The sequence below is a fragment of the Domibacillus enclensis genome, assembly GCF_900156125.1.
Taxonomy (GTDB): Bacteria; Bacillota; Bacilli; order Bacillales; family Domibacillaceae; genus Domibacillus; species Domibacillus enclensis.
The window spans coordinates 286,614-401,956 of record NZ_FTLX01000002.1 but is presented as its reverse complement, the minus strand read 5'-3'; the positions used below and the strand labels follow the sequence as shown (position 1 = coordinate 401,956).

The following is a 115,343-nucleotide window of genomic DNA, read 5'->3' as shown; positions in this document are numbered from 1 at the left end:
GTATAAGTGTAAATAACTCTAACTGCTTTTTCTTGCGTCGGAGCTAGTAATCGAATAATCCTTGTACCTGCTTGTAATTTTTCAAAATAAACTCGGGTAATTGGACGAATAACCATACTATATAGGACATTGTTAGTGAATTTTTTAAACAAATCATCGAATTTTTCAAGATTTTTTTGAATTTGATTTTGGTTCATATTATGAACGGACAAACTCATTGTCTTAAAATGATTTATAATTGCTTCGTATTGATTGACAAAAGATGAAACTCCCTTTTGCAGATCTCCTATCTTTTTAGAGTTAAGCGATAAAGATGTTTTAGTAATCTCTTTATACCACTCTTCATTTACGACGCACTTAGTCAGCTCTTCTGTTATGAGCTCTTCTAGGGGCTTGTATGTAGTTCCTTTAATAGCAGCGCCGCCTTTTGTAGCGTTAGTGACTATTGAAATATTATATTTTTCTATATAGTACTCCATCTCTTGACGCATTTGATCAAAACTCTTGTTTGTCATAACCTGTCCTCCTAGCGTATCTTCGACTAAATAGGAATCTGACAAGTCTTTTTTTTGTACTGCTGCATCTGTCATCTCTTTTTTTTCTTCGTCATAACGTGCAATTTCTTCTGAATAAAAAAGGTTATTTTTAAAAGCAAAGTTTTGTCCAACAAGAATAACTTTCTCTACCTCCAATTTGTAAAGCAATTGAAGCGTTACAATAGCAATTGAGGTTGAATCATATAGTGTCGGCAATGTTTTTTCAAAAAAATAAGGAGAGATCGTGTCTTGAGATGTAATAAAATGAAACATAGGTCCTTTATATTTTTGGATAGTTTCATAACCAACCGTTGAACCAAAAATCATGGGAATGTTAATAATGTTCTGCTCAATAATCTCTTCAAAGATAGCATGATTATGTGCTTGCGGATCATATGTCAGCACTGCATCCGGATATATCCCTTGTGCAATTAAGGCTTTGTTCGCTGATCCTACCGCAAAAATGTAAGCCAGCTTCTTATTTTTAATATAACGAAGATTCTCTATTTCTTCACTTAATGATGGTCCAGCTGATACAAGAACAATTGGCTTTTCCTTGAAAGGATTATGATCTGCAAGCAAAATATTTGGAGTATTAAATATTGCGTTTAAATTCATAAGCGCATTTAACGACCAGCGCTTTGCAAAGCTGCTTTCTGCGTATAAATTCAATCTTTTCCCTTCGATCATTGATCTAAATAGAGAAGAAAAAGTTTCAAACTCTTTATGAGCAATTTTTTCATAAACTGGAAGAACAATAAGTAAAATCTTCTGAGAGAGATTGGAAGAGAATTCAGCTAAATTCTGTTCTGTTTGTTCTGAATGCTCTTCTGTGAAAAGATAAGCAAAACGGTCAATTGGCAATTCTATTTTCTGTGCATTTGCCATACATTCTTTAAAAACAGCAGAAATCGGTTCATAGCCAGAAGCCATTTTCGATGGATAACGATCGAAAAATAACTTTATATGATATCCAAGCCCCATTCCATAGAATAGAATATGATCTGATTCTTCTATTTTGTCCTTATACGTATCTAAAATTCGCTCTGCCTCTTTTTCTGGGTCATACTTACTATGGATGGGAATTATTTTTCCTTCATGCTCAATCTGCACAATCGGTAATCCAGTTTTACTATTAATTATTTCTATTTTCTTCTCTAACATATCTCCTTCATCCTCTTTCTGGCATCAGTCTAAATTTCCAATCATGCTTTTCAACTGATCAATCGTCAGCCATTCCGGATTTGTCTCACTAGAATACTCAAATGTTTCCGTCAGTTTTTTGCCGTTTTCTAATTTGTTGCCCCACCATGAGAATTCAGGCGTAATTACATAGTAATCCTCATATTCTACAGTATGACGTGCATCATCGTGTGTAATCATTAACTCATGAAGCTTTTCCCCAGGCCTTATGCCGACAATATCTAACCTTGCTTCCGGCGCAATCGCCTTCGCAAGATCAGTAATGTTCATGCTCGGAATTTTCGGCACAAACAGCTCACCCCCGCGCATTCTGTTCAACGAATCAATCACAAACTGCACGCCATCGTCCAAAGTAATCCAAAAGCGGGTCATTCGTTCGTCTGTAATTGGCAGCCTTCCGGTTTCTTTCATTTTCTTAAAGAAAGGGATAACACTGCCACGGCTTCCAACTACATTTCCGTAACGTACAACCGCAAAACGTGTTTTTTTCTCACCGACATACGAATTGGCTGCCACAAATAATTTGTCAGAAGCCAGTTTTGTAGCTCCATACAAGTTAATAGGTGCTGCCGCTTTATCGGTACTCAGGGCAATGACCTGCTCTACCCCTCTATCGATTGCGGCTTCAATAATGTTCTGAGCCCCGTAAATATTCGTTTTCACTGCCTCAAACGGGTTATACTCACAAGCATCCACATGCTTCATCGCTGCCGTATGAACAATAATATCCACCCCATCAAAAGCGCGGTATAGACGGTCTTTGTCACGTACATCTCCAATAAAAAAGCGCAGACGGTGATCCTGGAATTCCTGCTTCATTTCATACTGTTTTAACTCATCGCGGCTGAAAACAATCACTTTTTCTACATCCGATTGCAGCACTTTCTTCACAAATTTATTTCCGAATGAGCCTGTCCCCCCCGTTACCAAAATCGACTTCCCTGTCAAATGTTCCATGAATTTTTTCTACTCCTTAATGATGAACGTTTTGTTTTAACTCCACTAATGTTTCGACGACTTCATATTGAATCATATCAGCGATAGTGACAGTGTCCTGCGCCTCGGTCGCATTCATTAGCTCTTCAAGGATTGATGTGATCTTTTCACGTATATCTACATAATATGACGCTGCCTCTTCATCCGCATATTGAGTAAGTGTCTGCAATGCCCCGAGAATCCATTGAAAACCATCTGCCAAATTAGAGAAACTGTCCCAGTCCTCTGCTTTTGCGCCTTGATAGAATGAATCGGCAAGCTGCTCCATAACCGGAATAGCCCTGGTCAAATAGTCATTTAATGAAAGTTGGAGTTCTGCCGCCATTTCTTCCCTTTCTAATAATACAATGTGAACGTCATGAATGGATTCCACTTCGTCTAGTAAGTACTGGTAATGATTTTCGTATAAATCCAGGCCATCTACTCGCAGATGGCTGAAAACTTTTTGTGTTCTGCTTATTTGCTCATTAATCTTTTCCACTGCTTTATATACATCTTTACTAGTATTTCTGTATTCTCTAATTTCGCCTAGGAAATGCACCTTCATCTGTGAGCCTCCGATCTTATTCTCCTAATTATTTTATCGGATAATCACGAAAAATGTTGAGAAATAGGCGGAAAACTTCTTTTAAGAGGAAAATAAAAAAAGTCCCGGATAAGTTCCGGAACTTTTTGTGAAACCATGATAATTATCCAAGCAACTGAAGTACGCCTTGTGGACGCTGATTTGCTTGTGCTAACATTGCTTGTGATGCTTGAGCAAGGATAGATTGTTTTGTTTGGTTCATGATTTCTTTCGCCATATCTACGTCACGGATGCGTGATTCTGCGGCCGTTAAGTTTTCAGAAGATGTGCCCAAGTTGTTGATTGTATGCTCAAGTCGATTTTGGAATGCACCAAGTTTTGAACGCTGAGCAGATACTGTTTGAATAGCATTGTCAATAGCTTTGATTGCTGCTGATGCTCCTGAATGTGTCGATACACTTAAAGCGTTAAGTGTGTTGCTGTTTGTTGTTCCGTTGCTTACACCGGCAGCTGAAGTGTATGACGCTCCAGAAACAGCTGTTGCAGTCGATACTAATGTAGCTGTTGAAGAACCTTGTGCGTGTGAAGTTCCGCCTGTTCCGCTAGAAGCAATACCAAGTGCTACAGCACCCATATTTTCAATGTCAATCGTCATTGACTGACCATTGTTTGCACCGATTTGAAGGTTAGCAGAGAAGTTAGTTGAACCTGATGCATTCATCAACGTCTGTGTATTGAATTCCGTTGTATTGCTAATGCGGTTAATTTCAGAAGTCAATTGGTTCATTTCGTTCTGAATTTCGTCACGGTCTGTAGATGTGTTTGTATCATTCGCTGCTTGAGTCGCAAGTTCACGCATACGTTGAAGGATTGAATGAGTTTCATTCAATGCGCCCTCAGCCGTCTGGATAAGAGAAATACCATCTTGCGCATTACGCTGTGACTGATCTAATCCTCGGATTTGTCCACGCATTTTTTCAGAGATTGCTAAACCTGCAGCATCATCGCCTGCACGGTTAATACGAAGACCTGAAGACAATTTCTCCATTGCCTTTGCTTGTGAATTGTTTGCTGCACCTAGTTTGTTGTACGTGTTCAACGCGGCAATATTATGATTGATAATCATTGTGTAGTTCCTCCTTGAGTTTGACCGCCCACATCCTTGTGGACCGGTTTTCCATTTGTTCAGCATCCCATTCCAGGTCGGCCGCCCTGTTCCGTTCTGCTTACACTAGTATTATCGTCAAGCAGGAAAAATGTTTAATAGACTTTCTGTGTATTTTAAATTATTTTTTTGGCAAATTTGTGAAAAGTGACTGGACGGGCTGACTGGCTTGTTTCAAACAAAATATCCGTACTCATTTTTTGTGAACCGGGGTTTATTTGAGCAACTCCAACACCCGCATCTGCTCCTGCCTCGCCTGCATGATCATCGCCATCGCTACTTGTGACAGAATGCTTTCCTTTGTCATCCTCATAATTTCCTGCGCCATATCTGCATCGCGAATGTGGGATTCGGCGGCGGTGAGGTTGGCGCTTGTGTTGGCCAGGTTGTTGATCGTGTGCTCAAGCCGATTTTGATAAGCGCCGAACCGGGACCGCTGGCTGGAGACGCTTTTGATGGCATCATCCAGTGATGTGAGTGCGGTCTCGGCACCGGTTCTAGTGGTGACGTCGATAGTGCTGAGGCCGAGTGCACCGGCGCGCATGTCGGCGGTTTGAATGGTTATGGTTTGGCCGGCGTTGGCACCGACTTGAATCTTGAACTCTATTTTGGAGCCGTCGAGCAGCTTTATAGTGTTGAATTCGGTCTGGCTGCCGATTCGGGTGATCTCATCGCGCAGCTGGTTAATTTCTTCTTGAATGGCTGACCGGTCGCTGTCGGTATTAGTGTCATTGGCGGATTGGACGGTGAGCTCTCGCATGCGCTGGAGGATGGCGTGTGTTTCGTTCAAGGCGCCTTCTCCGGTTTGGATAAATGACACAGCGTCCTGTGCGTTGCGCGTCGCCTGGTCCAGCCCGCGAATTTGGGCACGCATTTTTTCCGAAATCGCAAGCCCCGCCGCGTCATCAGCGGCGCGGTTAATGCGCATTCCGGATGACAGCCGCTCCATCGCCACCATTTGTCGGTCAAGCGCTCCTTTGTAATGGCGATACGCCGTTGATGACAGGAGACTGAAAGATGTAAACATAAAAGCAGCTCCTTTTTTGTGGTTATGTTATGTATCGGATGGGAAAGCGAGGATTTGCAGGCTTTTGACGACCGAATTATTGTCAGGTTGGTCGGATTCTGTGACTGGATGACTGAATTCCAAGCTTTCCGGTCATACGATAGCAGATTCCGGTCGAAACTAGACTTTTTCCGGTCATTCAGCCAGCCAGATCCCTGAAAACAAAAAAAGCCCCACGCCAATTACTTTCTTGGCGGGAGCTTGAGCAAGCCGGATAAGTCCGTAACGCCGGCAGAAGCGGATTTGTTTTCGTTGCCGATCTGGACGTAGATTTCTTTCCGGTGGATATCGATGTGCTTTGGTGCGTTAATGCCGATTTTGACCTGGTCGCCGGAGACAGAGACGATGGCGATTTCGATGTCGTCTCCGATCATGACGGATTCGCCTGGCTTTCGTGTGAGTACGAGCATCGGTTACGCCTCCTTTGCCTGGAACAAGCTGTGGCGTGTTTCGTACGGAGTGCCGGTTAAGATGAGCTGGCGTCCGCTGTGGGTCCGCTTGTTAATAACAATTGGAGCCTGCAGGTTGGCCGTTGTTTCTTCAAATGGCTCACGTACGGTTAAGATCGACAGCAAGGTGACGTCCTGCTCGGTTTCGATGGTGAGTGCGTCGATTGTGGCGTCGTCGATTTTCACGTTGTAGTCGATGAAAAACGAAAACGGATCGGTCACGACAAAGCTGACGTGCGGTGTTTCGGTGGATTGCAGGGCGTAGAACACGCTGTTATCCGGAAACGCGAGCAGGACGAATTTTTTTTCGTTTTCAAAGCCGGGGATGCCGGCTGGGAAGGACAGGATGTCTTCTTGTTCGATTTGTTTTTCACCGTGGTATTTCGTTTGAATCTTCACGTTGATCATCCTCAAATTGTTTTATTCACCGCTTCAAACTGGATCGACGGGTGCTGATTCATTCGGAATTGAACGTCGCCCGGCTGATAGCGGATGATGGGTTTGTTAGCCCGTGTATTGTTTTCCACCTGGCGGGCCTGTGCATCAATTTGAACGTCACCAGGCTGGTAGTTGATTTTCACGCTGCCGTACGATGGAATGTAGGCGATGCCGATTTCGTGTGAGCGGTCCGCCCGGCGTGCGGCCTGCATCACGATTGCGTTGCCGCCTTTATGAATATCGGCAAGCTCTCGTCCTTCCATTGCCCGGCGGCCGGTGCCTTCGAGCGCTTTTTGGCGTCCGTTTGCGGCGGCGTCCCGAATGCGGGTGAAGATGTGCTTCCGGTCCATATCATCCCACGCCTGGCGCTGATCGATCGACAAACGACCAGGCGTCGTTTGAATGCGCATGTCTGCTTTTGGCTGCTTTAAGTCAACAGAGGCCTGTGGCTGCTCGATGGACAGGCGGCCCGGAGAAGACGAAATGCCAAGCTTCGCCGGCGATGTGTTAATGTGAACGGTTGTGATATTCACCGGTCATCCCTCCTGTTAACGAAGATAATCCATTAAAGAAGGCTGGATAATACGGGAGCCGACGGACAGCGCGGCTTTATGAACGGTTTCCTGTACGGTTAAGTCCGTGACTACCTGTTCAAAGTCCACGTCTTCGTTTTCCGATAAAATACGGGACGCGACGACCTTTTGCTCGGCGGCACGGGCTTCCATTAATTCAATCCGGTTAAAGCGCGCACCGATTTTGGCACGGGCCGTTGAATTATCCGCCATGTGCACATCGAGGTCTTCAAGCAAGCCGCTCAAGTCAGAACCGGTTGTTGTATCGTACTCTAACGTGTCGATAATCTTTTGCACATCAGCAAACATCGCCTCCGGGAATGCTTCCGACGCGGAGATGTTCACTTGAATGTGAACACCCTTTGACAGCTCCAGCTCCATTTTGCCTGCATTGGCTGAGACAGTGGCGCCCGTTGCCGTTGCTTCGACCGGCTTGGTTGTTGTCGCTGTTCCATTAAACAAATATTTCTCACCAAATTTTGTGTTGGCGATTTCCACCAGGTGCTCCTTCAGCTGAACGATTTCGGCTTTTGTTGCTTCGCGCTGCTCGGCGTCATACGTGTCATTCGACGTTTGGACGACGAGCTCCCGAATCCGGTCCATGGCAAGCTTTGCTTTATCCAGCGCGGAATCGGTGTTTTCCACCCAGTTGTACGCTTCGCTGAAGTTGCGCTGAAACTGCTCGACTTCTTCCAGACTGCGGCGGTAAACGATGCCCTTCATCGCGACAACAGGATCGTCGGACGGCTTCGTGATTTTCTTTTGCGTGGCGACCTGTGTATTCAGCGTATCGAGCCGCGACATGCTTGCGGTTAAATTTTTCATCATATTCGAAGACAGCATTGATTGCGTAATACGCATTCTTTTCACTCCTTATTAACGGCCGGCGACACCCATACCGTTAATGATTTTATCCAGCATTTCATCGACAATTGTGATCATGCGGGCCGCTCCGTTGTACGCGTGCTGGTATTTAATTAAATTCGTCATTTCCTCATCAAGTGACACGGATGAAACGGATTCACGGTTGGTGATCACGGAGGCGCGCAGCACATCGACATTGCCCTCCATCCGGGACGCCTGCTGGGAATCCACTCCAAGACGGCCAATGACACCTTCATAAAAAGAATTCAAGGAGCCGGTTTTAATCGGCAAGTCCGCTGGAACGGTATACGTATCATCTGTTCCTAACAAATCCACCGTGTTCCCCGGCGTCAAAAGCATGGCGCTAATGTTAGACAGGTTCTGGGCATTGTTGCCGTCCCCGATATTCACCGCGCCGTTTTCCGGCGGTACAGCAGAAGCGGCGATCTGCTTTGTCGTGATGCCTGTAAGCCCAAGGGAACTGGCGGCACCTGTGTACACCGGCTGACCGGCTGCAGGAGCGTCTGTTTGAAACACATCCAGACCCGCGTTTCCTTCTGCATCAAAGCCAAGCTTATGAATATCGTTTACGAGTGTTTTAAAGGTGTAGGCGAATTTATCAAGCTCATCGATCATGTTTTGGTACACGCCGGCTGTTGCTTCTTCCTTTACTCCATCGCCGTCTGTATCCTTCATGCCTTTGTAGCCGTATGTTTCGATCAGGCCTTTAATTTCTCCGTTCGGAAACACCGGTGTGCCATTTGCATCTGCGAACGGAATTTCCGGTCCCGTGCCGGTTTGTGTATTGGATCTGTCATGCTGGATTAAGAAAAGGCTGTCGACCCGGTTGCTTCCGGCGGGCACAGTCACGTCAACAGAAGCGGAGCTAAAGCTTAACAATGAATACTCATCTTTCGTGAGCAACGGTGTTTTTGTACCGTCTGCATTTAGGATGCTGACATTGTAGACGCCTTCCGCAATTGGCAGGGCGTTTCCGCCGCTTGGATCAGCATCAACCGACACACTGACGTATTGCGACAATTCATCGATCAAGCGGTCACGTTCGTCGTACAAATCATTCGGCAAGTAGCCGTTCGGCTCCACTTCGCTGATCTGTCTATTGACCGCAAACAGCTTCTCAATAACGGAATTGGCGGAATTAACGGTTATGCCGGCCTGGTTGCCGAAGTCTTTTTTCACCGCTTGAAGTGAATCGGACATGTAGTTAAACGTATCTGCGGCAGCTTGAAGACGTTCAAGCACCACACCGCGCGCGCCTTCGTTCTCAGACGCACCGGCTAAATCCTGGAACGATTTCCACAGCTCGGTCATGGTCGCCGCAAGTCCTTCTGTTGTTGGCTCATTGACGATGTCCTCTACTTTTGCGAACGCATCGGCACGGGCACTCCAGTAGCCAAGCTTCGTGTTTTCATTGCGGTACTGCACATCTAAAAAGCTGTCCCGAATCCGCTGAACGGAGCCTGCTTCCACCCCTGTCCCCATCTGGCCGGGAATGTTCGGGCGGTTTAAGCCAACAGCCGGATACGGAGTCGTCGTTTCAAAATTAATCCGCTGGCGCGAATAGCCGGGCGTGTTGGCATTGGAAATATTGTGGCCTGTTGTGTAAAGCGCCCCCTGCTGTGTGAACATGCCGCGCTTGGCGGTTTCAAGTCCCATAAACGTTGATCTCATGTTTGTCTCTCCTATTCCTATGCTTTGGAATCAAATACCGGCCCGGAAGACGGCCCCTCCTGATCGCCCTCTGGCGCGTAGTTGCCGGAATCCGGCGGGGCGAGTAAATCCAGCTGCAAATGAACGAATTGAAGCGACTGGTCCAGCAGCTCCGCATTTAAATCATTGGCTTCCTTCAGCTCCTGCATCACCTGCACGAGCTCATCACGAAGCTGCGCTGCCTGTGCCTGGTCCTCTTCCGAAAGAGAAGCGAGCTGATCGCTGACGGATGCGGCTGTTGAAGCTGTCCGCTGCTTTTCTAAAATCGACACCGCACTGACATGCTTTTGCTCGTCGCGGACAATCCGGTTCAATTCGTCCATTTTGTTTTCTTTAATGGCGCTTTTTTTTGCATATGACAGCCCAAGCAGGCTTTTATGAAGCGCCAGCTGTTTTTCGAGCGTTTCGATCAACATGACGCTCCCCCTTTTACGTGTAAATGTTAATAAGCAAGCCTTGGATTTCGCCGACCTTGCCCAAAATATCAAGCTGTGATTTTTCTTTATTAATGACATCGTTGGCCAGCTGCGTTAACCGGCTGTCGACTTCCTTGACGATTTTATACACCTTCGTCCGTCCGCGCCGGTTGAAGCCGCGCTGTTCTTCTAATTGAAGACCGCTGTTCACTGCTTCTTCCATAAACTCCTTGACCATCTTCTTGTATTTACGAAGATCGTCAATCGTCCGGTGCTCAGCCAGCTTTTCGCCCTGCGTTTCGATGTCCTTCATCATGCCGTTCATTTTATCAAGTGCGGCATTTTGACGCTTGGAGGCGATCACATCCGTGAAGGCCACGGATGCTTTCGCTGTTTCTTCTTTCCGTTCGGCCCGGGAGGTGGATACTTTATTTACGCGCTGTATTTCCATGCTGCTTCACCCCGTTTGATTATTGCAGCAGCTGCAGGACGCCCTGCGGAAGCTGATTCGCCTGCGCGAGCATCGCCTGCCCCGCCTGGTTTAAAATGTTGTTTCGTGTAAACTGTGTCATTTCCTCTGCCATGTCGAGGTCACGTACGCGCGACTCTGCCGCTGTTAAGTTTTCATTCGCTGTCTGCAGGTTTGTAATCGTATGCTCTAACCGGTTTTGAACGGCCCCGAGCTTGCTGCGCTGTTCAGATACCTTTGAAATTGCGGCATCGATGGTGGAAATAGCCGTCGATGCACCTGTCAGCATATCCAGGCTGTCCACGCCAAGGTCATTCGCGGTCATTCCATTGATTTCTAGGTTGAGCATTTGATTCGCATTAGCGCCAATTTGGAAGGCCATACCCCCGGCAGGCAGGCTGCCATCCAGCAGTTTTTTCTCATTAAATTCTGTTTCATTGGCGATGCGGTCGATTTCTTCAACAAGAGCATCGATTTCATCCTGAATTGCCTGCTGGTCTTCCGACTCAAGTGTACCATTCGAAGCCTGCACAGACAGCTCACGCATCCGCTGTAAAATGTCGTGTGTGGATGCAAGGGCGCCTTCAGCGGTTTGAATCAAGGAGATGGCGTCAAGTGAATTCCGTTCAGCCATATCAAGACCGCGTACCTGTGAGCGCATTTTTTCTGAAATTGCCAAACCGGCCGCGTCATCCGCCGCACGGTTGATTCGAAGACCTGATGACAATTTTTCCAGGCTTTTAGATGTTTGATTATTCGTTGTGCTTAAGTTGCGATATGCGTTTAACGCTTGAATATTATGGTTGATTCTCATCGATTAGTTCCCCGTTTCAATCGTATTTTCCGGCTGGCCTTCGACAAAGACGTTTTGCTCATAGGCATTTTTCTTTCGTGCCACTGGTTTGGACGGTGCTGTTTTCATCGCTTCATTCCATGCATCGGCGATTGATTGAAACAGCTTTTGCGCCTGCGCAAGTTTTTCAGCGTCTTTCTGAAGATTCGCTTGAATGACCGTATCAGCGATAAAGTTGTACACATGGTCGAGCTGATCGGCAATAATGCCGGCTTCGTAGTTAAGACCTGCACCGAGACGCTCGGTAATGTCGTTAATTTTTTGCATCGCATCGTTTGCCTCTGAAAAGCTGCCTTTTTTTAAAAACTGGTCCGCTTTTTCAAATTGGGCAAGTCCCGCTTCATATAGAAGAGCCGTTAGCTGCTGCGGCGTTTTTTGATAAATCATTTCTTTTGTGATCACGTTTGTCACCTCAATGATATGTATCGGCAAAATTTGCCGGATTTTAATACGTGGATTCCATTTCTTCGATTAAAATGAGCATTTCGGCGATGACAGAATACAGCTGCGGCGGAATGGAATCGCCAAGGTCAATGTCGATCAGCTCTGACAAAAGCGACGAGTCCTGCTCCATCGGAATGCCGTGCTGGCCGGCAAGCTCTAAAATCTTTGCCGCGAGCGCGCCTTTCCCTTGGGCAACAACGGTCGGCGCGCTCCCTTCCTCGTAGCGGATGACAGCGGCGGACGGTCCGTTGACCTTTCGCCGGTTGATCTGGTTGTAATAGCTCATATGGTAAAGTCAAATCCTTTCGCAGGAGAAGCTGCTGTTCCTGTTTTGGATGCGGTTTGCTCATCCTGTCTGGCAAAGGTGCCGAACTGGACAGCGCCGACCCGGTAGCCGATATCGGACAGCCGGTTTTTCAACACAACTGCGAGCGGCTCCATCTTTTGTCCAAAGCCTTCCTGGTCGTTCTGGATTTTCACGGACAGGTTCCGATCGGCGGCGGAAATGGTCATGCCGACGGGACCAAGTTTTTTTGTTTCAAATAAAAAATGGATCGAGCAGTTTTCCCAGTCCACCTGCTGGCCGGCGTTTTTCGAGCGGATAAACACATTCACGCTGTCGGCCTGTCCGCCAAGCAGAAACGGCAGTGACATCATCATCGACTGCAGACCGGATTCCGGCTTGCTGAGGAGCTGCTGGCCGGTTAACGTGGCGGCGGCCTGCTCGCCGGACGGCTGGTTCATTGTGGCAAGAAGCGCTTGCTTCACCGCGTTCGGTACCTCTGCTTTTCCTTTCAGCATGGCGGCCGCTTGCTCGTGTTCGTAGTTTAACCCGGCGGCGCGGACGAGCTCAAAGGCGTTTCGGGCTCCAGGTGCGTCGTAAAGTCCGGCCATCGCTCCAGCGAGATTCCGCTGTGGTGTGTCGGTCAGCTCCCGCGTGATCATGTGCATCACTTTGGAATCAGAAGGCTTAAACGTGACCCGGTCGATGAGTGCTTTCACGTCTGCGACGATTCGCGCGGCAGCAGGTGTGTCTCCTTTTGCCAGCAGCTTGCGGGCATCGGCTAATTGCTGGGACGCCTGCATGAGCTGCTTTTCCGTTTTCATATCGGTGTACAGCATAAAGTCGCCCTTTAGGATGGCGTTATCCAGTGTTTTAATGGCTGTTTCCACGACCGGCTTTGCCTGCTGGGGCGTTTTGATCATAAGCTCCGCTGTTTGCAGATTCCGCATAATGTCTCGCTTAAATTGCTTGAAATCAATCGCTGACTGGGACATTTTTTCCGTAATGGTGGTCATTATGACGTTTTTCGATGCAGGCGGTACGTGTGCAAATAATTCATCCGGTATTGTCACCGATTTTTCTGCAGAGGGTAGCGGGATCAGCGGCTCGATAGCTTTCATCAATTCCCCGCGTGCCGCGAGCTCCTTGCCCGATGCCGCTAACGCTTCTGCTCTGTCAACGGTGGCGCCAAGCTCCGGCATCACTTCTTTTATAAAAGACGTAATTCGGTCGAAGGATGGCTCTTTTTGAATCATCACTGCCGCTTTTTGCGGCGTTGACGGTTCGGTTTCATCCGTTTCCGGAATGGCAATCCCAGACGGCTGGAGAGCGTTTGTCATTCTTGTCTGAGCCAGATCCGCCAGCTGAAGCGCTTCTGCGATCGGCTTAATGACAGCTGTCCGGTCTCCGTTGAAAAGGGTCCGAAGTGCCTGGACGATATCCTGGAGCGATCCGTTTTGATCCAGCTTTCTGGCCAGATCATTCAGCAGTGCATGATCTGGCTGCTGCTTTAACAGGAGCCCAATCGCCTCGGCCAGCTTTTGTCTGGCCGTGTTCTGAAGCATGTCGGCCTGCAGCGCTCCTGCTTGTTCGACGACTTTGGCGACGGGAAGGCTGTGCTCCTGCGCCAGTCCCTTTAAAGCCTGGGCAAGCTGTTCGGGCGATCCGCCTTGCTTCACAATGGCTTCTATTTGCTTCATGACTTCATCAGGCAGCGGCGACGATTGGACCGCCTTCACTGCTTCCTGTGTCCGACCGAGCTGAAGCGCTTTTTCAATTGCGGCTCTTGTGTTTTCCGGAAAGTCAATGCCCGACTGATTCAGCCACTCGGCTGCCTGCTTGCCGAAAGGAGTGACGGTCAGGGCGGCATGGACTGCTTTTAAAGACGATTCGGACGGAACAATCCCCTTGTCTGCCATCGCCTTCACTGTGGCCAGCTTTTCGGCTTCTGTTCCTGGCGCCGTTTCCATAAAGGTTTGAACCGCTTGCTTCGCTTCTTTTGTAAGCGTCATTCCTTTGGCAGTGAACACAGCAATCTCCTGCGGCTGTTTTTCTGCTTTGGGAGCGGCTGGCTGGGCGGACTCCGCCTCAACACTCTCCGCTTGAGCCGGCATGGCGGCTGGCTGGAGCAGCGATGCGGGCGCTTGTGACTGAATCTTCATTATTCGGGCTCCTTTCGTGATTATGTACATAAAGAAAGATCGCCCGGAGAAATCTCGTGGGCGATCCGGCTACGGCTACTGTTTCCCGTAAAAGTCGAGCATGGCCTTTGCGGTTGCGTTCGCATCCGTTTTATACGTGCCATCGGTTATTTGTTCTTTCAGAAGCGCGATTTTTTCGCGGCGTTCAGCTAGTATTCTTGATGAGTCTTGCATCTCTTTGGCGGCGCTTGAAATCTCAAGCTTGTCGCCGTTTGCCGGGCTGGCGGCCTGCGCCGCGTCCGCTTTCTTCAGCTGCTTCTGATACGGATTAATCCCATTTACGCCGGGTGTTTGATTAATTTTCATCGTCCGTATCCTCGCTTTCTTTTTTTCTTGTGCTTCTTATATCGTCCTAATGCGGGAAATGTTTAATGAGGATTTTTGCGCATTTATATAAAGAACAAAAACCCGTCAAAAGGCGGGTTTAGTCCTGGCGTCTTCCTAAATACGTACGCTGGTGCTCTGACTGCTCACGCTTTTGTGAAAAGGACTGCTCGCGGTCATGCAGCTTTAAATCGGAGTCGATTTCTTGAAGACAGCCCGCGCACAGCTTGCCTTTTTGAATAATCGTGCCGCACCGGTCACACGGGTAGCCGAGATTCGGGAATTGCGCCGGCTGAAGCCGTCCTTTTCTCACCCACTTATGAATCATGCCTTCTGTAGCACCGGTTACTTCAATAATCCGTTCCATCGTTGCCGCACGGTTTTCCCGCTTGCGCAAAAATGAATACGCCTTTTGATAAAGCTCTTCCTCTGAACGTGAACATTTCGGACAAACGTCACGAAACGCGTTTTTTGTGTACAATTCATTGCAGCGCGGACAGTTAACGACTTCGTTCATACTTTCTCACCTTGCCTCTCATTCTCTTAAGTTCATTCTTATTCGACATGTACAAAAAGTCAAGAACCGCTTCGTGCAATGGTGATGCTTTTTACTGAAGCAGCGCCAGCATCTGCCAGCGCATCCGCCACGAGCCGCATCGTCGCGCCAGTCGTGTAAATATCATCAATGACAAGCACCGATTTTCCGGTGGCTTCTCCAGTCGGATAAAACGTCTGCACTGCGTTCATCCGCTCGGCGCGCGACTTTTTTGACTGCTTCTCGGATTCATGCCGGCCAAGCAGCGGCGCAGCCGTCAGCCCGGCACAGACGATAAGCGCCTCCGATTGATTAAACCGCCGCTCCGCGAGTCTCGACGGCGCAAGCGGCACCGGACAAATGAGGTCACATGCGGCTTTTTTCGCTTCGGTTCGAATCTTTTCCGCAAAAATGGACGCCAGGACATAATCGCCCCGGTACTTAAACTGCGCAATGACATCCTGCATCGCTTCATTGTAATGGAACAGAGAAACGTTTGAGTGGAAAATGCTTTTTCGCCACGACTGGCAGTCCGTACATTCTCCGTCCTCTTCCAGGGAACGCGAACAAACGTGGCAGCACGGTCCCGACAAACGGTTAAAGGAAGCCGTGCAGACTTCGCAAAGAGGCGGCGCCTTCGCTCCGAAAAAAGCACGCCACGAATCGACTTCTGTCCCATTTTCACACAGCAGGCAGCGGTTCATGTATCCAGCAGCCCCTTTTGCCTGCCGAGCTTGTTCATCTCATTAATTTGTTCAATGGATTGGACCATGGCGGTTGTTTTGCCATAGTGGAAAAAGAGGATCTCCCCCGTCGGACAGTCGGCGCTGCGTCCGGCACGGCCGGCGATTTGAACGAGGGCACTTTCGGTAAATACCCGGTCTTCTGCCCCGACAACGGCAACATCGACACCCGGAAAGGTGACCCCTCTTTCTAATATCGTCGTCGTCAGCAAAACCGGCACTTCTCCTCTCCTCATCGCCGCTACTTTTTCCTTCCGCAGCGGATCGGCCGCATGAACACTTTCGATTCGTGAATCGATTGCTTTCAGCGTTGCCAGCGCTTTTTCCATCGTCTCGATATGCGGATAAAATAGAAGTGCTTTTTCTTTTGTTTTCACCCATTCCAAAACAGCCGGCGGAACGATTGATTTTTTCCAATTTCCGCACCATTTCATAGAAGGAACAGGCAGCGGCTGGCGGTGGTAACGGGCGGGAATGAGCGTCGCGTCCCGCTTGCCGGATTGAATGTCCTCCCGCCAGGACGGCTCTGGTGTGGCGGTTAAATAAATGAGGGCGGATTCTGTTTTACGGGCTTTTTGGACCGCATACTGAAGCGAGTGGTCGAAGGTGTACGGAAAGGCATCGACCTCGTCTACAATCATGACGTCAAATGCGGCTGTATAGCGGAAAAGCTGGTGAGTGGTGGAGATGACGAGCGGGCTGTACGTGTGGCGGTCCGGGCTTCCTCCGTAAAGGGCGGCAGGCGGTGTGTTGGGAAATACGTTTTGAAGGCGCGGTGCCAGCTCCCGGACAACATCTGATCTCGGTGCGGCGATGCACACCCGCCTTCCTTCTGATAAAGCCGTGGCAATTCCGGCAAACAGCACTTCCGTTTTTCCGGCGCCGGCGACCGCCCAGACGGTATGCTCCTTTTGCTGTTGAATGGCCTGCAGCACGTTGTCTGACGCCGTTTTTTGGCCGGGTGACAGCGTCCCGCTCCAGTGCAAAATGCCGGCTGCTTTCGGGACATCCGGCTCGGGTCCAGTCCAGCGGTAAAGGGTGGTACAGGATGAGATTTTGCCCATTTTGATGCAGTTTCGGCAGTAGAGGCATTCTTTGCCGCAGCGGGCGCATGGATGAGAGGAGAAGTTCGTTTCGTTGCCGCAGCGCTGACATTTCGGTTCGTCAGATACACCTGGCTGAACGGCAAAATGATGGAGGTCAGGGATCGGCTCTTGCATTTCTTCAACGGTCAGTTCACGTCCGGTAAAAAACAATATATTTTTCATTTTCCACTTCCTTTCCCTGCTAGTATATCTCGCTCCCTTGAATATGACAATCGTTGTCATATTGTCATCGGAATTTAACATTGGCGCATTTTTTCGATATGGTATACTTCTAATTGTAATATGCTGTTAAAGAGAAAGGGGATTTTATGAGAAAAATTGGAGGAAGCCTTGCCGCTTTTTTAGTCGTGTTTACGTTTGTTTTTCACGTATCGGCACAGAGCTTCAGCGATACATCCGGCCACTGGGCAAAAGCAGAAATTGACGATCTCGTGGCAGAAGATGTCATTGCAGGTTTTGAAGATGGGACGTTCCGGCCTTACACAAATGTAACAAGAGGCCAGTTTTTAGCGTATCTCGTCCGGGCGCTTGATCTGCCGGCCGGCGATTCAGCGTTTAAGGATGTCGGGCCAGGCAGCACACTGTATCCTGAAATTGCCGCCGCGAAAAAAGCCGGCATCATTGCAGGAACGACTGAAGGACTTGCGCTTCCTTATGAAGCAATCACCCGATCAGACGTAGCGGTGATGCTCGACCGGGCGATGCAGCTAAAAGGCGACTATATGAACAGAGCTCCACTTTCCTTCACGGATGCGAAGGAAATCGGCGGCTATGCGTATGCGTCTGTGGAACGAATGACACATTACGGACTCATTTACGGAACGGCAGAAAATGCCTTTTTGCCGTCTAAAGTCGCTACACGCGGGGAATCCGCTGTGTTTATTCACCGGATGATGACAAAGCTTGGCTTGCTCGCTGGCGACAAGGAACCAATTGAGATTCCAAAGCCGGCAGATAACCAGGAGGTCATTGTACCTGTCAATGACCGTCAATATGTGAAGGTCCGCATGAACTCACGCGGCGTTCCGCTTACCTACAGCCGCAGTTCATCTGAAAAGCATATTTTATCAACCGACTACCATTATGATTATCATATGGGCTATGCGTCAAACCCGCTCGGCTCTCTGCGTGTGACGCTTCGCAAGCTCGATAATGGCGACACATTTGTGTTCACCAAGTTCACGCATAATGCGGATAATACATACTCCGCTACCGTATCGATGCCATTTGTTCAATCAGATGGCTACTCACTCGCAAAATACAGCGATCAGGGAACGATCGTGCAGGAGCACCATAATGTATTTGGCGTGGATGAAACAAGCCACCCGATCGGTGTTCTTTCCGTGAAAAATGGCTCTGCTGTCACGAACGAAGTGATGATGGGCAAAAACTATGTATCTCTTCCGAAGCAGCAGAAATATTCAGATGGCACTGTCTCTTCACTGCGCGTGCTGGAGAAAGAATATGCCGGCTACGACATTACGCAGGCAAACAATACCGTGACGGCAAGCATGAACATGACCGTCCAGGGCAAAGCGATTTCCGATTCATGGGCGCTTGTATCGGACAAGCCTTTATTTAAAAGCGAATCCACTCGAAACCAATGGTTTAAGCGCACGATTGCGGAGTACATTTCCATTAACAACTGGCTGACGGCAGATGGCGCGATCACAAAGCTGCCGTGGTCGATTGAGCCAGGATATAAAATGGGCTACGGCCGCAGCATTAACCGGATGCAGGCGGGCATTTATTTAACGGCCTACCAGCAGCATAACGACCGGTACTTATACAACCTAGTGTTAAACGGCGTCGCCGACCTGGATGTTTTTTCCGGCGGTGAAGTCACAAAAGGCTCACAGCCGCTCTTCCATACAGAATACACGAGCACATGGCTGAAAAATGCGTACGGTACAACCGCGCCATACGTGGATACCCGCTTGAATGAAAACGCGGCGATGTTTTTGAAAAACACAGGAGAAGCGCTCGATATTGACGCCTTGAAGGATGACAATTTATCGTATGCCAACTTCCTTGTGAATCAAAAAGCGCTCGGCAACACGATTCCTGTGACGCTGTCGAGCTACATGATCTCGGATTATTACAAGTCCGGATCTGCTAAAACTCATTCGTCTCTGAATCACGCGCTGGGCGGCATGCGGTTCCTTATCGTTGCTTACGAGCAAACACGCGATGACAAGTACCTCAAGCCGATGCGCGAGCTGAAGGCAGGCATTGAAAACCTGTATCCGCGCTGGGTTCGGACGAGCGGTAGCTACAAAGGAGATCTCTGGTACCAGGTAAATCCGGACTTAACATTCGCCGGAAATGACTATGAGCTTCTCACGCTGTTGGATCTTCTGTTGAATCAAGAAGGTCTTGAGCGGATCGGCATGGAGCGCAGTGCGATTTTCGACCAGATGATCCGGTCGAAAACAACGTATCTCGTCAACAACAACCGTCCGTTTATCAACGACGTCATTAAAAAGCTGAATGAGCAGGGCTTCGGCGACTTGATTAGCGGTACACGTGCAGCAAGCACCGACCGCATCGATGCAGAAGAAATGCAAATGATCACAGACGTCCTTAACTCCGTTCCAAAATAAGAAAAAGCGCTCCGGTTTCAAGCCGGGGCGCTTTTTTATGTTCGATTAAAATGAAAGTGAGACTCGTTTTTACCCTTTACACGGCGCAAATATGGAAAATAAGGCGCAATTCGAGCGGGATTGCGCCTTACGTTGGGGAATTGCGCGCTAACGCTGGCATTTGCGCCAAAACCTCGCGATATTGCGCGTTAATCCATGTAATTGCGCCGTGTGTTTGTTACCCTTTTTTCGTCCAGCCCATCGCCAGTGCGCCTTCGCCAAGGTGCGTAGCGATAACCGGGCCAAAGCTTGAAATGCCGAATTCGGCGTTCGGGAACCGTTTTTTCAGGTCCGTCACCCATTGACGGGCATCGTCCTCGCGATTCGCATGAATGATGACTGCCTGAAGCTTGCTTCCTTCGTTATAATCCTCTTCAAACAAGTCGCCAATTCGTTTCAGCGCTTTTTTGCTTGTGCGGATTTTTTCAAATGGGACAATCACTTTTTCTTCAAAATGCAAAATCGGCTTAACCTGCAGCAGCCCGCCAATTAATGCCTGGGCGCCGCTTAACCGGCCGCCGCGCTTTAAATGGTTTAAGTCATCCACCATAAAGTACGCCTTTGTCCATTTTTTCATCTCGGTCAGCTCCGCCATAATTTCACCCGGCTGCTTGCCCTGCTTGGCCATTTCCACAGCACGAAGCACGTAAAAAGCCTGCGGGGCACAGCTGACTTCTGTATCAAACGAATACACATCAAGTCCGTCCACCATATCCGCCGCTGTCATAGAAGATTGATAGGTGCCACTAATGCCGCTTGATAAATAAATGCCGATGACTGCATCGTATTCCTTCGCGATCTGTTCATACATTTCCACAAAATGACCGATGACCGGCTGGGACGTTGTCGGAAGCTTTCCGCCCTCATTGACTTTCGCATAAAATTCTTTCATCGTTATATCTAGTTCTTCACGATACGCATCCTCGCCAAAAATCACGCTGAGCGGGATCATAAAAATATTCAGTTCATCTCGCAGCGCTTTCGGAAGATAAGCCGTGCTGTCAGTCAAAATGGCCGTCTTCATCTTCAGTACCTGCCTTTACTTTTATTCATACTCTTTTTATTTTATCGGAATAAAGGTTGTTTTGCATCCTTTTTCCGTTACTATAAGGAAAAAGGAGGGATTACGTTGAAAGCTCCATTGCTTGTGTTAGCCGGTGCTTCCTTATGGGGCATCATTGGATTATTTGTACAGGGTCTCTATCAATTCGGCTTTACGCCGATCGATGTGGTCGCTGTACGCGCGGGCGGCTCTGCGCTTGTACTGTTTGTCTTTTTAGCCCTGTTTAAGCGGCATTTGCTCGTCATTCAGCTTCGGGATCTTCCCTTTTTCGCGGGATGCGGCATTCTGAGCATTGCGTTTTTCAACCTTTGCTTTTTCACGGTCATCGAGCGCTCGTCCAACTCACTGGCGGTCGTGCTGCTGTACACAGGACCGATCTTTGTTGTATTGCTGTCGCGGTTGTTTTTCAAGGAGCCGTTAACCGGCGGTAAAAGCATTGCGCTGTTGTTAACAGTGGCAGGCTGCGGACTGGCTGTCGGGCTTTTTCCGGCTGGCAGCGGCAATGTATCAGCTGTTACCGTAGGGATCGGGCTGTTATCCGGCTTTTTTTATGCCCTTTATTCGATTTTCGGCAAATTCGTTGCGGGCCGCTATCATTCGGTGACGATTACCGCTTATGCGATGCTGACGGCGTCTTTGTTTGTCGTGCCGATGTCCGGATTATCGGGGAAAATGAATGACCTGGCTCAAACAGGCGTCCTCGTTAACAGCGGCGGGCTTGTGCTTCTTTCCACCATTGCCGCCTATATCCTGTACACAGCAGGATTGGCCAAGATGGAGTCGGGGCGCGCGGCGATTTTAGCAACAGCCGAGCCGGTTGTGGCGATTTTCATTGGGGTGCTTCTTTTTGGGGATTCGTTAAGCAGGTGGCAGCTAGCCGGGATCGCTTGTATACTCGGCGCGGTGTTCTTTACGATTGAACGGCGACGAGCCGTGGCTGCTTGATTCTATCTTGTTCCTCTTGCAAGAATCTCCCGTGTAAAGGATATAAACCTCTGCTTAACGCCGGTATAATTCGTTTACCGCTGATATCGTGTAGCCTATCGCCGGTATTGTAGAAATACCGGCGATAGGCCGGTCGATACCAGCGTTATGGTCATTTTATCAGCGTTAGCTCCCGCTGTTATACTATAGCCCCCCCAAAAAAACAGCCGGACGACGAGGTCGTTCGGCTGTTTGGACGATTCCTATCCTAACACTTATTCAGCCAGCATTCGGTAAGGCTGCTCGAGCATTGTTTTGATTGTTTGTAAAAATTCCGCAGCCGGGGCTCCGTCGATGGCACGGTGGTCAAATGTCAGGCTGAGCGGCTGGATCGTTCGTTTCTGCAGTTCATCCCCCACAAACAGAGCTTGCGGCATGGCCCGGCCGAGCCCGAGAATGCCGATTTCCGGCGGGTTCAATACGGGTGTAAAGTACTCAACGTCGTAGTGCCCAAGGTTCGTAATGGTAAATGTTGAGCCTTTCAGTTTTTCTGCTCCGACGCGCCCGTTTCGAACATCGTCAGCATTTGTCCGGATCTGCTCGGACAACTTCTTTATAGATAAACAGCACGCGTCGTTTATGACCGGCACCATTAAGCCGCCATCGAGCGCGACAGCAATGCCGAGATGGACCCGGTCGTGCAAGGCGAGCTTTCCGTTTTCAAGCGTCGCATTCATAGCTGGATGCTTTTTCAAGGAAGCGATCACGGCTTTTGCAACAAAATCCGTCACGGTTAATTTCACGCCGCTTGACTGGAGCGATTCGTTCATTTGCTGACGGATCGTGAGCAGATCCGTCACGTCTGCCTTCATCGTAATGGTCAGCTGTGCAGTCGTTTGCAGGCTTTTAAACATGCGATCCGCAATCACCTTCCGCATACCCGCGAGCGGCTTTCCAATTGAGGACCGGGACGTTACCGGCTCCACATCTGCTTCAGGCGCTGGACTGGAGATGGACGGCTCCGGCTCTGGCGTAATATGACCGATATGGCGCTCTACATCCGAGCGGGTAATGCGCCCGTTTGGCCCTGTACCTGGAATGCCTGTCACATCCATGCCATGTGCCTTTGCCAGCTTTCGTGCAGCAGGAGAAACCCTGATTCTGCTGACGTACTTTTCGGCTTTTGCAGCGACCGGCTCTTCAGTTTGCTGAATGGAAGACGGCGTTTCAACCGGCATTTCCGGCGCTTCCCGGTGAAGCTCAGCCTGTGGTGCCGCCGTTGCATCCGTCTCCTCTCCAGCCTCACCGACAATTCCGATAGCTTCTCCTACTTTTACCACCTCATCTGAAGAAGCCTGAATTTTCAAGAGCACCCCATCTGCCGGCGCTTCCACGTCTTTTTCGATTTTATCCGAGCTAATGACGGCAACAGAATCTCCTTTTTTCACTTCATCGCCTTCCTGCTTCAGCCATTCGACGACTGTCCCTTCTTCCATACCCATCCCAAGCTTCGGCATAATGACGTTCACACCCATGTTAACTCCCCCTTAAATAGCAAGTTCGCTTCCAGTCATTTCCTGAACGGCTTTCACAATTTTATCCGGTGTCGGCAAATAAATATCCTCAAGTGTCGGTGCGAACGGAACCGGTGTATGCGGAGCCGTCACCATTTTCACCGGCGCATCCAAATAGTCAAAGCCTTTATCGGCTGCGAGTGCTGCGATATCTGTTGCGGCGCTGCATCTCGGGTTTGCTTCATCCACCACGACTAGCCGGCCGGTTTTTTCCACGGATGATAAAATCGTGTCTTCGTCAAGAGGCGACAGGGTGCGCGGGTCCACAATCTCGGCTTCGATGCCGTGTTTCGCCAGTTCATCTGCTGCCTTTATCGCGGTATGAACCATTTTCCCGATGGCCACAATTGTGACATCCTCGCCGCTTCTTTTAATATCTGCTTTGCCAAACGGAATTCGGTATGAGCCTTCCGGCACTTCACCCTTCATCGTGTACAGTGTTTTGTCTTCAAAAAACACAACAAGGTCATCATCAAAAATCGATTCCAGCAGCAGGCCTTTTGCGTCATACGGCGTAGACGGAATGACGACTTTAATGCCCGGGATATGCGTGAAAAACGAATATAAGCTTTGCGAGTGCTGGGCAGCTGCACGGAAGCCGGCGCCGTGCATCGTCCGGATGGTGAGCGGCACTTTTGCTTTGCCGCCAAACATGTAGCGCAGCTTGGCTCCCTGGTTCATCACCTCATCCAGACAGCTGCCGATAAAATCATTGAACATGAGCTCTGCAATTGGACGCATGCCTGTCGCAGCAGCTGTTACGGCCGCACCGACATACCCTGCTTCGGCAATCGGTGTATCAATAATCCGGTCACGGCCGAACTCCTGCACGAGTCCTTTCGTGACCCCCATCACACCGCCCCATGCTTCCTCGTCCTGCAAGTGATCAACCGCCGCACCGCCCGCTACATCCTCCCCGAGCAAAATCACATCCTGGTCTTCCCTCATTGAAATGGCCATTGCTTCATTGACTGCCTGTGAAAAGCTCAATTGCCGAGTCATGCGCCTGCACCCCCATTTGTTTTATAAGACACGTACACATCTTCAAGCAGCTGCTCCGGAAGCGGATGGGGACTTTTTTCGGCAAATTCAACCGCGCGGTCAATGTCTTTCCGGACATCTTCATCCATTTGATCCAGCTCTTCCTCCGTCATAATGCCCTGCTCGGTTAAGTACGTATAAAACTTTTTGATGGCATCCAGATCATGTAAATGCTTTACCTTTTCTTCGCCCTTATACGTCTGGGCATCTCCTTCAAAATGGCCGTAGTTCCGGTAAGTAACACATTCAATTAACGTCGGTCCTTCCCCATTTCTTGCTCGTTCCACCGCTCTTTTCGCTGCTTCCCGAACGGCGATAACGTCCTTCCCATCCACCGTTTCTCCGGGAATGTTATAGCTGATCGCCCGGTCTGCAATCGATTTGCAGCTGGATGCGTAATGAAACGGGGTCGCTTCGCCGAATCCATTGTTTTCTGCCACAAAAATGACCGGCAAATCCCAAATGGCGGCCATGTTAATGCCTTCATGGAAGGTGCCATGATTGTTGGCTCCATCTCCGAAAAAGCAAACCGCGACGCTACCGGTTTTTTTCAGCTTATGCGTCAGTCCGGCACCGACGGCAAGCGGGAATCCTCCTCCGACAATGCCGTTCGCACCCAGCATTCCTTTTTCTACATCCGCAATGTGCATTGAACCGCCTTTTCCTTTACAAAGACCGGTTGACCGTCCGTAAATCTCCGCCATCATCCCGTCCAGGTCGCATCCTTTTGCAATGCAGTGGCCGTGACCGCGGTGTGTACTGGTAATGTAATCATTGTCATCGAGGTGCGAGCAAAGTCCGACCGCAATCGCTTCTTCTCCCGCATATAAATGAACAAAGCCGGGCAATACACCTGTCCCAAAAATCTCATGAACCCGATCTTCAAAATGGCGTATTTCAAGCATTTTTTGAAACATCCACGCTGCTTCTTTTTTAGACATTGCTGCCTCGTTCGTTTGCGTTTGTGACACAGTCATCCTCTCCCTTTCACTGATTGATGAAATAGAAAACGCTTTCAATATTCATAATGCAATCAGCGTGCCAACTTGAAAAGATGGCTGCATAAAGAGGCGTGAGCATTGTTTGTCCTGTTTTCCCACTTTTGTCTCCGTTTGTCTTAATTCATCTCATATTGTTTCAGCTTGCGGTAAAAGGTGCTGCGCGGAATGCCTAATTGCTTAGCCGCGGTTGGCGCGTGGCCTTTTGCGTCTTTTAATGCTTGTATGAGCTCATTCCGCTCCATTTCCTGCCTGCCTGTCCACTGCTTTTCTTTTTCCTGAGTGAATGACAGCAGGCAGTCTGCTGCAGATAAGTCTGCCGGCACATGATCGCCATACAGGATGCGAATACGGTCCAGTACATTAAACAGCTCACGGAAATTCCCCGGAAACGGATGGTGTTGAAACGCCTGAAGAATCGAATCCGGCAATATCCCGTTCCAGCTCGTCCGTTTTTTATAATCGGCAATAAACCGGTCCATATCGCCAAGTCTTTCACGAAGCGGCGGCAGCTGGATCGGAAACACATAAATCCGGTAAAACAGATCCTCCCGCATTTTGCGTGCGTTGACCAGCTCCATTAAATGACGGTGCGTCGCCGTGATAATCCGAATATTAACCGGAATCGGCTTGGAAGCGCCCACTGGCATCACTTCCTGTTCCTGCAGGACACGAAGAAGAGAAATCTGCATTTGCTCCGGAATATCGCCAATTTCATCGAGAAACAGCGTCCCGCCATCTGCATCGCGGATTTTCCCCTGGTACCCATTCCTGTTCGCACCGGTAAACGCACCGCCTTCATAGCCGAACAGCTCGCTCTCCATCAGTGAAGCGGAAATCGCTCCACAGTTGACCGCAATAAACGGTCCATTTTGACGATGGCTGTTTTCATGAATGGCCCGTGCTAGTATCTCTTTCCCCGTCCCTGTTTCGCCGTAAATATGCACAGCGGCGTTTGTTTTAGCGACTCGTTCCGCCTGCCACAGCACCTGCTGGAATGATTCGGACGTGCCGACCACCCCACTGTAGCGAAACGTGTTGATCAAACCGGACACGGACGGGGCTCTTTTCACCGGCGAGAATTGAATGAGGCGCCCCACTCGATAAGCACTTGATTCGTCCAAAATATCCCGCATGACCTCCTGCTTCCACGTGCTTTTCGACAGGGCGCTCAGTGAAAAGGGAATGGTCACCGGACATTGCTCCTTCATCACATCGTTCATCCAGATAACGGAGCCCGATGCCGTTGCAGTGGCCATCGGAGCCGAGTGCTGGCGGTAAAAGGAGGCAGACAGAATAAGAGACTGCTCGTCCATTTTCTCCATCGCTGCCCATTGCTGCTCAATCGCATAAGCGGCCGCACATACAGCTGCCAGCATATGCTCATGACGGGAGTCCGCCAGTGCACTGGTCATATCCAGCACACCGAGCAGTGAACCGTCCGATGCGTGGATCGGTGCCGCTGAACAGGAAAAGTGCTGGGAGGCAACGGAATAATGCTCCGTGCCGACTACGGTAATCGCTTCTCCTGTTCTGAGAGTGGTTCCAACTGCGTTCGTGCCAACAACCTCCTCGGTCCATTTAGACCCTTCAACAAAATTGATTTCTGATGCCCGCTTTAATGTCGGGTCCGGTCCGCGCGCGGCTAAAATATAGCCTTCTTTATCAATGAGCAAAACCATCGTATTGGCCTGGTGAATCGACGCCACCACCTTGTCCATAATCGGCGCGGCAATGGAGGTCAGCCGGACGTTTTTCTCCAGCCGATTCTGCAGCTGCTCCGGGGTTAAGATCGCACGGCCTTTGCCGTCATACGGGTTCACCCCTTTTTTCTGGCACATATACCAGGACTCTTCAATCCGCTTTTGCAGCCGGGCTGCATCCAGCACGCCTTCTCTTACAAACCGCTGCCACACATTGCGCTTTACTGCTTCGTTGATCACAAAAAAACCTCCCCTGTTTCATGGTTTTTTGCTGCGATGAGTAAAAAACAAAAAAAGCGGATAAAAGGCGATTGCTTTTATCCGCTTGTTGACATGTGTGTTATCCGGCAAATACTTCTGTCCATTCCTGACGCTTCGCAAGCATGTCGCGCGCGATTTCCTTTGCACCTTCTAAGCTGTGGCTCGCCGCCCAGCCGCATTGCACTTCGTTGCACGCCGGTACTTCTGTTGCTTCAAGGACATCTTGAAGTGTTTTTTCAATGATGGTTAAAATATCTTCATAGTCTTCATGATTGATCACCGCAATGTAATAGCCTGTCTGACAGCCCATTGGACTAATGTCGACAATTTTGTCAGAATGATTGCGGCTGAACTCCGCCATCATATGCTCCAGCGAATGAAGCGCCGGCATCTCCATATGCTCTTTGTTTGGCTGGCAGAAACGGATGTCGTATTTCAAAATTTTGTCGCCGTTTTGCCCTTCCTTTACGCCCGCAAGCCGCACGTACGGGGCTTTTACCTTTGTGTGATCCAAGTTAAAGCTTTCTACATTCATTTCTTTTGTCATGTTTGAAAAACCTCTTTTCTTTTCACTATATCATTCCATGGCAAAAAGGGAAACCTGCTTCCAGCCGCCTTCTTCTTTTTGAAACACCATAATCTGGCGGGTTGTCTGGCTGACTTCTTTGCCCGAGCTGCTGTCTTTCGATGTCGATTCCATATTCATGAATACATTCGCCGTTTCGGCTTCGTCATCGTATTGGATGATCGTCGCGTTTGACGGGGTCATGGTCGCATCAAATGTACGGAAGACTTTTTCAACGTACGCTTTTTCCTCTTCGTAATCAAATGACTCCGGGTTCTCCGAAATGGTCGCCATATACGCGTCAATGTTTTGCTCATTAAACGCCTGCACCTGCTGGTCAAGAACAGCGAGAATAGCAGCGCTTTCGGCTTCCGGTACATTTGCTGCTTCTTCAATTGGCGCTTTCGCAGACGTTGTTTCTTCTTCTGCCGTATGCGTTTCCTGTGTGGCGTTTTGGGTTTCCCCGTCTGATGCGGAGTTTGCTGCTTGATCGCTCTCCTCTTCGCTGCAGCCTGCCAGTACAGCTCCTGCTAAAAGAAAAGCCGGTATCCATTTATGTGTCAACGTTCCTGCACGTCCTTTTAAACCAAATTTTCATCTTCCTCCATTGTAAAAGAAAAACGGTCCGCGCTCAACTGGCGCGAACCGTTTTTTCAATAATAGCGGCGCGGATAAGGCGGTCGCCCGTACAAAATCGGTGTGAGCAGGCTGCCAGTCAGCCCACCAAAAAACCCGCCGAAAAATGGATTGGGATAGCCATAGTAATAAGGAGGCCGCGGCTGATACGGATACGGGGGATACGAATAAAAAGGTGGTCGCTCATATCTTGGACTCATCATCAATCGCTCCTTTCGCCTGTAGTGTATGCAGCGAATCCAGCCGGCGTGACTCACAAAAAAAAAGCTGCCGTTTAGCCGGCAGCTTCGTTTTCTTTATTATCTTACTTCCACCCAGCCTTTTTTAATGGCTGTCACAACCGCCTGTGTCCGGTCGTTTACGTTCATTTTTTGCAGGATGTTGCTCACATGGTTTTTAACCGTTTTTTCACTGATATACAGCGCTTCTCCGATGCCCCGGTTGCTTTTTCCGTCAGCCAAAAGCTGAAGTACTTCGCATTCACGGCGCGTCAGCAGGTGAAGCGGGCGAACAACCTCTGTTTGCTGGAATCCTTTTCCTTTGCCGTCGTCGTTAGAAAGGCGGCGGTAATCAGCGATCAGGTTATGCGTAACACGCGGGTGCAAATAGGAACCCCCGTCCGCCACGACCTTTACCGCTTCAACAAGCTCTTCTGCATCCATTTCCTTTAGAAGATAGCCGAGTGCGCCGGACTGCAGTGCGTGCGTGACGTAGTTTTCGTCATCATGAATCGACAGGATGATCACTTTTGTATCCGGGTATTTATCCACTAATTTACGTGTTGCTTCAACGCCGTTTACTTCGGGCATATTGATGTCCATAATGACAACATCGGGATCGTGCTCTTCAACGAGCGCAAGGGCTTCTGATCCGTCGTCCCCTTCAGCAAGCACCTGAAACGTTTCTTCAAAATCAAGAATCCGTTTTACCCCTTCGCGAAATAGCTGATGATCGTCAATAATAATAATGTTCGTTGTCATTTGTTGTTCCTCCTCTAAGTCAATGCCTGCTCTATAATAGGGACACTTATTAAAACGGCGGTTCCTTCACCCGGCTTTGAATGAATGGTTATATCACCGCTTAGCAGTTCAATCCGCTCTTTCATTCCCATTATGCCAAAAGATCCCGATTTTTTCTCGTTTGCTTCAAACCCTTTTCCATTGTCTTTCACAACCGCTAAAACCTGATCTTTTTTCACTTCTAATTTCACTTGTATAAGCGATGCGTCTGCATGCTTTAATGCGTTTTGAACCGACTCCTGAATGAGCCTGAATAAAGCGATTTCCATATTTGATGGCAATCTTTTTTCAAGCCCTAGATTGACGAACTTAATGTCTGGTACTGAGCCTTGAGACCGGCTGTATTCATTGACCGTCGCCAAATACTTTTTCAGCGTCGGGACAAGGCCAAGGTCATCGAGTGCCATAGGGCGCAGATCATAAATGATGCGGCGCACTTCATACAGCGCAGACCGGACCATTTTCTTCAAGTCTCGTATTTCGGCAAAAGCGGCTTCAACCCCTCTTTCCCGGTACAGCTTTTCAATCAAATCAGACCGCATGAGCACGTTGGCCATCATTTGTGCCGGCCCATCGTGAATCTCGCGCGAAAGACGCTTTCGTTCTTCCTCCTGCGCTTCCATTACCTGGAGTCCAAACGCCTGCTTCAGCTGCGCATCTTCAAGCGCACGGCCAAATTCCTTCATATCCTGTGTTAAATAATTGAGCACGACGGCTGTTTGCGAGACAAGATGCTCCGCCCGTTCAATCGTTGTATGAACCGATGAAAGACGTCGGTCCAGTTCATTCCGGCGATCCATTAGCTGTTTTTCATTTTGGCGCAGCACCAGCAGCTTCATCTGGAGGTCATGTGCCTGCTCATACGCCTTGCGCACAACCTCTTCTGAATAAACTGAAAAATCACGGCTTACCTCTGACAGCCGCTGACGGGCCATTTTCACTTTTCGTTCCAGGTCTTCCTGCTCTAAAATCGACAGATGAATCTGGCTTTTAATTAACTCAAGTTCTGTCATGAGCGTGTCATAATCCGCTCGGCTTTGTTCAGCAATTTGAAAAATCTGGTCCTTGCTCTGGTCGACGGTTTCCACCATTTTGTCCAAAATTGTATCCAGAAGCTTCGTATCTGAATTGCGTATCGACATAAGCGCTTTCCTTCCAACTGTATGATTTAACCCTATACGAAAGGTACAGCCTTTTCTTCTCAGACGCACATCTTTCGGGGGCGGCAATTATACATAGTTTGTGGTTAATAACTCAAAAAAGACCCGGTGAAAACCTCACACGGAAAGGACTATTTCATTATATCACTAGATTAATTAACGAACATTAAAGTTTATTTACGTTTCGTTTAAAAGTATTTCGGATCATGTCTCTTTTCATCCGGACTATTTTCCTTTACGATGATTATCACTACTGAATACCCTTTTTCGAGAAAGATAAACCTGTCTTTAGGAGGAATTTACATGCTTACTGCGTATAACACCATTAAAACGACCAAGGAGCACGAAATTGTCATTCAAAAATCGCGCTTTATCGCTCATACAGCAAGAGCTGAAACGGCTGAAGAAGCCATCGCATTTATAGACCGGATCAAAAAGCAGCATAAAGACGCCAATCACAATTGCTCCGCTTACCTGATTGGCGAGCACGACCACATTCAAAAAGCGAACGACGACGGAGAGCCATCCGGTACAGCCGGTCTGCCTATACTCGAAGTCATTCGCAAGCGGGGGTTGAAGGATACGGTTATTGTCGTCACGCGCTACTTTGGCGGCATCAAGCTCGGGGCAGGCGGATTGATCCGGGCGTACGGAAAATCTGCATCGGAGGGTGTCGAGGCAGCAGGCGTTGTAGAGAGGCGGCTGATGAAAGTCATGACTGCAGCCATTGATTACACGTGGCTTGGCAAAATCGAAAACGAACTTCACGCTTCTTCCTATGAAATTAAAGAAATCCGGTACGGTGAACAAGTAGAGGTTGACGTTTTTGTCGAAGGAACACAGGTGAATGAGTATATGGACTGGATGACAGAGCTGACAAATGGGCAGGCTGTTTACCAGGAAGGCGAGCTTCTTTATATGGAAAAAGACGTCGAATTTTAAAAAAATTTGAACGATATACGCCTTTCGTAGTAAAATAAAAGATGGCTTAAAAATTTGTCGTTACATTTAAAGGAGCACATTAACAGCACCCGAATAAGTAGACAACGATGGACAAAATTAGAAAAAATAACCGATCATATGTTTGGTTTTCTTGAAAAAGGGTAAAGGGATGGTAAACCAGGATAAAGAGGTGAGAACGATGAAAAAAGCGTTTAAAACCGAAATCCGCCTGACGCCTGAGCAGAAAATTAAGGTACATCAAACAATCGGTGTGTGCCGCTATGTGTACAACCTGTATGTGAAGACGGCGCAGGATCATTATAAAGAAACCGGCAAGCATATGAGCGGCTATGATTTTTCGAAGTGGCTAAACAATGTGTACACGAAAGAACACGATCCGTGGATTAAAGAGGTGTCGTCCAAAGCTGTTAAGCAGGCGATTATGAATGGAGACCGGGCCTTTCGCAACTTCTTTAAAGGCTTGGTGCAGTTCCCCCGCTTTAAAAAGAAAAAGCATCAAAAAGTAAAAGCGTATTTCCCGAAAAACAATCTGACTGATTTGACTGTTGAGCGGCACCGGATAAAAGTGCCAACAATTGGGTGGGTGCAGTTGAAAGAGCACGGCTATATTCCGACCAATGCGGCTGTGTCCAGCTGCACGATTTCCCAGCAGGCCGACCGGTATTTTCTGTCAGTACTGTGTGAAGCGGAAGGAACATCGTCAACACAAATCAACAATCATGAGGGAATTGGCGTTGATCTTGGGATTCAGCACTTTGCGATTTGCAGCCACGGGGAACTATTCGGGAACATCAACAAAACGGATACTATCAAGAAAATCGAAAAACGCTTAAAACGGCTGCAGCGGAAACTGAGCCGGAGCTACGAACAAAACAAACAACGAAAGAGAGGTGAATTCTGCGCTAAAAACAGGCAGAAGATGATCCTGCGGGTTCAAAAACTGCATGCTAGACTGAGCCGTATTCGCCAAGCATACGTGCGCTATGTGATTCAACAGCTGGTGAAAACCAAGCCGCTGTTTATCACCATAGAAGATTTAAACGTTCAGGGCATGATGAAAAACCGTCATCTCGCCAAAGCGATTGCCTCGCAAGGATTTTACACGTTCAAACAGATGTTGGCAGCACAGTGCTGCAAGCATGGAATTGAACTCAGGCAGGTGGACCGGTGGCATCCGTCCTCAAAGCTGTGTTCGTGCTGCGGGGAGAAAAACGTCACCTTGCGCCTGTCTGACCGCCTGTTTACGTGTGCTTCTTGCGGGATCGAGATGGATCGGGATGTCAATGCCAGTTTAAATCTGAAATCGGCCACGGCTTATACGATTTTGGCATAAAGTATGAAGAGTAGGGTGGGCTACATCCGAATTCACGCCTGTGGAGAGCCACACAATCGACAGTAGCGGGCACGTGGCGAGGTCGGGTTCGCAGAAGCAGGAAACCTTCTAGCTTAGACATTTGTCTATGTTTTTAGTAGCAGATCAATATATGAGTTCACCCAGTCAACGCATGGGACGGCGCCGCAAAAAAACGCAAAAGCGCCGGATTTTATTTTTTACATTATTCCTTCCCTTGCTGCTTGTTCTTTTCACTGGTGCAGGCTATGGTGCTTTTTTATACAAAAAAGCCGAAACGGTCCTTTCTGAATCCTATATGAACGACGGCCGTGAAAAATCAGATTTGCGAGATGCTGATGTGCATCCGCTCGAAGACAACATTTCCATTTTGTTTATGGGCATTGATGATAACCTGCGCCGGAATTACGGAGATAATACCCGTACCGACGCCTTGATTCTGGCAACATTAAATGTAGAGGATAAAACGATTAAAATGGTCAGCATTCCGCGTGATACGTATACGTATATTCCGGAAGAGGATGATTATAACCGGATCAATCACGCCCATGTTGTCGGCGGTCCTACTGCCACAATTGAAGCGGTCGAGGAACTTCTCGACGTCCCGGTTGACTATTATGTACGCATGAACTTCTACGCATTTGTAGATGTTGTGGATGCGATTAACGGTATTCAGTACGATGTGCCTTACGACTTTAAAGTAAAGGATTCAAGTGACGTCCATTACACAGAAGTGGAAAAAGGCTTGCAGACATTAAACGGCCAGGAAGCTCTTGCCCTGGTTCGTACCCGGAAGGTCGACAGCGATATCGAACGCGGCTTGCGTCAGCAGGAAGTGCTTCAGGCCATTGCTAAAAAAGCGATGTCGATCAATTCGATTACAAAATACGATGAAATTCTGGAAGCTGTTGGGTCTAACATGCGGACGGATATGACATTCAGTGAAATGAAATCACTGATTGACTATGGCAAAAATGATGAAGTGCTTGATTTTGACTCCATCACACTTGCCGGCACAGATGACTTTCTTCCATCCGGCGCCTATGTTTGGCAGCTGGACGAAACCGAGCTCGAAGTCGTAAAAGGCAAGCTTCAGCGCCACCTCGACATCCCGGTTACAGCCAACGATGAAGAGGAAGAATCAGATTGGGAAGACAATACGTACGAAACAGAATAAAAAAAGCGCCGAGTAAAGCTGCTCGGCGCTTTTCATAGTGTTGAAAAACAAACGTGTCAAGGGAATACAGGTATTTCTTTATAATATTTTCTTTTTTATGAGCAAAATAAAGACGGTTATCTTTCTACAAAAAACATACAGGGGCTCCGGGCTGCCGGCTCCGCTTTTCTATGTGGCGAACGCTGAACCAGCCCAAAGTGCGCGGCTGTTTCAGCCTGTCCGCTCGTCACATGGAAGTCTCCGCCGACCTCCCTGCGCCCGTTGTGATTCTAACGAAACAATGGTAAGCAGTGATGATAATAAACGGATTGTTTTCAATGACGAACAAGAGGCTGTATGAGCAGAAGCTTCTCTTCTTTCACATAAAGAGCAGAATCGTCTTTTATTCCTCTTTCATTCCGCTCCTTTTTGGATTTTGACAACGGCTTTTCCTCCCCACCAGGGCGGCTGGCGCAGGACGAAGACTCGGCAGGGATCAGCGGGGCAGGTGAGATCCACTTTTGGAGCGTAGCGACAAAAGTTAGCTCACCGCCCGCCCCTCCGAACGCGAAGTCCTGCAGAAGCCGCCCCGACTGTGTTGGCGCAAGCACAGTCGCTTTGAAAAAGAGAAATTGTCACCTGATTTCATAGACACACTCTTTTTTTCATCAGCATAAAAAAAGCCGAGCAGCTTTGCTCGGCATTCTTTTCTTACATATTCTTTTTCGTCCCGCTTCTGACAAAGTTCAAGAGCGGCTTGTAGTCGTTGCTGATTAAGCCGACGCTTTCGACAAACAGCTCAATCGCGAGGGTAATGACGGCCATCATGATAATGGCTCCCCAAATCGTTGCCATCGAAAAGATAATCGCCGCCAGACCAAACATCATCGCAATCATGTAAATGATCAGCACCGTTTGTTTGTGCGTATAGCCTGTCCGAAGAAGACAGTGATGCAAATGGGATTTGTCCGGCGCGGAAATCGGCTGCTTGTTCAGCTTCCGGCGGATAATCGCAAAAATCGTATCTGAAATTGGCACACCAAGGACAATAATTGGAATAATTAACGAAACAACGGTGATATTTTTAAAGCCGAGCAGTGAAACGACTGAAATAATGAAGCCGAGAAACAGCGCGCCTGTATCCCCCATGAAAATTTTCGCAGGGTGGAAATTGTACTTTAAAAACCCGATTGTGCTGGCCGCCACGATGAGCGCGATGCTCATAACGTATACATCGCCTTTTAAAAAGGCCATGAAGCTGATCGTAAACAACGCAATTGTTGAAACGCCGGCCGCTAAACCGTCCAGTCCATCAATCAAGTTGATCGCATTTGTAATCGCAACAATCCAGATAATCGTCAACGGAATGCTTAAAAAGCTGTTAAATTCAATGCTTCCACCAAACGGAAGGTTAAAGAAGTCCAGTCGAACATCTCCATACACAACAACGACTAGCGCAGCGGCAATTTGGCCGGCCAGCTTCACTTTAGCTGAAAGCTCGAAACGGTCATCGAATACTCCCGTTAAAATGATAATAAAGCTTCCGATGATGATTGCCGGATTCATGAGCGGCAGATCATACGGGGCGACCGGACGCAGAACGAGCATCCCAATGAGGAAGCTGATAAAAATCGCCAGCCCTCCCATGCGGGGCATGATCCGCTGATGCACTTTCCGGTAGTTCGGCTTATCAACGGCTCCAATGGCGATGGCAAATTTCTTCACAAGTGGCGTAAGGGCAAGTGAAGCCAGTACGCATACAATAAACGCAACAACCATGAGATCCTCCTCTTGTTGGCCAGAAAAATAATCTATTTGAGATGTCTTTTATATTTCTATTTATCCTCAACTTCAACATTATAATCGCAAACCATTATTATATCCACCATTAACTTGAAAAAGACGGTATATTTTCTTTCATGCTCTCTTCTGTTAAGATAAGGATGGACTAAAAAGCCGTTGAAACGGTTTCTTGGCACGTACTTTAGGGAGTGAACAACGTGGTCTCATTGTTTCGTAAAAAAGATGCCGGTGAGCGGCAGTTAAAATCATATAAAAAAATCGTTGCTTCCATTAATGAGCGGGAAGCGGAAATGGAAGCCTTAACCGATGAACAGCTGCGGGCAAAAACAGCTCATTTCAAAGAGCAGCTTGCTTCCGGCACGCCGGTTGATGACATCACGGCCGAGGCGTTTGCGGTTGTGCGCGAAGCCGCCAGACGTGTGCTGGGCATGCGCCATTACGATGTGCAGCTGATCGGCGGTCTGATTCTGGCCGGTGCAAACATTGCGGAAATGGCTACGGGTGAAGGAAAAACGCTTGTTGCGTCATTGCCGAGCTATTTGCGCGCACTTGAAGGAAAAGGTGTTCACGTTATTACCGTCAATGAATATTTAGCAAAGCGCGACCGTGACACGATCGGTCCCCTTCATGAGTTTCTCGGCTTAACGGTCGGCTTAAACCTGCCTTTAATGGATTCAAAAGAAAAACAAGCCGCATACAACGCGGACATTACATACGGCGTTGGCACAGAATTCGGATTTGACTACTTGCGAGACAATATGGTCTGGCACCCGACCCAGCGCGTTCAGCGCCCGTATCATTTTGCCATTATTGACGAAGTGGACAGCGTCCTGATTGATGAAGCGAAAACACCGCTGATCATTGCCGGCAAAATGCCGCCGGCGGCTGACCTTCATTCTATTGGCGCTCGTGTCGCGAAACGATTCGTCCGCGATGAAGATTATCATATGGATGATGAAACAAAAGCAGTCAGCTTAACAGACGGCGGCATTGAAAAAGTGGAAAAAGCGTTTGGTGTTGATAATTTATACGAGCTTGAGCATCAAACGCTGTACCATTACATGATTCAAGCGGTGCGCGCTCATGTGATGTTTGAACGGGACGTCGATTACATTGTGAAAGACGGCGGCATTCTTCTCGTCGACATGTTTACAGGCCGGACGATGGAAGGCCGGACGCTTTCAGACGGTCTTCACCAGGCTATTGAAGCGAAAGAAGGCCTGGAAGTAACTGATGAAAATAAAACGCAGGCATCCATCACTATTCAAAATTATTTCCGGATGTATCCGTTCTTATCCGGCATGACCGGCACGGCGAAAACCGAGGAAAAGGAACTGCTTGACGTGTATAACATGCAGGTGATCAAGGTGCCGACAAATCGCCCTGTTCAGCGGGTCGATATGCCGGACCGCATTTACCGCACGTCCGATGAAAAATATGCGGCGGTAACAGCTGAAACAGCCGCTCGCCATGCAAAGGGGCAGCCCGTGTTAGTCGGCACTACCTCTATTTTGCAGTCAGAAAAAATTGCGGATTATTTTAAAGAAGCGGGATTAACGTTTGAGATTTTAAATGCAAAAAGCGTTGAGCAGGAGGTTGAGCTAATTTCACGCTCCGGACAGCGCGGTCACATTACAATTGCGACCAATATGGCTGGACGCGGAACGGATATCTTGCTCGGCGATGGTGTTCCGGAGCTTGGCGGCCTTCACGTTCTTGGAACCGAGCGGCATGAATCGCGCCGCATTGACAACCAGCTGAAAGGCCGGGCTGGACGGCAGGGAGATCCCGGCTCCAGCGAATTTTTAATTTCATTGGAGGACTCGATGTTCCGCCGGTTCGCGAAGGACGACCTCGCGAAAATCGAGAAAAAAGTGCAGACCGATGAAAACGGCCTTGTGACGAATAAAAAAATGCATGAGTTTGTCGACCGTGTGCAGCGAATTGTTGAAGGCGCCAACTACGCGATGCGCGAATACAATTTAAAGCTGGATGATGTCATCAATGAGCAGCGCGGCGTTATCTTCGGTCTGCGCAACGGCATTATTGATGACGACTCACAAAAAGAGCGCCTGATTGATCTGATTAAGCGGTCGACGAGGGAAGAAATTGACTTTCATTGCGATGAAGATACGGCGCCTGAGGAGTGGCCTCTTGACCGCCTTTCCGGCCACCTGCAGGCGATGTATGCCGGACGTGCTGTTCCGCTGCCGGAAGAAGCCGCAAACAAAAAACAAGTGGAAAAAGCCATTGAGCCGGTTCTGGCTGAATATGCGGAATGGATCGACAGCCACTATGAGTCCGATTGGGACGACTTAATTAAACGAATTGCCACAGCGGATATTGATGCCATTTGGGTCCAGCATCTTGAGAAAATGACCCGCTTAAAGGAAGGCATTGGCCTGCGTCACTATCAGCAGGAAGACCCGATGCGCATTTATGCACGGGAAGGCCTGCAGCTGTTCCAGACCTCATATCGTGAGCTGCTTCGTTCCGTTTCCACCAAAACGGCTGCTTTACTGACTGAATTAATGAAAAAGGAGAAGTGATCGCATGTTTTCTTTCTTTAAACGAAAAGGAAAAAATGATGAAACCTTAAAAAATGACGGGCGCGAAACCTCCATTTCCGCTGGCGACGTAACAGGAGAAGCAGCAGAGCCTGGTCAAGAGGAAGTAACAACAGACTTGTCCCTGCATCCGTCTCAAACCGTTTCACAGGAGCAGATGTATGTCCTTCGCTTTTTAAATAACGAATTGCCGCCGCTGAAGCGGAATCAGCTGTCCTTATCTGGTATCGAATGGAATGAGCAGCCGAACGGCATCGCCGTTTCCGCTTTTGTTCGCAATACCGTTAACCGCGAAATCACACTTGGAGATGTCCCGCTTCTCCTGCTGAATGAAAAAAACGAATTAAAAGCGCGTGACACATTCAACTTAAAAGAAGTCGGCGCCCTTCCAGCTGATTCAAGCCGGCCGTGGACGTTCCTGTTCCCTTCCGCTTCCTTTCAAAGCGGCGTGGAGCTTGGCAAGGAAAACTGGTCCATTGCCTTTGACCTGACCAACCGCAAGCATCAGCTGGATCTTGATGAGAAATGGGACGCGACACTTCCGAACGAACAAAAAGAAAACTTAAAGAAAATTGTCGAAAAGCTCGGAAACCCTGCTAAGAATGAATTAAACTTTACCGGATTAAGTGCAGCCTCACTTGAAAATGGAAACTTGAGCATTTCCCTTTTGATCCGCAACGGCTACGAGCGCAATGTGAATATTGAAAAGCTTCCGCTTCAGCTGCTCGATGCAAACGGCGAGCTGGTTGCCCAGGGCCAATTCAATGTCGGCGACTTTGAAGTAAAAGCCAACACGACCAAGCCGTGGACATTCGTTTTTCCGGCCTCTCTTATTCAAAAAGAAAAGCCAGATCTCTCCAAATGGAGTGTTCGTGTTACAAAATAATAAAAAAGTGCCCGAAAGTCAGCCTGTTGACTTTTTCGGGCACTTTTTTGTCATAGACAGGAAAAAAAGCACCTGCCATAATAGACAGGTGCTCACAGCTTTTACCAACCACGTTCTAGCAAAACGAGTTATTTTACATACAAAACGGAAACTATATGTCCATTTTATCATATCTTTTTCCACTTACAACTCTTTTTTGAAAAATGAGGCGGTCTCTTGCCTTATTGTCGAAAAAGAACGGCTGTAGTATGATTAATGCTGTCGTTATTCGTTTCTCTTTGGAGGAGATTTCGTTGATTTTTAATTCATTTGAATTTCTTTTTTTATTTTTGCCGATTGTTTTTCTTTTGTATTTTCTTTTAAATAAATGGAGCTTTCCGGCAGCGAAAACCTGGCTGCTTCTCAGCTCGCTGTTTTTTTATGGCTTTTGGAACCCGGCATATTTGCCGCTTATTTTGATTTCATTGCTCATTAACTTTATGGCCGGCAGCTACCTGGGCAAGGACCATCCCGACCGCCGCCGTAAAGTAGTGCTGACATTCGGTATTCTCTTTAACGTGCTGCTTCTCGGCTACTACAAATATTACGACTTTTTTGTGGAAAACATCAATGTCCTGTTTGGAGCGGACCTTGTGCTGAAGAATCTTCTTTTGCCGCTCGCGATCAGCTTTTACACCTTTCAGCAAATTGCCTACTTGGTTGATTCATACCGTAAAGAAACAAAGGAATATAATTTTTTGAATTACGGTCTATTCGTCACCTTTTTCCCCCAGCTTATTGCGGGACCGATTGTGCACCACAGTCAGGTGATGGATCAGTTTCAGTCACTGGAGAACCGGCGCATTCAGTCAAGAAACATTGCACTCGGTGCCTTCGTTTTCAGCATCGGCTTATTTAAGAAAGTGGTGATCGCGGATACCTTTGCGGCGTGGGCGAATCAAGGCTATGCGATGGCCGACAGCTTGACGTTCGTGGACAGCTGGCTAACGACACTGGCGTACACATTCCAGCTTTATTTTGACTTTAGCGGCTACTCCGATATGGCGATCGGTGCCGGGCTGCTGTTTAACATCCACCTGCCGCGCAACTTTTTCTCGCCTTATAAAGCAAAAAGCATTCAGGATTTCTGGCGGCGCTGGCATATTACGCTTTCGACGTTTTTAACGCAGTATATTTACATTCCCCTCGGTGGAAACCGGCGGGGCAAAACAAGAACCTACATTAATATTTTCCTTATCTTTCTGATCAGCGGCTTCTGGCACGGTGCCGGCTGGACATTCGTTGTATGGGGGATTCTTCACGGTGTTGCCAGCATGATTAACCGTGCGTGGACGCTGTCAGGACGAAAACTGCCCGGCCCTCTCGCCTGGCTGTTAACATTTAGCTTTGTTCATTTCGCCTGGGTATTTTTCCGGGCGCCGGATATGCAGACTGCGTTTAGTGTTATTGGCAGCATGCTTGGCTTAAACGGCGTACTTCTCCCGAAGGATCTGGTCCAAACGCTTCATTTGCCGCTTGGCAGCCCGGTGCTGTTTAACTTTCAGCTCGGCGCGCCGTTTATTGAAGTCTTTCTTTGGACCGCAGCGGTTATGATTCTATGCCTGCTTGCGAAAAACTCAATCCAGCTGCGGGATGAATTTACACCGAAGCCGTGGATTGCAGCGGCTGCCGCCATCATGTTCGTTTATTGCGCACTGCAGCTGCAAAAGGTATCTGAATTTCTTTATTTCAACTTTTAAGGTGGGATCTGCGTGACGCAATCCAGACAATTTGTTTTACTCTTTTTTCTGATATTGTTTCTAACACTCGTTCCGCTTGCTGCGTTTAACTATGCGATTGACCCTCTCTGGACATTCAGCTCGAAAAACGAATGGAATGATCACCAGGATGTCATCGATGAACGGCAGCAAAAAACAAACCGGATGTACTATCAGCCGTTTTCATACGACACGATTCTGCTTGGCTCCAGCCGGTCAACCTACGTGGATCAGCATCAATTCGATCAAATGAACGTCTACAATTATTCTGTCAGCAACATGTCGATCCGTGAATATGATACGTTCCTTGCATTTGCCAAAGAGCAAAGCGCAGAACCGGTACAGCGCGTGATTCTCGGTCTTGATTTTTTCAAGTCATCGGTGCAGGAAAGCAGCAAGCCTTACTCGTTGACCAATTACGAGACAAAGCTGGAAGATCCACTGTACCGGTTTAAAAATTTGCTGTCACTGGATACATTCAAGTACTCCTGGGCTAACGCGCGCATGTCGAGGACGGATGAAGTGTCGCTCGAGCGTGTATACAGCCGGGAGAATGTCGCCTCTGCGCGGAAAATCTCGCAGGAAGAACTTAACGAAAACACGAAAGAGAAGATTGAGCGCTTTAAAGAAGAGTTTTACGGAGACAGCTACGTCTACAACCCAAGATACAAAGAGTTTTTGCAAATCTTTAACGAACGGCACCCAGAGGTGGAGAAAATCGTTTATACGACGCCGATCTCAATGGAATTGTTTGACGCTCTCGTTGAAACCGGCCACTTATCTGATTATGAGCAGTGGCTGCGCGATCTTGTCGAGGTGTACGGAGGCGTGTACAACTTCATGTATCCGAATGACGTCACAAACGACTTATCTAACTACTTTGACGGCCATCACTTTTATCCCGAAACAGGCACCAAAATAGCCGAACGCATAAATGCCGGACCTGACGCGGAAAGTTCATTTGGTGTGTATGTGACGGAGGACAACATCGACAGCCACCTGCAGCAAGTACGCGACACAGTCATGCAGCCATAACGAAGAGCCGAACGAATGCCGTTCGGCTCTTTTCTGTTTATTGGCGCAATTATGAAAAATAAGGCGCAATTCACGTGGAATTGCGCCTTAACTGTGATTATTGCGCCATAATCCAATGTATTGCGCCTTAACTGTGATTATTGCGCCGTAATCCAATGTATTGCGCCGTTTTCTTTTTTAATAAAACCGCTTAAAGCTTGTAAACTTTGATTTAAAATACGAGTTATCGAGGCTTGAAACCGTCACGCCGGCTGATGAGCTCGCGTGGATGAACTGGTTGCCGCCGATGTAAATGCCCATGTGGGAAATGCCTTTTTTATACGTGTTGCTGAAAAAGACGAGATCGCCTGCTGCCGGGCTGGATATTTCGTAAGAGCGATTGTAAAAACCTTCTGTGTTTGTTCGGCTTATGCTTTTGCCTGCTTTTTGATACGCATAATAAATAAAGCCACTGCAGTCAAAGCCCGATGTAGAAGAGCCGCCCCATACGTATGGTATGCCTATGAGGGAATTCGCTGTACTGATCAGCCTGGACGTATTGTACCCACCTGAAGAAGACGGATTGGTCACCTTTACCGGTGTTGTGCTTGAGCCAGACCCGCCCGCTGTTTTTAATTTTTGGCCAACGAAAATGACATCCGATTTCAAGCTGTTCATTTGCTTTAAAGATGCGACCGTCATGCCGCTTCTTGATGCAATCAGACTTAAAGAATCGCCGCTTTTCACTATGTATGTGCCATTGGATGTAGAGGCAGCGGGTTTTGTTGTGGTGACCGGCTTTGTAGTAGTCGATGATGCACTGCCGCCGGTCTTCAGATTCTGGCCAACATAAATCACGTCAGAAGAAAGACCATTCAGCTGTTTAAGTGACGCAACGCTCGTTTTGTAACGGGAAGCGATCACGCCCAGTGAATCACCGCTTTTTACTGTGTAGGTCCCGGATGCACTGGTTGATGGCTTTGTACCGGTCGACGCAGGCTTGCTTGCGGTTGTTGCTTTGCCGCTTACCTTCAGCTTTTGCCCGACGTAAATAACATCGGACTTCAATGCATTCAGCTGTTTAAGTGAGGCAACACTCGTTTTGTAGCGGGAAGCGATCACACCTAAAGAATCACCGCTTTGGACGGTATACGTGCCCGTCGGTTTTGTGGTCGTCGTGTTCCCGGCTGCCGGTTTGCTTGTTGTGGCCGCTTTGCCGTTGACCTTCAGCTTTTGTCCGACAAAAATCAGGTCGGACTTCAAGCCGTTCAGCTGCTTAATTGACGCAACTGATGTTTTGTGGCGGGAGGCAATGGCACCAAGTGAATCACCGCTCTGGACGGTGTAGGACGAGGCTGCCGCTGCTGAAAAAACAAGGACTTCCTCCGTGCTTTCCGTTTGCTCCTCCTGCTGCAGCTGCTCGTTCTCCTCTTCTGACACAACGAGCTGATCATGAATGGACAACGCGTCTGATTGAAGGTCATTCAGCTCCTTTAGCTGAACAACGGACAGCTTGTATTGATTGGCGATGCTGAATAGCGTGTCTCCCTGCTTTACTGTGTACAGCTCTGAAGCTTCAGCAGCCGCAGCGCCGCCTGCTGAAATAACAGCTGCTGCTGCTAACGAAATAACCGTTTTATTCATTGAATCGCTCCCCTACTCTCACCTTACACTCTCTCATTCTATCGTCTCTTATTCTCCTTTTTTCAGCATATTCCTTTATATATAAATATTTTAGTTCTATCAACCTATAAAATAACCTAAATTTCCTTATTTATTATACGTCATCCACTTCGTATAAAAAGCTCCTGCTTTTTCGGCAGCTGCTCTGCTGCCGCCCGCCTCAGCCGCATCTTCAACCAGAAGAGCCAGTACAAAAGCTGGGTTGCCGGCGTCATATGAAACGAATAAGCCATTTTCCTTGCCGGTCGTTCCCTGCTCCGATTTAATTTCAGCTGTGCCTGTTTTTCCGGAGATCGTCAGCCCTTCAATATTTGCCGGCCGTCCGGTTCCGCGCTCAACCACGCCTCGCAGTCCATTTTGAATGGACGCAATTTGCTGCTCCGAAACCAGATCCTTTTTCCAAACAGAAGGCTCTGCATCTGCCAGCAGCAGCGGCGTCATCAGACTGCCGTTATTTAAAAAGGTGCCGTATACGGAAGCCAGGTGGGTCATGCTCGTTAAGACTTCCCCTTGTCCATAGCCGGTATCCGCAAGTAAAATCTCTGAATCAAAGCTGCCGCTGTTAGAGATTTGGGATTCGCGGAGCGGATAGGCAAATGGATTGTCTTCCCCAAACCCAAAGGAAGAAAGCCCTTCTTTCATTTGATCTGCTCCCGTATCCAGCGCCGCCATCGCAAAGTAAATGTTATCAGAAGCGACGATGGCGGATTCCAGGTCAACCGGCGCCGAGGATTCACTCACCCGGGTCACACGGTAATTCCCCCACGAGGAATCTTTTTGCCACTGCAGCCCTGTGATCGTTTTTCCTTCCACCGGATTCAGCTTTCCTGCTTTCATCGCGATAGAGGCGGTCACCGGCTTGATCGTGGAACCTGGTGAATACGCTGCTGCAAAGCGGTTTAACAGCGGCTGCTTCGGATCATCCTGCAAAGCGGTATACTGCTCCCCTGACAGCCCGAGCGCGAACGCATTTGGATCAAACGACGGCGATGAAACAAGGGCAAGAACATGCCCTGTTTTCGGATCTACGGCAGAGGCTGTACCCGGATCGCCTTCATACTGTTCATACAACATTTTTTGCAGCTCGGCATTAATCGTGACCGTGACATCCTGCCCGTTTTGAGGCTCTGTTTTCGCAATAATGACCGGTTCCGCTTTTTCCTTGTCGATAAAAATTTGAACACCATCTGTTTCTTTCAGTTGTTCCTCGTATAACTGCTCCAGCCCTCTTTTGCCAATTTGATCGCCTTGAGCGTATCCTTCATTATCTTTTAGCTCTTCTGCGTTAATTTCACCCGTGTAGCCTGTTAAGTGAGCGGCAGCTGCACCATATGGGTATTCTCTAACCGGCTTTGCAGCAGAGGTGACCCCGGGAATCGCTGTCGCTTTTTGGATGAGTGCTTTATTTTGCTCCGAAACGGTTTTTAATGGAACAAAGTAGCCTTCCTGCACCCAGCTCTGGCCCAGCTGTTCATCAATAAATGCTTTTTCAACTCCAAGAAGTACAGCAAACGACGCTTTTCCTGCTTCATCAATGGCTCCAGCATTCACCCCAATCTCCAGCGCAGATCCGTTTACAGCAAGTGAACTGCCATTCCGGTCAAAAATCCGGCCACGCTCGGCTTCAAGTGCTTGAATGCGCACTTTATCTCCTTCACCATAATCAGGAAGCAAAAAAGACGGGTCCCAGTCAATCAGCCACGCTTCGCCTTCCTCTGTTTCTTCAAGCTTCATCACCGCTTCTTTCTCAAAGGAAACCGGTCCTGCCAGCGTATCCATTTCGACGCTGAAGGGCAGGCGTGACGTCTGTTCGTTGTCTTCTTTCACGTCTTCTTCAGCTGGAAGTGTGACAGCCACGTTCTCAGCTTCGATATCACGCATAATCTTTCCGTATTGTTCAACAAACTGCTGCTCTGTTATAGAAGCTTTCGTTTCTTCCGTAAACAGAGCATACATGCCATTGTAATCGTCTTCTTTCCATTCATTCATATAGTCTTCAAGCACGGTTTCAGGTGATTCAGGTCCACTGCAGCCGGCGATCAGTGCCACCGATCCAGAGAACAGAAAAAGGGCAAAACGCTTCATTCTATACCGCTCCTTTCTATCTGTCATTTTAGTATAACAGAAAAAACAGCCCTGTTTCAGGCTGTTGGAATTCGAATTGTCAGCACGCGGTCAGAAGAAACAGACGCGTGATTACTGAAGGACCGAACGGATAAAAATTGGATTACTTTCCCTTTTCGAATAAAAAACTGTTTGAAGATTCCATCCAGTAATGTGTGCGAAAAGCTTTTGGCCGTGACGGCTGTTAAATGAAGATATCCCTTTGGCAGGTTGTATTCAACCATAATCTCCTGCCAGACTCCACCTTGTGCAACGAGCAGTTTAACGGCACCCTTTGTTCCCAGTGCCCATTCCTTGTTTCCACTAGATGCGTGACTTGAAAACTCTGCATCCATTATGACTCCGTCTTGATAAACCGTCATAAAACGAATCGTCCATTCTGCGTGGCAGCCATTGACAAAAATAAGTGAACTCTCCATCGATTTTTCCATCCGACTCTCCTTTACCATTTCATCACTACCTTTTACCTATTTTCGACAATCATCTCCATTTTCCTCCATCTTTTTGTGTTTCTGGCCATTTTATTTTTTCAATTTGAAAAGAAAACACATTTCTCTTTATAAAATGGTTAAACGGGCGCTAAAAAAGGAAAAGTATTTGAAAAAGATAAGAATTTTCAGTGTTTTTCAACCCAAGCGTATAGTTTTCGCTTATACTAATAAAAAGAAAGACTGGGGGAGGGCTTGCGATGGCTCAAACGGATCTGACATTTGAAAATAAACTTCTTGAGATTTTCGAACATTTGCATGCACATCCAGAAATCAGCTGGAAGGAAATTGAAACGACGGCTTATATATCACGGTTGTTAACGGAGGAAGGCGTTCGTTCTTATACATTTGATGACTGTACCGGACTCATTGCTGAAATCGGCAGCGGCTCGCCGGTGATAGCCGTCCGGGCAGATATTGATGCCCTGTGGCAGCAGGTAGACGGAGAATTCCGGGCCAATCATTCGTGTGGACACGATGCGCATATGTCGATCGTCATCGGCGCGATTTTATCATTAAAAGACGAGGTTGGCGAAGACAGCGGAACGGTCCGCTTTATTTTCCAGCCGGCAGAAGAAAAAGGAACGGGAGCGTTAAAAATGGTCAGCAAGGGCGTCGTTGATGATGTCGATTATCTTTTTGGCATCCACCTGCGACCCATTGAAGAGGTACCTTTCGGGAAAATTACACCGGCCGTTCATCACGGCGCTGTTGCTTTTCTGCACGGCAAAGTGATTGGCGATGACGCGCATGGCGCACGTCCTCATCAAGGAGTGAACGCCATCGAAGTCATGTCCTCTTTAAGCCGTCAGCTGAATACGATTAACTTTTCTCCATTTGAACCGTATTCTGCGAAGATGACTCATATCGAAGCAGGCGGAGAAAGCTTGAATATTATTCCCGGCTCCGGCAAATTCGGCCTTGACGTGCGGGCGCAGCGAAACAAAGTGCTGCTGGAGCTTCAAAAAGCGGTTGAACACAAAATGGAGCAGATCAGCTTGCTGTATGAAGTGAAAATTGATTACGAATGGATGGATTTCACGCCTGCCGCTGAAGTATCGGAGGATGCAGCTGCCTTTTTGCGAAAAGGAATTGTGGAGGTATGCGGTGAAGATGCACTGGCAGAGCCGCTGATCACATCCGGAAGCGATGACTTTCACTTTTATACGATTAAGCGGCCTCATATTAAAGCCTGCATGATGGGGCTTGGCTCTGGGCTTGCACCGGGTCTGCACCACCCGAATATGACCTTCGACAGGCGCATTATTAAAATCGGGGCAGAAACACTCGCAGCCAGCGTCCGGCACGCACTGCAAGAAGGATAATTGGATAAACAAAACAAATCCGCAGCGGCGTCACGTCACTGCGGATTTTTTGCTGCTGTCCGATGAACCGGAAGCAGCCGCATTTTATAAAGCAATCCAAGCGTATTCAACAGACGCTTCGGCCATCGCTTCGGGAAAAAAGGCTTCGTATAAAATACGGAATAGGCTGTTTTTATATCTTCCCAGTTCATACAATCCTTTTCCTGGCGAAAGCGGGCTACATCAATAATCATGGTGCTGCCTGTGCTTGTGACCATAATATTGCGCAGGTGCACATCAGACGGGTTTAAGCCTCTTTTTCGTGCAGACAGCAAAGCTTGATCGGCTTCTTGAATATGGCGGGTAGAGATGTCGATGCCTTCTTCCAGACACTGAAAAAATGTTCTTCCCTCCACCCAGTCAATGACGATATAGGTGCCGCCTGCTTCATAAAGAGTCGGATACTGCGGGATGCCTGACAGCAGCCGGTAAATATCCGCTTCTTCTTTGGCGATGTGCACTTTATCCGGGTAAAAGACCTTGAGCGCCTTGTTTGTATCAGCAATTCGAAAAACAGCGGCACTTCTGCCTTCTCCTGCAAAAGACAGCCTGGAATCAGTGACAATCGGCCGCCAATGTCCGCCCTGGCGCTTGAAGCGGATGCTTTCTGCATAGTGCTTATACCGTTTCATGGTCATTCCTTCTTTCTTCTTTCTTCTATTATATACGGGTGAACCCGTAAAAACGATTCATTTGTTTTCATGTAAAGCGGCTAATTTTTTAAGAATGAATTCCCCCCCCCCTTAACGCCAGAAAAAGAAAAATAACGCTGATATCTCCTCGGCTAACGCTCGTATATTCAAATAAAGGCGTTCCTGGATAGTTTATCAGCGTTAGCAGCCATATATCAGCGTTCCACCCTGCTATCCTAAACAAAAAAAGGCTGCCCGCGTAGGGACAGCCTTTTTACACTTAATTATTAGTCAAGAATTGTTACGTTCACTGTACGTACGCCCCAGCTGTATGCTGCATCGTTGTTTGGTACGTGTAGATCGATTTTGTTTCCTTTGATGGCACCGCCTGTATCGCCGGCAATGGCTTCACCGTAGCCTTCAACGTATACACGTGAGCCAAGTGGAATGACATTCGGGTCAACCGCGATTACTTTTTTGTTTGGTGCATTGCGAAGGTCAATTCCTGTCGCTGTGATTCCGGAGCAGCCAGCACAATCCGCTGTGTACGCTGTTGCTGTTACAGATAACGTTTTGCCTTGTGGTGCTGAAGATTGCTGAGCTGGCTCTGCTGCTGCTTGAGTAGAAGCTTGCGCTGGAGCTGCTGCTTTTGCTGGCGCCGCTGATCCATTCGTTGAAAGCTGCTCGCCCGGGTAGATCATATTAGATGAAAGACCGTTCGCTGCTTTTAATGAATCAACTGAAATGCCGTGTGCTGTTGCAATTTTATAAAGAGTATCGCCTGCTTTAACAGTATATGTACCGTTAGAAGAAGCTGCCGCTGCTTTATTTCCTGAACCGGATGTTTGAAGTGTTTCACCTGCATAGATCATGTTAGATGAAAGACCATTCGCTGATTTTAACTGATCAACAGTAGTACCTGTTTTTTGAGAGATGCTCCATAGAGTATCTCCTGATTGAATTGTATATGAGCTCGCTGATGCAGCGGTGCCGAATGCGCCTCCGCCGATTACTGCTGTTGCTGTAAGTGCCATGATTTGCTTTTTCATAATATGAAAAACCTCCTGAATTGTTCCTGCCGGTGTGACGGTGCACACGTACGCAAGAATTTTGTAACGCTGTATTTCTCCGTGACTGTAGGGACAACAACTATATATGATAAAAGCGATAAACGCTTGAATGCGGAGGAACGTGATCCTCGCCTGGCCGGTGTGTTTCGACCTAACGAGATTCATTGTAACACGTCCTGGGGTGTAATGATTTTAAAAGGACATTACGCTTAGATGTTTAAATATGACGTGAATGTTACAAGAAAACGCTTATCTCGAATTCGTAATATTACCGACATAAAAGCCCCAGTTACATACAAAAAAGGAAGCCGGGATATCCCTGGCTTCCTGAGGTTTATTTTAAAATTTGTACCTTCACTGTGCGTACGCCCCAATTTTTCGCTTTTTGCGTTGTAGACATATGTACGTCAATTTTGTTTCCTTTAATCGCACCGCCCGTATCGCCGGCAACAGCTTCACCATATCCTTCAACATAAACCTTTGTGCCGAGCGGAATCACCTTTGGATCTACGGCAATGACTTTTGCGTTCGGGTTTTTCTTTAAGTTAATACCTGTTGCGGTAATGCCCGAGCAGCCCTTGCAATAGGCTGTGTAGGCCGTTGATTTCACAGTAATTTCTTTTGATACGGCTTTAGCCGGCTCTTTTTCTGCTGGTGCAGGAGTTGATGAAGCGGCAGCAGTTGAACCGATTGATAGCTTCTGGCCGATTTGAATTGTATTGGAAGATAAGTTGTTCCATTTCTTTATTTGATCAACAGTTGTCGTGTAGCGTTTTGATAGATTATATAGTGTATCTCCCTTTTGGACTGTATGGACAGCGGCACTTGCAGAAGCTGACGAAGCTGAGAAGATCATCAATGCGGCAAGAAGAGACATCGCTAATTTTTTCACGTATTCACTACCCCCTAGTTTTGTAACACGAGATTGATTGTATCACGCTTCTATTTCAAGACTATTACACTAGGATGTTCGTTGTATTACATTCATATTTCAACTGTTTAATAATTCTGACAAATAGAAAATAGACCGATAATCTCAAATTATTATTGGTTCATTTAACAATAGTTGTATATAATGAAGAATGATGTTTCTTTATTCTATTTGATGGGAGATTTTACAATGGCTTATCGGCTTCAGCTTTTAAAAGGGCTGTTTCGCTCTACACATGAACTCGCGCAGCTGTCACACGCCGAAAAAATCCGCGGTTTATGGCCCAAGTTTTCCTTATTGGTTTTAATCAGTGTTCTTTTGTCACTGGCTGCCGGCGCTTTAGGCATCCAGGGTGAAAGCATCTCTGCTTATATGGCCGAATCCGATATGTATACATATGAATGGCTGAAACTATTATTTACTGCAGGCTCCGGGATCGCCGGGCTGCTGCTTCCTCTATTTTTTATCTTTATCCCGGCTCTTCTTTTCTGGACGTTCCTGGAATTGGAGTTTAAAAAACTGATTGCGCTGCAATGTATGGCATTTTCTATTTATCTTATTGAATTTGCCCTTTTGATTCTTTGGAACATTTTCTTTTCGATTCCGCGTGAATCGTCACCGTTTTCTCTCGGTGTCGTCGCACAATACGCGACAGAAAATGCTCTGGCCATTCGCTTTTTTAGCTTTATTACAATCTTTCAAATTTGGATTCTCGTCATGCAATATCGCTTTTTGCGCACTTCACAGGCAAGAAAACCGCTTTTCGTTTTCTTCATGGTGTTTTTCGTTGGGCTTGCATGCTGGATCATCGCGACGTTGTTTACATCGATTCATGTCGAAAACTTGTTTTAACGAAAAGAGGTGGACATAATGAAGAAAATAAAAAAGCAGGTATGGCTTGCCGCAAGCGCTGTTGTCATTGCGGGCAACCTGTATTTGACCTTTAAAGAAGACAGCAAGGCGGCCCGGACCGAATGGCTAACCGAATGGGACCGTTCAGAAATGGGCGACGTCGTCGAATCCTTTTCTGCTGAAGGAGTGGTCGTTCCTTCTGATGAATACCCTGTTTACTTTGATTCCTCGAGAGGATCACTTGAACAGGTGCTTGTAAAAGAAGGCGATGCGATTCAGCCGGGCACAAGCCTTTTCGAATATTCATCGAGTGAAGTAGATGATGAGATTGCCCGTTTAACAGCCGAAAAGGATGAAGCACAGCAGCAAATCTCTTTAATCGACAACCAGATCAGCCAGCTCCGTGTTTTATTATCACAGGCTGAAAGTGAAGAAAGCAGCAACCTTGAAGTCCCTTCTTCTGGTGATGACGAGGACAGTACTACTGTCATTCAAAGCGGCGATGCAAGCACATCGATTGAAAAAGATATTTTACAGCAGGAAACAGAAAAGCAAAAGCTGCAGGAGCAAGTAAAAAAATTCGATACATTGATTGCCGCACAGGAATCAAAGAAAAGCGACCTGGTTGTGAAAAGCGCCAATGAAGGCTATGTAAAAGAAATTGATACAAGCTTAAACAATCCGATTTTAACGATCAGCTCCTCTGTTCCTGCTGTGCAAGGCGTTTTTGATGAAAAGCAGGTCGCACTGGCCGAGGCCGGACAGCGGGTAGAAGTGACGGTTGATACGACGCTTGAGCAGTTTGGCGGCTCACTGGGAACAGTCAGCACATACCCTGAAGAAGAGCCGACAGTAAAGCAGAAAAGCCTGTATCCGTTCTCCGCCCAGCTATCAGGCGTAGAAGCGGGCTCCCTGTACGCCGGCTTAAAAGCGAATGTGCAAGTGGTGACCGAAGAGCAGCCAGATGTCGTGACGATTCCGAACACAGCCATTCTGACTAAAAACAAAAAAACGTATGTGGTTGTGGCAACGGACCGAGGACGCCTGGAACGCCGCCAGATTGAAACCGGTCTTCATGTTGACGGTGTGTATCAGGTAGTCAGCGGTGTAGAGGATGGCGAAGTGATTGTCATCGATCCGTACAGTCTTGTTATGAAGCACGGTCCTTTTATCACCCCGATCAACGCGGATCATGTGAAAAAGAAACCGTGGAGCGAGCTGTCCGGAACAGAAAAAATGAAATATGCACTAATGGGCTTTTTATCTTAAAAAGATGCCCAAAAGGATACGTGTAAGGACAGTCGAACGATGCCGTCGTTCGACTTTTTTATTTGCTAAAATTCGATTCTTTCATTCTACAAATCTGTTAAAATGAAGACAAATCACCACAATATGGAGGAATCAAATGAAAAAGTGGCTTTCGATCTTATTTATTTCCCTGCTCCTTGCTGCATCCCTTCCGCCTCTCGCTCCTCAGGCAGCGGTGTATGTTTTAACCAAAACGGACACAGTCATTTACTCACCGCCTTCCGGTGGAAACGAAGCTGTGCTGACTCCGATTGCAGCGAACACGAATGTAAAAGTCATAGAAGAACAGGAAGCAAGAATCCGTGTAACATGGCAGGGTGTAAACGGCTTTATCGCACGAGAGAATTTGCTTATGGAGGAAAACGAGGAGCCAGCACCCCCGTCTTCTTCCTTTATCCGTCTTGAAGCTGATGCCGAGCTTTTAGAAAAGCAGCATGGCACATATGTGAAAACCGGCCGTTTGTTAACCGGTGAAGTGTTTAAAAAAACAGGTACTGAAAATGGCTATGTGTCGTTTGTGTTCGGCCAAACAACAGGCTACGTAGCAGAAGCGGCCGTTTCTACATTATCAGAAGCTTCTCTTGCCGGCGGTGTCCAGCCAGGCTACACCTATCAAAACCGGGCCATTACCCGAAAAACGACAGATCTGCTTTATTCCAAAAATGGCACCTTAACCCCGCTCGGCCGCCTGCAGTCTGGTGTAGCACTCGACACACGGGCTGCGTACCGCGATTATTACATTGTCGATATCGGCGGTCGCACAGCTTACATCCGCAAAGAGGATGTCACTCTTTATACAGGCAATTACGTTGATCCATTTAAAACGATCACGTACACGCAAATGGTTCAGGATTTAAAGGAGCTTGTTCTCTGGCATCCGGATATCGCTTCTCTTGAAGTCATCGGGAAATCCGTAGATGGACGTGATTTGTATGCGCTGAAGCTGGGCACCGGCAAAGAAGAAATATTAGTGAATGCCTCCCATCACGCGCGTGAGCACATTACAACGAACGTCGTCATGGAAATGGCAGATCAATATGCCCACCTGTTTAAAACGAATGGATCGATGAACGGCTATGGGGTCCGCTCGATTTTGCAAAAAAGCGCTATTTATTTCGTACCAATGGTAAATCCGGATGGCGTCTCTCTCGTGCAGCTCGGTGCGGGCAGTGCGAAAAACAAAGCCGCCGCCTTGAAACTGAATGGCGGCAGCTCCAACTTTGCTGCCTGGAAAGCGAATGTCCGCGGCGTGGATTTAAACCGGAATTATCCGGCGGACTGGAAGAACATTTGCTGCGATCCCGGCAAGCCGTCGTCTCAAAACTACAAAGGGCCAAAAGCGCTCAGTGAACCGGAAGCCAAAGCAATGGCTGATTTTGTTCAAAAGCGGTCCTTTAAAACGAGTGCTTCTTATCACAGCTCGGGGCAGATCATTTTCTGGCACTTTTATCAATCAGGCGCTCGAAAATCACGTGACCTGGCCATCGCTCGGAAAGTAAGCCAAAAAACCGGCTACAGCCTTGTCGCGGCCCGTTCGAATCCAAGCGGCGGCGGGTTTAACGACTGGTTTATCCAAAACGAGCAAAAGCCCGGAGTGACGATTGAGGTATCCCCTTACGTCGGCAACCGCCCTGTCCCGCTCGTCTATTTCTCAAGCATCTGGCAGCAAAACAACTCCATCGGCCTGATGCTCGCAAACGAAAAAATCCAGTAAAAAAAAAAGCTTGTCAAGGGAATACAGGTATTTCTGTATGGCATATTCCTTTTTATGAGCAAAATAAAGGCTGTCGTCTTTTCAAAAAAAGAACATTCAGTGGCTCCGGGCTGCCGGCTCCGCTTTCCTGTTGGGCGAACGCTGAACCAGCCCAAAAAGCGCGGCTGTTTCAGCCTGTCCGCTCGTCCAACGGGAGTCTTCACCGGCAGCCCTCCGCCCGCAGTGGTTCTAAAAGAACAGCGAGTATAACAGAAAGCTGTTCTTGAAAACATGTGACATCAAGAAAGAAGCCCGCTTTTCCTGCATGGTGAAAAATAGAGGGTTCTCATCTCTATCTTTCCACTCAGAACGATTTCCATTTTTGGTTTTACAATCTGCTTTTCCTCCCCACCAGGGCGGCTGGCGCAGGACGAAGACTCGGGAGGGATCAGCTCACCGCCCGCCCCTCCTGTGTTGGCGCAAGCACAGGAACTTTGAAAAGAAGAAATTATAACCTGCTTTTCATTGACACATTCTCTTTTCAACAGCGTGAAAAAACGAGGCTCCGAAAAGCCTCGTTTTTTTTATTTTTTCACGATTAATTCATACGGCGCGGTGGAAGCCATGCCGTTTGCTTCGCTTAGTTCAATGTAAAACGTCCCTTTTGGCAGGTTCAAGGTGGCAAGTTCTTCGTCATTTTGGCCGTAGCGGTCAAATGATGCAACAAGCGCTCCTTTTGAATTGTAAACCTCTAAAACACCATCCATTTTTTTGCCCGCATTAAAGGTCAAGGACACAGTACCTGGTTTCGCCATTTTCAAAGCGAAATGGTCAACATCTCCGAATGACACACCCGCGTTAAAATAGCCTCGTGCTCCGTATTGGCCGTTGACGGTTTTCAACGGAAGCGGCTTGGTCGGCACGTGATTTGCCACTTTGGCGTCCCCATCCGCAAACTGATTGTACGTTGCCCCTACTTTAATCTCGTACGGCTGCAGGTTAGGACCGAATGACATAAATGGCGCTACTTCAATAAAGTAGCCGGTGTCTTCCTTGGCGGCAAAGGATGTATGCACCTCAGATTCCAGCACCATGGAAAGAAAATCAGGGCCGAATGGTGTATAGCGGTTCATTTCGTCTTCATCCAGCACTTTGTCGCCATTCGTATCCTCGATGAGCGCTCCGCTGAAAATATGACCTGGACGCAGATCAAATGGAATGCTGGCTTTTTGAGCAGCTGTCAGCGCACCCTGTGTAATATCAAGTGTATACACGCCTGGTTTTCCTTCATTCTTAAAGTAATAATAATCCATATCGCCTGCTTGAATAAAATAGTTTTGAACGGCTTTGCCGGCTCTTAATTCCAGTCCTTCTTCAGGGACATTCTGATCTGTATCCTTTTCAGCCGGCACATCGGCCACACGCTTCGATGTCAGCGTATAAGGATCAGCTACAGGCGTTTCTGCACTGTTTATAACAGCCAGTACGTACGTTTTACCTTTTTTCAGCGCGACATTCATACCGCTTGACTCACCAAGACCGCCCAGCAGTGCACTCAGCATATCCATTTCTCCGTCATTACCGCCGATCGGAATCAGCTCGCCTGACTCCTCATCCAGCTCCATCAGCGTTGTGTAGGCAAACTGCCCGCCTGGCTGGTCCACGTTAAATGAGTAAATGCCATCAGACGATGGAACAAATCTGTAGTAGTCTTCATCATAGCCTGATTGGAAGTAGCCCTGCTTGCTGCTGCCTATTGTATAGGAAATGGCTTTTTCAAGAATCGGCTTGCTCCACGGCTCTTCTTCTGTTCCGTCAATCAGCTCGTCTTCTTTTTCCTCCCCGTATTCATTCAAGGTCAGATCGCCATTCATATAGTCTTCTTCAAGCGTTCCTTCTTCCGGCAGGCCATCTTCATCCGCTGGAATGGTTCGTTCCTCCGCTTTAAACGTATATGGAAGCGCCGACTCACCCATTTCCATTTCACTCATCGACATAACCGTCAGGCCGAATAAATCTAAAATCGAATCCAGGAAGATTTCATCGCCGAATGCGCCATTTGTGACTTCAACGCGGTATTCGGTTTCCGGCATAGCCTGGAAGGAAACCGTCTCACCCTTGTTCACCGGCTGGCTGTTTCCACTGACAATCTGGTATTCCTCGTCTCCTTCTCCCACATAGACGTTGATCGCTGAATTCACGCCCGGCAAGGCCGAAACAGAAAGTGAAACGAGCTTTTCTTCTTCAACAGATAATGTGAAGAAATCCGAGTCTGGAAGCCCTTCTTCTCCGCTGTAAAGCGTAAAGTCATTTTTCTCATATGGAAGCGACGTAATCGAAACCGGTGTCTCAACCGATGCTTCATCCGGCATAATAGGTGAACGCTTTTCTGCTTGAAGGGTAAAGGATGATTTGCCCGCTGCATTGTAATTGCCGTTTGCATCCTTTACACCGACGACGAGTGTACCCGCTTCAGAAGCGGTATACAGATGGCCTTCCTGTCCGCTCGCTTTTGCCTGGTCCACGTCACGAATGTATTGAGGGTCCCCGTCTTCCGGTACAAAGTAAAGTTCCATCGCATAATCGTAGTCTTTGCTGCCATCTAAAATCAGCTGAACGTGCTCTCCTGCTTCCACATTCGCTTTAAACCAGTGAAGAGTTTCCGGTGATGTAAAGGAACCTTTGAACGATTGCTTGCCTGACTGAATGGACTTTGCTGTTTTTAAAATTTCTTCACCCGAAACGTCAGGCCGCTTCGGAAGCTTTTTTACATCAAACTTCAGCGCATTCAGCGGGTTAATCAAGCCATTTCCGTAAGTTAAGTCATAGCCTTTTTCACCAAGATCTGTGGCGGTTTGCTCTAAAATATATTCAATTTCAAACGCTGTTAAGTCCGGATACTTTGACTTTAACAGCCCTGCGGCGGCGGCGGCCATTGGCGAGGCCATCGAGGTCCCCGTCAGCCGCTCAAATTTCGATCCGGATTCTGCTCCGTAAGAAGTGCTGTAAATATTCTCGCCCGGCGCCACAACATCAACTGATGACCCGAAGTTCGAGCTGTCTGAGAGCTTCTTCGCCCCGTTCACATTCCCTACACTGATCACTCCGGGATAAGCAGCCGGATAAGAATACTGATTCGTCGATTCATTGCCTGCCGCCGCTACAACAACGACACCCGAGTCAATCGCGTACTGAACGGCTTCTTCTACAACCGGGGAAGGCATAAAGCCGCCGAGGCTCAGGTTAATCACATCCGCTCCCTGGTCAACCGAGTAGGTAATGCCTTCTGCAATCGTAAAGTCATTTGCTCCGAGGGACCCGTTAAACACATCCACCGGCAGGATTTTGGCATCAGGAAAAACGCCGTATCCGCCAAGGCCATTTCCTTTTGCCGAGGCGATAATGCCGGATACATGCGTTCCATGAAGATCGCGTACCGGATTACGTGCAGGATTGGCAACATTGTACGGCTTCAGCAAATTGGCCTTTAAATCCGGGTGCTTATAATCAACGCCCGCATCCACAACCGCAATCGTAACATCGTTTTTCCCTGCGTAGGCAAGCGCCTTGCCCATATTCAGCATAGCCAGGTGGTCCATCTTGGATGCTTTCGGATCTGCTGTGGCCGCAAACGCTTTATACTGAACACTCGGTGTGATGGCGACCACTTCCGAGCGCTTTTTATAGACGTTGATCACATCGCTCAGCTTTTTAGATGCCGGCACTTGAACGACGTCATACTTCAAGCCTGGCAGCCGCTTGACGATCGAGACACCTGCTTGCTTATGTACACTTTGTGGAAGAGCCTTTGAATATTTAATGACGAGTGTTTTTGAATCCGTTACCTGCTTGTCCGCCTGTGCTGCCTTGTATTGCTGTTCCTTGCTAGAAGCCGGCACTTCCGCAAAAGCGGCGGACGGCATGACGAGTGACGCGCTTACCGCAGCAGCCATTAGCGATTTCCATTTGTTCACGATAAATCCCCCATTCCCTTTTTTCTCTTAATCATACATGAAAAAGAAGCAAATGGTTTCAAATATTTTCAATTTTTACAAATTATTTTTTAGGGTGATATAAGCTGATTATTTGCTGAAAAATAATGGGATAACAGGTAAGGGTATACATAAAAAAATACCTGCACTCTCTTGACTAAATCGTTTTTAACACAAAAAAACGCCGGACAATGAAGTCCAGCGTTTTTTGTTTGATTAAATGATCCGGGCTAAAATGACGCCTGGAATGTTTGTTAGTTTTTCCGTTAAGCTCGGGATAACTTCGCCGTTTACTTGATTGTCAATATCAATCAATGTATAAGCGTAATCCCCTTTACTCCGGTTTACCATGTCCGCGATGTTCAACTCGTAATCAGACAGGGCACCAGTGATCTGGCCAACCATGTTCGGCACGTTTTTATGCGCAACCGTTACACGGCGCTTGCCTGTAAATGGAATTTCAATGTTGCCGAAATTAACCGAATTTTTGATGTTTCCTGTTTCCAAATACTCTTTCATCTGGCGGGCCGCCATAATGGCACAGTTTTCTTCTGATTCCGTTGTAGACGCGCCTAAATGTGGAATCGGAATGACGTTTTTCATGCCGATGACATTTTCGTTCGGGAAGTCAGTGACGTATTTGCCGACTTTGCCGCTTTCAAGCGCTGCACGCATGTCTTCTTCGTTCACAAGCTCGCCGCGCGAGAAGTTCAAGATGACCGAACCGCTTTTCATGACCGAAAACGCTTCTTTATTAAACATGCCGCGTGTGCCGTCTGTAAGCGGAACGTGCACCGTAATGTAGTCACTCGCCGCAAACAGCTGCTCAATCGTTAGAGCGCGCTGTACGTTGCGCGACAGGTTCCACGCTGTGTCGACTGAGATGAACGGATCAAATCCGATGACATCCATGTCCAGATCAAGCGCATTATTCGCTACAAGCGCGCCGATATGGCCCAGACCGATAACACCCAGTGTTTTCCCTTTTACTTCACGGCCGACGAATTGTTTTTTCCCCGCTTCTACAAGCTTCGGAATGGCATCGCCCTGTCCTTTTAGCTCATTCGTCCAGTTGACGCCGTCAAATAGATTACGAGAAACCGCCATGATCGTCGTTAAAATCAATTCTTTTACTGCATTGGCATTTGCACCTGGTGTGTTAAACACAACAATTCCGCGCTCTGTGCACGCCTGAACCGGGATGTTGTTCACGCCTGCGCCCGCACGTGCGATGGCTTTTACATTATGGTCGAACGCTGTATCATGAAGGTTCGCACTGCGCAAAATAATGCCGTCCGGTGTGTTTGTATCGTCATTCACCTGGAAATTATCTGCGTTATTAAAAACATTTAAGCCGATATCGGCAATATTATTCATTGATTTAATCGTATACACGTCTGGTTACTTCCCTTCCGCTGAATGAGTCTGTTCGAATTTTTCCATAAATGCGACAAGCGCTTTGACGCCATCAACCGGCATCGCATTGTAAACACTCGCCCGCATGCCGCCGACTGAACGATGCCCTTTTAACGTTTCAAGTCCCTGCTGCTTCGCTTCTTTCACGAATAACGCGTCCAATTCGTCGCTCGGTGAAACGAATGGAATGTTCATTAATGAACGGTCTGCTGCGTTAATCGGTGAGCTGAACATAGAGGACTGATCTAAATAGTTATACAAAATAGCTGCTTTTTCACGGTTCTGGCTTTCCATCGCTTTTAAGCCGCCAAGCTCCTCCAGCCATTCAAACACAAGCTTCGCCATGTAAATGCCGAATGTCGGCGGTGTGTTATAAAGGGAACCGCTGTCTGCATGCGTTTTGTAATCCAGCATCGTTGGCACAGACTCTCCTGCTTTGCCAATTAAGTCTTCACGGATAATGACAAGCGTTAATCCGGCAGGTCCGATGTTTTTTTGAGCGCCGGCGTAAATAATGCCGAATTTAGATACATCGATTTCTTCCGACAAAATATTGGAAGACATATCCGCAACGAGCGGCACATTCCCCGTATCTGGAATGCTGTTGAAGACCGTTCCTTCAATTGTATTATTTGTCGTAATATGAACGAAGTCCGCTTCCGGATCGATCATGTCTGCTGTTACTTCCGGGATGTAGCTGAAATTTTTATCTTCTGAAGACGCAATAACGCGCACTTCCCCGTATTTCTTTGCTTCCTTGATCGCTTTTTTAGACCATGAGCCGGTGTTAACGAAGTCGGCTTTTTTACTGCCGGCAAACAAGTTCATCGGCACCATCGCAAATTGCTGGGAAGCACCGCCTTGAATGAATAACACTTTGTAGTTGTCCGGAATGTTCATCAGCTTGCGCAAAACGGTTTCCGCTGTTTCAATGATTTCTGTAAACCATTTCGAACGATGGCTCAGCTCCATCACCGACATGCCAGAACCCGCGTAATCGGTAAGTTCGGCCTGTGCTTTTTCAAGTACCTCGAGAGGCAACATGGAAGGACCTGCTGAGAAATTATACACTCGTGTCATCATACTACTCCTTCATTCGTGTTATTTTCGGTAATCTGAAAATTTGTGCTTTATCAATACCCGAATTATAAAATAACATGACGGGTTAATCAAGGGCACCTGTTTTGACTTTTCGACATAATCTCTCATTGATATCGCTTACAAGGCTTGATAAACCGCTTTAGCTTAATAACGAACATTTTGTTAAATTTTATTACATTCATTCGTTTTTCTGAAAAAGAATCAATTTTGCCAATAGTAGAACTTTAATTGATTCTGTGACGGCGCTTTCGTTGATTGGTATACTGACATTGTCAATTTCACCAAAAACCCCTGCGTTCATTTTCCTATTTACACAATTGTCACGCTGAATCCACATGATAGAATGAAGGAAACAGCAAGTGAAAACGGTTACAATAACAACTTAGATTCGGGGAGGAACTCGTTTTATGCTGGAAATTTTACAAAAGATTAATAGTGTTCTATGGGGAACACCAAGCTTAATTTTACTTGTCGGAACAGGACTTTTTCTCACATTCCTGCTGCGCGGTCTTCAATTTCACCGTTTGCTTTATGCATTTAAGCTCGCCTTCACGAAAGAGTCGGCAGAGGATTCCAGGGCAGAAGGCGACGTCAGCAATTTCAAAGCGTTAATGACGGCACTTGCGGCGACGATCGGAAACGGGAACATCGCCGGGGTGGCAACGGCAGTTACGCTTGGCGGACCGGGTGCTATTTTCTGGATGTGGGTCGTTGGGCTGCTTGGCATGGCTACAAAGTATGCAGAAGCTCTTCTTGCAATGAAATACCGGGTGAAAAATAAAAACGGCGAATATTCCGGTGGACCGATGTATTACATTGAACTCGGACTCGGCCGCAAATTTAAATGGCTGGCGGTCGCATTTGCGTTCTTTGGCGCCTTTGCGGCTCTCGGTATCGGCAACAGCGTTCAGTCAAATACGATTGCTGACGTTATGGATAACTTTATGGGCATTGACGGCTGGATCACCGGCTTAATTCTCATTGTCCTGACTGCTCTTATTATTTTTGGCGGACTGCAGCGGATCAGTACCGTCGCTGGATTTTTTGTTCCGATTATGGCGTTCCTGTACATTGGCGGCTCACTGATGATCATTGCCCTGAACTATGATCAGATTATTCCTTCGTTCCAGTTGATTTTTCATTATGCCTTTAATCCCATTGCGGCAGCGGGCGGATTTATGGGGGTTGTTGTAGCAGAAGCAATTCGGAACGGCGTCTCACGCGGTATTTTCTCAAATGAAGCGGGCCTTGGCACAGCGGCACTCATCGCCGGCAATGCCCGCGCTGATCATCCAGTCAAGCAGGCACTTGTTGCAATGACTGGGACCTTTATTGTGACGATCATCGTTTGTACGATGACCGGGCTTGTTTTGTTAATGACGGGCTTCTGGGACCCGACAGGCGGTTCATTGTCCGGTGTTGCCCATAATGCGGCACTTGAGGGCGGCGCACTGACGACAGCTGCATTTGGTTCGGTACTCGGTACACTGGGTGAATGGATTGTCTCCCTGTCCGTTATTTTCTTCGGGTTTTCAACGATTGTCGGCTGGTATGTGTATGGCGAGAAATGCTTTGAATACCTGGCGGGAACTCAGTATATCAACGCGTACCGGATTATTTACATTGCAGCCACAGGCATCGGCGCTGTCGCAAGCCTGACAACGGTGTGGGCGTTTGCTGATATGGCCAATGCACTCATGATGATCCCGAACTTGATCGCACTCGTTTTGCTATACAAAGTGATCAAAAGCGAAACAGACGACTTTTTCCAGGGACAGTTTAAAAAAGAATCAAAGAAAGTCAGTTAAATCAGCTGATAATGGCGCAATGATCTCGGCTAAGGCGCAATTCATCAATAATTGCGCCACCATTCTGGGAAATGCGCCTTAATCCTGGGAAATGCGCCATATGACAGTTTATTGCGCCGTATCTTCCATTTACTTAAAGCTTGCAGCTGCCTTCGATCTTCGAGGCAGCTTTTTTTTATGAAAAGAAACCATTCTTCTACACTCGTTCATTGGGATATAATGAAAGATATATAGATCAATCGGAGGTGAAGAAATGTTTTGCTCAAAGTGCGGCACCGAGATGGGCAGCCGTTCCCGATTTTGCCCGGGCTGCGACAGAAAGCGCGGCAAATCGTTTTCATTTATTCAACTTATTGGCTTTTTATGTATCACCTTCGCTCTTGGGTTTGGCGGCATTATTTATTATTTACTGAACAACGAAGACGCTCCTCAAAAAGCAGTCCAGCCTGTTCAGCAGGAAACGTCATCAGTTGTTGAAAAAGCAGTGGCACCGCCGGCGGATATCACGTCAGAGGAGCAGGCATCACTGACGGATGTGATTGCTGAAACCCAGCAAAATGTGTTCACGGTCTTTACGGATTATGGACAGGGGTCCGGCTTTTTAATGAATGATCGTGGGGATGTTGTAACGAACGCCCACGTCGTTGAAGGCACTGTTTATTTAATTGTTAAAGATATAAACGGAAAAGAACACGAAGGAACCGTCATCGGCTATTCCAATGAAACCGATGTGGCTTTAATCCGTGTGCCTGATTTGGCCGGCCGTTCCCCGCTTCCGGTCGAAACAAAGGCAAAAGCACAGGTGGGTGAAGAAGTGATTGCACTGGGCAGTCCGCTTGCACTTGAAAACACAGCTACGTTTGGCTATATCACAGGAGTAGACCGCAGCTTTATCATTGATCCGCATTCATACGACAACATTTATCAAACATCAGCGGCTATTGCGCCCGGAAGCAGCGGCGGTCCGCTCATTTCTAAATCAACCGGACGTGTGATAGCGATTAATTCCGCAAAATCGCTCGAAGAAGAGGCGATCGGCTTTAGCATTCCCTTTAAAGATGTTGCTGGAATGCTTGAAGCCTGGAGTACAGATCCACTTTCTGAAGAAGATGTGACAGCCCTTTTTTACACGGAGGAAGGAGAGCTGTTTTTTGAAGAGTACTGGAACGAGGATGCTTATTTTGACGGCGGTGAGTACAGTGAGGAGGAAACATATGATTACTATACAATCCCTGAAGATTGGTGGTATGAGGATGTCCCTGTTGAAGAACCGGTGGAGGAAGACGTTATCCTAGAAGAGTACGTGGAGGAAGTGCCCGAAGAAGACATTCCTTATTTAGAGCCTCCGCCTAAAGAGGAAATCATTGAAGACCTTCCGGATGACGAGGCTCCTATTGCTGAAGAAGAAACGTTCATTGAAGAGCCGCTTTGGGAGGAAGAAACCGTGCCTGTCCTTGAAGATATCAATGGAGATGGCTTGATTGATGTACTCGATGTAACAGAGGATGTTAACATGGACGGCATCATTGACCAGTGGGATTTTGAAGAACTGGTCATGATGCAGTAGCCCTCGAGCAGGACCTTTTCAAAAGGTTCTGTTTTTTTTGTATAGTCAGATCCTCATTTTTGAAGTATAATGACTACAATTTGTGTGTCATTTAGGAGGAATACAGTTTGCGTACTTATCAGGTTGATGAGCGGCCGCCGATTCCGGCATTAATTCCGCTTAGCTTACAGCATTTATTCGCCATGTTCGGTTCGACCGTTTTAGTTCCGGTTTTATTCGGGGTGAACCCGGCTACGATTTTATTAATGAACGGGATCGGAACGCTTTTGTATATTTTTCTTTGTAAGGGGCAGATTCCAGCGTATCTAGGGTCAAGCTTCGCCTTTTTATCCCCTGTTTTTTTAGTTCTGGCAGATGGCAGCTACAATCAGGCGCTTGGCGGCTTTATCGTGGTCGGCCTCATCTTCATTCTTGTCTCAGGCATCATTAAGGTCGCCGGCACCGGCTGGATTGATGTCGTGTTCCCACCGGCTGCGATGGGCGCCATCGTCGCGGTGATTGGACTTGAGCTTGTTCCTGTTGCCGCTCAAATGGCGGGCATTATTTCAGATGGCTCGGAAAACTGGACGCCTGACCGGAATACCATCATCGTTGCGATGCTGACGCTCGGCATTACCATTATCGGAAATGTGATGTTCCGCGGCTTTCTGAAAATCATTCCGATTTTAGTCGGAATTGTAGCGGGTTATGTGATCGCTGCCCTGTTCGGCATGGTGGATTTCACACCGGTGCGTGAAGCGAAAATGTTCGCACTGCCGCAGTTTTATGCGCCTGAGTTCAACTGGACGAGCATTGCCATTATTGCACCGGCTGCTCTTGTCGTGATCGCCGAGCATATCGGCCACCTTGTCGTGACACAAAACATCGTCGACCGTGATTTAATGAAAAAGCCGGGTCTTGGTGTTTCATTATTCGGAAACGGCATTTCCACTGTTATTTCAGGCTTTGTCGGCTCTACGCCAAATACAACGTACGGCGAAAATATCGGCGTGCTGGCCCTGTCAAAGGTATACTCGGTCTGGGTCATCGGCGGCGCTGCTGTCATGGCCATCATTTTATCGTTTTTCGGAAAACTGGCGGCGCTTATTTCTACTATTCCATCGGCTGTCATGGGCGGCATTTCGCTTCTTCTGTTCGGCATCATCGCGGCAAGCGGCCTGCGTATGCTTGTGGAAGCAAAGGTCGACTATTCGAAAACGACTAATATGATTTTAACAACCGTTGTGCTTGTGATCGGATTGTCCGGCGCAACCTTCACATGGGGCTACCTGCAGCTGAAAGGGATGGCGCTGGCAACTGTTATCGCTATTATCTTAAGCTTATTCTTCGCCTTGATTAAAAAGCTGAATTTATCAAATGATTAATGAAATGAAAAAAGCCATTTCCGCTCAATTGTTGAGTGAAAATGGCTTTTCTTTTGTGAGGACTATTCTTTTTTTCCCGCGTATGTCCAGCCGTCTTCCTGGTACGCCTTGCCTTCCTTCATCAGCTTGCCAAGCGCCCGTTTAAACGCGCCTTTGCTGATGCCGAACCGTTTTTCGATTTCTTCCGGCAGGCTTTTATCCCAGTAGGGCATTTTGCCGCCGCGAATCATCAAGTATTCGTAAATGTTTTCTGCGTCATCTTTCTGGCGCTCCGTCCGGCGCCCGAGCAGCGATACATTGACGGAGCCGTCGTCATGCACATCAATAATTCGCCCTGATACGGTTTGGCCGACGCGCGGTTCGTCCTCCCGTTCACTCGGGTGCAAAAATGCCCGGTGCATGTCGTCTGTGATGATCCATGTGCCGGCTTTGCCTGTCCGGTACACGATGCCGGTGAAATCCTTGTTCATATCCGTTTTATTGGCCCGCTTGGCGATCTCCCAGATCGTTTCTTCTGTAGCCGGCTTCGCAAACAAGCGGCCGTTTTTATCCAGCTTTAATGTGCAGTACAGCTTATCGCCTTCAATCGGGCGCACCTCGAATTTATATGGAAGGTCGTCCTCTGATACAAGTGCATCCTTTGAAATGCCGATGTTAACGAAAACACCGAGTTTCATTTCTTCGCCGACCACTTCCACCCAGCCATATTCTCCAAGTGTAATAAGCGGCCGATCCATTGTCGCAGCCATCCGCCCACTGTGATCCTGATATATAAAAACTTCAACCGGCTCGTTTGGTTCAAAGCCGTCCCGGACTTCACTATTATGAAGCAATACCGCTTCTTCTTCCTCATCCTCTAAAAACCAGCCGTATTCCTGTCTGTTTTTTACATTCAGCGTCATTATTGTTCCTGCTTGCAGCGCCATGAACGCACGTCCCTTCAAAAGTTCTCATTGCTTCTCATTATAGCAGTTTTCCCGCACAAATGTTTAATAATCCAAAGCCCCGGGTACACTGACAGTAACATCCGAAACGGAAAGGTGAGAAAAAAATTATGGCACGTTCTTCAGGCGGAGTGAAAAATTTAATCAAAATGGGCATGAAATACGGTCCGGTTTTGTACCCGATCGTCAAAAAATATTTAGATAAACGCAAAGCATCCAAAGTATACCGTCCACGTTAAAACACGCCACGAGCGAAAAGCTCGGGCGTGTTTTTTTCACTTCATTTTGTCCAGCAGACGGTAAAGCACAACGGCCGTCTCCGCCCGTGTTGTCGGTTTTTTCGGATCGAATTTCCCATTGGACCGTCCGTAAATTAACTCTAGCTCAGCCGCTTGTGAAACGGCTTCTTTTGCATAATCGTTAATTCGTTTTGTATCTTTAAACGTTTTTGTTCCCTGTAGCCCATTGAGCAAGTCGGGATTCTGAGCGTTAAGCGCCCGAATCATCATGGCTGCTATTTGTTCGCGTGTAATATCCTCATCCGGATCAAATCGTCCGTTTTCTTTGCCAAACACAATCCCAGCACGGTTCGCTGCTTCTATTTGTCTGGCTGACCATTCCTTGGATGCTGGAACGTCCGCGAATGTTCCTTCGTATTCCTGAAGCGGTATTTGCAAGGCCCGCACGAGCAGAACGGCAAATTCAGCCCGGGTCAGCTTTTGCTCTGGCGCAAACGTTGAGTCGGTTTTTCCGCTCGTAATGAGTTTAGACGCCAGTGATTCAATCTCTTTTTTCGCCCAATGATCGTTCGTATCCACAAATGCCGCATTAGCTGTCAAAACACCAAAAATCGACAAATGCGAAACCGGAATGACCCAATAGCCGTCTTCCTCATATCCGCCAGCATACTCCCAGCGCTTGACTGTTTCGTTGTAGAACGCCCCAGTTGTTTTGTTCTCTTGGATGGTTTTATTTAATTTAAATCGCAATTCTACAGGTGCATCAAGTGCCGTAATTTCCTTTTCTCCGGCTTTAATGGTCACGTCCAGTACATCACTATACACTTGACCCGGTGGCAAGGAAGATTCGTTCGCTTTTAAAACGTTCATCTGAATGGAAACCTGCTCTTGTCCCGTTTTCTGCATTTGCAGCAGCACATCAACAGGGATAAGCGCACTGCTACCGGATGACGTCTGTACTTGAAGAGGCTTCCCTGCTGAAACAGCTGTATCTACAATTCCTTTTGGCAGTACCCATTCGGCGCTTGACTGATCCGCTGTTAAGACCCATGCTTCTTCCCCTTTTTCAAGCATGTCTTCCGTCACATCAATGACTGGCAAATCGCCCGTTGGCGGTGTTACAGGCGGCGGTGTTGGTGTATTGCCCCCGTTCCCGTTCCCATTGCCGCTTCCCTGCGAACCTGTTGTAAAGGACCAGACATCAGACTGCACTTCCCCGCCAAATGAATCCTTCACCTTTACATACCAGCCGTGCTCTGTGGAACGAGAAAGCTTCTTCCAGGCAGCTTCAGCCGTCTCACCCTCTGTTACACTTGCCTGCGAGCCGATTTGATCATCTGTATACACGTCCACTTTAAATGAATCGGTTGCCACGACTTTTTCCTTTGGCGTTAAATCGATATCAATAGCGAATTCATCTTTTCCCGGATAGTCGACCGGGCTGTAGTAATTGTACTGATCCAAGTAAGGAGAGTACGTCTGCAAGTACATTTTGTTTTCAACAGGATTCACCTTCATTAAACGCAGGAAGCCTTGTCCGCCTTCAGGACCGCCTTGATAATCGGCAAGCATTTGATATACTTTCCGGTCAGTGGTGCCATCCCCATTATCATCAATTTCATCAATAAGTGTCTCACTATCGTGGTAATGGCCTGATAAAACGGCTATGACGTTTTCATTAGGCTTGACGACATTTTCAAACACCTGGTCGCCAATTGGACTTCTGTTGCCGGATACAAGCAAGTATTCGTGCAGGCTGATCACTGCTTTTCGGTCAGGATACTCTGCCAGCACCTTGTTCATCCAGGCAATGTCCTCCTCGTTTACACCCCAGCCCATATACAGCATGATAAAGTCGTTGCCGTTTGAACTGATAAGGTCGTAATGGCCGCGATTGTCTTTATAAGATTCACCATAATAGTCCTTGTCAGCAAATCGCGCTTCGCCAAAATGCTTGCTGTATTCTACGTAATCACCCGTTTTGTGGCCGACATCATGATTTCCAGCCAACACTCCATATGGAATGTCCGCATTATCAAGTGTTTTCATAAAGGTATCAGCACGCTCCCATTGAACGGGCTGATCAGCTTCATCAACGAGATCGCCCGTATGAAACACGTACTTCAAATTCATTGCCTCTTTTTGCTCAGCTATCCATTCTGTCATGCGGTCAAAAATGTGCGGGTAGCTTTCTGAATAATACTGTGTATCCGACATCCAGATAAACGAATAATCAAATTCAGGGGTGGATGCCAGTTCATCCTGGACCATCACCTGAACCTTGCCGTCCTTCACATAGTCCAGCCCTTTTACTTCTCCCTGTAGTGTAAAGTTTTGATCATCCTGAGCGACCTTCCATTCTTCCAGTTCCCATTCCGATGTTGAATAATTCCAAACATACATCGATACTTTCCGGCCAATCAAGGACTTTCCTTCCCAATGCAAGGAAATTTCATCCGTTTCATCCACTTTTTCGTCCACTGCCACTTCAAAGCGGTGATACGGGAATTTATCCACCGATTTCGTTTCCACGTACTCTCCATCTGAGTGAGCCATTTTTTCCGTATCGGTAACAGCCGTTTCTCCTGCCGGCACCATTTCTTTCGGCGGCTCCTGCTCGGCGTTATGTTCAAATACACGGACTTCTTCGTCGCCTGGCTTGTACTCATAGCCGCGGTAAAAATCAACATCGAGCGTATCATTGGTCGGATCCGTCACTTTCACCTGCAGCTTTGCGTTGTTCGGGTTCACATTCGTTTCTCCGTCCGCCGGGGATATCGCCTCCGGTGCGTACGGGTGCTCTTCTACCACTGTAAAGGCAACCGATTTTTTCGCTTCGTTTCCTGCGCGGTCAACAGCTGTATACTCTACAGTATGGGCGCCTGGCGATAAATCAGCAGATGACGTATCCAATGGCAGCGTAATGTCTTCCCCATCCAGCGTTGCCGATAATGCTTCAACATCGGATGCATCCTCTACTTCTGCGTGGATCGAAAACTCTCCTTTATACTCTTCCCCTTCTTGAAGGGAAGGGAGGATGACCGGTGCACTGTTGTCTATTTGAACGGTTGCACGCGTCGGATGACTGCCGCCCGATTCAACTACATGATCGCCGTCTTCTTCTTTTTCGGTATCCCATTTAAAGGCTTTTGCTGTAAATGCGGCATCAGGTACGTTAAATGAAAAATCAACGACCGGCTTTGCACTTGCTCCGTCACCAACCGATATTTCCTTGGCCGTGTCATTAAAAGCAGGGTCGTAAATCGTCGTTCCATCTTCAAGCACCAGGCGCACATTCTTCACATAAAAGTCATCCCGGTTTTCTTCGGAAGTTGTATCAAAAGGTGACACCTTTGTTCCTGCACGAATGGACATCGTCGTTTCTTCGCCCATTTTAAATTGAGAAGGATCGACCGGAACGGTAATGGTTTCATACGTGTTAATCGTATCATCAAAAATATGAAGGGTTTCTTCCCCAATCGTTACACCATTTTTAAAATACAAATTTACTTTTTTCGCATCAAACGCAAAATACGCTTGCGAAGGCAGAGACGGAATAGTATCCGCTGTGACGTCTTGACCGTCAATCGACAGTGTAGAATCCGTTCCATACGATTTGATGGTGGCCGTTTTGCTTAACAGTGAACCATCCTCTACATTTAATCCTGTTTTTTCACTTGTGTCATTTTGAATTTGGATCTCTTTTACATCTGTTTCGACCACATTCGAACCGTCTGAGGCCTGCACGTAATAATGCAGCCCTTCCTTGCCCAGCAGGTCGGAAGAATAAACCGTATGGGCGTATAATCCCGTGTCGTAATTTTCGATTAAATCAACCGATGTGTAGTCGTCCGATTCCTTTGTTTTGTAAAATAACCGCATCGTTTTAACCGATTGATCGTCTGTCCCATCAAAAGTCAATGTCACATTTTGACGGGCAGAAACAGGAGCCGTTTCAGTCATATCTGTAATGGTTGGAGGCTGTTCATCCCCGGTCATTTTCTTTCTTACGGATGGCACCTGTACAGCATCTACTGTTCCGGGTGTTGCATTTTCCTTGCCCGCACTGTATTTCAGCATGTCCTTACTTCCAGGCTGACGCGGGAATGAATAGAAAATGCCTTTGTTCGCATTTGTATCATCCACATTCGGCTGGTCGAAATAATACGCAGCTGAAAGATCTACACCGGTGTTGGTCGAAATGGCTACTCCACGAGAGCTTCCGTTCGCCATGCCGTCTGAGTGAACTTTGACGATATTCACATTTTCCTGCAAATCCGTTCCGTAGTTGGCATTGAAATCAGCGACCGTTTTATCTTGATTCCCTGCATTTACAATCCAGTACGTCATCGTTTCACCGGCAGGCAGCGTCAGGTCTTCTTTCTCTGCTTTCCAAATTAAATCGGCTTCCGCTCCTTCAGCAGGATACCGGTACCGAAGCGTATAATCTTTTAAATTCACTTCTTGATCGGTATTGTTGTAGACTTCGATAAATTCGTACCCATCCAGGCCATTGACATTCGTTGAATCTGGCACAAGCTCCGTGACAAGCAAGTCAGGAACAGCCTGCGGGTCGTAATCCAATCCTTCTATAGACAATAGGAACGTTTCTGTTTCGGCTGTATTTTGTCCGTCAAACGCTACAACACGATATGATATTTGATTGGATACAAGCTCGGAGGCGCTAATGACGGCTTCATATGAACCGTCTGATCCTGCCGTCATTTCTTTTTCAAGCCAGTCCCCGCCTTCTATCACTTGATAAAGCACCTTTACCCGTTCAATTTTTGTTTCGTCCGTGACAGATGCACGGACCACCACGTCACTTCCCGCTTCAACGGACTCTGCAGGCGTGTGCGTGATAACGGGCGGCACTGCATCTACTTCAACCGGTCCTTCTGGCTTTTGGCCGTCCAGTAATGTACCCGGAGTGGCCGGTTCAGAAGAGGTTAAAACCTCCATTGTTTTCCCATCTGTGCCTGCTTTATACTGAATGCCATTGTTTAGTTCCACATCGTCCGGTGTGTAAGACGCTGTCGTTAAAAGATTGCCTGCTGTATCCGCCACTGACATGCTTCGTTCTGCCGTATTCGCCATACCATCGGACTCTATGTATGTAAACTGGGTTTCTCCTAATGCAAGATTGAATGCTGTATTAAAATCATCTCTTGTCATAGAAGCATTGGCCGCATTTTTCACCCAGACGACCATCGTTTCCCCTGGAGCAATTTCTTTGTCTTCTTTAAATGTCCAGTCGGCGGTCTTCCCATCTGGATATCCGTATACAAGCTTGTAATCTTTTAAGCTAAAAGGCTGGCTGCTATTGTTATACAGCTCAATAAATTCAAATCCATCTGACTTGTCGACATTGTCGCTGTTCGGCAAAAGTTCTGTAATCATAATAGGCGGTGCTGTAACCGCTTGCGCTGAAGTCGCGTCTTCCGCTAAAGCAAGAGGCGCCGGGACAATCAATGAAGATACCGATAAGCTGCTCGCTAACACAAGGGAATAAAAAGGCTTTCGTTGCATGTACAGTGATTCCTCCTCAAAATGAACATCTTGTGCCAGTTTAACGAAGGAATGTAGGGAAAATATGAATATGATGTAAAAATGATGTAAAGAAAAAAGACTGAGCTTGTTCACCCAGTCCTTCGTCCTTTACAATTCATCAAACCCATTATCCTGCACATTCACCTTTACATACTGGCGCGACCGCTGCTCAAAAAAGTCCGTTTTGCCGAGGTCAACATCTTCATACGCTTTAATCCACTTCAACGGATTTTTTCGGTAATCCGGATACGGCTTCTCGTAGCCAAGCTGCTGACAGCGAACATTCGTGTAAAAATAAATATACGCCTCTAAATCCTCCACATCGAGACCATCGATTTTATCACCGATAATGTCACGTGCCCATTCGACTTCAAGCTCTGCGGCTTCCATAAAAATGGCCTGCACCTTTTGAGCACGATCCGGTGTGTTAAACTCGGGATATTCGTTTAACAGTTCCTGGTATATTTTCACAAATAAATCGACGTGAAGCTGTTCGTCCTTACTGTTCAGCTAAGTTCGCTAAACTCAGCCCGCGTGAAGCAGCTCACACTTTCATATGAGAACAGACTATATCACCATGGTTGCCCATGCCCTCCGCTTCCACTCGCTTGAGTGTACTCTACTCGCTTCCGCCATCTGGCGTGCTTTCGATAGTCGTTGACCCTTCTACCTCTCGCCATGAGGTAGCTTGGGTGCTGATTGCCCATTGTTCTATCCTTTTGATTGTTACACTTCGGTACGCAAGGCTTTAGGGGTTCCCAGCAATTCAAAGGGTTTTAAAACCGCTCACTTCATTCAACGGTTTATATAATTTATCATTGTGCTAGAAGCGACCATTTTTTGATGGCGCGCCAGGTGATAGAAAAAGGCAAAACCTGAATAAAAGAATAAGCCTTCTAAAATAACATCATACACGATCGAATCCAGCATATTTTCGACAGTCGGCTGCTCAGCAAACGACTTGTAGCCTTTTAACACAAACTCGTTCCGCTTCTCAAGCACCGGCTCACTCCGCCAGTAATCAAACACCCGGTCCTGCTCATCCTTTGAGACAAGACTCGACAACACATATGAGTAGCTGTGATTATGAATGACCTCCTGCTGCGCCAGGATGATCATCAGCGCCTGCAGACTGGAGTCGGTTAAATAATCGGCGACTTTTCCTGCGTAGTCGGTTTGAATGCTGTCGAGAAGAGCCAGCAAACCGATTGTTTTTAAAAAAGCTTCTTTCTCATTTTCTGATAAGCTCGGAAACTGCTTTACATCATTGCTCATACTAATTTCAACCATATGTTCAACAGGAGTCGTTACTTCCTGCCCGCCGATTAGATCGACTGCTCATAGTTTCCTATGAGAGCAGACTATATCATCACTCTTTACAGAGGCTCTCCGCTTCCACTCACTTGAGTGTACTCCTTCTCAGGATAGTCGTTGGACGTTCTTAATCACTTTCAAGGAGATAACGCCTCACCTGTTTCTTAACAAGGCGTGTAGCATAACCATACGAAATGTTATATTTCTCAGCAACTTGTTTTGGGGTGAGATCAGAAGACCAGATTTTCAATACCGATTCATCACTTAGTGTTAGATTGGAATTTTTCTCCCCTACATGACTGTGTAACCCCGACTTAAAAGCGTGCTTCATATTTTGGGAGGGCGTAATCCATTCGAGATTTAGGAATGAATTATTACTTTTAACCCCATCTATGTGATTTATTTCTGTTTTTTCATGGGGTTTGTCATTAAGGATAAAATTTTCTGCAACTAAACGATGTATCTTGAAATCTTTATATTTTCCATCAACATTAATGCTAATGCGGCAATATCCCTTATTGTCTGGGCGATTACTTAAAATACGTCCACTTTTATTATTTCTTACTCTCCCTAAGTTGCTTACTACATAATTCGGATTATATTTCAGAACTTTCCACTGTTCTTCCATAGCACCCAATCTCCTTTGATTAAGCTTCGCTCAGGATTGTCCTCGCCTGTACGTTAGGAGTTCCCCTGAATTCAAAGAGTTTATACTCCGCTCAAAACAGGAACGGAGTCCAGAAGTTCCCTAGCATCCGCTTGTATTTAGGATACGCCCAGTCAAATTTCACGTCATCCCAGTTCAGTACATTTGAGGATCGGCCGTTTACGATCGCGGTTGAACGGTTCGGCGCTTCCTTGTCCATCAATACTCTTTTCTTTATTTCTGTCAATTTAGTCAGCCTTCCATTGCGGAAGGCTGCTCACCTCGCTTTGTGTGAATTTGGATTTCGTTCATTCTATCACGATAATACGAAGGTGCGTTCTATTTATAGAATAGCACATCTTCCTTCAAAACGAAAGCATGTTCGTGTCTTTTTTTAGCTGGAGCACGATTCGCATTCGAGCAGCTCGACGGATGTGGAACGTACATAATACGTCGTTTTCAATCCTTGATTCCAGGCCGCTATATGCAAATCAAGCAGTTCTTTTGCCTTTATCGTATTTTGGACGTACAGATTCAGTGAAACGCCCTGGTCAATGTGGCGCTGGCGTGCGGCGTTTTGCTTTAATGTCCATTGCTGGTCGATAAAGTATGCTGATTTGTAGTACCACGTTGTGTCAGCATTTAAGTCTGGAACGGTGACTGGAATTTTGTAATCCTTCTTTTCTTCGGAATAGCTTTTTTGGAAAATCGGATCGATGCTTGCGGTACTGCCGGCAATAATGGATGTGGAAGAATTCGGTGCCACCGCCATTAAGTAGCCGTTTCGCATGCCATTCTTTTGCACGTTTTCCCGCAGTTCATCCCACTTCGCGCCCTCGTAGCCGCGCTTGTTAAAATAAGCGCCGGAATCCCAGTCCGATCCGTCGAACAGTGGATATTCCCCTTTTTCTTTGGCGAGCTCCATGGAGGCCTGAATCGTCAAATAAGCAATTTTTTCATAAAGCGCATCTGCGTATTCCACCGCTTCATCGGCTTCCCAGCGGATGTTTTTCAGTGCCAGCAGATGATGCCAGCCGAATGTGCCAAGCCCGATGCCACGGTACCGGCTGTTCGTCCGTTCCGCTTGAGGAACCGGAATCATATTCAAGTCAATCACGTTATCGAGCATGCGCACCTGGATGCGGATCAGACGGTCCAAAACGTCTGCCGGCACCGCTTTGCCGAGATTAATCGAGGACAGGTTGCACACAACAAAGTCGCCCGGTTTTTTGCGCGTCACGATCACGTCGTCTTCCATCTGGATTGATTCAAATTTTGTCGGACTCATATTTTGGAAAATTTCGGTACACAAGTTACTAGAATAAATCATTCCTTCATGCTTGTTCGGATTACTCCGATTCACTTCATCCCGGTAAAACATAAACGGCACACCGGTTTCCAGCTGGGAGCGCATAATTCGCTTCATAATATCGATCGCCTGAACCGTTTCACGTGACAACTGCTCATTTGCGACACACTGCTCGTACTTTCTGCGGAATGTTCCACTGCCGCGGCGTTCATCATAGTAGTCCTCGAGCGAAAAGCCCATCACCGTACGTACCTCATGCGGATCAAATAAATGCCACTCGCCGCGCGCCTCCACCTGCTCCATGAAAAGGTCCGGCAGGCAAACGCCCGTAAAGATGTCATGTGCGCGAAGGCGCTCGTCGCCATTATTCAACTTTAAATCCAGGAAGGAAAACACGTCTTTGTGCCAAACATCCAAGTACACGGCAACAGCTCCCTGACGCTGGCCAAGCTGGTCTACACTGACCGCTGTATTGTTCAGCTGCTTGATCCACGGCATGACACCGCTTGATGCCCCTTTGAATCCGCGAATAGACGAGCCACGGCTGCGCACTTTCCCCATATATACGCCGATTCCGCCGCCGTATTTCGACAATGTCGCCACGTCAGTATTGCTGTCGTAAATGCCCTGCAGGCTGTCGTCTACCGTGTCGATAAAGCAGCTCGACAGCTGTCCATATGGTTTTCCGGCATTCGACAGCGTCGGTGTTGCAACTGTCATATACAATTGGCTCATCGCCCAGTAGGATTCCGCAATTTTCGCCAGCCGGTTTTCCTTTTCATTCTTCATGAGTGTCATCGCAATCACGAGCCAGCGCTCCTGCGGCAGCTCCACCGCTGTTTTGTCAAAATCCCGGACCACATAGCGGTCGATCAGCATTTTCAGCCCAATGTATGTAAATAATTGATCCCGTTCCGGTTCAATCAGCCGGCCGATTTCGTTTAGTTCATCTTCCGTATACGCGTCGATCAACGCACGGTCATACAGTCCTTTTTCTGTCTCGCGCTGAATATGAAAGGCAAACTGGCTGTAGACACGATCCGCTGTCAGGCCTCTTTTTTCGGCAATACTTTGATAGGTTTGTGCTAAATACATTCTCGCCGCCACAAATGTCCAATAAGGCTCTTCTTCATCCATAAAGCTGAGCGCTTCAAGCGTCATCGCTTTTGACCAGTCGGCAAAGCCCGCTTCTGGATGCTTCACTGTCCAGCGTTCACTCGTTTTTAAAAGCGGTCCGATTTTCTCTTCGCCAAATTCTGCAGTTAACGTATGCAGCAGCAGGGTCGTTTCTGAAATAGTCGTGATTGTCATCCATTGTTCCTCCTTTTTGATGCAAGCAAACGAAAAAGAGCGACAACTCTCGCCTCTTCGGCTGAGTCATCGCTCTAAAATGGGTAAAATGAGGAAATGGCAGAATTCGCCGCTTCCACCTCTCAACCCCCGAAGAAAGTGTCGCTTACAGAAAAACAGGCAGGTCTCCTGGCTCGTGCGTCATCCTCCTGCCGCCTTCCCGTTTTCACAGTGGCCTGGCATTCGTCTGCACTTACAGTTGCGGGGACAGCTCCGGAATTAAACCGGATTCCCTTTTACACCATTACTGGTACCTGTTTTTCATCGCATACTATATATTGTGTTTGAGTACGTTGTAAATACTAGCATATTGTATTTCAGATGTACAGAGAAAAAAGATGCTCTTTTCCCTAATTATGGTGTTTGGCTCCATACATTGTACACTGTCATCGCAAATTGCTCGCGTGTCATATTGTTTTCTGGAAGAAAGCGTGAATTCGAACCGCCGTTCATGATTCCATTTGAGACAACCGCTTCAATTTCATCCTTTGCCCAATGCGTCGCCGGTACATCGGAGAATGGCACCGCATTCGATGCTTCCAGCTTCAGGGACTGTGTTAAAACACGTGCCATTTGCGCCCGTGTTAACAGCTTGTCCGGATTAAACTTCGGCGCTTTGGCAAAAACACCCGCCTCTGTTAAAGCCGCAATCGCATCATACGCCTTCATGTTAGTGGATACATCTGAAAATCCAGGCTGAGCCGTTGTTTTTCCATACCCAAGCGCCCGCGCTAAAATAATCGCTGTTTCTGCACGAGTAATGTTGCTTTTCGGCGTAAATGTGCCATCCGGATTGCCATTTAAAATACCGGCTTCTGCCAGTTTCATAATCGCCAGGCGGGCTTGTGAACCGGTTGTGCCAATATCAGAGAATGGATCTTGGTCTACCACTGGAACGACACCTTTCCAAACAGCAAAAAATTGATCAGCTATGAGCTGATATCCAGCTACATTTGGGTGAATATCGTTTGGATTTGGTAAATAGCTTGAATTGAATTTTGCTGCAACATCAACGAATGACACACTTTGTCTGGCAGCTGTAGATTTTAATTGGTCATTAAATAAAGAAAATGCCGTTTTCAACTTATCTTTTTGAGTTCCTTCTTCCATGGATGGGAAAGGAAAATAGTAACCTGTTACATAAATATCTACTGATGGGTTCAGCAGCTTCAGTTGTTTGATGCCCTCCGTTATATTCCGATCGATTTTCGCCAAGACCTCCAGCACCTGCATCGATTCAGTACTTCCGGTAAGCGCCAGCTGAATCAAATCATTTGCTCCGGTTGAAATGGTGACTAACTCGGCTTCTTTCACTGTAGCTTGTACTTTTGATTGTGTAAGTCTAGCAAGAAATTGTGTGCTTGTTTCACCGGATAAAGCAAATTCTTTCGAAAAGGAAGAAAGGTAGTTTTCCGTCTCCAGTTGATCCGCAATTAAATCCGTATAACTTGTTCCCACCTTTACCCCATAAGGTGTTTGACCAGACGCAATAGAGTCGCCAAAAGCTACATAATCAACTTTTTGATCAGCCGCATTTGCCGGTGTTACACTGACAAATAAAACGGCTGCCAGCAGCAAAGAAATCCTTCTTTTCATTGTTTTTCCTCCCTAAACTTTTTGTTCATTTTACCACGGGAAAGCCCCGGCCGGATGAACTTCTTAGAAAAAAATGGAGAAATGTGTTATAATGAAAACGTTGTTTTAAAAGACTCTCAGTGGGTATACTAATGTAAATGAACATTTTAGAACGGAGATGACGAAAATGAATTTAAAGAAGCTAATTAAGTACGGTGCCATTATCGCTCCAATCGTTTACCCGAAAGTGAAAAACCGTGTAGGAACAAACAACCTTCGCAAATCATACAGCGACTCTCATAGAACGCGTATGTCAGGCAAAAGCATTTTAGACAAGCTTAAATAAAACAGTAAAAGATCCTCTTCGCGGGATCTTTTTTTTGCGTTCACGGATGACCGGATTTTCTTTCAAATGGACTGGAATATTCAGCTTTTGGACTGAATCCCCACTCGCATTGACCGGATTACCTTTAATCCGGTCATTGACTAAATGAATCCGGTCTATTCATTCACTATTCCGGTCATAAAAACCCATTCCTCCATATTTGTAGTGGTGGTGGATGGACTGGAAAACTTGCCGTTTGGGCTGAATCCGGACTGCTGATGACCGGATTACCCCTAATCCGGTCATCGGCCACACGAATCCGGTCCATCCACCAGCGAATCCGGTCAAAAAAAGCCCCCTTCATTTATTTATGGAGGGGGCTTAGCTCATTTTTATTGAAGAACAGCGCTTTTGCTGAAAAATTCTTTGTACAGCTCACGCAAAACGCTGTCGGTATCCTCGGCTTTGATGCCGAATACAAGGCTGACTTCCGATGAGCCCTGGTTAATCATTTCGATATTGGCTCCGACGCGCGAGATCGCGGCTGTTGCCCGCGCTGAAAGACCCAGTGTGTTGTGCATACCTTCGCCGACCAGCACGATCATCGCAAATCCGTGCTCAACGCTTGCTTTGTCCACGTGAAGCTCGTCACGGAAACGGGCCAAAATCCGTTCTTCCTTTTCCGGCGTCAGCTGGTGGCTGCGCACGATAACGGAAAGATCATCGATGCCGGATGGCGTATGCTCGTAGGACACTTCTTCTTCTTCTAAAATTTGCAGAAGACGGCGGCCAAAGCCGATTTCGCGGTTCATCAAATATTTGCTTACATACAGTGTAGAGAAACCAGCATCCGCTGCAATCCCGATCACCGGACTTTTCGTGTACTCCCGTTCAGCCACAATCATCGTTCCTGGCGCTGATGGATTATTCGTATTTTTAATGCAAACCGGAACAGAATGCTGGAAAGCAGGCATGAGCGCTTCATCGTGGAAAACCGAAAAGCCGGCATAAGACAATTCGCGCATTTCCCGGTACGTCATTCGTTTAATTTCAGCTGGATTATCAACGACATTCGGGTTTGCCGCAAAAACCGAGTCGACATCGGTAAAGTTTTCGTACAGCTCTGCTTTTAACGCGGCTGCTAAAATCGACCCGGTAATGTCCGAGCCGCCGCGGGCAAAGGTCATCATGACGCCTTCCTGCGTGTAGCCGAAGAAGCCAGGAAACACGACAATCTTGCCATTTTCACGAAGCTTCGCCAGATTTTCATATGCTTCCGGAAGCGCACGGGCACGGCCTGGTTCGTCACTGACAACTAAGCCCGCTTCTTTCGGGTTCACATATTCAGCATCAAGGCCGATGCTTGAAAAATAAGCTGCGATCAATTTCGCATTGTTGTCCTCACCGCTTGCTTTCAGCTGATCCATAAACAGGGGAGGGTTATCGCGGTTTTCCTGAATTCGTCCGCGCAGATCCTCTTCAATGACCCGTACGATTGTATCATCCAGGTCCAGTCCCTTGGCAATGTCTGCATAACGGTCCACGACCGCTTTTAATTCCGCTTCCGCATTTTGATCCTGCAGCGATGCATGAGCAAGCGCAATTAACAAGTCCGTTACTTTTATATCATCACCAAAGCGTTTGCCCGGTGCCGAGACGACTACCGCTTTTCGCTTCGGCTCATCCTTTACTATTGATGCCACTTTTTTAATTTGTTCAGCGCTGGCAACGGATGTGCCGCCAAATTTACATACGATCATTTCTGCCACTCCTTGCTTGTCTGCATTCTGAGATGAAAATGCGTTTATCCAAAAAATTATACCACCGTTTACTTGAAAAAAGAAGAAATTATCAGAATTTCGTCACAAAAACAAAAAAGAACCCGTCCGCATGAAAGCGTCCGGGCTCTACGTTCTTCCATTTTATTGTGCAGCTGAATCTGTAATGCGGCCTTCTACTGCGGCATCGACTTCTGGATTAGCAGCCAAATACTCGGTGAACGTTTCCCAGTCAACGAAACCAGGCTCACTCACACGGCCGTCATCGTATGCCACTTTGAACATTGCATAGTTGTCTCCGCCTTTTGCCGTAAAGGTATTGGTCGCAACGGCGTACGTTTTCGCTTCATCAAGCGCTGTGAATGTGCCGCCTTCGTTTACTTCAACGGATGTCACACGGGAACCTGCTTCCTTCGACGAATCGTACGTGAATTTCAAGCCGGCTACTTGCAGGAACGCACCGTTTTGTTCAGGTGCCAGGCTCACACTGTGCTCCAGTGCCGCTTTGATTTCCGCACCGGTTAAATCCATAATCGCCAGGGCATTGCCGAACGGCATGACCGTCAGCACTTCTTCCATTGTAATATCGCCTGCGTCAATGGAAGCGCGGATGCCGCCGCCGTTTTGAAGGGCGATCACCGTATCTGAATCAATCGTTTTTGCTTTTGCCAGCATCGCGTCTGTGATCAGGTTGCCAAGGTCGGTTTCCTTTGTCCGGACACTTGCCCGTTCACCGTCAAGAGCAGCTGTTGCAGAGCCGACAACCTGCGCTTTCACTTCATCGATAGCCGGCGTATATTTTGTCGCCAACATATTTTTCACTTCTTCGTTTTCTTCAAACACGTAAGTCTCATCTTCATTTTTCGCGTCAACCTCGATCAATTCACCGGCATACTCTGTCACCATGCCGTCTTCATCAAAGATGACGTCCAGCGTGCCGACAAATTTATTGTACTCGTTTGCTTGAACGATCACGGTAGGCTCTGCACCTGTTTCATCGATATAAGGCTCGTCCAATTTATCATGGGAGTGGCCGCCGACAATGACATCAATGCCGTCTACTTCTTTCGCAAGCGTCACATCATTGTCTCCGCCGCCGTCCTGGAAGCCAATATGCGTCAGTGCAACGATTTTGTTGACACCCGCTTCTTCAAAAGAAGAAACCGCTTTTTCAGCTTCTTCAATATAGTCTTCAAATACAACGTCATCGCCAGGAGAAGAAATGGTCTTCGTTTCCGCTGTTGTTAAGCCGAAAATCCCGACTTTTTCGCCGTCCACTTCTTTAATAATGCCGTTATACACTTCACCGTCCATCGGCTCATCTGTCACCGTTTCGTTCATAAGAGAAGAAAGATTTGCGTCGGTTTCTGCGTTCACATTCGCTGATACAAATGGGAATTTCGCTTTTTTCACAAATTCTGCAAGCGGCTCTGTGCCAAGGTCGAATTCGTGGTTGCCAAATGTCATCGCATCATAGCCGAGCAGATTCATAAACTCCAGATCCGCCTGGCCTTTAAATTCATTAAAGTAAAGCGTGCCTGAAAAAACGTCCCCGGCATCCACCAGCAAAGAAGACGGATTTTCTTCACGAAGCGCTTCAACGACAGTTGCTTTTCGCGCCACGTTTTCAATATGTGCGTGTGTATCGTTTGTATGAATTAATGAAAGAAGGAAGTCCTCTGGAAGCTGTGCGCCGCGGTATAAGAACAGTGCCCACTCGCCACGAAGCAGCTGATCCGCCGCACCGAATTTTGTGGCCGTTTTGCCGAGCGACAGACCGGATTCTACAAGTGCATTCACGTATGGACCAAATCGTTCATTCACGTCTGTAAACGGTGTTTCGGTCGCTGTCTCATCTACCTCAAGACCGTAAGCAGTCGCCAGCCAGTAAGAAGCTTCTCCGCGTGTGATCGGTTCAAACGCGCCGAATTTACCCGGTGCCTTCCCGTTTGTCACGCCCCACTCCGCCAGTGCATTCACTGCCCATTGCCCACGCTCCGGAACGTCAGTAAAACCTGCATCTTCATATGTATCTTCTTCTGTGAAACCGAGTGCCTTTGCCAATTGAATCGCCGCATCAACGCGTGTGATGGACATAGACGTCCCAAACGTGCCTTCAGAAAAACCAGCTGTAATCTCATTCTCTGTTAAAAATTGAACCGCTTCTTCATACTTTGCCGGTACATCTGTGAAACCCGTTGCAGCGGATGCCCCTGCAGCAGAGACCGTGACAGACGCGACAGCTGCTGCTGCAATAAACTTGTTCTTGTTATTCAATTGACATTCCTCCTCGTAAAATATGAACACTTATTCAAAGCATAGTAGAATTTTAATATAAAAACAAGAATATTACAAAAACTTTAAAAAATTATTACACTATATTAATACCTCTTCATATTTAGCACGATAAAAAAGCCGCTCCCGAATATGGAAGCGGCTTTTCTTATTCTTTTATAATACCTTCACGAACCATGAGCAGCGCCATTACAGCTGCCACATAAATCGAAACGGCTGGAGCGGTCAAAACGTGGCCGGCCGTTGCACTGATCCCCAGACCGAGGATAAAAGCAACACCATACATCACGTTCACCGGTGTAAAGGTTTCTTTTAAATGACGAACGAAGTGAATCAAAAAGCGAACTACGTAATAAAGCGGCAAAGATATCATCGTGAAAAAGCCAACGATGCCGAGCGAGAAAAAGAGATCGGCAAAATCCATCTCAATCATTCTCGGTGTTTTGCCGGGCTCCGGCTCTTCATAGTTGCCGGCAAAGCCCATTCCGAACAGCTTTTGCGTCATTGGTGCTTCCGCAAACTGATCCTTCATTTCCTGCAAATACTTTTCACGGCTGCTGAAGACAAGGTTTTGAAGCTGTTCGTTTGTAATATCGTTTTCCTCTTCTTCTTCCTCGTCCTCGATCTCTTCACCGGTATCTGGATCGATTTCTTTTTCCTTTTCACCGAAGCTCAGCTCGATGTTTAAAAGACTTAAATGAGCAAACATATTATGAAAAACAGGCGTGATCGGTGTCGTGACGGCGAGAACCGCAATGAGCACAAGGGAGATCAGCATGTTTGAACGGATTTTCTCTGTCCGCTCTTTTGTGAAAAACAAAATGAGCATCGTGAAAAAGGCTGACAGCAACACGACTAAAATCCCGCCGTAGCCCACTTTTGTGCCAAGAAACTGCATGGAAATCGCTAAAAGGACAAACGGAATCCAATAGCGCCATTGTTTAACGCGTTCTGTCCGCTCAATGGCATAGAGAGCCGTGATCGGCAAAATGATCGCCATGATCGCACCGATTTCATTTCCGGCATAAAACCAGCCTGTAAAGCCAATTTTCGTGTGAGAATAATTGGAAAGGCTCGTTCCTGTGACAAAGGAAACGATGAAAACCGCACTGATAATAAGCGAGGCATACAGGAAATAAGCAGTGGTTTTGTCTTTAAAGGGCATGTGTTCACGCTTGAAATAAAGATACAGCATACTGAAGCCGACGAACATAATCGGGAAATACACGACTTTATTAAAAAATTTCAATTCGCTCGCAATATAGTAAGGATCTTTAATATTGAAGTTCAGCGCGATATTGATCATGATGACAGCAGCAAGGGCGATTAAATAAAGTACATATTTCCTTGCCAGGCTGCTTTGCCGCGCTTTCCATAGCAGCATCAGCACAAGCGCCGCCATAAATAGGACGCGAACAATGACGCCAACCGTTAAACTAATATTGAGCAAAAGCAGTGATGCAGACGTTAATACGTCGATAACCGGCTGCCAGATGATGAAAGCCAGAGCAAGCAGCCAAAATGTCTTTTCGTTCTTCATGGTGAAAAGTCCTCTTTCCTTCCAAATTCATAGATTTTTATCGTACCATATCTTTTTTTAAAATGTTTGCGCTAACGTAAAAATACATCTTTTCTATTATATCCGAAAATACTTGAGAATCCAGTGGAATTAGAACTGTTCACAAAACTGAAAAACAACCAATCTGTTTGTTATAATTGTAGTCCATTCTTATATGAGCAAAGGCGGAGATCTATTTGAAGCGGTTGCCCTTATTAAGCAGCTTGGTGATCACCTTTATTCTTCTTTACATTGGAGGGTGTGCTATGGCTAAACAAGAGAAAGCCACATGGATTTGGGATGCTTCCACTTTAAGGAGCAGTGAATCGTTGCTATTATTTTTCGAGCAGCAGCACGTGACCGACGTGTATGTTCAGATCGATCCCCTCGTATCGGATGCTGTATATGAGGAGTTCATACGAGCGGCCCATAACCAAAGCATCCGTGTACATGCTCTCGACGGTGCACCGGATTATACGGATGAAGACCTGGATGGTTTTCTTGAACGGGTGCGGCTGCATGACTGGGATGGCATTCATCTCGACATTGAGCCGTATTTATCGGATAAATGGACCGAGGACCAGCAGTTGGCTGTATACCGTTATGAACAGGTGATTAAGCAGGCAGCGGATAGTGGCTTCACGCTTGGCGCTGATATTCCATTCTGGTATGACGAAATTCCTTCTTCTTCCGGTGGAACATTGGCGGAGTTTGTCATTGACCGGACAGATTATACGGTCATTATGGCATACCGGGACAGCGCTGAGCGAATTTTAAGCGCCGCAAAAACAGAACTTGCATGGGGGCGCGCAGCCAAAAAGGACGTCGTCATTGCGTTGGAAACAATTGAAAATGCAGAAGCAGACGGTATTTCCTTTCACGGGAAAAGTGCTGAATACTTTTCAGAGGAGCTGAATAAAGTAGCCGCCGAGTGTGATTGCCAGATCGCCGTTCACCACGCCCAGTCCTGGCAAAAACTCCTCCATGATGAAATAAAGGGTGGGACATAGCAATGAGATTGGCTCGTGAATCTGAACAATCTAGCAGATGAAAGCCTTGATTCTTCTTTTTCTTGGAAAAGCACACACAGGGGCTCCGGGCTGCCGGCTCCGCTTTTCTATGTGGCGAACGCTGAACCAGCCCAAAGTGCGCGGCTGTTTCAGCCTGTCCGCTCGTCACATGGAAGTCTCCGCCGGCTTCCCTCCGCCCGTTGTGGTTCTAATAAAGCTGTGAAGATAAAAATGCTGGAAAAGGGCTTGATTTCAATGACTAACAAATTGCTGTATAAGAAGCACCTTCTTTTTTTTCACACGAATAATTGAGAGTGGTTTGTTGTTACTCATTCAGAACGCTTCTTTTTAGGTTTGACCAGCTGCCTGTCCTCCCAACCAGGGCGGCTGGCGCAGGACGAAGACTCGGGAGGGATCAGCGGGCCAAGTGAGATCCACTTTTGACGCGGCAGCGGCAAAAGTTAGCTCACCGCCCGCCCCTCCGAACGCGAAGTCCTGCAAAAGCCGCCCAAACCATGTTCGCACAAGCACAGCCACTAACCGGTTTGTCATCATGAAGAGCTCGAAAAAAAGCCGAACGATACAATCGTCCGGCTTTTTCTTCTATCCAGAACCTTTTGTTCCAAGCTCCTCATCGCTATTCTTTTAAGCTGGCAATCGTGGTCGTTTCAAATCCAGGATTGCCTTTCCACTTCAGCACAAGCATGCGGCTTCCGGCTTCTGTTGTGAGCCCCGCTGGATTCATCAGTGCGGTTAGTTCTTCTTGATCCGCTACTTTACGCGAATCAAGAGGTATTTTTGACAAATCGACTTCTTCCTCACCACTCCAGACAAAATCAGTCAGCTGTTGAACGCTGGCCCGGTCTGGTGTCTGAACAATATAGGCTTCCTCCACCATATCAGCTGAAGCGAACGTTTGGCCGTTTGGCACAGATTCACGAATCACGTTAATCGTTTGTTCATCGCTCAAGTTGATCGCTTGGGAAATGTTCAGCTGATTCATATTGTCGCCGACTGTCGCCTCGATCCAGCCAGCACTGGAATAAAAGTCTCCCGATAGCACCTGGGTATTTCGGGACAGCACATCCTGCTTCATCGCGTTGATTATTGCTGAGGCCGTTTTTTCATCGGCTACGTTGGCAACCGGGGACGAACCGAAAGCCTCATTTTGTACCGTCAAATACTTGAAGGCGTCCCAGCTTTTTAATGCGAATAGTGAGCTTGATGCCTTGATAAACTCAGGATTTGACCGCAGCTCGCCTGCTGCATCCGCTACGGAATCCACGTCCACATTGTACTGGCGGCGCAGCACACTTCCATCTGACAGCTCATAAATAATCGTCACAGGATACGCCTCCATCAAGCCAAGGCCATTGTCCATGCCGATCAGCCTGCTGTGCATGGAACGGACCTGCTTGATTGAATCAGCTCCTGTCATAAACCCTGCATCGGGCTGCAGCAGCGCTTTTTGTTCCTCCATATAAAACTCATTTTCAAATGGTTCATTGCTCTCACCGACATACACCTTGGTAATGTCCGTGGAATCCGGCACTGCGTTTTCATAGGACTTGGCAAACAGCATGCCGGGGATGAGCAGGACAACCATTAAAGCGGCGAACAGGGCAAACCCTTTCCATGGCCAGATCAGCCGCAGCGACTTTTGCACAATCATCTGGAGAAGCGTGTAGCCGGCAAGGGCCCCGATCACATACCCTGTGATCATCCAGGCAGACGTCCCGCCTAGAAGCTCAGCGAAATAAAGCCCTCCAATCATCATTGCACCAAACGTTAAAACGAATATAAAGGCCCAGCGGAAAAAAGGAAACACGATTGTTTCATCCACCGCTTCTGCTGGTCTTACTTTATATACATAATAGGAAATCGCAACAGCCGCTGCTGCAAGAGCAATGTATACGAGCCATTCTGTTCCGGTGAACGGCTTTGCTTCATACGCCCCCGCCCGGATGAAAAAAATGCCCTCTTCCATAATTTTTGTTGTATAGGAATCAACGGCCAGCCCATTCACAAAGTAGCGGGCATTAGTCAGCGTCAAAACAACTAAAATGGCCGGAATAATAAAAATGCCGTACGCCATAACCCCCTGTAAAATCGCCGGACCGATAAACAAGCCGATCAGCACCGTCACAATAAACAGGAAAAGAACGATAAAAGCAGATAGACCTGCCCATTCTGCAATATCTCCAATTGTATACGAGATAGGGTGCACAAATGGCCGCATAATGAGCACAATGGCGGCATTGATGACAATTGGCAGCACAAGTGAAGCGGCGCCAGCCGCATATACATGCGTGAGTAGCGACTCCCGCTTAAAGGGCAGGCTGTGCATAAAATCAGATGAGCCCTTTTTTGTCATATAGCTCGTTAAAATAATGCCGGCCAGCACCGGAAAAATAAGATACGTAACATATTGAACAGAAAAAGAAATCGTCAGCAGTACGTTATCAGGGTTCGTCTCTAAAATTGACTGAATGCCCCACTCTTCCCGGCGCACAACGAGCATGCCGAGCGGGAGAAGAATGATTTGCGACAGCAGGAAAAACACACTAATCCATAAAACAGAGCGTGCATGCTGTGAAAACAGCCCTTTATTAAACGATAAGATTCCGGATTTCATAGCCGACACTCCCCATTTCATATGTAAAAATTTCTTCTAGCGTGAGCGGCAGCACGTCGTAAATGGCAGGTTCATATGAACGCACGTGACGGTCAATATCCCCTTCCTGTCCCCGGACGATGCACGTTAATACCCGTCCTCTTTTCTCCATATGCATGACGTCCATTCCACTTAAAAATGTGTCATCCGGCATTTTTTTAAAGGCGACCTGCAGCTTGCTTACATCTGTTTTTAATTCTTCTAAATCACGCTCATAGAGAATGCGCCCTTTATGCATCACCCCTACTGCGTCACAGAAATCTTCCATTTCCCGAAGATTGTGTGAGGAAACAAGCACCGTCATAGCCCGGTTGCTGACATCCTGGATAAGCAGGTTTTTCACCTGCTGGCGAACAACCGGATCCAGACCGTCAAATGGCTCATCCAGCACAAGCACATCCGGCATCGCTGCCAGCGTTAAAATAAAGGACGCCTGACGCTGCATGCCTTTTGACATCCGGGACAGCTTTGCTTTCGGATCAAGTGAAAAGTGCTCATATAACTGGTGAAACCGCTCGCTGTCCCATCGATCGTAAACCGCTTCATAAAACGAGGCCATCTGTAAAAGAGACGTTTGATGGAAAAAGTACGGCTGATCCGGGATAAATAAAATCCGCTTTTTCACGTCAGGCCGTTCAAAAATCGATTGCCCCTCTACTTGCGCTGTGCCCTTATCGGCTTTTACAATGCCAGAGATGATTTTCAAAAGCGTTGTTTTCCCGGCGCCATTCGATCCGAGCAACCCGTAAATCGATCCTTTGTTCACGTGTACCTGTACGTCTTTCACTGCTTCGAAACGCCCGAATGTTTTGGATACGTGTTCGGCTTTAATCATTCCCGCTCTCTCCCCTTTCCGGCTCTTCCATCGTTTCGATCAGCTTGATCACTTCATCCTTCGGTACGCCTAAATACAAAATTTCGCCGACGATCCGCTCAAGCTCTTTCCTCAACATTTCCATCCGCTCCTTGTCGATCTTGTTTTTCACAGGGGATACAAAGCTGCCCTTGCCGGGAATCGAATAAATATAGCCTTCTCTTTCAAGCTCCCTGTACGCTTTTTGAATGGTGTTCGGATTGATCGTTAATTGCTGTGCCAGAGCACGCACGGAAGGAAGCTGTTCATCTTCCTTCATCACATCGCGAATGATCAGCTCCTGCAGCTTTTTCATCAGCTGCTCATAGATGGGCACGCGGCTTCTTGAATCGATCGTAAACATCGCCGTCCTCCTTTTTCTGAAACCGTACTAACTGTATTAATATAAATAATACAGTTATTTTTTCAAAACGCAATACTTTCTTTGGAAAATCGTTTAAAATAGAATGAAACCATGATCCGAACGCCATTTTCAATCGTTAGCTAGGTAGTTGGATAAAAAAGGAGCCTTGTATGAGCGAACAGGACTTTGAACTGTATGAGCGTATCCAAGCCGCCGATAAACAGGCGCTGGAAACGCTGTATGAACGGTATGAAAAGCTGTTATTTTCGTTCGCGCTTCGCATGACCGGAAGGCGCGACTTGTCAGAGGAAATTGTTCAGGACGTTTTTATGAAAATCTGGACGAAGCCGAATTTGTACGACCGGTCAAAAGGAAAGTTTTCCTCCTGGCTTTTAACGGTCACGCGCAACGCCAGCATTGATTCGATGCGGCGTAAAAACGAGCAGACAGAAGCACTGGATGAGCGCGATTCACTTAAAAGCAACGAACCGGCCGTTGAGGATCTCGTTCAATGGAAGGAAGAAGGAACCGTATTGCGACATGCGATTGCACAGCTCGCTGAAGAACAGCGGGAAATGATCGAATTATTTTATTTTAAAGGCTTATCCCAGCGTGCCATCGCTGAAGAACGAAATATACCGCTCGGCACCGTAAAAGGACGAATACGCCTGGCATTAAAGCATTTAAAAGGGCATTTATCAACAGGGAAAGGGGGCGTAGACGGTGAAGTGCGAGGCATTGATTGATTACTTTAATGGAACACTGAATGATAAAGACCGAGCCGCTTTTGAAAAGCATTTAGCCGAATGTACGGATTGCCGTGAAGAGCTGGAAGAACTGCGCCTCTTGACAGCTGACCTGCCATTCGCCGCTGAACCGGCTGAACCAAACGACGGAATGAAAGAGCGTGTCTTATCGGCTGTCTTTGCTGAAGAGCCTGTAACAGCAGTCGAGAAAACAGCCCCGGCCCCTGCGCCGAGGAAACCGGCACGGCAATGGCTTCAGCCGCTGTTGGCCGCCTCTCTTTTACTATCTGCAGGCGCGAATGTATACCTGTTAGCCCAAAAAGAAGAGACTGATCAGCAAGTCGCGAGGGAAGAGCCTGCTACCCTTGCCGGCAGCGTGCAGCTCGCTGCCACCGAAGGCTTTAACGGACAGGCGCAAGCGTCGATGGTGCAGGAAAACGGACACTCCTCGGTGATCCTTCAGGCCAATCAGCTGCAGGTCCCGACCGGCACAGAAGCCTATCAAGTCTGGCTGATTAACGAAGCGGGCGACAAAGTGAGAGCCGGCACCTTCAACACGGATGAAAGCGGCCGCGGTGCCGTGTCCTACACAATGCCGTCTGATGACAACTGGCAAATGATTGCTGTCACACTCGAACCAACAGCCACAAGCGAGCAGCCTCTCGGCGATATCGTTCTGGCGGCTGAGCTTTAGATTTCCCCTTAGCTAACGCCGATAAAATGGATAAACCGCTGATATTTTATTGGCTAACGCCGGTATTTGAATATATCGGCGTTCGCTTGCTCCTTATCGGCGATGCTGGCCATATACCGGCGTTCGCTCCCTGTTTATCAGCGATAACGACAATATATAGCAGCCGGCACAAAAAATAGACGCCCCATCACCGGGCGTCTATTTTTTATATTCTGTTGTTTTCAACAGGTTGCCATACACTATAAATCGTTTTTCACGATCACTTGAATCAAAGCAGGTGACGAGTGTAATCCTCGGCTCAATCGTATTATCCATCACGTCCGTACGGCTTTCGTGAACGACTTCTGTTCCGGTTGCTTCATACGTATATTCATAGGTTAAATCCGTCACGTGAATCAAGTCGCCTTTTTTCACGTGGAGAACAGGGCTGAATAACAGGTCATCCCTTTTCATATGATGTCCGGCGAGCGGATAGTTGCCGACGCCCATCCACTGGTTTTCCCGCATCGTGGTGGCACCGGCCATTAAATGCTCATTTGTCGTTCCCTTTAAAATTGGCAAATCCAGACTTACTGATGGAATCCTGATTTGACCCACAACGGCGGCCTGATCGGGCTCGGCCTCCTGCACTACACTATCGAGCACCGACGGCGGTTCGATGGCTTCCATATCAAATTCCGCCGGCTTCTCGTTGTTTTCGCGAATTTTCTCGGGCGTTAACGTTTCCGCTGCCAGCTTTTTCGAGTTGGCTTCGAGCAGCTCATACTTTAAGAATGGCGCACTGATAAGGACAATCGCAACGATGATCAAACAAACGCCAATCACTTGCCTTCGTTTCACGCACGTTTCCCTTTTCTCACAAGAAGAAGACCGCCTGCTGCCAGCAAAACGCCGCCAAGCATATACATCATATTAGATGCATCACCCGTTTGCGGTAAAGTGCCGCTGGCTGATTTAGTCGTGCCTGACCCGTCAGAATCCACTGAGGATGTTGACGTTGCTTTTGTTTTTTCAAGCTCCAGCTCCACCGTTTCCCCGCTTTTAATGGTCACTGCTTTTTTTCCTGTGGAGCGTGTGTACCCGTCCGGCGCACCTGTTTCTTCCAGCTCATAGGAACCCGCTGCCAGGTTTGGAAAAGAGGCAATTCCTTTATCATTTGTGACAACCTTTGAAACGAGCTTGTCCTCTTCGTCAAAAAGAGAATATTCCGCGCCTTGCAACGCTTTATCTGACGAAGCATCTGTTAACTCGACAGTCAACGCACCATATGGATTTTCAAGTGTATTTTCGATCTTTTGTTCAATCGGGGTCTGCCGTCCGACCGTAATTGTCCAGCTTTCTAACGGAAGAACATACTTTTCCGTTGTTTTCAGCTGTGTTAAGGTATACGTCCCGTAGGCAAGGCCAGTTAACGACGCTTTTCCTTTTGAATCGGTCACGATTTTTTTAGAAAACAAGCCGTTCGCTGTTTTTAATTCAAACTCGGCCCCTTCAATCGGTGTGTCTGTTCCTTTTTCAACAGCCGAGACCGTTAAACCGCCTGTTAAGCCGGTTGCTTTTTCATGCACAATTTCCTTTGTTACAAGTACCGCATTCAAATCGACCTTCCATGGATCTGCCGGTACAGCGTAGCCATCTGGTGCGGTCGTTTGAGTAATCGTGTACGTACCGAATTCAAGATTCGGAACCGTCGCTTCTCCGGCACTGTTTGTCGTCAATAACCCTACGACCTTGCCGAGGTCATTGACAACAGTAAACGTAGAGCCGGCAAGCTTTGTTTTCGTGTCTTTTTCAAGCGCCACAAGTTTAATCGCGCCGGCGGCTGCTTCTGTTACAGTAAGCGATGCCGTTTCACCCGTTGGAAATACAGCGCTGTATGTTCCAGCTTTAGTGACTTTTTCTTTATTGAATGTGACGGGAACAGCAATCGTTCCTTTGTTTCCGGATTGGGCTTGTTCGACCAGAATCGTCACCGTATTAGCTGCTGCATCCGTCTTCACTGTTCCAGCCTTTTTCCCTTCAGCTGTCTGAAGCTCGATTTCAGCACTCGTCACAGTGAAAATATCTGGCACTGTGTAAACAGCGGGTTCTTCACCTGCATACGTCCAGTCCAATAAAAGCGTCATCTTTTCGTTCAATGCATAAGGCTGTGCTGTCGTACCATCTGCATGCGTGACAGCCGATTTCGTAAAAAAGGCCATCTCTGCTTTTGCACCGGCAGGCACCATCATACCAGCGGCCAAAAAAAGTGCCATAATGGGCAGTAACCATTTTTTCATTTTTTCTCCCCCTGCGCTATTCTTCTTTTTCTTAGCTAATTTTACCATAACAAGCACTAAAAACCACGAACAATTTTCAGAAAAAAAGCAGCCGAGACATGACAATGAGGAGCAGAATGGTTTGTTATCTTCCGTTATCCTGCTTCTTTTTAGATTTTGCCAAAGGCTTTTCCTCCCCACTGAGGGCGGCTGGCGCAGGACGAAGACTCCTTGGGGATCAGCGGGTCAGGTGAGATCAACTTTTGACGCGTTAGCGGCGAAAGTTAGCTCACCGCCCGCCCCCAGGAACGCGCAGTCCTGCAGAAGCCGCCCTTTCTGTGTTGGCACAAGCGCGTTCACTAAAGGTTTCACCATCATGAAGATCAAAAAAAAGCCGAACGAGGCGATCGTTCGACTTTTTCTGCTATTCAAAACCTTCTAACCTAAGCTCTTATCCTACTTTATTGACCTGAAGCCGCTGGCGCTGTTTCGTCAAGCGGGATGGAAATCAGCTGTTCCGAGCCGGTTGCTTTCGGCATCACACCGTCCCACTTTTCAATCCATTTATTTTGAATGACTTCCGGGGAAATGGATGCTTTAATGATTTCATTGTAATCCGCAATCCCTTGCGCTTCGATCTTTTGTTTTTGAGCTTCTGCTTCTGCAATTTTCAGTTCAATTTGCTTTCGCTCGAGCTCTTGGGCCGCTTCAACACGCTTATCGATAGCTGCCTGCGTTGACTCATCCGGCTTTGGCACACCAAGCGTCATGTTATCCACGACAAAGCCGAGATCCTGAATGTCCTCCGCAAAAAGCGTTTGAACGTTTACAGCCGCTTCAGAGGATTTTTCCCCGTACGTATCAATAACGGAATATTTAGCAATGCCTTTTCGTCCGGCATCCCACAGCCTTGTGCGCAAATAGGAATCTTCTATCTGCTCCACTTCAATCGGACCGAACTGGTTGAATACATCGACCACTTTATCTGGCTGGATGCTATAGTTGTAGGCAAAATCAACGGTGACGCTTTTGCCGTCAGATGTCGCCACTTGAATGTCCTTGTAGTTCACTGTTTGCATACGGACAGGATAAACCGTCACTTTGTCGAATAATCCGACAAGGTGCCATCCCTGTCCAAGTGTTTCATCTTGAACGCCGCCATTCGGGCTGTACACAACCCCAACATAGCCATTCGGAATTTTTTCAATAAACATCGATAAAAGGGCTAAACCTAAAATAAGTGCAACTGCTACAAGCGAACCCCCGACGACCTTTTTATTCATTCCTTTGTTTTTCTTTTTCGGTGTTATTGTCTCCATTTTCTTCCTCCTTAAATTGTTCCTTTACCTTGCTTGCCGTCTCCCCCACTTTCTTAAAAGAAGGTGACAGCATCAGCCAAATTCCCACTCCGATGATCAGCAGTACAACGACTGAACCAATAAACACTTTCATCACTCGTTCACCTCTTTGTTTATTTTTACGTAATAATTGTAAAAAAAGTTTCAATTATTTTAATGATCTTCATATTCTTTTACATAATTCACACAATTTGAGCGACTCTTCTTTACATTTATTTTCTACTATAGCAATTGGGCGTTTTAAAAAATACATAAAAGGTGGGTCCAGTCATGTCACAAGATTTAAACAGAAGAAAGTTTTTAACGTATGTCGGTACAGGGGTAACAGCATTAACGGTAGCATCCGCAGGGTTAAGCTCATTTGCCCCAAAAACACAGGCAGCCGGAACAAAAGCCGCTTCTCATTTATTCGGCATGAAGAAAAAAGTGTCCGGCTTGAACTTTAAGCCGATTCAGCCATCTGGAAAAGACGAGCTCGTTTTGCCGCGTGGATATAAATATGATGTCGTAGCCGCTTACGGAGATATCATTAACAAATCCGGTGATACATTTGGCTACAATAACGATTTCACGATGTTTTTCCCGATCGACGGCTCGAATCAGCGCGGACTTCTCTGGGTCAACCATGAATATACGAGCGATCTCTGGGTAACCGGGGCTCCTGTGAACGGCCGCTATTCAGCTTCTCAAATTCAAAAGCTTCTTTACAATCAAGGCGGTTCGATCATTGAAATCTATCAAGATGAAGACGGCGTATGGAAAATGGATACTTCCTCACGGTATGCACGCCGCGTTACCGGCTTAACGCCATTCCGTTTAACAGGTCCTGCACGCGGTTCAAAGGCAGTCGGCGGTGTGGACATCGTTCAAGGAACATTCGCGAACTGCTCCGGCGGAAAAACACTCTGGAATACGGTTCTTTCGGCAGAGGAAAATTATGAATCCACATCGGAAGCAGCTTCTCTTAATGAAACGCATTACGGCTGGATTGTCGAAGTCGATCCATTTGATAAAAATTTTGCGCCGCGCAAGCATACAGCACTCGGCCGCTTTCATCATGAAAACTCGGCAATGGGCCTCACAAATGACGGCCGCCTCGCTGTTTACATGGGCGATGACAAGCAAGATGCCTGCGTCTACAAATTCATCAGCAAAAACAAGTATGTGAAGTCCCGCAAGCAAGCCAATTCAGACTTGTTGGAAGAAGGCACGCTGTATGCAGCGAATATGGCAAAAGGCACATGGGTTGCACTCACGATTGAAGCTGTCCGTGCAGCCGCAAAGGACAAGGATGAGCTGCTGGCGAAATTCCAAACGCAGGCAGATGTTCTCGTTCATGCACATGATGCCGCTGTACTGCTTGGGGCAACACCGACAGACCGCCCGGAGGATGTGGAAATCAGTCCGTTTGATAAATCTATTTTTATCGCGCACACAAATAATGCGAAGCACGGCAACATGCACGGTCACATTACCCGCTTTTTAGAGGACAAGGATGATCTCGGCTCACTGACATTTGACTTTGAAATCTTTGCCTGCGGCGGCCGCCAAAGCGGGTTCAGCGCACCGGATAACATTACGTTCGACAGCGACGGCAACCTTTGGACCGTCACGGATATTTCGTCCAGCTCGGTTGGAAAAGGCATTTTCGAAACCTTCCAGAATAACGGTGTGTTTGTCATTCCAACAAGCGGAGATGCAATGGGCGAAGCGTACCAGTTTGCTTCTGCACCGATTGAAGCAGAGCTGACGGGCCCTTGCTTTACCGATGATGAAACAACGCTGTTTTTAGCTGTCCAGCATCCAGGAGAAGAAACAGAAGATCAAAACAACCCGACGAGCATGTGGCCGCACCGCAAAGGCGATAACCAGCCGCGTCCATCTGTTGTCGCGATTACAGGCTTTAAATACTAAGGAGGTTTTTCCATGCTGCAAAACATTGGCGTGCCAGGGTTGATTTTAATTCTGGTCATCGCATTGATTATTTTCGGTCCATCCAAGCTTCCTGAAATCGGCCGCGCATTCGGCTCGACGCTGAAGGAATTTAAAAAGTCGACTCGCGATCTTGTATCTGATGATGATGAAGAAAAACCGGAAAAGAAAAAAGAAAAAACGATCGTTTAATAACAAGAACAAAAAAACTGTTCCCTGCGGCCGGCAGGGACAGCTTTTTTCATTGGAGGTGGCCCTATGGAAGAGCAAAACATGAAAGCACTGGAGCACCTTGAGGAACTGCGGAAGCGGCTCATCATCACGGTCGCTGCCTTTCTTGTTTTTTTTATCGTATCCTTTACGTTCGTGCAGGATATTTACCATTACATTGTGAAAGACTTGCCGTTTAAGCTGGCGCTGCTCGGCCCGAGCGATATCATTATGGTGTATGTCCTGATTGCCGTCGTTGTCGCCGGTTCGGCCACGATCCCCGTCGCGGCTCACCAAACGTGGCTGTTCGTCCGACCTGCTTTGTCTCCTGCAGAACGGAAGGTGACCCTTACCTATATCCCCGCGCTGTTCTTTTTATTTATCGGCGGGCTGTCATTCGGTTATTTTGTCCTGTTCCCGATTGTTTTGTCGTTTTTAATGTCGCTTTCCGGTAACATGTTTGCGACGTTTTTTACAACCGAAAAATATTTCAAATTTTTGCTTCATATGACATTGCCGTTTGGCGTGCTGTTTGAAATGCCGATCGTGATGATGTTTTTAACAAGCCTTGGTATTTTGAATCCGTATAACCTGCAAAAGATGCGCAAGTTTGCTTATTTTGCGCTGATCGTCGTGTCGATCTTAATTACCCCGCCTGACTTTTTGTCGGATGTGCTCGTCATCATTCCGCTCATTTTGCTTTATGAAATTAGTGTATCCCTGTCGAAAATGGTATATAAACGAAAGGTCGCAGCCGCCGCAAGCTAGGAATCGCGGCGGTCTTTTACTGGGTTAAAAATCCTCTTCTGCCGCTTTCAACATTTCTCATCAAAAAAATACTAAATTTTACCCTTTTTCACGCTCCTCTGTATAATTAAAGCAAATTCTTTGATACTATTTATAGAGGATAACAAGAGAAGGGTGATCGGATGTCGATTGGAGAACGTATACAAAAATACCGTAAAGAAAAAAAGCTGTCATTAACCGAACTGGCCTCGCGTGCATCAGTAGCCAAATCATACCTTTCTTCCGTAGAACGCGACCTGCAAATGAATCCTTCCATTCAATTTCTGACCAAAATTGCCGCCGTATTGGATGTGTCAGTGGAGACGCTGATCTCTGAATCGGATGCCCCGCTTGAGCCCGTTGACGACGAGTGGGTTCATCTGGCGAAGGAAGCGATGGAGTCCGGAATCAGCAAAGAACAATTCCGAGAATTTTTGGAATTTCAAAAGTGGAAAAAACAATCCGAAGACGGTTCATAATGTCCAGCAGCAACAAAAAAGGCGGCTTCTCATGGAAGCTGCCTTTTTTTCATTTTCCAGTAATACGGGTGAGCAAGTCGCTTAATTGAACGGCAAACTGCTCGTTGTCTTCAGGACGTCTTTTGGAAGGGCCCTTTAAGCGGCCTCCTGCGTTTCGAATCTTCTTCGCTGTATGCCGGCTGAGCAGCAGCTGATCAATATTTTCACTTGTATATTCCCGCCCGTTTTGATCGATCGCATACGCCTGGCGGGCCAGGACCATCGCAGCGAGTCCGTAATCCTGTGTAATGACGACATCGCCTTTTTTCACCCGGTTCACTAGCACAAAGTCGACCGCGTCAGCACCTTTGGAGACGATGACAGTTTCGGCACCTGGCCGGCTCATTTCGTGAGACGTATCGCATAAAAGAACAACCGGCAGCCCAAATTCCCGGGCTGTCTGGCAAGCCAGATCGACAACCGGGCAGCCGTCTGCATCAATTAACAAGACTGTCATTCGGCTTCTCCTCGTTTAAGATCATGAGAAATTCATCTGATCCCTCATCTTCCGCTGTACTGCGGACCGTATCTCCGTATTCATCTTCTAAATCAGGATCGGCACCGTATTCCATCAGCAAACGGGCCATGTCATAATCCTCATATAAATAGGCATTCCAGAGCGGGGTAAAGGAATACGCATCCTCCGCATTCGGATCAGCACCTGCCTGCAAAAGCACTTCAGCTGTTTCGAGCTGACTATTGTTCGTTGCATAATGAAGAGCCGTTTCCCCTTCACTTGAAGCGGCTTCTAGATCTTCACCAACGCTGATAAGTTCGGATACTGTGTCAGTATCCCCATCAGCTGCCGCCGTCATAAGCGCTGTTTCTCCCTCGACCTCCCCGACGCCAAGATCATCCATCATCGCCTCGTCAAAAAAAGCAGCCGGGTCAAGCTTCGACACAGCGTAAATCGCGCCGGCAGTGAGTAAGCCGATAACGAGCACGGCAGCGGCCGCACCGATCAGTACTTTTTTCTTTGGCGCCCGGTAATCCGTTGCATCCGGCAGCCGCAAAAATTGACCGATATGCTGGATGCGCTTTGGCAGAACCGGGTGCGTCGACAATTTCTCAGAAAGCCATACAAACACATTCGTTTCCTGTTCAATCTGGCGGACGTACGCCTCTTCGTTCACTTCACGGTATAGCACCTTGCCTGCCCCAAGCATCGTCAGTGCCCGCTTGGCTGCCTGTCCGTCATTTACATAATGTGCAGCGTGCCGGTCACACGTATATTCCGCCGCACGCGAATATGCTTCACTTAAAAATGGAATCCAGGATGCGGGCAGTGTCAGCCAGTTTTTCCAGATATGGCGGCGTTTAATGTGTGCCAGCTCATGGGCGATAATAAAATCAAGCTCCCTGTCCCCCTGCTGTCTGGCCAGTTCAAACACCTCGGAATACAAAACAACCATATCCCGGCCAAAAAAACGTGTCGCAAACGCATTAAGTGCGCCTTCCGACTGAACGATAAAGACGTCAGGCACTTTTTTAAGACGCATATCGAGCGATAATGACTGGATTCGCTCATAGACATCCGGGAACTGGCTCTCACTCACCTTCACACCATTTCCCCGAATAGACCCCATCATAATAGCGTGGAAGCAAAGCGACAAAAGAAACAAGCCGATGAGTACAGGCAGCATGATAAGAGAAAAAAACAAAGCGATATACAATCCAGCACTCACAACACAGCTTATTAAAAAATAAATCGTTTCTTTCGGATAAACAAGATTGCGGTTTTCCAACAGACATTCTCCTTTAATTTTATTCATAAATTCCAAGATACGACAATTTTTCACAATGGTCAATAGTGGATTTTTTTTCAAAAAGAATGGAACTTCTTCTTGCTCTGTGCGTATATAAAAGAGAAAGGTGGAATTCATATGTATTATAGTAAATTAAGGGCAAAGGCGCGCGAATCGCTGCGCGGCAACTGGCTTATTGCCATCGGTCTTTTCGTTGTATCCATACTTGTAGCAAGCGGACCGGACGTTATTATTCAGCCAGAGGAGTACGAGTTTACCTGGAAGGACCCGATCATCTTCGTCCTGTCTATTTTGATTCTTCCGATGTCAGTCGGACTCGTGTGGGCATGGGTTGATTTATCACGCGATAAACAGGTTAGCTTCGGCCACTTGATTGAGCCTTACAAAACGATGTTCGGCAAAAGCATTCTCACCGCCCTAATTCAAGGTCTGCTTTTATTTTTCTGGTTTTTGCTTCTGATTGTACCCGGCATTATTAAATCCTTTTCCTACATGATGACGTATTATATTTTACGAGATGACCCGGACCTGTCACCTCTTCAAGTGATTACAAAATCGCGCAGAATGATGGATGGCCATAAAGGAGAGGCCTTTGTGCTTGGTCTTTCATTTATCGGCTGGATCCTGCTCGGCATTGTGACAATCGGCATCGGCTTTATCTGGATCGCTCCATACATGAGCGTGACCTACGCGCACTTTTACAATACAATCCGCGCAGAATACGAAGAAAAACACGGCTCAGGCATCTGAGGACCGTGTTTTTTTTCGCCAACTATAAAATGGCACATAAAGGCCCAGCGCAATAAACGCGCCTGCCATATCCAGCAAAACATCCTCCACCATCGGCGTACGGCCGCCTGTCAGCAGCTGATGGTATTCATCCATCATGGCGTACAGCCCGGCCCCCGCAAAAGCAAACAGCGCAACAGGCCAAATCCGTTTCGGTCCCGCAAGCATAAGCACCCGGAACAGGGCCAGCGCTAAACAGCCGAACAAAAACAAGTGGGCGAATTTCCGAATAAAAAATTCAATAAAATAGTAATAGCCTTTTGTTTCAATGGATATCGCCGTCCCCCAGTAGGAGACTTCCACTGGTGCCAGCAACCCGGCGAGCGGCTCTCCCGGCAGAAGACTTTCCAAAAGCGGCACAAGGGACTGCTCCTCATAGGTCTGAGAAGAAAAGCGAAAGATCACCACACCGATCATGAGCAACGCAGCAACAGTTAGTCCTTTTTTCAATCAAACACCTCTTTAAAACAACTCTTGATTCGTATACACATTAACAAATGAATACAATACAGGAAAAGAAAGAAAAGATCTACTATTTAAATATGCTGAAAATTGAAATTTTATTCGACAATATCCATTTCCATATGGTAAAATTTAAAAACAATCACACCCTTTGTCGTATTTCCATCGGGGGAATCGTACTCAAACGAAAATCTATTACTGAAAGCAGGAGATACACATGGCTATCGGTGAAAAAATTCTCGCTTTTCGTTTACAAAAGGACCTGTCTCTAACCGAATTATCTGTTCGTTCTGGCATTTCTGAAACCGTTCTTTTCTCCGCAGAGCAAAACGGCCAGCTGCACCCTTCTGATCCGCTTTTAACCAAAATCTCTTTCGGCCTTGAAGTTGAAGTAGAAGACCTTTTAACTGGTGCTCAGACCAATCTTTCCACGCTCGACGAGGAATGGACGGCTGTCGCGCACGAAGCAATGGCCTCTGGTACATCACCCGAACAATTCAAGGCATTTTTGGAATCCCGTCGCCAGCAAACAGTCTTAAATGTTATTCCTACACTCTCTTAATCTATACAAAAAAAGCAGCGGATTCCCATGCGGATCGGCTGCTTTACCTATGTCTTTTTGAGCTTTAATGGTGTCAAGCCTCTTTACGCTCCTCCTGCTGTGCTAATGATAAAAAAACACGAATTTCCTGAATAGATATGCCCAATTGCTTTGCCTCAGACATGAGATTGACCCACTCCTGCTCAACGGTACGAACTCCAAGCTTTTCCATTAAAGCTTCTCCTCCCGCTTCGGCAGCACAGCCATCCAAGCAGAATGCCACTTTAGGATCTGTTGCTTTGCGTCCTTACTTTTCAGTAAGTTTGCCCTTGTCACATATATAATGTTATTCGTGTAGATAGATTGTAGCACGCTGTCTGACTTTTGGGAATATTTTTTTAAAATAATCCTTCCAGCTCATGTAGGATTATCCATTCAATCGTTCCATCTGTTCATTTTCTATTGTCCGTTCCACACACTGATAGGCATAAACCAGCTGATTGATTACATGCTTTTCGGAATAATGCTTGTACACATGGATTCGAGCCTGTCCCGCCATTAGCAGCCGTTTAATTCTGTTTTCCAGCACGGCGATCGTCCGCTCCACAATCTGCGCATCCAAATCGGCCAAAATAGCATGTTTTTCATGAGCAAAGCCGATGCTTTCATTTGCTGTTTGACTGATAATGACCGGACAGCCGAGCGCAGCTGCTTCTAAAACAGGTATTTTTTCCTCAAAACCAAATCGGATTGGACAAATGTAAACAGCCGCTTCTTTTACTTTTTCCACCACTTCCTCAGGATCTTCTATCAGGTCAACTCCCTGCATCTCGGCCAGCTTTTTCACCGCCGGGGGTGCATTTGCGCCACCCAGCCAGCATTGCAATTCCGGATAAACAGCTTTTAACAGGGGGAAGATGTCCTTTACAAGACGAGTGGCCGCATCTGCGTATTCCGGGCGGTTAAACGGACCCGTGAAGATAATGGCTTGTTTTTTCGGTTTCTTGATGTCGCAGGAAAAAAAAGATTCTTCTACATAATTTGGAACAACAAAAAAGGTGTCGATCGTGACCGGTGCCAGGTCGCGACGGGCCGCATGAGACGAAACCAATCCATTTACCGTGCATTCCTTTAAAAAGGATTCGTGCTTTCGAACACGGCCCAGCTCCCCTCGGATCGCTGTTTTTTCCACAAATTGATGAGTCCACCTGTACCGGCGCTCCAAGCTTACGCTAATGGCCCCCAAATAATCGACAATAACCGGCTCCATCCAGCGGTCCATATCAGGAAAATTGTGCACCATCGTCGAATGAATGTGAATCACATCAAATCGCACTTCCTTCAGGATATGCTTTACGATTCTTCTAATCTCCGGAAATGTGTGCTTTGATACGTGATACGGATACCGCTTGAATAGATAGCTTTTGACTTTTGCAAAATAAGCGGGCCCGGCCTTCTGCTCGTAAATAAAGCCTCTTCCCTTCCAAATGAGCTCTTCTCCTTCTACTAAAAAGATCGAACCATTTTCCTGATAAAGACAATAAACTGCATCATTCCGCTTTAACAAGCCTTTTATTTGCTGATAGGCTCTCCTTTGATCATCGGTTCCTTCCGATTGAGGACGCTTTTGTGCAATATATAACACGTTGATGGGAATCACCCCCTCTTCGTTCTTTATAAAGAACTAATCTGGTGTGATTATACCACGGACAGATTAGGCAATTAATAGGTAAATAGGCTTATTTATTCTAAATAAAGAACAAACAATGAAATAAATTCGTTTTAATTCTCTTTTATGTGCGTTATAATGAACATAACATCGAACAGAATAGGGGGGAAGAGGGTATGATTGGCGTTCGCATAAAAGAACAGAGAGTGAAAATGGGGTTATCGTTAAGCCAGTTAGCGAAGCAAGCGAATATTTCCAAATCGTATTTATTTACGATTGAAACCAATCCGGCTGTGAACCCATCATTAGCAATCCTGCATAAGCTGTCCGGCGCTTTAAATATGAAAATGGATGACTTAATCAAAGAAGGAGAAAAAGATCTTCATATGAGTGCCAGCGACTTTCTGCAGTTCCGTGCTTTTTTGCAGGAAAGAAAAGCGGGCCGGCCATGAAACGAGCCGTTTCTTTTTTCGTGCTTATACTGGCCACCCTGCTCGTGACCGTCGCTTTTACAGCCGAACGAACGCTCAATTCGGTCACACTGCCGCCGACGGAAAAGCGGGTCGAAGCCGTTTCGTTAAAAAAGAAGGACGCATTTAGTGTGCTGTTAATGGGAACAGATCAACGAAAAGGCGATCGTGGCCGAACCGATACAATGGTGGTAGCGACCGTTTCTGACACATCCATTCAACTGCTCAGCATTCCACGTGATACATTGGTTCAGATTGCCGATACCGAAACGAAAACGAAAATCAATCACGCGTACAGCTATGGCGGGACCGCGCTTGCGGTTAAAACAGTGGAACAGTTTCTCGATATTCCGATTGATTACTTTGTGAATGTGAACATGAACGGCTTTATTCAGCTTGTGGATGAAATTGGCGGAATCACCGTTCAAAATGAATTCGCATTTGAATCCGATGAGTCGTTTTTTCCTGAAGGCTCGATTACGCTGACAGGTGAAGAAGGATTGAAGTATGTACGGATGCGCTATGAAGACCCCAACGGAGATTTCGGGCGGCAAAAAAGGCAGCAGCAGGTGATGAGGGCGCTGCTGGATGAAGCGGTTCAGCTTGAGCATATAAACGACCTGCTGGCTGTGATCCGCAACAATGTTGAAACCAACCTAACGCCAACAAGCTTTCTGCATTTACAGCGCAACTACAGCAACGCCCGCTTTCAAATTGATGTTCTGTCCATGCAAGGAACAGACCAAACAATGGAGGGCATCTACTATTACATCATTAGCGAACAGGAACGGCAGCGGCTGTCCGGCCTTCTCAAGGATCACCTGCGTGTTTCTGCCTCCTAAACAAAAAAGGAAACACACATTTACGTGGTTTCCTTTTTTTTTGAATCGTTATCTTACTTTTTTTCTTGGATTATTTCCTACCTTTACGTAATAATTTCCGTCCTCGAGCTCCTTGAAAAATTTAACACCGAACCAGCGAAGCGGTGTCCATACTTCCTTCATTGTGTAGAGCGGCATTTTGATAACCTCCTGAATAAAATTGTACGGCGCCTTTGTATTCGGCAGCTGGCTGGCATGGCTTATCCAAGCGGTAGCCCCTCTAGCTTTACGTCACTACTTTTCAATAGCTTTGCCTTTTCGTACAATCATGGAGTCTGCATTATCGTATACGATATGACATAAAATAACGATTATGGATGAATACTATTTAATAGTAATATACTAGCATTATGCCAGATTCAGAGAATAATGTACAGCGCTAAATTAATTTAATTTTCTGAGATTAAAAAAGCTACCCCCATATACGGAGCAGCTTTGAAAGATTATTCTCTTTGGGTTAAACGATCTTTTTCCATAGACAGCAAGATGGACTCTACCTCTTCTTCACTATGACCGATGACTAGCCCTATTATTTTAGAAGGTCCTGTTTTTCGGGCCACATATGAAGCGTCAAGGAGGCTGAGCGGAATAAACTGATTCTGGCTCAAGTACGCGTCTACGACAGACAGCCCCTCTCCAAAATCCCCTTCCCACTCCAGGCACGACAAACGAATGACAGGTTTTTTATACACGTCCTCGACACTTTTGTAAATCATCAGGCCGCAGGAGGACGCATTAAAGCGGACATTTAAATCAATAAAGTAAAAGTCGCTGCCTCTCATTAATACGTCAAAGCCGGCAGTGCCCACGTACCCAGCAGCGACGATATTCTGCATCACCTGGAATCCTGCTTCTACGACTCTTTCAAACGGCTCCGCATTAGTCGAGATCCAGCTTCCGCGAAAACAATTATCATCATTCACAACCTGCTCTGATTTCCCTAAAAAGCTGACAGTCCCATGCTGGTCAGCAGCAAAGTGAAAGCCAAAGTTCCGGTCGTACTCAATATATTCTTCTAAAATAATGGTCGACAAATCGCCAAAATCTTCACTAATCGTATGAAGCTGCTCGGTCCGCTCAATAAACAGCACACCGCAGCCGCCAGAAGTCGGTCGCCCGTCCCCCGTTTTTAATATAAACGGAAGCGGCGGTGTATCCGCGATCAGCTCTTCTATGCTAACCATTCGCCGAGGAGGCACATGCTCCGGCGGAACAAGAGCAGGAATGCTGCGCTTGTCGCTGACGTACGCAATAACGGATGGATCGACCCAATAAAGGGAATCCGGTGCATCTTCAGAAGGGTGAGGATATTGAAAGATTACTTTCTTTCCCTGTAACGATAGCTTTTGCAAAATAGAAACATACTCTTCATCAGAAGAATACGTATATAAAGTGGATGGAATGCTGAGACCCGCTTTTTCAAGCAAATGGACAGCGCCAGGCGTTACCGCGCCCGTATGGCAAATAACCGGCATCTCACCGGCGACACAAAGCTCACGCCCCGTTAATGCTTCCAGGCTGAGCAGATCTCCGCCAAAGTGCTCGTAGTCGCGGGCATATAGCTTCGGTGAATACACATAGCCTTTTCCATATAGTTCTTCTGCGCTTTGCTCCGGTCGAATTAAGTCTACAGACATGTGCAGCGGCAACGCTCTTTCCCCCATGTAAAGCCACCTTCCTTCATAAAAATAACAACCTTATTATTTATATCCATAGGAAACCGTTTTCAAACACTAAAAAAGAAAAAACAGGAAAATGGATACAGACATTTACAGTGTGCTATCGCCGGTATTTTTGAAACAGCGCCGATATCTTGGCCGCTATCGCCGATATAATAAAATACCGGCGTTAGGTAGAGACTTATCAGCGTTAAGGGGAAAATATCGGCGTTAGTGACACATTTATCAGCGTTAGCAATAAAAAAAGCGTTCCTTTTTCAGGAACGCCGTCAAACCGTACAGCCCGAGTCAAATGAACTGCCGATCGTAAATCCATTTTCTTTTGTCCAATCGATCTCTGCTCCCTCATCTAGATAACGCTCGGTGAACCGGTCGATGTGAAAAACAATTCCGCCGCCGCAGTCCAGCGTCGTATCATGACGGCGCGGCTCTCCCGCTTCAACCGACAGATGAACCGAGATGCCGCAGCCGCCTTTCATATCGGCATCGATTCTCAGCACACGATTCTCCGGTACGGTGAAACCGGTCAGCTGCTGCCGGGCTGCATCTGTTAAGCGGATCTTCATTACGTCTGTATCGTTTCTTTTTCGTAACGGACCACCGGCTTGCGGGCTGCTTTTACTTCGTCGAGACGGCCGATCACTGTTGTATGCGGCGCGTTCAGCACGATATCCGGATTTTCCTCCACCTCACGTGCAATTTGAATCATGACGTCAGCGAAGGCATCCAGTGTTTCTTTGGATTCTGTTTCAGTCGGCTCAATCATCAAGCACTCCTCCACGTTCAGCGGGAAGTAAATGGTCGGCGGATGGTAGCCGAAATCAAGCAGCCGCTTGGCCATATCAAGCGTTCGGACACCGAGCTTTTTCTGCTTGGACCCTGACAGGACAAATTCATGCTTGCTCACCTGCTCATAAGGAGACACAAAGTACGGCTCCAGCTTTTTGCGCAAATAATTCGCATGAAGCACGGCACTTTCTGACACCTGCCGCAAGCCGTCCGGCCCCATCGTGCGAATATACGTATAGGCACGGACGAGGATGCCGAAGTTGCCATAATAGCCCTTCACGCGTCCAATAGACAGTGGTTCATCCACATTCAGCGCATAATGGTCGTTCTTTTCCACTACACGGGGCACCGGCAAAAACGGAATTAATTTTTTGTTCACGCCGACCGGCCCTGCTCCTGGTCCTCCTCCGCCATGCGGTGTGGTGAAGGTTTTGTGCAAATTCAAATGAACAATATCAAAGCCCATTTTGCCCGGTGTCGTTTTGCCCAAAATGGCATTGGCGTTGGCGCCGTCATAATAAAGAAGCCCGCCTGCTTCGTGGATCACCTTCGCAATTTCCACAATGTCCTTTTCAAACAGACCGAGTGTGTTCGGATTCGTCAGCATCAGTGCGGCCGTATCTTCGTTCACATGCTTTTTCAATTCGTCTACATCGACAAGACCCTGTTCATTCGATGGCACGGTTACCGTACGGAAGCCCGCTACTGTCGCGCTGGCCGGATTGGTGCCGTGAGCGGAATCCGGCACGAGAACCGTCGTCCGCTTTTCTCCCTTTTGCTCCAAGTATGCCTTGACGAGCATAAGTCCGGTCCATTCCCCCTGCGCCCCCGCAGACGGCTGAAGAGTAACGGCATCCATTCCCGTAATAACCGCTAAATCCTCCTGAAGCTCATGCAGCAGCCCAAGTGCGCCCTGCACAGTGGAGGCTGGCTGGTACGGATGAATACGGCTGAAGCCGTCGAGACGGGCTACATCTTCATTGATTTTCGGGTTGTATTTCATCGTGCAGGAGCCGAGCGGATAAAAGCCGTTATCGACGCCGTGATTTTTATTAGATAAGGCCGTGTAGTGGCGAACAAGCTGAAGCTCCGACACTTCCGGCAGCTCCGGCTCTTCATCACGGATCAAATGCGCCGGAAGCTTTTTCGATACATCCACCGCTGGCACATCACTTTCCGGCAGGCTGCAGCCGATCCGCCCCGGACGGCTGATTTCAAAAATCAGGTCATTGTAATTCATCATGCGGTCACCGCCTCCAATACATCGATAAATTGATCAATCTCTTCCCTTGTCCGCTGCTCAGTGACGGCAACCAGCATGTGATTCGGCTTCCCATAATCAACACGCAAATCAAAGCCGCCGATAAAGCCTTTTTCAATAAGCTGCTCCTGTATGTCCGCAACGGCACAAGGCAGTTCAACGGCGAACTCGTTAAAAAACGGAGACTCGTTCATCACAGAAAAGCCTTTTTGTGTAAACGCCTTTGCCGCATAATCGGCTTTTTCCATATTCAAACGGGCCATGTATCGCAGCCCTGTTTTGCCGAGAGCCGTCATGCAAACAGCAGAGGCAAGCGCATTTAACGCCTGGTTCGAGCAAATATTGGAGGTCGCTTTGTCACGGCGGATGTGCTGCTCACGAGCCTGCAGCGTCAGCACAAAGCCCCGCTTCCCATCGGCATCCGTCGTCTGGCCGACAATCCGTCCCGGCACCTTGCGCATTAACGGCTTTGTCACCGCAAAGTAGCCGCAGTGCGGACCGCCAAACGCCATCGGAATGCCGAGCGGCTGCATATCGCCAACGACAATATCAGCGCCAAGCCTGCCCGGAGGCTGCAGCAGCCCAAGTGACAGCGGGTTGGAGCTGACAATGAGCAGAGCACCATGCGCCTTCGCCAGCGCGTTGATTTCTTTTACATCTTCAATCGAGCCGAAAAAGTTCGGGTATTGCACAATCACCGCTGCTGTGTCGTCATCAATTTGGTCCTTTAATGAATCGAGATCCGTTATATCCGCTGTAAGCTTTGCTTCTTCCACTGCATAGCCCGGGCCCGCTGCGACCGTTGTTAAAATCGCGCGGGATTCTGGATGAACCGCCTTTGAGACAACGACCTTTGAGCGTTTTGTGTGCGCGACAGCGAGAGAGGCCGCTTCCGCAAGTGCCGTAAATCCGTCGTACATCGAGGAATTAGCCACATCCATTCCTGTCAGCTCACATACCATCGTTTGAAATTCAAAAATGGCCTGCAGCTCGCCCTGTGAAATTTCCGGCTGGTACGGCGTGTAGGCTGTATAAAATTCAGAGCGGGAAATCATATGGTTGACGACACTTGGAATGTAATGGTCGTACGTGCCTGCCCCTAAAAACAACGGCAGCTCGCCGGCATTCACATTTTTTCCAGCCATCTTCTGCATCTGCTTCCATAGCACCGGCTCCGGCAGGGCGTTCGGAATCGCAAGCTCCCCGTCCAGACGAATCGATTCCGGCACATCTGAGAATAAATCATCTACAGACGAAACGTTTAAAAAAGCCAGCATGTCCTTTTGATCTTCTGTTGTATCAGGCAAATATCTGAATGTCGATGTCATTGCTTCCGCTCCCTTTTGTAGAATGGTACCTTCACCACTGCCGCTTCTGCTTTTTTGCCGCGAATATCGACAAAAAACGTCGTTCCGATCCCGGCAAAATCAGCCGCAATCAGCGCCAGGCCAATCGGTTTTTTTAACGTCGGCGAATGCGTCCCGGATGTCACGACGCCGATCGGCTCACCAAGCTCGGACAGGATACGGTAGCCGGTTCGCGGAATGCCGCGGCCGATCATCTCAATGCCGACTGTTTTCCGTTCAAGCCCTGTTTCCTTTTGCTGTTGAAGCGCCCCCTGACCGATAAATGGCGACGCCTTTGCTGTTTTCACAGCGAACCCAATTCCTGCTTCTAGCGGGCTGATGTCCTTCGTCAGCTCCTGGCCGTATAAAGGAAGCCTTGCTTCTAGCCGAAGCGTGTCCCGTGCCCCAAGTCCGCACAGCGCAAGTGGTTTTCCGGCAAGCCGTCTCCACAAAGCCACCGCCTGCTTCGCCGGCACGTACAACTCAAAGCCATCCTCTCCCGTGTAGCCGGTGCGGGACAGGAGGACGTTTTCAACACCGCCAATGACCGCATTCTCTTTAAATTGAAATGGCCGGATCGCAGACAAGTCTTTATCCGTCAATGCTTGCAATATTTCCTCCGCCCGCGGACCCTGCACCGCTAACAGAGCCGTTTCCGCCGAGATGTCCTCCACCGTTACGTCTCCTCCAGCATGCTCCTTCATCCAGGCAATATCCTTGTCAATATTGGCCGCGTTAATGACCAGCATCCATTCGCCGCCTGCTTTTTTGTAAACGAGCAGATCATCCACCGTTCCGCCGGCTTCATCACACATCGCCGTATAAAGCGCCTGCCCTTCTTCAAGAACAGATACATCATTTGTGACGAGATAATTGAGGTACCGCTCTGCCCCTGGCCCTTTCACGAGCACTTCTCCCATGTGCGATACATCGAACAGCCCGGCGCTTGTACGGACAGCCGCGTGCTCCTCCATGATTCCAGAAAACTGAACCGGCAGCGCCCAGCCGCCGAAGTCAATCACCCTGGCTTCATGTTTTTCATACTCCTCAAAAAGTGGTGTTTTCTTTAGCGTCATATGTTAACCCCTCCTTTTATTCGTGCTTTCGTTTGGCGCAATTATTGTGTGTATGGCGCAAAAAAGGGATAATTGCGCCGTATTTCGGGGAATTGCGCCGTATTTCGGGGAATTGCGCCGTAATCCTGGGAAATGCGCCGTAAATCCGGGAAATGCGCCATACCTCAAGAAAACGAAAAAAGGACAGAGAAAAGGTGTAATCCTTTTCTCTGTCCTTGAACCTGAAAGTTTAATCCGGCATGGATTTTCCCCTTTGGTGGCATGACGGGTCATGCTCTCTCCAGAGCTGCGTCTGATTGGGGTCCCTTTTACCTGAGAGATTCGTTTCAAGGCTTTTGAAACTTGCTCCGTCGGCGGCTTTCGCACTCTCCCCCAACCGTCATCCGCATGTATTCATTTCTCTCATCTTAATCAATCACCCCCGCTTTTACAAGTATTTTCTGAAAAATAAGAAAAAAGACAGAAGCTCTCTTTCACTGGTTTTCTTCTCACTTAGAAAAAGAGAGATCTCCCTTTACATTTCATTGTCTCCATAGTAATATTCTTTATAACGAACAAATTGTTCTCCAAAAAGAATGTATTAGGAGGGAACCCATTGAAACAAAGCCGGACGCTTGTAAATGAAATGTTTCTGCTGCGAAGTATCGCCTGTCTCAGCATCCTGATGCTTCACGTTTTGGACCGTGTGTATTTGGACCAAAGTGAAACGGTGAACGGGCTTAGTGTACTGCTCACTTTTGGCACGCCCGCTTTTGTTTTTATCTCCGAGTTTATCATTGCCTACTCGTACCGAAACCGGCCGATTCAGTCATTTTGGCGAAACCGGATCCATTTTATCTTTTTGCCTTATCTATTTTTCGGTGTATTTTACGCAGCCGCGAAAGCGTTTGAATCCGCAGGCCTTGGCTCAGGGTTCGGCAGCGCCTTTTTCACCTATACGTGGCGCCATATTTTGCTCGGTGATTACCACGGCTACTTTATTTTAATTATTTTCCAATTTTACGCGCTTCACCTGCTGTTTCATTCATACTTAAAGAAAGCCTCTCCGAAAAAGGTCATTGCCGGCTCTTTTCTCATCAACGCGGCTTACCTGTCGTTTTTCAACTTTGTCCCTCCGCTGAACGTTCCGTTTACCGATTATATATGGACGCAGCTTTACTGGGTGCCGTTTTTAGGATGGGTCTTTTATTTCACGCTCGCTTTTTACAGCGGCCATTTTATTGAGGAATTCCAAAAGCAGCTCGTGAAATACCGGCACTGGACGACAGTCGCGACGGTGGCCTTCGGTGCTCTGTCCATCAGTTTGTATCATCTGGATGTCATGCCGATTGTGTCGTCTAAACGGGTTGACATGCTGCTGTTCACCGCGAGCATGATCTTTTTCCTTTATTCTCATGCGATGCTCCTGAAGCGCATTCCACGCTTCTTCTCGTGGGTCAGCCAGTACTCGTTCGGTATTTACTTGTTTCATCCATTTTTCCTGGCCATCTTTGCGGCGGTTTCGTTTCTCTGGCAGGATCTCCCGCCGCTGCTCACCGTTCCCGGTCTGTTTTTCGCTTGTATCGGATTGTGCGCCTTGACGATTTATTTATTTAATAGATGGACATTTGGCGCTTATATGGTTGGAAAAGTCGGCATCAGCCAAAAACGGCCGGCCAAAGCAGCGCAGGAAGAAGTAAGCGCCCCGACCGTGAAAGTGAATTGAGATGCATATGATGATCAAACAGCCTATTTCGTTTCATGATAAATATTGGATTCTTTGGCTGCTTGCTGCCGTCATTGCTGCGGTCTTTTTCATTCCAAAAACAGCCGGCGTGCTGCTTGAGCAAACAGAAGACGAAAAACCAGCTGTTCAGCAGACAGCGGCTCCTCCGGTGTTCAGCCCGGCGGCATTCGGGGCCGTGCCGAATGATGCAAAGGACGACACAAAAGCCATCCAGAAAGCCATTGACGAGGCGGCAGCGAAAAAAGGGGTCGTGCGTATTCCGGCCGGCACTTTTTTGATTAACACCAACCCGGACACCGGCACTCTTCATGTGAAGGACGGCTCTGTCATTCAGCTGGACAGCAAAACGACTTTAAAGGCCATTCCGAATGACCTTCCGATTTACCGCATCTTTACCGTTTACAATCGGACAAATGTCAAAATCAGCGGCGGCACACTCGTAGGCGACCGGTATGACCATACAGACACCGGCGGGGAATTCGGGCACGGCATCTTTATTGCCGGGAGCTCAAGCAACATCACGGTCTCCGGCGTGACGGCGAAGGATTTTTGGGGGGACGGCTTTATTGTGGAAGGCGATGCAAAAAATCGGACCTATCCGACTGACGTGGCCATCCACAACGTGACAGGCGACAACAACCGGCGGCAGGGAATCTCCATTACAGCCGGCAAAAACATCATCGTGAAAAACAGTACCTTTTCCAATACTAATGGAACGGCTCCTGAAGCCGGCATCGACCTGGAACGTGATCCTCCGTTTGATTTGCCGCTTGAAGATGTCGAGCTGCTCTACAACAAGGTGACCGGCAACAACGGATATGGCATCGCTTTTGTGTACGCCAGCCATAATAGCGCGCTGAACAACGTGGTGACCGGAAATAAAGCAGGCGGCATTTATATCGGCGGCAGCCAGGACAGCGGGGCGGCCGATGAAAATACGATCCGCAATAATTTTATTTCCGGAAATAGCGAAAACGGCATTTTCATCAACTTCTCCACCAAAAACGCCATCAGCGGCAACACGATCGAGAAAAGTGAAAAGGACGGCATTTCGATGATGAACCATATCGGGCAAAACCGGATTTCCACGAATCTCATCCGCCAGAACAAAGGAAATGGTGTGTCCGTCTGGGGCGGTCTTAATGATCAGAGCGGCATCGTCATTCAATCGAATGAAGTGCGCGGAAATGGCGGAGCCGGCTTGTCGGTCGTTGATGTAACCGATGCGACGATCATCCATAACCGCCTGCTAAGCAACACACAAGCCGGGATGAACTTAAAAGCTGTAAAGGAGTCAACGGTTCAGAAAAATACAGCAAAAGGAAATGGGCGCAACGATGAATAAGCGAAAAGGAAGGAGGAAACGAGGTGACGATTCGTAAAAAAGGATGGCTGCTGGCCGGCTTCTCACTCATTGGAGCCGGCCTTCTCGCCGCCTTTCTCCTGAATGCCGGCCACGTGTTAATGGTGCAGGAGCAGCCCAAGCCGTCTGACGCCATCGTGATCCTGAGCCCGGGAACCGAGCGCATTGAAGCCGGGGTTCAGCTATGGAAAAACGGCTATGCCGATGACATCATTTTGTCGCGCGCGAATACCGGCACCTTTACAGTGAGCGAAGCTGTCGCGCTCGGTGTGCCTGCCGGCCAGGTCATTGCCGAAGAACAAGCGTACAGCACCTATACAAACGCTACTTACACGAAAGAGCTGCTTGAACGCCGCGGGGACAGTTCGGTCATTATCGTCACGAGCGATTACCATATGCGCCGCACCAAATTTATTTTCGACAAAGTCTTTCAGGACAGCGGCATCTCGCTTTCCTATTCCGCCACTCCATCGCGCTACGAATGGTCCGCCTGGTGGAGCGATGAAGAAAGCAAGCGGATGCTCTGGAAGGAATACGCCAAGCTCGCCGGATATTACGTTCTTTACTAACATAACCTGGATTCTTTTTCCTGCCCGCCGAAAACCGATTATTCGGCGGGCAGCCTGCAATCACTATTTTTTCAAGCCGTCCAGACCGCTATTGCACCCATTTATACCCTACACCGCGCACCGTTTGAAAATGCGCCTCCACCGGAAACCCTGCGTCACGTATTTTTTCCCGGAGATTCCGTACGTGCGAGTCGACGGTTCTTGCCTCTGTTTCCGTTTCATATCCCCATACGAGCTCAAGCAGATGATCCCGCTCGAATACTTGATGGGGGTGCTTGATTAAAATGCCGAGCAGTGCAAATTCCTTTGGTGTTACACGGATAGGCCGTCCGTCATAAGACACCTCGAACCGGGCTTCATCCCATGTTAATCCGTTTAAGGAAATATTTTTAGCAGGTGCACTTCTCCGCAGCAGCGCCTCGATTCGGGCGATCAGTTCTTGTTCACTAAATGGCTTTGTCACATAGTCATCCGCGCCAAGCCGGAGTCCTTTCACAACATCCTCCTCCTGTCCACGGGCTGTCAGCATGATGATTGGCACACTCGAAATGGCGCGAATCTCCCTGCAGACCGTCCATCCATCCATCTCCGGCATCATCACATCCAAAATGACCAGATCAATGCCTTCCTGCTTGACCATGTCCAGCGCCTCCTTCCCGCCCTGGACCTTTAAGCACGTGTAACGATGAGGCTCCAGGTAAAGAGCCAGCAAGTCCAGCATTCGTTCTTCATCATCAACCAATAAGATGGTACTCATCCCGATCATCCTTTCGTTTAAGAGAAATAGTCGCTTTCGTGCCCATTCCTTCCTTGCTTTCAATGAACATGCGTCCGCCGTGCGCTTCCACAATTTCCTTTGCGACCGACAAGCCAATGCCGAACCCGCCGCTTTCCCGTGCACGTGATTTGTCGACCCGGTACAGCCGGTCAAAAATAAACGGAAGATCTTCTTTCGGAATGCCGGCCCCTTCGTCCTTCACTTCAACGATCACCTCGTCGTTTTTTTCAACAACAGCAATCGACACATGCGAGCCGGTGCTTGAATATTTACGCGCATTATCGAGCAGATTTAACAGCACCTGCTGCATCCGCTCTTGATCCATCATCACCTGAACCCCCTTCGCTCCTGAGATCGCCAGTGACTTGCCTTCCTGCTCAAACGCTTCGCGGACAAATTGAACGACCCCCTCGAGCAGCTTATCGAGCGACGCTTCCTTTTTCACAATTCGGAACTCATGCTGATCCATCTTGGCCAGCTCAAACAGCTTTTGAAT

General features: G+C 47.6%; 102 protein-coding genes, 2 pseudogenes and 4 riboswitches (2 of these 108 cut by a window edge). Of the genes and pseudogenes, 32 read left to right on the top strand and 72 right to left on the bottom strand.

Annotated elements, in window-relative coordinates; genetic code table 11:
* From BW952_RS05765 to BW952_RS05670, 20 genes are all read right to left on the bottom strand, one after another.
* On the bottom strand, positions 1 to 1,700 hold the 5' portion of the coding sequence (locus BW952_RS05765; RefSeq protein WP_052698372.1) for a 6-hydroxymethylpterin diphosphokinase MptE-like protein. Its footprint begins 1,156 nt before the window's first position; the window shows 1,700 of its 2,856 coding nt (coding positions 1-1,700); its start codon is at positions 1,698 to 1,700; its stop codon lies off the left edge, out of view.
* 24 nt (positions 1,701 to 1,724) lie between these two features.
* A complete protein-coding gene (gene pseB / locus BW952_RS05760) occupies positions 1,725 to 2,696 on the bottom strand; it encodes a UDP-N-acetylglucosamine 4,6-dehydratase (inverting) (protein WP_045849656.1) in 972 nt (323 codons plus the stop codon).
* 16 nt (positions 2,697 to 2,712) lie between these two features.
* Positions 2,713 to 3,216 (bottom strand): DUF8042 domain-containing protein, encoded by a 504-nt coding sequence (locus BW952_RS05755; RefSeq protein WP_139325421.1) that lies wholly within the window; start codon positions 3,214 to 3,216, stop codon positions 2,713 to 2,715.
* A gap of 208 nt (positions 3,217 to 3,424) precedes the next feature.
* Positions 3,425 to 4,387 (bottom strand): flagellin Hag, encoded by a 963-nt coding sequence (gene hag / locus BW952_RS05750; RefSeq protein WP_045849654.1) that lies wholly within the window; start codon positions 4,385 to 4,387, stop codon positions 3,425 to 3,427.
* Between the two features lie 253 nt (positions 4,388 to 4,640).
* Positions 4,641 to 5,453 (bottom strand): flagellin N-terminal helical domain-containing protein, encoded by an 813-nt coding sequence (locus BW952_RS05745; protein ID WP_052698371.1) that lies wholly within the window; start codon positions 5,451 to 5,453, stop codon positions 4,641 to 4,643.
* A gap of 221 nt (positions 5,454 to 5,674) precedes the next feature.
* On the bottom strand, positions 5,675 to 5,902 hold the full coding sequence (gene csrA, locus BW952_RS05740; protein WP_045849653.1) for a carbon storage regulator CsrA: 228 nt from the start codon (positions 5,900 to 5,902) through the stop codon (positions 5,675 to 5,677).
* Positions 5,903 to 5,905: 3 nt separating this feature from the next.
* Complete coding sequence (gene fliW, locus BW952_RS05735) at positions 5,906 to 6,340, bottom strand: flagellar assembly protein FliW (protein ID WP_045849652.1); 435 nt, start codon at positions 6,338 to 6,340, stop codon at positions 5,906 to 5,908.
* Positions 6,341 to 6,351: 11 nt separating this feature from the next.
* Entirely contained in the window at positions 6,352 to 6,912 is a 561-nt protein-coding gene (locus BW952_RS05730; RefSeq protein WP_045849651.1) for a DUF6470 family protein, read from the bottom strand.
* Between the two features lie 15 nt (positions 6,913 to 6,927).
* The gene (gene flgL / locus BW952_RS05725) at positions 6,928 to 7,812 is read right to left on the bottom strand and encodes a flagellar hook-associated protein FlgL (protein WP_045849650.1); all 885 of its coding nucleotides are present in this window, start codon (positions 7,810 to 7,812) and stop codon (positions 6,928 to 6,930) included.
* Positions 7,813 to 7,827: 15 nt separating this feature from the next.
* Positions 7,828 to 9,507 carry a flagellar hook-associated protein FlgK gene (gene flgK, locus BW952_RS05720; protein WP_045849649.1) on the bottom strand — a complete coding sequence of 560 codons (1,680 nt, stop codon included), beginning with the start codon at positions 9,505 to 9,507 and terminating at the stop codon, positions 7,828 to 7,830.
* A gap of 17 nt (positions 9,508 to 9,524) precedes the next feature.
* Positions 9,525 to 9,962: a flagellar protein FlgN gene (locus tag BW952_RS05715; RefSeq protein ID WP_045849648.1), complete on the bottom strand. Its 438-nt coding sequence runs from the start codon at positions 9,960 to 9,962 to the stop codon at positions 9,525 to 9,527.
* A gap of 13 nt (positions 9,963 to 9,975) precedes the next feature.
* A complete protein-coding gene (locus BW952_RS05710; protein WP_045849647.1) occupies positions 9,976 to 10,413 on the bottom strand; it encodes a YaaR family protein in 438 nt (145 codons plus the stop codon).
* 19 nt (positions 10,414 to 10,432) lie between these two features.
* Positions 10,433 to 11,245 carry a flagellin N-terminal helical domain-containing protein gene (locus BW952_RS05705; RefSeq protein ID WP_045849646.1) on the bottom strand — a complete coding sequence of 271 codons (813 nt, stop codon included), beginning with the start codon at positions 11,243 to 11,245 and terminating at the stop codon, positions 10,433 to 10,435.
* 3 nt (positions 11,246 to 11,248) lie between these two features.
* A complete protein-coding gene (fliS, locus tag BW952_RS05700; protein ID WP_231581286.1) occupies positions 11,249 to 11,686 on the bottom strand; it encodes a flagellar export chaperone FliS in 438 nt (145 codons plus the stop codon).
* 43 nt (positions 11,687 to 11,729) lie between these two features.
* A complete protein-coding gene (locus tag BW952_RS05695) occupies positions 11,730 to 12,014 on the bottom strand; it encodes an EscU/YscU/HrcU family type III secretion system export apparatus switch protein (RefSeq protein ID WP_045849645.1) in 285 nt (94 codons plus the stop codon).
* Positions 12,011 to 14,173, bottom strand: coding sequence for a hypothetical protein (locus BW952_RS05690; protein ID WP_045849644.1), 2,163 nt, complete (start codon positions 14,171 to 14,173; stop codon positions 12,011 to 12,013). Before BW952_RS05690 ends, BW952_RS05695 begins: the two co-directional genes overlap by 4 nt.
* A 75-nt stretch (positions 14,174 to 14,248) precedes the next feature.
* On the bottom strand, positions 14,249 to 14,518 hold the full coding sequence (gene flgM, locus BW952_RS05685; RefSeq protein WP_045849643.1) for a flagellar biosynthesis anti-sigma factor FlgM: 270 nt from the start codon (positions 14,516 to 14,518) through the stop codon (positions 14,249 to 14,251).
* A gap of 118 nt (positions 14,519 to 14,636) precedes the next feature.
* On the bottom strand, positions 14,637 to 15,053 hold the full coding sequence (locus BW952_RS05680) for a TIGR03826 family flagellar region protein (RefSeq protein ID WP_045849642.1): 417 nt from the start codon (positions 15,051 to 15,053) through the stop codon (positions 14,637 to 14,639).
* 59 nt (positions 15,054 to 15,112) lie between these two features.
* Entirely contained in the window at positions 15,113 to 15,775 is a 663-nt protein-coding gene (locus BW952_RS05675) for a ComFC family protein (protein ID WP_052698370.1), read from the bottom strand.
* The gene (locus BW952_RS05670) at positions 15,772 to 17,082 is read right to left on the bottom strand and encodes an ATP-dependent helicase ComFA (RefSeq protein ID WP_045849641.1); all 1,311 of its coding nucleotides are present in this window, start codon (positions 17,080 to 17,082) and stop codon (positions 15,772 to 15,774) included. Before BW952_RS05670 ends, BW952_RS05675 begins: the two co-directional genes overlap by 4 nt.
* 146 nt (positions 17,083 to 17,228) lie before the next feature.
* Between BW952_RS05670 and BW952_RS05665 the strand changes: the two genes are divergently transcribed.
* Entirely contained in the window at positions 17,229 to 19,523 is a 2,295-nt protein-coding gene (locus tag BW952_RS05665; protein WP_045849640.1) for an S-layer homology domain-containing protein, read from the top strand.
* Positions 19,524 to 19,740: 217 nt separating this feature from the next.
* On the opposite strand, the gene BW952_RS05660 is transcribed toward BW952_RS05665, so the two are convergent.
* Positions 19,741 to 20,586: a DegV family protein gene (locus tag BW952_RS05660; RefSeq protein WP_045849639.1), complete on the bottom strand. Its 846-nt coding sequence runs from the start codon at positions 20,584 to 20,586 to the stop codon at positions 19,741 to 19,743.
* A 105-nt stretch (positions 20,587 to 20,691) separates the two neighbouring features.
* Here BW952_RS05660 and BW952_RS05655 point away from each other — a divergent pair, with 105 nt between their 5' ends.
* Positions 20,692 to 21,570, top strand: a complete 879-nt coding sequence (locus BW952_RS05655) for an EamA family transporter (RefSeq protein WP_231581285.1) — start codon at positions 20,692 to 20,694, stop codon at positions 21,568 to 21,570.
* Between the two features lie 254 nt (positions 21,571 to 21,824).
* On the opposite strand, the gene BW952_RS05650 is transcribed toward BW952_RS05655, so the two are convergent.
* From BW952_RS05650 to BW952_RS05615, 9 genes are all read right to left on the bottom strand, one after another.
* Complete coding sequence (locus tag BW952_RS05650) at positions 21,825 to 23,084, bottom strand: dihydrolipoamide acetyltransferase family protein (protein WP_045849637.1); 1,260 nt, start codon at positions 23,082 to 23,084, stop codon at positions 21,825 to 21,827.
* A gap of 12 nt (positions 23,085 to 23,096) precedes the next feature.
* Positions 23,097 to 24,125: an alpha-ketoacid dehydrogenase subunit beta gene (locus BW952_RS05645; RefSeq protein WP_045849636.1), complete on the bottom strand. Its 1,029-nt coding sequence runs from the start codon at positions 24,123 to 24,125 to the stop codon at positions 23,097 to 23,099.
* On the bottom strand, positions 24,122 to 25,141 hold the full coding sequence (locus BW952_RS05640; protein WP_045849635.1) for a thiamine pyrophosphate-dependent dehydrogenase E1 component subunit alpha: 1,020 nt from the start codon (positions 25,139 to 25,141) through the stop codon (positions 24,122 to 24,124). Before BW952_RS05640 ends, BW952_RS05645 begins: the two co-directional genes overlap by 4 nt.
* A 140-nt stretch (positions 25,142 to 25,281) precedes the next feature.
* Positions 25,282 to 27,105, bottom strand: a complete 1,824-nt coding sequence (locus tag BW952_RS05635; protein WP_045849634.1) for a sigma-54-dependent Fis family transcriptional regulator — start codon at positions 27,103 to 27,105, stop codon at positions 25,282 to 25,284.
* Between the two features lie 100 nt (positions 27,106 to 27,205).
* Positions 27,206 to 27,673 carry an S-ribosylhomocysteine lyase gene (locus BW952_RS05630; RefSeq protein WP_045849633.1) on the bottom strand — a complete coding sequence of 156 codons (468 nt, stop codon included), beginning with the start codon at positions 27,671 to 27,673 and terminating at the stop codon, positions 27,206 to 27,208.
* A gap of 30 nt (positions 27,674 to 27,703) precedes the next feature.
* Positions 27,704 to 28,255, bottom strand: coding sequence for a YybH family protein (locus BW952_RS05625; protein WP_052698369.1), 552 nt, complete (start codon positions 28,253 to 28,255; stop codon positions 27,704 to 27,706).
* An 89-nt stretch (positions 28,256 to 28,344) separates the two neighbouring features.
* Positions 28,345 to 28,527, bottom strand: coding sequence for a hypothetical protein (locus tag BW952_RS19230; RefSeq protein WP_156149407.1), 183 nt, complete (start codon positions 28,525 to 28,527; stop codon positions 28,345 to 28,347).
* A gap of 99 nt (positions 28,528 to 28,626) precedes the next feature.
* On the bottom strand, positions 28,627 to 29,307 hold the full coding sequence (locus tag BW952_RS05620; RefSeq protein WP_045849632.1) for a response regulator: 681 nt from the start codon (positions 29,305 to 29,307) through the stop codon (positions 28,627 to 28,629).
* Between the two features lie 14 nt (positions 29,308 to 29,321).
* The gene (locus tag BW952_RS05615) at positions 29,322 to 30,488 is read right to left on the bottom strand and encodes a sensor histidine kinase (protein ID WP_045849631.1); all 1,167 of its coding nucleotides are present in this window, start codon (positions 30,486 to 30,488) and stop codon (positions 29,322 to 29,324) included.
* A gap of 321 nt (positions 30,489 to 30,809) precedes the next feature.
* Between BW952_RS05615 and BW952_RS05610 the strand changes: the two genes are divergently transcribed.
* The 3 genes from BW952_RS05610 (at position 30,810) to BW952_RS05600 (ending at position 33,997) form a co-directional block, all read left to right on the top strand.
* Positions 30,810 to 31,448, top strand: a complete 639-nt coding sequence (locus tag BW952_RS05610; RefSeq protein WP_045849630.1) for a YigZ family protein — start codon at positions 30,810 to 30,812, stop codon at positions 31,446 to 31,448.
* 199 nt (positions 31,449 to 31,647) lie between these two features.
* On the top strand, positions 31,648 to 32,802 hold the full coding sequence (locus tag BW952_RS05605; protein ID WP_045849731.1) for an RNA-guided endonuclease InsQ/TnpB family protein: 1,155 nt from the start codon (positions 31,648 to 31,650) through the stop codon (positions 32,800 to 32,802).
* 151 nt (positions 32,803 to 32,953) lie between these two features.
* Positions 32,954 to 33,997: an LCP family protein gene (locus BW952_RS05600; protein WP_231581283.1), complete on the top strand. Its 1,044-nt coding sequence runs from the start codon at positions 32,954 to 32,956 to the stop codon at positions 33,995 to 33,997.
* A 690-nt stretch (positions 33,998 to 34,687) separates the two neighbouring features.
* Here the strand turns inward: BW952_RS05600 and BW952_RS05590 are convergent.
* Complete coding sequence (locus BW952_RS05590; RefSeq protein ID WP_045851719.1) at positions 34,688 to 35,755, bottom strand: glycosyltransferase family 4 protein; 1,068 nt, start codon at positions 35,753 to 35,755, stop codon at positions 34,688 to 34,690.
* Between the two features lie 221 nt (positions 35,756 to 35,976).
* Between BW952_RS05590 and secA2 the strand changes: the two genes are divergently transcribed.
* The 4 genes from secA2 to BW952_RS05570 all read left to right on the top strand — a co-directional run bounded on the left by secA2 (position 35,977) and on the right by BW952_RS05570 (position 42,024).
* A complete protein-coding gene (secA2, locus tag BW952_RS05585) occupies positions 35,977 to 38,328 on the top strand; it encodes an accessory Sec system translocase SecA2 (protein ID WP_045851720.1) in 2,352 nt (783 codons plus the stop codon).
* Positions 38,329 to 38,332: 4 nt separating this feature from the next.
* The gene (locus tag BW952_RS05580) at positions 38,333 to 39,232 is read left to right on the top strand and encodes an accessory Sec system S-layer assembly protein (protein ID WP_045851721.1); all 900 of its coding nucleotides are present in this window, start codon (positions 38,333 to 38,335) and stop codon (positions 39,230 to 39,232) included.
* Between the two features lie 293 nt (positions 39,233 to 39,525).
* Positions 39,526 to 40,971 carry an MBOAT family O-acyltransferase gene (locus BW952_RS05575; protein WP_045851722.1) on the top strand — a complete coding sequence of 482 codons (1,446 nt, stop codon included), beginning with the start codon at positions 39,526 to 39,528 and terminating at the stop codon, positions 40,969 to 40,971.
* A gap of 12 nt (positions 40,972 to 40,983) precedes the next feature.
* Complete coding sequence (locus BW952_RS05570) at positions 40,984 to 42,024, top strand: hypothetical protein (RefSeq protein ID WP_045851723.1); 1,041 nt, start codon at positions 40,984 to 40,986, stop codon at positions 42,022 to 42,024.
* A gap of 177 nt (positions 42,025 to 42,201) precedes the next feature.
* On the opposite strand, the gene BW952_RS05565 is transcribed toward BW952_RS05570, so the two are convergent.
* From BW952_RS05565 to BW952_RS05555, 3 genes are all read right to left on the bottom strand, one after another.
* Positions 42,202 to 43,647 (bottom strand): peptidoglycan endopeptidase, encoded by a 1,446-nt coding sequence (locus BW952_RS05565; RefSeq protein ID WP_076496218.1) that lies wholly within the window; start codon positions 43,645 to 43,647, stop codon positions 42,202 to 42,204.
* Positions 43,648 to 43,773: 126 nt separating this feature from the next.
* Complete coding sequence (locus tag BW952_RS05560) at positions 43,774 to 45,771, bottom strand: penicillin-binding transpeptidase domain-containing protein (RefSeq protein ID WP_045851724.1); 1,998 nt, start codon at positions 45,769 to 45,771, stop codon at positions 43,774 to 43,776.
* A gap of 56 nt (positions 45,772 to 45,827) precedes the next feature.
* Positions 45,828 to 46,241, bottom strand: coding sequence for a hypothetical protein (locus BW952_RS05555; protein ID WP_045851725.1), 414 nt, complete (start codon positions 46,239 to 46,241; stop codon positions 45,828 to 45,830).
* A 257-nt stretch (positions 46,242 to 46,498) separates the two neighbouring features.
* Here BW952_RS05555 and BW952_RS05550 point away from each other — a divergent pair, with 257 nt between their 5' ends.
* On the top strand, positions 46,499 to 47,623 hold the full coding sequence (locus BW952_RS05550) for a M20 peptidase aminoacylase family protein (RefSeq protein WP_045851726.1): 1,125 nt from the start codon (positions 46,499 to 46,501) through the stop codon (positions 47,621 to 47,623).
* 35 nt (positions 47,624 to 47,658) lie between these two features.
* Here the strand turns inward: BW952_RS05550 and BW952_RS05545 are convergent, their stop codons facing one another.
* The 3 genes from BW952_RS05545 to BW952_RS05535 form a co-directional block, all read right to left on the bottom strand.
* Positions 47,659 to 48,294, bottom strand: a complete 636-nt coding sequence (locus BW952_RS05545) for a serine/threonine protein kinase (RefSeq protein ID WP_045851727.1) — start codon at positions 48,292 to 48,294, stop codon at positions 47,659 to 47,661.
* Positions 48,295 to 48,581: 287 nt separating this feature from the next.
* Positions 48,582 to 49,343: a LysM peptidoglycan-binding domain-containing protein gene (locus BW952_RS05540; RefSeq protein WP_045851728.1), complete on the bottom strand. Its 762-nt coding sequence runs from the start codon at positions 49,341 to 49,343 to the stop codon at positions 48,582 to 48,584.
* Between the two features lie 355 nt (positions 49,344 to 49,698).
* Positions 49,699 to 50,256: a 3D domain-containing protein gene (locus tag BW952_RS05535; RefSeq protein ID WP_045851729.1), complete on the bottom strand. Its 558-nt coding sequence runs from the start codon at positions 50,254 to 50,256 to the stop codon at positions 49,699 to 49,701.
* A gap of 228 nt (positions 50,257 to 50,484) precedes the next feature.
* Here BW952_RS05535 and BW952_RS05530 point away from each other — a divergent pair, with 228 nt between their 5' ends.
* The 3 genes from BW952_RS05530 to BW952_RS05520 all read left to right on the top strand — a co-directional run bounded on the left by BW952_RS05530 (position 50,485) and on the right by BW952_RS05520 (position 54,169).
* Positions 50,485 to 51,147 carry a hypothetical protein gene (locus BW952_RS05530; RefSeq protein ID WP_045851730.1) on the top strand — a complete coding sequence of 221 codons (663 nt, stop codon included), beginning with the start codon at positions 50,485 to 50,487 and terminating at the stop codon, positions 51,145 to 51,147.
* Positions 51,148 to 51,165: 18 nt separating this feature from the next.
* Positions 51,166 to 52,416, top strand: a complete 1,251-nt coding sequence (locus tag BW952_RS05525) for an efflux RND transporter periplasmic adaptor subunit (RefSeq protein WP_045851731.1) — start codon at positions 51,166 to 51,168, stop codon at positions 52,414 to 52,416.
* Positions 52,417 to 52,552: 136 nt separating this feature from the next.
* Entirely contained in the window at positions 52,553 to 54,169 is a 1,617-nt protein-coding gene (locus BW952_RS05520) for a M14 family metallopeptidase (protein ID WP_052698501.1), read from the top strand.
* 563 nt (positions 54,170 to 54,732) lie between these two features.
* Here the strand turns inward: BW952_RS05520 and BW952_RS05515 are convergent.
* From BW952_RS05515 to serC, 3 genes are all read right to left on the bottom strand, one after another.
* A complete protein-coding gene (locus BW952_RS05515; protein ID WP_045851162.1) occupies positions 54,733 to 58,122 on the bottom strand; it encodes a S8 family peptidase in 3,390 nt (1,129 codons plus the stop codon).
* A 234-nt stretch (positions 58,123 to 58,356) separates the two neighbouring features.
* The gene (locus BW952_RS05510) at positions 58,357 to 59,517 is read right to left on the bottom strand and encodes a phosphoglycerate dehydrogenase (RefSeq protein WP_045851167.1); all 1,161 of its coding nucleotides are present in this window, start codon (positions 59,515 to 59,517) and stop codon (positions 58,357 to 58,359) included.
* Positions 59,518 to 59,541: 24 nt separating this feature from the next.
* Positions 59,542 to 60,636 (bottom strand): 3-phosphoserine/phosphohydroxythreonine transaminase, encoded by a 1,095-nt coding sequence (serC, locus tag BW952_RS05505; RefSeq protein ID WP_045851161.1) that lies wholly within the window; start codon positions 60,634 to 60,636, stop codon positions 59,542 to 59,544.
* A gap of 428 nt (positions 60,637 to 61,064) precedes the next feature.
* On the opposite strand from serC, the gene BW952_RS05500 reads away from it, so the two are divergent.
* From BW952_RS05500 to uraA, 3 genes are all read left to right on the top strand, one after another.
* A complete protein-coding gene (locus BW952_RS05500; protein ID WP_045851160.1) occupies positions 61,065 to 62,465 on the top strand; it encodes an alanine/glycine:cation symporter family protein in 1,401 nt (466 codons plus the stop codon).
* 253 nt (positions 62,466 to 62,718) lie between these two features.
* Positions 62,719 to 64,032 (top strand): trypsin-like peptidase domain-containing protein, encoded by a 1,314-nt coding sequence (locus BW952_RS05495; protein ID WP_052698466.1) that lies wholly within the window; start codon positions 62,719 to 62,721, stop codon positions 64,030 to 64,032.
* 107 nt (positions 64,033 to 64,139) lie between these two features.
* Positions 64,140 to 65,396, top strand: coding sequence for a uracil permease (uraA, locus tag BW952_RS05490; RefSeq protein ID WP_045851159.1), 1,257 nt, complete (start codon positions 64,140 to 64,142; stop codon positions 65,394 to 65,396).
* A gap of 62 nt (positions 65,397 to 65,458) precedes the next feature.
* Here uraA and BW952_RS05485 read toward each other — a convergent pair whose 3' ends face one another.
* Positions 65,459 to 66,322: a CvfB family protein gene (locus BW952_RS05485; protein WP_045851158.1), complete on the bottom strand. Its 864-nt coding sequence runs from the start codon at positions 66,320 to 66,322 to the stop codon at positions 65,459 to 65,461.
* A gap of 128 nt (positions 66,323 to 66,450) precedes the next feature.
* Between BW952_RS05485 and BW952_RS19650 the strand changes: the two genes are divergently transcribed.
* A complete protein-coding gene (locus BW952_RS19650) occupies positions 66,451 to 66,579 on the top strand; it encodes a hypothetical protein (protein ID WP_231581404.1) in 129 nt (42 codons plus the stop codon).
* A gap of 36 nt (positions 66,580 to 66,615) precedes the next feature.
* On the opposite strand, the gene BW952_RS05480 is transcribed toward BW952_RS19650, so the two are convergent.
* The 7 genes and pseudogenes from BW952_RS05480 to BW952_RS05455 form a co-directional block, all read right to left on the bottom strand.
* Entirely contained in the window at positions 66,616 to 72,108 is a 5,493-nt protein-coding gene (locus BW952_RS05480) for an S-layer homology domain-containing protein (protein WP_045851157.1), read from the bottom strand.
* Positions 72,109 to 72,237: 129 nt separating this feature from the next.
* Positions 72,238 to 72,639, bottom strand: coding sequence for a ribonucleotide-diphosphate reductase subunit beta (locus BW952_RS05475; RefSeq protein ID WP_414735810.1), 402 nt, complete (start codon positions 72,637 to 72,639; stop codon positions 72,238 to 72,240).
* 288 nt (positions 72,640 to 72,927) lie between these two features.
* Positions 72,928 to 73,413 (bottom strand): annotated as a pseudogene (locus BW952_RS05470) (ribonucleotide-diphosphate reductase subunit beta); the annotation flags it as partial.
* A gap of 157 nt (positions 73,414 to 73,570) precedes the next feature.
* Positions 73,571 to 74,071 carry an NUMOD4 domain-containing protein gene (locus BW952_RS05465; protein WP_052698465.1) on the bottom strand — a complete coding sequence of 167 codons (501 nt, stop codon included), beginning with the start codon at positions 74,069 to 74,071 and terminating at the stop codon, positions 73,571 to 73,573.
* Between the two features lie 100 nt (positions 74,072 to 74,171).
* Positions 74,172 to 74,336 (bottom strand): annotated as a pseudogene (locus tag BW952_RS19225) (ribonucleotide-diphosphate reductase subunit beta); the annotation flags it as partial.
* Between the two features lie 147 nt (positions 74,337 to 74,483).
* The gene (locus tag BW952_RS05460; protein ID WP_082084626.1) at positions 74,484 to 76,730 is read right to left on the bottom strand and encodes a ribonucleoside-diphosphate reductase subunit alpha; all 2,247 of its coding nucleotides are present in this window, start codon (positions 76,728 to 76,730) and stop codon (positions 74,484 to 74,486) included.
* A 120-nt stretch (positions 76,731 to 76,850) separates the two neighbouring features.
* Positions 76,851 to 77,021, bottom strand: a riboswitch (cobalamin riboswitch).
* An 81-nt stretch (positions 77,022 to 77,102) separates the two neighbouring features.
* Positions 77,103 to 78,344, bottom strand: coding sequence for an S-layer homology domain-containing protein (locus BW952_RS05455; protein ID WP_045851155.1), 1,242 nt, complete (start codon positions 78,342 to 78,344; stop codon positions 77,103 to 77,105).
* Positions 78,345 to 78,510: 166 nt separating this feature from the next.
* On the opposite strand from BW952_RS05455, the gene BW952_RS19345 reads away from it, so the two are divergent.
* Entirely contained in the window at positions 78,511 to 78,669 is a 159-nt protein-coding gene (locus tag BW952_RS19345) for a hypothetical protein (RefSeq protein ID WP_156149423.1), read from the top strand.
* Between the two features lie 159 nt (positions 78,670 to 78,828).
* Here BW952_RS19345 and BW952_RS19340 read toward each other — a convergent pair whose 3' ends face one another.
* The 4 genes from BW952_RS19340 to BW952_RS05440 form a co-directional block, all read right to left on the bottom strand.
* Positions 78,829 to 78,996, bottom strand: coding sequence for a hypothetical protein (locus tag BW952_RS19340; protein ID WP_156149422.1), 168 nt, complete (start codon positions 78,994 to 78,996; stop codon positions 78,829 to 78,831).
* A gap of 44 nt (positions 78,997 to 79,040) precedes the next feature.
* A complete protein-coding gene (locus BW952_RS05450) occupies positions 79,041 to 80,408 on the bottom strand; it encodes an aspartate kinase (protein ID WP_045851154.1) in 1,368 nt (455 codons plus the stop codon).
* 162 nt (positions 80,409 to 80,570) lie between these two features.
* Entirely contained in the window at positions 80,571 to 82,703 is a 2,133-nt protein-coding gene (locus BW952_RS05445) for a 5'-nucleotidase C-terminal domain-containing protein (protein ID WP_045851153.1), read from the bottom strand.
* Positions 82,704 to 82,869: 166 nt separating this feature from the next.
* Complete coding sequence (locus BW952_RS05440) at positions 82,870 to 84,261, bottom strand: O-antigen ligase family protein (RefSeq protein ID WP_045851152.1); 1,392 nt, start codon at positions 84,259 to 84,261, stop codon at positions 82,870 to 82,872.
* 284 nt (positions 84,262 to 84,545) lie between these two features.
* Between BW952_RS05440 and BW952_RS05435 the strand changes: the two genes are divergently transcribed.
* Complete coding sequence (locus BW952_RS05435; RefSeq protein WP_045851151.1) at positions 84,546 to 85,289, top strand: hypothetical protein; 744 nt, start codon at positions 84,546 to 84,548, stop codon at positions 85,287 to 85,289.
* A gap of 637 nt (positions 85,290 to 85,926) precedes the next feature.
* Here BW952_RS05435 and BW952_RS05425 read toward each other — a convergent pair.
* The 3 genes from BW952_RS05425 to BW952_RS05415 are packed head-to-tail and all read right to left on the bottom strand — an operon-like array spanning position 85,927 to position 89,180.
* A complete protein-coding gene (locus tag BW952_RS05425; RefSeq protein WP_045849062.1) occupies positions 85,927 to 87,924 on the bottom strand; it encodes a hypothetical protein in 1,998 nt (665 codons plus the stop codon).
* Positions 87,899 to 88,798: an ABC transporter ATP-binding protein gene (locus tag BW952_RS05420; protein ID WP_045849063.1), complete on the bottom strand. Its 900-nt coding sequence runs from the start codon at positions 88,796 to 88,798 to the stop codon at positions 87,899 to 87,901. Before BW952_RS05420 ends, BW952_RS05425 begins: the two co-directional genes overlap by 26 nt.
* The gene (locus BW952_RS05415) at positions 88,791 to 89,180 is read right to left on the bottom strand and encodes a GntR family transcriptional regulator (RefSeq protein WP_045849064.1); all 390 of its coding nucleotides are present in this window, start codon (positions 89,178 to 89,180) and stop codon (positions 88,791 to 88,793) included. The genes BW952_RS05420 and BW952_RS05415 overlap by 8 nt, the downstream gene beginning before the upstream one ends.
* Positions 89,181 to 89,350: 170 nt before the next feature.
* Here BW952_RS05415 and BW952_RS05410 point away from each other — a divergent pair, with 170 nt between their 5' ends.
* The gene (locus BW952_RS05410; protein WP_045849065.1) at positions 89,351 to 89,926 is read left to right on the top strand and encodes an RNA polymerase sigma factor; all 576 of its coding nucleotides are present in this window, start codon (positions 89,351 to 89,353) and stop codon (positions 89,924 to 89,926) included.
* A complete protein-coding gene (locus BW952_RS05405; protein ID WP_045849066.1) occupies positions 89,904 to 90,620 on the top strand; it encodes an anti-sigma factor in 717 nt (238 codons plus the stop codon). Before BW952_RS05410 ends, BW952_RS05405 begins: the two co-directional genes overlap by 23 nt.
* Positions 90,621 to 90,818: 198 nt before the next feature.
* Here BW952_RS05405 and BW952_RS05400 read toward each other — a convergent pair whose 3' ends face one another.
* The 4 genes from BW952_RS05400 to BW952_RS19220 all read right to left on the bottom strand — a co-directional run bounded on the left by BW952_RS05400 (position 90,819) and on the right by BW952_RS19220 (position 94,333).
* On the bottom strand, positions 90,819 to 91,460 hold the full coding sequence (locus BW952_RS05400) for a class A sortase (protein WP_045849067.1): 642 nt from the start codon (positions 91,458 to 91,460) through the stop codon (positions 90,819 to 90,821).
* On the bottom strand, positions 91,457 to 92,899 hold the full coding sequence (locus BW952_RS05395; protein ID WP_076496209.1) for an MSCRAMM family protein: 1,443 nt from the start codon (positions 92,897 to 92,899) through the stop codon (positions 91,457 to 91,459). Before BW952_RS05395 ends, BW952_RS05400 begins: the two co-directional genes overlap by 4 nt.
* 440 nt (positions 92,900 to 93,339) lie before the next feature.
* Positions 93,340 to 94,197, bottom strand: a complete 858-nt coding sequence (locus tag BW952_RS05385; RefSeq protein ID WP_045849070.1) for a prohibitin family protein — start codon at positions 94,195 to 94,197, stop codon at positions 93,340 to 93,342.
* Positions 94,154 to 94,333 carry a hypothetical protein gene (locus BW952_RS19220; protein WP_139325418.1) on the bottom strand — a complete coding sequence of 60 codons (180 nt, stop codon included), beginning with the start codon at positions 94,331 to 94,333 and terminating at the stop codon, positions 94,154 to 94,156. Before BW952_RS19220 ends, BW952_RS05385 begins: the two co-directional genes overlap by 44 nt.
* A 173-nt stretch (positions 94,334 to 94,506) precedes the next feature.
* On the opposite strand from BW952_RS19220, the gene BW952_RS05380 reads away from it, so the two are divergent.
* The 4 genes from BW952_RS05380 to BW952_RS05365 all read left to right on the top strand — a co-directional run bounded on the left by BW952_RS05380 (position 94,507) and on the right by BW952_RS05365 (position 97,643).
* Positions 94,507 to 96,150, top strand: a complete 1,644-nt coding sequence (locus BW952_RS05380; protein WP_045849071.1) for a PhoX family protein — start codon at positions 94,507 to 94,509, stop codon at positions 96,148 to 96,150.
* A 12-nt stretch (positions 96,151 to 96,162) separates the two neighbouring features.
* Positions 96,163 to 96,360 carry a twin-arginine translocase TatA/TatE family subunit gene (tatA, locus tag BW952_RS05375; RefSeq protein ID WP_045849072.1) on the top strand — a complete coding sequence of 66 codons (198 nt, stop codon included), beginning with the start codon at positions 96,163 to 96,165 and terminating at the stop codon, positions 96,358 to 96,360.
* Positions 96,361 to 96,426: 66 nt separating this feature from the next.
* Entirely contained in the window at positions 96,427 to 97,146 is a 720-nt protein-coding gene (gene tatC, locus BW952_RS05370) for a twin-arginine translocase subunit TatC (protein ID WP_045849073.1), read from the top strand.
* Between the two features lie 161 nt (positions 97,147 to 97,307).
* Complete coding sequence (locus BW952_RS05365) at positions 97,308 to 97,643, top strand: helix-turn-helix domain-containing protein (protein ID WP_045849074.1); 336 nt, start codon at positions 97,308 to 97,310, stop codon at positions 97,641 to 97,643.
* A 49-nt stretch (positions 97,644 to 97,692) separates the two neighbouring features.
* Here the strand turns inward: BW952_RS05365 and BW952_RS05360 are convergent, their stop codons facing one another.
* Together BW952_RS05360 and BW952_RS05355 are read right to left on the bottom strand one after the other, a co-directional pair.
* A complete protein-coding gene (locus BW952_RS05360; protein ID WP_045849075.1) occupies positions 97,693 to 98,139 on the bottom strand; it encodes a YaiI/YqxD family protein in 447 nt (148 codons plus the stop codon).
* On the bottom strand, positions 98,120 to 99,427 hold the full coding sequence (locus BW952_RS05355; RefSeq protein WP_231581245.1) for a M48 family metallopeptidase: 1,308 nt from the start codon (positions 99,425 to 99,427) through the stop codon (positions 98,120 to 98,122). Before BW952_RS05355 ends, BW952_RS05360 begins: the two co-directional genes overlap by 20 nt.
* 138 nt (positions 99,428 to 99,565) lie before the next feature.
* On the opposite strand from BW952_RS05355, the gene BW952_RS05350 reads away from it, so the two are divergent.
* Positions 99,566 to 100,198 (top strand): DUF975 family protein, encoded by a 633-nt coding sequence (locus BW952_RS05350; protein WP_045849076.1) that lies wholly within the window; start codon positions 99,566 to 99,568, stop codon positions 100,196 to 100,198.
* On the opposite strand, the gene BW952_RS05345 is transcribed toward BW952_RS05350, so the two are convergent.
* On the bottom strand, positions 100,187 to 100,687 hold the full coding sequence (locus BW952_RS05345) for a VanZ family protein (protein ID WP_231581247.1): 501 nt from the start codon (positions 100,685 to 100,687) through the stop codon (positions 100,187 to 100,189). The genes BW952_RS05350 and BW952_RS05345 overlap by 12 nt on opposite strands.
* 229 nt (positions 100,688 to 100,916) lie before the next feature.
* On the opposite strand from BW952_RS05345, the gene BW952_RS05340 reads away from it, so the two are divergent.
* The gene (locus tag BW952_RS05340; protein WP_045849077.1) at positions 100,917 to 101,261 is read left to right on the top strand and encodes a helix-turn-helix domain-containing protein; all 345 of its coding nucleotides are present in this window, start codon (positions 100,917 to 100,919) and stop codon (positions 101,259 to 101,261) included.
* A gap of 73 nt (positions 101,262 to 101,334) precedes the next feature.
* On the opposite strand, the gene sinI is transcribed toward BW952_RS05340, so the two are convergent.
* Both sinI and BW952_RS05330 read right to left on the bottom strand, forming a co-directional pair.
* Positions 101,335 to 101,472, bottom strand: coding sequence for a DNA-binding anti-repressor SinI (gene sinI, locus BW952_RS19140; protein WP_082084507.1), 138 nt, complete (start codon positions 101,470 to 101,472; stop codon positions 101,335 to 101,337).
* Between the two features lie 18 nt (positions 101,473 to 101,490).
* Positions 101,491 to 101,578, bottom strand: a riboswitch (cyclic di-GMP riboswitch).
* Between the two features lie 89 nt (positions 101,579 to 101,667).
* Positions 101,668 to 102,885, bottom strand: coding sequence for a glycosyltransferase family 4 protein (locus tag BW952_RS05330; RefSeq protein WP_045849078.1), 1,218 nt, complete (start codon positions 102,883 to 102,885; stop codon positions 101,668 to 101,670).
* A gap of 200 nt (positions 102,886 to 103,085) precedes the next feature.
* Here BW952_RS05330 and BW952_RS05325 point away from each other — a divergent pair, with 200 nt between their 5' ends.
* Complete coding sequence (locus BW952_RS05325) at positions 103,086 to 103,361, top strand: helix-turn-helix domain-containing protein (RefSeq protein ID WP_045849079.1); 276 nt, start codon at positions 103,086 to 103,088, stop codon at positions 103,359 to 103,361.
* Positions 103,358 to 104,221, top strand: coding sequence for an LCP family glycopolymer transferase (locus tag BW952_RS05320; protein WP_045849080.1), 864 nt, complete (start codon positions 103,358 to 103,360; stop codon positions 104,219 to 104,221). The genes BW952_RS05325 and BW952_RS05320 overlap by 4 nt, the downstream gene beginning before the upstream one ends.
* Positions 104,222 to 104,269: 48 nt before the next feature.
* On the opposite strand, the gene BW952_RS19785 is transcribed toward BW952_RS05320, so the two are convergent.
* The 6 genes from BW952_RS19785 to gcvT form a co-directional block, all read right to left on the bottom strand.
* Positions 104,270 to 104,398, bottom strand: coding sequence for a hypothetical protein (locus BW952_RS19785; protein WP_269430713.1), 129 nt, complete (start codon positions 104,396 to 104,398; stop codon positions 104,270 to 104,272).
* 40 nt (positions 104,399 to 104,438) lie between these two features.
* Positions 104,439 to 104,525: riboswitch (cyclic di-GMP riboswitch) on the bottom strand.
* 178 nt (positions 104,526 to 104,703) lie between these two features.
* Entirely contained in the window at positions 104,704 to 105,924 is a 1,221-nt protein-coding gene (locus BW952_RS05315) for an ATP-grasp domain-containing protein (protein ID WP_045849081.1), read from the bottom strand.
* 284 nt (positions 105,925 to 106,208) lie between these two features.
* Positions 106,209 to 106,505, bottom strand: a complete 297-nt coding sequence (locus BW952_RS05310) for an iron-sulfur cluster biosynthesis family protein (RefSeq protein WP_045849082.1) — start codon at positions 106,503 to 106,505, stop codon at positions 106,209 to 106,211.
* Positions 106,505 to 107,971, bottom strand: coding sequence for an aminomethyl-transferring glycine dehydrogenase subunit GcvPB (gcvPB, locus tag BW952_RS05305; RefSeq protein ID WP_045849083.1), 1,467 nt, complete (start codon positions 107,969 to 107,971; stop codon positions 106,505 to 106,507). Before gcvPB ends, BW952_RS05310 begins: the two co-directional genes overlap by 1 nt.
* Positions 107,968 to 109,317 carry an aminomethyl-transferring glycine dehydrogenase subunit GcvPA gene (gene gcvPA, locus BW952_RS05300; RefSeq protein ID WP_045849084.1) on the bottom strand — a complete coding sequence of 450 codons (1,350 nt, stop codon included), beginning with the start codon at positions 109,315 to 109,317 and terminating at the stop codon, positions 107,968 to 107,970. Before gcvPA ends, gcvPB begins: the two co-directional genes overlap by 4 nt.
* Positions 109,314 to 110,411: a glycine cleavage system aminomethyltransferase GcvT gene (gcvT, locus tag BW952_RS05295; RefSeq protein ID WP_045849085.1), complete on the bottom strand. Its 1,098-nt coding sequence runs from the start codon at positions 110,409 to 110,411 to the stop codon at positions 109,314 to 109,316. Before gcvT ends, gcvPA begins: the two co-directional genes overlap by 4 nt.
* Before the next feature lie 289 nt (positions 110,412 to 110,700).
* Positions 110,701 to 110,794: riboswitch (glycine riboswitch) on the bottom strand.
* A gap of 212 nt (positions 110,795 to 111,006) precedes the next feature.
* Here gcvT and BW952_RS05290 point away from each other — a divergent pair.
* From BW952_RS05290 to BW952_RS05280, 3 genes are read left to right on the top strand one after another with little or no spacing between them, the layout of a single operon-like run.
* Positions 111,007 to 112,116 (top strand): acyltransferase family protein, encoded by a 1,110-nt coding sequence (locus BW952_RS05290; protein ID WP_052698315.1) that lies wholly within the window; start codon positions 111,007 to 111,009, stop codon positions 112,114 to 112,116.
* Positions 112,117 to 112,126: 10 nt separating this feature from the next.
* Entirely contained in the window at positions 112,127 to 113,482 is a 1,356-nt protein-coding gene (locus BW952_RS05285) for a right-handed parallel beta-helix repeat-containing protein (protein WP_169714084.1), read from the top strand.
* A gap of 23 nt (positions 113,483 to 113,505) precedes the next feature.
* Positions 113,506 to 114,069 (top strand): YdcF family protein, encoded by a 564-nt coding sequence (locus tag BW952_RS05280; RefSeq protein WP_052698317.1) that lies wholly within the window; start codon positions 113,506 to 113,508, stop codon positions 114,067 to 114,069.
* Positions 114,070 to 114,157: 88 nt separating this feature from the next.
* Here the strand turns inward: BW952_RS05280 and BW952_RS05275 are convergent, their stop codons facing one another.
* Entirely contained in the window at positions 114,158 to 114,826 is a 669-nt protein-coding gene (locus BW952_RS05275) for a response regulator transcription factor (RefSeq protein WP_045849086.1), read from the bottom strand.
* Positions 114,804 to 115,343, bottom strand: the 3' end of a protein-coding gene (locus BW952_RS05270) for a sensor histidine kinase (protein WP_045849087.1). The gene runs 867 nt beyond the window's last position; the window shows 540 of its 1,407 coding nt (coding positions 868-1,407); its start codon lies beyond the right edge, outside the window — the gene reads right to left on this strand; it ends in the stop codon at positions 114,804 to 114,806. Before BW952_RS05270 ends, BW952_RS05275 begins: the two co-directional genes overlap by 23 nt.

Coding starts and splice junctions, on each gene's coding strand:
- BW952_RS05500 (WP_045851160.1), top strand. CDS start 61,065: ATGCTGGAAATTTTACAAAAGATTAATAGTGTTCTATGGGGAACACCA.
- BW952_RS05665 (WP_045849640.1), top strand. CDS start 17,229: ATGAGAAAAATTGGAGGAAGCCTTGCCGCTTTTTTAGTCGTGTTTACG.
- BW952_RS05680 (WP_045849642.1), bottom strand. CDS start 15,053: ATGAACGAAGTCGTTAACTGTCCGCGCTGCAATGAATTGTACACAAAA.
- flgL (WP_045849650.1), bottom strand. CDS start 7,812: ATGCGTATTACGCAATCAATGCTGTCTTCGAATATGATGAAAAATTTA.
- BW952_RS05550 (WP_045851726.1), top strand. CDS start 46,499: ATGGCTCAAACGGATCTGACATTTGAAAATAAACTTCTTGAGATTTTC.
- BW952_RS05710 (WP_045849647.1), bottom strand. CDS start 10,413: ATGGAAATACAGCGCGTAAATAAAGTATCCACCTCCCGGGCCGAACGG.
- tatC (WP_045849073.1), top strand. CDS start 96,427: ATGGAAGAGCAAAACATGAAAGCACTGGAGCACCTTGAGGAACTGCGG.
- BW952_RS05425 (WP_045849062.1), bottom strand. CDS start 87,924: ATGAAATCCGGAATCTTATCGTTTAATAAAGGGCTGTTTTCACAGCAT.
- BW952_RS05555 (WP_045851725.1), bottom strand. CDS start 46,241: ATGGAAAAATCGATGGAGAGTTCACTTATTTTTGTCAATGGCTGCCAC.
- BW952_RS05495 (WP_052698466.1), top strand. CDS start 62,719: ATGTTTTGCTCAAAGTGCGGCACCGAGATGGGCAGCCGTTCCCGATTT.
- BW952_RS05600 (WP_231581283.1), top strand. CDS start 32,954: ATGAGTTCACCCAGTCAACGCATGGGACGGCGCCGCAAAAAAACGCAA.
- BW952_RS05645 (WP_045849636.1), bottom strand. CDS start 24,125: ATGACTCGGCAATTGAGCTTTTCACAGGCAGTCAATGAAGCAATGGCC.
- sinI (WP_082084507.1), bottom strand. CDS start 101,472: ATGGAAAAGCTTGGAGTTCGTACCGTTGAGCAGGAGTGGGTCAATCTC.
- BW952_RS05455 (WP_045851155.1), bottom strand. CDS start 78,344: ATGAAAAGAAGGATTTCTTTGCTGCTGGCAGCCGTTTTATTTGTCAGT.
- BW952_RS05285 (WP_169714084.1), top strand. CDS start 112,127: ATGATCAAACAGCCTATTTCGTTTCATGATAAATATTGGATTCTTTGG.
- BW952_RS05530 (WP_045851730.1), top strand. CDS start 50,485: ATGGCTTATCGGCTTCAGCTTTTAAAAGGGCTGTTTCGCTCTACACAT.
- BW952_RS05365 (WP_045849074.1), top strand. CDS start 97,308: ATGTCGATTGGAGAACGTATACAAAAATACCGTAAAGAAAAAAAGCTG.
- BW952_RS05315 (WP_045849081.1), bottom strand. CDS start 105,924: ATGGGGGAAAGAGCGTTGCCGCTGCACATGTCTGTAGACTTAATTCGA.
- BW952_RS05540 (WP_045851728.1), bottom strand. CDS start 49,343: ATGAAAAAGCAAATCATGGCACTTACAGCAACAGCAGTAATCGGCGGA.
- BW952_RS05610 (WP_045849630.1), top strand. CDS start 30,810: ATGCTTACTGCGTATAACACCATTAAAACGACCAAGGAGCACGAAATT.
- BW952_RS05660 (WP_045849639.1), bottom strand. CDS start 20,586: ATGAAGACGGCCATTTTGACTGACAGCACGGCTTATCTTCCGAAAGCG.
- BW952_RS05715 (WP_045849648.1), bottom strand. CDS start 9,962: ATGTTGATCGAAACGCTCGAAAAACAGCTGGCGCTTCATAAAAGCCTG.
- BW952_RS05440 (WP_045851152.1), bottom strand. CDS start 84,261: ATGAAGAACGAAAAGACATTTTGGCTGCTTGCTCTGGCTTTCATCATC.
- BW952_RS05560 (WP_045851724.1), bottom strand. CDS start 45,771: ATGAAGCGTTTTGCCCTTTTTCTGTTCTCTGGATCGGTGGCACTGATC.
- BW952_RS19785 (WP_269430713.1), bottom strand. CDS start 104,398: ATGCCGCTCTACACAATGAAGGAAGTATGGACACCGCTTCGCTGGTTC.
- BW952_RS05565 (WP_076496218.1), bottom strand. CDS start 43,647: ATGAATAAAACGGTTATTTCGTTAGCAGCAGCAGCTGTTATTTCAGCA.
- BW952_RS19345 (WP_156149423.1), top strand. CDS start 78,511: ATGAATTTAAAGAAGCTAATTAAGTACGGTGCCATTATCGCTCCAATC.
- hag (WP_045849654.1), bottom strand. CDS start 4,387: ATGATTATCAATCATAATATTGCCGCGTTGAACACGTACAACAAACTA.
- BW952_RS05450 (WP_045851154.1), bottom strand. CDS start 80,408: ATGATCGTATGTAAATTTGGCGGCACATCCGTTGCCAGCGCTGAACAA.
- BW952_RS05275 (WP_045849086.1), bottom strand. CDS start 114,826: ATGAGTACCATCTTATTGGTTGATGATGAAGAACGAATGCTGGACTTG.
- BW952_RS05350 (WP_045849076.1), top strand. CDS start 99,566: ATGTATTATAGTAAATTAAGGGCAAAGGCGCGCGAATCGCTGCGCGGC.
- BW952_RS19230 (WP_156149407.1), bottom strand. CDS start 28,527: ATGAGTCCAAGATATGAGCGACCACCTTTTTATTCGTATCCCCCGTAT.
- BW952_RS05480 (WP_045851157.1), bottom strand. CDS start 72,108: ATGCAACGAAAGCCTTTTTATTCCCTTGTGTTAGCGAGCAGCTTATCG.
- BW952_RS05690 (WP_045849644.1), bottom strand. CDS start 14,173: ATGAAGATTCAGTCACAAGCGCCCGCATCGCTGCTCCAGCCAGCCGCC.
- BW952_RS05670 (WP_045849641.1), bottom strand. CDS start 17,082: ATGAAAAATATATTGTTTTTTACCGGACGTGAACTGACCGTTGAAGAA.
- BW952_RS05360 (WP_045849075.1), bottom strand. CDS start 98,139: ATGACAGTCTTGTTAATTGATGCAGACGGCTGCCCGGTTGTCGATCTG.
- BW952_RS05310 (WP_045849082.1), bottom strand. CDS start 106,505: ATGAAGATCCGCTTAACAGATGCAGCCCGGCAGCAGCTGACCGGTTTC.
- BW952_RS05520 (WP_052698501.1), top strand. CDS start 52,553: ATGAAAAAGTGGCTTTCGATCTTATTTATTTCCCTGCTCCTTGCTGCA.
- gcvPA (WP_045849084.1), bottom strand. CDS start 109,317: ATGACATCGACATTCAGATATTTGCCTGATACAACAGAAGATCAAAAG.
- serC (WP_045851161.1), bottom strand. CDS start 60,636: ATGACACGAGTGTATAATTTCTCAGCAGGTCCTTCCATGTTGCCTCTC.
- BW952_RS05325 (WP_045849079.1), top strand. CDS start 103,086: ATGATTGGCGTTCGCATAAAAGAACAGAGAGTGAAAATGGGGTTATCG.
- BW952_RS05340 (WP_045849077.1), top strand. CDS start 100,917: ATGGCTATCGGTGAAAAAATTCTCGCTTTTCGTTTACAAAAGGACCTG.
- BW952_RS05485 (WP_045851158.1), bottom strand. CDS start 66,322: ATGGCGCTGCAAGCAGGAACAATAATGACGCTGAATGTAAAAAACAGA.
- BW952_RS05415 (WP_045849064.1), bottom strand. CDS start 89,180: ATGTTTACGATCGATTCAAGAAGCCGCGTGCCCATCTATGAGCAGCTG.
- BW952_RS05545 (WP_045851727.1), bottom strand. CDS start 48,294: ATGAAACGGTATAAGCACTATGCAGAAAGCATCCGCTTCAAGCGCCAG.
- BW952_RS05615 (WP_045849631.1), bottom strand. CDS start 30,488: ATGTCGATACGCAATTCAGATACGAAGCTTCTGGATACAATTTTGGAC.
- tatA (WP_045849072.1), top strand. CDS start 96,163: ATGCTGCAAAACATTGGCGTGCCAGGGTTGATTTTAATTCTGGTCATC.
- csrA (WP_045849653.1), bottom strand. CDS start 5,902: ATGCTCGTACTCACACGAAAGCCAGGCGAATCCGTCATGATCGGAGAC.
- pseB (WP_045849656.1), bottom strand. CDS start 2,696: ATGGAACATTTGACAGGGAAGTCGATTTTGGTAACGGGGGGGACAGGC.
- BW952_RS05675 (WP_052698370.1), bottom strand. CDS start 15,775: ATGAACCGCTGCCTGCTGTGTGAAAATGGGACAGAAGTCGATTCGTGG.
- BW952_RS05745 (WP_052698371.1), bottom strand. CDS start 5,453: ATGTTTACATCTTTCAGTCTCCTGTCATCAACGGCGTATCGCCATTAC.
- BW952_RS05385 (WP_045849070.1), bottom strand. CDS start 94,197: ATGGAGACAATAACACCGAAAAAGAAAAACAAAGGAATGAATAAAAAG.
- BW952_RS05620 (WP_045849632.1), bottom strand. CDS start 29,307: ATGACAACGAACATTATTATTATTGACGATCATCAGCTATTTCGCGAA.
- BW952_RS05465 (WP_052698465.1), bottom strand. CDS start 74,071: ATGGAAGAACAGTGGAAAGTTCTGAAATATAATCCGAATTATGTAGTA.
- BW952_RS05525 (WP_045851731.1), top strand. CDS start 51,166: ATGAAGAAAATAAAAAAGCAGGTATGGCTTGCCGCAAGCGCTGTTGTC.
- BW952_RS05435 (WP_045851151.1), top strand. CDS start 84,546: ATGGCTAAACAAGAGAAAGCCACATGGATTTGGGATGCTTCCACTTTA.
- gcvPB (WP_045849083.1), bottom strand. CDS start 107,971: ATGATGAATTACAATGACCTGATTTTTGAAATCAGCCGTCCGGGGCGG.
- BW952_RS05420 (WP_045849063.1), bottom strand. CDS start 88,798: ATGATTAAAGCCGAACACGTATCCAAAACATTCGGGCGTTTCGAAGCA.
- BW952_RS05410 (WP_045849065.1), top strand. CDS start 89,351: ATGAGCGAACAGGACTTTGAACTGTATGAGCGTATCCAAGCCGCCGAT.
- BW952_RS05705 (WP_045849646.1), bottom strand. CDS start 11,245: ATGAGAATCAACCATAATATTCAAGCGTTAAACGCATATCGCAACTTA.
- flgK (WP_045849649.1), bottom strand. CDS start 9,507: ATGAGATCAACGTTTATGGGACTTGAAACCGCCAAGCGCGGCATGTTC.
- BW952_RS19650 (WP_231581404.1), top strand. CDS start 66,451: ATGGCACGTTCTTCAGGCGGAGTGAAAAATTTAATCAAAATGGGCATG.
- BW952_RS05380 (WP_045849071.1), top strand. CDS start 94,507: ATGTCACAAGATTTAAACAGAAGAAAGTTTTTAACGTATGTCGGTACA.
- BW952_RS05640 (WP_045849635.1), bottom strand. CDS start 25,141: ATGACTGTGTCACAAACGCAAACGAACGAGGCAGCAATGTCTAAAAAA.
- BW952_RS05395 (WP_076496209.1), bottom strand. CDS start 92,899: ATGAAAAAATGGTTACTGCCCATTATGGCACTTTTTTTGGCCGCTGGT.
- flgM (WP_045849643.1), bottom strand. CDS start 14,518: ATGAAAATTAATCAAACACCCGGCGTAAATGGGATTAATCCGTATCAG.
- BW952_RS05650 (WP_045849637.1), bottom strand. CDS start 23,084: ATGGGTGTGAACGTCATTATGCCGAAGCTTGGGATGGGTATGGAAGAA.
- BW952_RS05630 (WP_045849633.1), bottom strand. CDS start 27,673: ATGACAAAAGAAATGAATGTAGAAAGCTTTAACTTGGATCACACAAAG.
- BW952_RS05320 (WP_045849080.1), top strand. CDS start 103,358: ATGAAACGAGCCGTTTCTTTTTTCGTGCTTATACTGGCCACCCTGCTC.
- BW952_RS05510 (WP_045851167.1), bottom strand. CDS start 59,517: ATGAATAATATTGCCGATATCGGCTTAAATGTTTTTAATAACGCAGAT.
- gcvT (WP_045849085.1), bottom strand. CDS start 110,411: ATGACGCTAAAGAAAACACCACTTTTTGAGGAGTATGAAAAACATGAA.
- BW952_RS05605 (WP_045849731.1), top strand. CDS start 31,648: ATGAAAAAAGCGTTTAAAACCGAAATCCGCCTGACGCCTGAGCAGAAA.
- BW952_RS05580 (WP_045851721.1), top strand. CDS start 38,333: ATGTTTTCTTTCTTTAAACGAAAAGGAAAAAATGATGAAACCTTAAAA.
- BW952_RS05695 (WP_045849645.1), bottom strand. CDS start 12,014: ATGAGCTATTACAACCAGATCAACCGGCGAAAGGTCAACGGACCGTCC.
- BW952_RS05590 (WP_045851719.1), bottom strand. CDS start 35,755: ATGGTTGTTGCGTTTATTGTATGCGTACTGGCTTCACTTGCCCTTACG.